This window comes from Clostridium nigeriense, assembly GCF_050585265.1.
GTDB classification, from domain to species: Bacteria; Bacillota; Clostridia; order Clostridiales; family Clostridiaceae; genus Clostridium; species Clostridium nigeriense_B.
In genome coordinates, this window is sequence record NZ_JBNOOE010000005.1 from 115,343 (window position 1) to 220,016 (window position 104,674).

General features: G+C 27.9%; 79 protein-coding genes, 1 riboswitch and 1 other annotated feature (1 of these 81 only partly in view). Of the genes, 10 read left to right on the plus strand and 69 right to left on the minus strand.

Annotated elements, in window-relative coordinates; genetic code table 11:
- From ACQPVP_RS06520 to ACQPVP_RS06650, 27 genes are all read right to left on the minus strand, one after another.
- Window positions 1–237, minus strand: the start of a protein-coding gene (locus ACQPVP_RS06520) for a chloride channel protein (RefSeq protein WP_430848315.1). The gene continues 1,026 nt to the left of window position 1, outside the view; only the first 237 of its 1,263 coding nucleotides appear in the window; it begins with the start codon at window positions 235–237; the stop codon falls past the left edge of the window.
- A gap of 150 nt (window positions 238–387) precedes the next feature.
- A complete protein-coding gene (locus tag ACQPVP_RS06525) occupies window positions 388–1,902 on the minus strand; it encodes a bifunctional metallophosphatase/5'-nucleotidase (RefSeq protein WP_430848317.1) in 1,515 nt (504 codons plus the stop codon).
- 89 nt (window positions 1,903–1,991) lie between these two features.
- Window positions 1,992–3,251, minus strand: a complete 1,260-nt coding sequence (locus tag ACQPVP_RS06530; protein WP_430848319.1) for an extracellular solute-binding protein — start codon at window positions 3,249–3,251, stop codon at window positions 1,992–1,994.
- A gap of 14 nt (window positions 3,252–3,265) precedes the next feature.
- A complete protein-coding gene (locus tag ACQPVP_RS06535) occupies window positions 3,266–4,561 on the minus strand; it encodes an MBL fold metallo-hydrolase (RefSeq protein ID WP_430848321.1) in 1,296 nt (431 codons plus the stop codon).
- Window positions 4,545–5,363 carry a carbohydrate ABC transporter permease gene (locus ACQPVP_RS06540; RefSeq protein WP_430848323.1) on the minus strand — a complete coding sequence of 273 codons (819 nt, stop codon included), beginning with the start codon at window positions 5,361–5,363 and terminating at the stop codon, window positions 4,545–4,547. The genes ACQPVP_RS06535 and ACQPVP_RS06540 overlap by 17 nt, the downstream gene beginning before the upstream one ends.
- An 8-nt stretch (window positions 5,364–5,371) precedes the next feature.
- Window positions 5,372–6,253 carry a carbohydrate ABC transporter permease gene (locus tag ACQPVP_RS06545; protein WP_430848325.1) on the minus strand — a complete coding sequence of 294 codons (882 nt, stop codon included), beginning with the start codon at window positions 6,251–6,253 and terminating at the stop codon, window positions 5,372–5,374.
- Window positions 6,253–7,323, minus strand: coding sequence for an ABC transporter ATP-binding protein (locus ACQPVP_RS06550; protein WP_430848327.1), 1,071 nt, complete (start codon window positions 7,321–7,323; stop codon window positions 6,253–6,255). The genes ACQPVP_RS06545 and ACQPVP_RS06550 overlap by 1 nt, the downstream gene beginning before the upstream one ends.
- A 395-nt stretch (window positions 7,324–7,718) precedes the next feature.
- A complete protein-coding gene (locus ACQPVP_RS06555) occupies window positions 7,719–8,381 on the minus strand; it encodes an HAD family hydrolase (RefSeq protein ID WP_430848329.1) in 663 nt (220 codons plus the stop codon).
- 65 nt (window positions 8,382–8,446) lie between these two features.
- Window positions 8,447–8,992, minus strand: a complete 546-nt coding sequence (locus ACQPVP_RS06560) for a hypothetical protein (RefSeq protein ID WP_430848331.1) — start codon at window positions 8,990–8,992, stop codon at window positions 8,447–8,449.
- A gap of 140 nt (window positions 8,993–9,132) precedes the next feature.
- The gene (locus ACQPVP_RS06565) at window positions 9,133–10,683 is read right to left on the minus strand and encodes an acyl CoA:acetate/3-ketoacid CoA transferase (protein WP_430848332.1); all 1,551 of its coding nucleotides are present in this window, start codon (window positions 10,681–10,683) and stop codon (window positions 9,133–9,135) included.
- Window positions 10,684–10,708: 25 nt separating this feature from the next.
- Complete coding sequence (locus ACQPVP_RS06570) at window positions 10,709–11,647, minus strand: 3-hydroxyacyl-CoA dehydrogenase family protein (RefSeq protein WP_430848334.1); 939 nt, start codon at window positions 11,645–11,647, stop codon at window positions 10,709–10,711.
- 26 nt (window positions 11,648–11,673) lie between these two features.
- Window positions 11,674–13,029 carry a short-chain fatty acid transporter gene (locus tag ACQPVP_RS06575; protein ID WP_430848336.1) on the minus strand — a complete coding sequence of 452 codons (1,356 nt, stop codon included), beginning with the start codon at window positions 13,027–13,029 and terminating at the stop codon, window positions 11,674–11,676.
- A 264-nt stretch (window positions 13,030–13,293) separates the two neighbouring features.
- Window positions 13,294–14,997: a sigma 54-interacting transcriptional regulator gene (locus ACQPVP_RS06580; RefSeq protein ID WP_430848338.1), complete on the minus strand. Its 1,704-nt coding sequence runs from the start codon at window positions 14,995–14,997 to the stop codon at window positions 13,294–13,296.
- 129 nt (window positions 14,998–15,126) lie between these two features.
- The gene (locus ACQPVP_RS06585) at window positions 15,127–16,008 is read right to left on the minus strand and encodes a Cof-type HAD-IIB family hydrolase (protein WP_430848340.1); all 882 of its coding nucleotides are present in this window, start codon (window positions 16,006–16,008) and stop codon (window positions 15,127–15,129) included.
- Between the two features lie 141 nt (window positions 16,009–16,149).
- The gene (locus ACQPVP_RS06590) at window positions 16,150–17,121 is read right to left on the minus strand and encodes a Gfo/Idh/MocA family protein (protein ID WP_430848342.1); all 972 of its coding nucleotides are present in this window, start codon (window positions 17,119–17,121) and stop codon (window positions 16,150–16,152) included.
- Window positions 17,122–17,169: 48 nt separating this feature from the next.
- Window positions 17,170–18,963 (minus strand): ABC transporter ATP-binding protein, encoded by a 1,794-nt coding sequence (locus tag ACQPVP_RS06595; protein WP_430848344.1) that lies wholly within the window; start codon window positions 18,961–18,963, stop codon window positions 17,170–17,172.
- A 73-nt stretch (window positions 18,964–19,036) separates the two neighbouring features.
- Window positions 19,037–19,597: a MarR family winged helix-turn-helix transcriptional regulator gene (locus ACQPVP_RS06600; RefSeq protein WP_430848346.1), complete on the minus strand. Its 561-nt coding sequence runs from the start codon at window positions 19,595–19,597 to the stop codon at window positions 19,037–19,039.
- A 105-nt stretch (window positions 19,598–19,702) separates the two neighbouring features.
- A complete protein-coding gene (locus tag ACQPVP_RS06605; protein WP_430848348.1) occupies window positions 19,703–20,530 on the minus strand; it encodes an alpha/beta hydrolase in 828 nt (275 codons plus the stop codon).
- Window positions 20,531–20,618: 88 nt separating this feature from the next.
- Window positions 20,619–22,391: a S8 family peptidase gene (locus tag ACQPVP_RS06610; protein WP_430848350.1), complete on the minus strand. Its 1,773-nt coding sequence runs from the start codon at window positions 22,389–22,391 to the stop codon at window positions 20,619–20,621.
- Between the two features lie 15 nt (window positions 22,392–22,406).
- A complete protein-coding gene (locus tag ACQPVP_RS06615; protein WP_430848352.1) occupies window positions 22,407–24,179 on the minus strand; it encodes a S8 family peptidase in 1,773 nt (590 codons plus the stop codon).
- A gap of 146 nt (window positions 24,180–24,325) precedes the next feature.
- Window positions 24,326–26,302 (minus strand): transketolase, encoded by a 1,977-nt coding sequence (gene tkt / locus ACQPVP_RS06620; RefSeq protein WP_430848354.1) that lies wholly within the window; start codon window positions 26,300–26,302, stop codon window positions 24,326–24,328.
- 168 nt (window positions 26,303–26,470) lie between these two features.
- Entirely contained in the window at window positions 26,471–26,755 is a 285-nt protein-coding gene (locus ACQPVP_RS06625) for a hypothetical protein (RefSeq protein WP_430848356.1), read from the minus strand.
- 106 nt (window positions 26,756–26,861) lie between these two features.
- The gene (locus tag ACQPVP_RS06630) at window positions 26,862–27,812 is read right to left on the minus strand and encodes a phosphodiester glycosidase family protein (RefSeq protein ID WP_430848358.1); all 951 of its coding nucleotides are present in this window, start codon (window positions 27,810–27,812) and stop codon (window positions 26,862–26,864) included.
- Window positions 27,813–27,828: 16 nt separating this feature from the next.
- Window positions 27,829–28,896: a GtrA family protein gene (locus tag ACQPVP_RS06635; protein ID WP_430848360.1), complete on the minus strand. Its 1,068-nt coding sequence runs from the start codon at window positions 28,894–28,896 to the stop codon at window positions 27,829–27,831.
- A gap of 169 nt (window positions 28,897–29,065) precedes the next feature.
- A complete protein-coding gene (locus ACQPVP_RS06640; protein ID WP_430848361.1) occupies window positions 29,066–34,354 on the minus strand; it encodes a glycoside hydrolase family 2 TIM barrel-domain containing protein in 5,289 nt (1,762 codons plus the stop codon).
- A 195-nt stretch (window positions 34,355–34,549) separates the two neighbouring features.
- Window positions 34,550–35,845: a uracil permease gene (gene uraA, locus ACQPVP_RS06645; protein WP_430848363.1), complete on the minus strand. Its 1,296-nt coding sequence runs from the start codon at window positions 35,843–35,845 to the stop codon at window positions 34,550–34,552.
- 186 nt (window positions 35,846–36,031) lie between these two features.
- Window positions 36,032–37,954 (minus strand): OPT family oligopeptide transporter, encoded by a 1,923-nt coding sequence (locus ACQPVP_RS06650; RefSeq protein ID WP_430848365.1) that lies wholly within the window; start codon window positions 37,952–37,954, stop codon window positions 36,032–36,034.
- Between the two features lie 252 nt (window positions 37,955–38,206).
- Here ACQPVP_RS06650 and ACQPVP_RS06655 point away from each other — a divergent pair, with 252 nt between their 5' ends.
- A complete protein-coding gene (locus ACQPVP_RS06655) occupies window positions 38,207–39,316 on the plus strand; it encodes an iron-containing alcohol dehydrogenase family protein (RefSeq protein ID WP_430848367.1) in 1,110 nt (369 codons plus the stop codon).
- A 94-nt stretch (window positions 39,317–39,410) separates the two neighbouring features.
- Here the strand turns inward: ACQPVP_RS06655 and ACQPVP_RS06660 are convergent, their stop codons facing one another.
- From ACQPVP_RS06660 to ACQPVP_RS06700, 9 genes are all read right to left on the minus strand, one after another.
- Window positions 39,411–40,484 carry a 2,3-butanediol dehydrogenase gene (locus tag ACQPVP_RS06660; RefSeq protein WP_430848369.1) on the minus strand — a complete coding sequence of 358 codons (1,074 nt, stop codon included), beginning with the start codon at window positions 40,482–40,484 and terminating at the stop codon, window positions 39,411–39,413.
- 227 nt (window positions 40,485–40,711) lie between these two features.
- Window positions 40,712–42,652 carry a sigma-54-dependent Fis family transcriptional regulator gene (locus tag ACQPVP_RS06665; protein WP_430848371.1) on the minus strand — a complete coding sequence of 647 codons (1,941 nt, stop codon included), beginning with the start codon at window positions 42,650–42,652 and terminating at the stop codon, window positions 40,712–40,714.
- Between the two features lie 141 nt (window positions 42,653–42,793).
- Entirely contained in the window at window positions 42,794–44,068 is a 1,275-nt protein-coding gene (locus ACQPVP_RS06670) for a Gfo/Idh/MocA family protein (protein ID WP_430848373.1), read from the minus strand.
- A gap of 26 nt (window positions 44,069–44,094) precedes the next feature.
- Window positions 44,095–44,652 carry an HD domain-containing protein gene (locus ACQPVP_RS06675; RefSeq protein ID WP_430848375.1) on the minus strand — a complete coding sequence of 186 codons (558 nt, stop codon included), beginning with the start codon at window positions 44,650–44,652 and terminating at the stop codon, window positions 44,095–44,097.
- 150 nt (window positions 44,653–44,802) lie between these two features.
- Entirely contained in the window at window positions 44,803–45,384 is a 582-nt protein-coding gene (locus ACQPVP_RS06680; RefSeq protein ID WP_430848377.1) for a nitroreductase family protein, read from the minus strand.
- Window positions 45,385–45,615: 231 nt separating this feature from the next.
- Window positions 45,616–46,809, minus strand: a complete 1,194-nt coding sequence (locus tag ACQPVP_RS06685; protein ID WP_430848379.1) for a phosphoribosyltransferase domain-containing protein — start codon at window positions 46,807–46,809, stop codon at window positions 45,616–45,618.
- Window positions 46,799–47,902, minus strand: a complete 1,104-nt coding sequence (locus ACQPVP_RS06690; protein WP_430848381.1) for an HpcH/HpaI aldolase/citrate lyase family protein — start codon at window positions 47,900–47,902, stop codon at window positions 46,799–46,801. Before ACQPVP_RS06690 ends, ACQPVP_RS06685 begins: the two co-directional genes overlap by 11 nt.
- A gap of 226 nt (window positions 47,903–48,128) precedes the next feature.
- Window positions 48,129–49,094 carry a tRNA dihydrouridine synthase gene (locus tag ACQPVP_RS06695; RefSeq protein ID WP_430848383.1) on the minus strand — a complete coding sequence of 322 codons (966 nt, stop codon included), beginning with the start codon at window positions 49,092–49,094 and terminating at the stop codon, window positions 48,129–48,131.
- Between the two features lie 159 nt (window positions 49,095–49,253).
- The gene (locus ACQPVP_RS06700) at window positions 49,254–49,868 is read right to left on the minus strand and encodes an ECF transporter S component (RefSeq protein ID WP_430848385.1); all 615 of its coding nucleotides are present in this window, start codon (window positions 49,866–49,868) and stop codon (window positions 49,254–49,256) included.
- 163 nt (window positions 49,869–50,031) lie between these two features.
- Window positions 50,032–50,289: a binding site (T-box leader), on the plus strand.
- 48 nt (window positions 50,290–50,337) lie between these two features.
- On the opposite strand from ACQPVP_RS06700, the gene asnB reads away from it, so the two are divergent.
- Window positions 50,338–51,927, plus strand: a complete 1,590-nt coding sequence (gene asnB / locus ACQPVP_RS06705; protein ID WP_430848387.1) for an asparagine synthase B — start codon at window positions 50,338–50,340, stop codon at window positions 51,925–51,927.
- Between the two features lie 56 nt (window positions 51,928–51,983).
- On the opposite strand, the gene ACQPVP_RS06710 is transcribed toward asnB, so the two are convergent.
- The 8 genes from ACQPVP_RS06710 to ACQPVP_RS06745 all read right to left on the minus strand — a co-directional run bounded on the left by ACQPVP_RS06710 (window position 51,984) and on the right by ACQPVP_RS06745 (window position 63,508).
- Entirely contained in the window at window positions 51,984–53,003 is a 1,020-nt protein-coding gene (locus tag ACQPVP_RS06710; RefSeq protein ID WP_430848389.1) for a glycoside hydrolase family 130 protein, read from the minus strand.
- A gap of 44 nt (window positions 53,004–53,047) precedes the next feature.
- Window positions 53,048–54,130 carry an electron transporter RnfD gene (locus ACQPVP_RS06715; protein ID WP_430848391.1) on the minus strand — a complete coding sequence of 361 codons (1,083 nt, stop codon included), beginning with the start codon at window positions 54,128–54,130 and terminating at the stop codon, window positions 53,048–53,050.
- A gap of 13 nt (window positions 54,131–54,143) precedes the next feature.
- Window positions 54,144–55,250: an SGNH/GDSL hydrolase family protein gene (locus tag ACQPVP_RS06720; protein WP_430848393.1), complete on the minus strand. Its 1,107-nt coding sequence runs from the start codon at window positions 55,248–55,250 to the stop codon at window positions 54,144–54,146.
- A gap of 26 nt (window positions 55,251–55,276) precedes the next feature.
- Window positions 55,277–56,674: a glycoside hydrolase family 1 protein gene (locus ACQPVP_RS06725; RefSeq protein WP_430848395.1), complete on the minus strand. Its 1,398-nt coding sequence runs from the start codon at window positions 56,672–56,674 to the stop codon at window positions 55,277–55,279.
- A gap of 198 nt (window positions 56,675–56,872) precedes the next feature.
- A complete protein-coding gene (locus ACQPVP_RS06730; RefSeq protein WP_430848397.1) occupies window positions 56,873–59,587 on the minus strand; it encodes a glycoside hydrolase family 2 in 2,715 nt (904 codons plus the stop codon).
- A gap of 320 nt (window positions 59,588–59,907) precedes the next feature.
- Window positions 59,908–60,813 carry an ROK family protein gene (locus ACQPVP_RS06735; protein ID WP_430848399.1) on the minus strand — a complete coding sequence of 302 codons (906 nt, stop codon included), beginning with the start codon at window positions 60,811–60,813 and terminating at the stop codon, window positions 59,908–59,910.
- A 113-nt stretch (window positions 60,814–60,926) separates the two neighbouring features.
- Window positions 60,927–62,234, minus strand: coding sequence for an ABC transporter substrate-binding protein (locus ACQPVP_RS06740; RefSeq protein ID WP_430848401.1), 1,308 nt, complete (start codon window positions 62,232–62,234; stop codon window positions 60,927–60,929).
- A gap of 38 nt (window positions 62,235–62,272) precedes the next feature.
- A complete protein-coding gene (locus ACQPVP_RS06745) occupies window positions 62,273–63,508 on the minus strand; it encodes a response regulator transcription factor (protein WP_430848402.1) in 1,236 nt (411 codons plus the stop codon).
- A 128-nt stretch (window positions 63,509–63,636) separates the two neighbouring features.
- Here ACQPVP_RS06745 and ACQPVP_RS06750 point away from each other — a divergent pair, with 128 nt between their 5' ends.
- Window positions 63,637–65,412 carry a sensor histidine kinase gene (locus ACQPVP_RS06750; protein WP_430848404.1) on the plus strand — a complete coding sequence of 592 codons (1,776 nt, stop codon included), beginning with the start codon at window positions 63,637–63,639 and terminating at the stop codon, window positions 65,410–65,412.
- A gap of 197 nt (window positions 65,413–65,609) precedes the next feature.
- Here ACQPVP_RS06750 and ACQPVP_RS06755 read toward each other — a convergent pair whose 3' ends face one another.
- The 12 genes from ACQPVP_RS06755 to ACQPVP_RS06810 form a co-directional block, all read right to left on the minus strand.
- Window positions 65,610–65,801, minus strand: a complete 192-nt coding sequence (locus ACQPVP_RS06755) for a hypothetical protein (protein ID WP_430848406.1) — start codon at window positions 65,799–65,801, stop codon at window positions 65,610–65,612.
- A 38-nt stretch (window positions 65,802–65,839) separates the two neighbouring features.
- The gene (locus ACQPVP_RS06760; RefSeq protein ID WP_430848408.1) at window positions 65,840–66,094 is read right to left on the minus strand and encodes a hypothetical protein; all 255 of its coding nucleotides are present in this window, start codon (window positions 66,092–66,094) and stop codon (window positions 65,840–65,842) included.
- Window positions 66,040–67,050, minus strand: a complete 1,011-nt coding sequence (locus ACQPVP_RS06765; protein WP_430848410.1) for an ABC transporter ATP-binding protein — start codon at window positions 67,048–67,050, stop codon at window positions 66,040–66,042. Before ACQPVP_RS06765 ends, ACQPVP_RS06760 begins: the two co-directional genes overlap by 55 nt.
- Window position 67,051: 1 nt before the next feature.
- Window positions 67,052–68,071 carry an ABC transporter ATP-binding protein gene (locus tag ACQPVP_RS06770; protein WP_430848412.1) on the minus strand — a complete coding sequence of 340 codons (1,020 nt, stop codon included), beginning with the start codon at window positions 68,069–68,071 and terminating at the stop codon, window positions 67,052–67,054.
- 11 nt (window positions 68,072–68,082) lie between these two features.
- Window positions 68,083–68,994, minus strand: coding sequence for an ABC transporter permease (locus ACQPVP_RS06775; RefSeq protein WP_430848414.1), 912 nt, complete (start codon window positions 68,992–68,994; stop codon window positions 68,083–68,085).
- A 3-nt stretch (window positions 68,995–68,997) separates the two neighbouring features.
- Window positions 68,998–69,972 (minus strand): ABC transporter permease, encoded by a 975-nt coding sequence (locus tag ACQPVP_RS06780; protein ID WP_430848416.1) that lies wholly within the window; start codon window positions 69,970–69,972, stop codon window positions 68,998–69,000.
- A 70-nt stretch (window positions 69,973–70,042) separates the two neighbouring features.
- Window positions 70,043–71,935 carry an ABC transporter substrate-binding protein gene (locus tag ACQPVP_RS06785; RefSeq protein ID WP_430848418.1) on the minus strand — a complete coding sequence of 631 codons (1,893 nt, stop codon included), beginning with the start codon at window positions 71,933–71,935 and terminating at the stop codon, window positions 70,043–70,045.
- 343 nt (window positions 71,936–72,278) lie between these two features.
- Entirely contained in the window at window positions 72,279–74,465 is a 2,187-nt protein-coding gene (locus ACQPVP_RS06790; protein ID WP_430848420.1) for an alpha-galactosidase, read from the minus strand.
- A 316-nt stretch (window positions 74,466–74,781) separates the two neighbouring features.
- Entirely contained in the window at window positions 74,782–75,579 is a 798-nt protein-coding gene (gene hdhA / locus ACQPVP_RS06795) for a 7alpha-hydroxysteroid dehydrogenase (protein WP_430848422.1), read from the minus strand.
- Between the two features lie 371 nt (window positions 75,580–75,950).
- Window positions 75,951–77,294, minus strand: coding sequence for a dicarboxylate/amino acid:cation symporter (locus ACQPVP_RS06800; RefSeq protein WP_430848424.1), 1,344 nt, complete (start codon window positions 77,292–77,294; stop codon window positions 75,951–75,953).
- 407 nt (window positions 77,295–77,701) lie between these two features.
- Window positions 77,702–79,870: a pectate lyase family protein gene (locus ACQPVP_RS06805; RefSeq protein WP_430848426.1), complete on the minus strand. Its 2,169-nt coding sequence runs from the start codon at window positions 79,868–79,870 to the stop codon at window positions 77,702–77,704.
- A gap of 306 nt (window positions 79,871–80,176) precedes the next feature.
- Window positions 80,177–80,263: riboswitch (cyclic di-GMP riboswitch) on the minus strand.
- 103 nt (window positions 80,264–80,366) lie between these two features.
- Window positions 80,367–81,740, minus strand: a complete 1,374-nt coding sequence (locus ACQPVP_RS06810; protein ID WP_430848428.1) for a bifunctional metallophosphatase/5'-nucleotidase — start codon at window positions 81,738–81,740, stop codon at window positions 80,367–80,369.
- A gap of 214 nt (window positions 81,741–81,954) precedes the next feature.
- On the opposite strand from ACQPVP_RS06810, the gene ACQPVP_RS06815 reads away from it, so the two are divergent.
- The gene (locus ACQPVP_RS06815) at window positions 81,955–82,854 is read left to right on the plus strand and encodes a LysR family transcriptional regulator (RefSeq protein WP_430848430.1); all 900 of its coding nucleotides are present in this window, start codon (window positions 81,955–81,957) and stop codon (window positions 82,852–82,854) included.
- A gap of 23 nt (window positions 82,855–82,877) precedes the next feature.
- On the opposite strand, the gene ACQPVP_RS06820 is transcribed toward ACQPVP_RS06815, so the two are convergent.
- From ACQPVP_RS06820 to ACQPVP_RS06840, 5 genes are all read right to left on the minus strand, one after another.
- Entirely contained in the window at window positions 82,878–83,624 is a 747-nt protein-coding gene (locus tag ACQPVP_RS06820; protein ID WP_430848432.1) for a hypothetical protein, read from the minus strand.
- Entirely contained in the window at window positions 83,614–85,740 is a 2,127-nt protein-coding gene (locus tag ACQPVP_RS06825) for a hydantoinase/oxoprolinase family protein (protein ID WP_430848434.1), read from the minus strand. Before ACQPVP_RS06825 ends, ACQPVP_RS06820 begins: the two co-directional genes overlap by 11 nt.
- 349 nt (window positions 85,741–86,089) lie before the next feature.
- Window positions 86,090–87,451, minus strand: coding sequence for a citrate transporter (locus tag ACQPVP_RS06830; protein ID WP_430848436.1), 1,362 nt, complete (start codon window positions 87,449–87,451; stop codon window positions 86,090–86,092).
- A gap of 147 nt (window positions 87,452–87,598) precedes the next feature.
- Entirely contained in the window at window positions 87,599–88,594 is a 996-nt protein-coding gene (locus ACQPVP_RS06835) for a Gfo/Idh/MocA family protein (protein WP_430848438.1), read from the minus strand.
- A gap of 44 nt (window positions 88,595–88,638) precedes the next feature.
- Window positions 88,639–89,109, minus strand: coding sequence for a YhcH/YjgK/YiaL family protein (locus ACQPVP_RS06840; protein ID WP_430848440.1), 471 nt, complete (start codon window positions 89,107–89,109; stop codon window positions 88,639–88,641).
- Window positions 89,110–89,694: 585 nt separating this feature from the next.
- Between ACQPVP_RS06840 and speD the strand changes: the two genes are divergently transcribed.
- Complete coding sequence (speD, locus tag ACQPVP_RS06845; protein ID WP_430848472.1) at window positions 89,695–90,108, plus strand: adenosylmethionine decarboxylase; 414 nt, start codon at window positions 89,695–89,697, stop codon at window positions 90,106–90,108.
- A 10-nt stretch (window positions 90,109–90,118) separates the two neighbouring features.
- Window positions 90,119–90,970, plus strand: coding sequence for a polyamine aminopropyltransferase (gene speE / locus ACQPVP_RS06850; RefSeq protein WP_430848474.1), 852 nt, complete (start codon window positions 90,119–90,121; stop codon window positions 90,968–90,970).
- Window positions 90,971–91,108: 138 nt separating this feature from the next.
- On the opposite strand, the gene ACQPVP_RS06855 is transcribed toward speE, so the two are convergent.
- The 4 genes from ACQPVP_RS06855 to ACQPVP_RS06870 all read right to left on the minus strand — a co-directional run bounded on the left by ACQPVP_RS06855 (window position 91,109) and on the right by ACQPVP_RS06870 (window position 94,448).
- On the minus strand, window positions 91,109–92,302 hold the full coding sequence (locus tag ACQPVP_RS06855; protein WP_430848442.1) for a pyridoxal phosphate-dependent aminotransferase: 1,194 nt from the start codon (window positions 92,300–92,302) through the stop codon (window positions 91,109–91,111).
- Window positions 92,303–92,523: 221 nt separating this feature from the next.
- On the minus strand, window positions 92,524–93,072 hold the full coding sequence (locus tag ACQPVP_RS06860) for an NADPH-dependent FMN reductase (protein ID WP_430848444.1): 549 nt from the start codon (window positions 93,070–93,072) through the stop codon (window positions 92,524–92,526).
- 119 nt (window positions 93,073–93,191) lie between these two features.
- The gene (locus tag ACQPVP_RS06865; protein WP_430848446.1) at window positions 93,192–93,611 is read right to left on the minus strand and encodes an Rrf2 family transcriptional regulator; all 420 of its coding nucleotides are present in this window, start codon (window positions 93,609–93,611) and stop codon (window positions 93,192–93,194) included.
- Window positions 93,612–93,785: 174 nt separating this feature from the next.
- Window positions 93,786–94,448 carry a DUF6198 family protein gene (locus ACQPVP_RS06870; protein WP_430848448.1) on the minus strand — a complete coding sequence of 221 codons (663 nt, stop codon included), beginning with the start codon at window positions 94,446–94,448 and terminating at the stop codon, window positions 93,786–93,788.
- A 177-nt stretch (window positions 94,449–94,625) separates the two neighbouring features.
- On the opposite strand from ACQPVP_RS06870, the gene ACQPVP_RS06875 reads away from it, so the two are divergent.
- Window positions 94,626–95,504, plus strand: a complete 879-nt coding sequence (locus ACQPVP_RS06875; protein ID WP_430848450.1) for a LysR family transcriptional regulator — start codon at window positions 94,626–94,628, stop codon at window positions 95,502–95,504.
- A 4-nt stretch (window positions 95,505–95,508) separates the two neighbouring features.
- Here ACQPVP_RS06875 and ACQPVP_RS06880 read toward each other — a convergent pair whose 3' ends face one another.
- On the minus strand, window positions 95,509–96,762 hold the full coding sequence (locus tag ACQPVP_RS06880; RefSeq protein ID WP_430848452.1) for an Nramp family divalent metal transporter: 1,254 nt from the start codon (window positions 96,760–96,762) through the stop codon (window positions 95,509–95,511).
- Between the two features lie 116 nt (window positions 96,763–96,878).
- A complete protein-coding gene (locus ACQPVP_RS06885) occupies window positions 96,879–98,597 on the minus strand; it encodes an ATP-binding protein (RefSeq protein WP_430848454.1) in 1,719 nt (572 codons plus the stop codon).
- Between the two features lie 333 nt (window positions 98,598–98,930).
- Here ACQPVP_RS06885 and ACQPVP_RS06890 point away from each other — a divergent pair, with 333 nt between their 5' ends.
- Together ACQPVP_RS06890 and ACQPVP_RS06895 are read left to right on the plus strand one after the other, a co-directional pair.
- Complete coding sequence (locus tag ACQPVP_RS06890; RefSeq protein ID WP_430848456.1) at window positions 98,931–99,347, plus strand: flavodoxin; 417 nt, start codon at window positions 98,931–98,933, stop codon at window positions 99,345–99,347.
- Between the two features lie 23 nt (window positions 99,348–99,370).
- Window positions 99,371–100,006 (plus strand): DUF3793 family protein, encoded by a 636-nt coding sequence (locus ACQPVP_RS06895; protein ID WP_430848458.1) that lies wholly within the window; start codon window positions 99,371–99,373, stop codon window positions 100,004–100,006.
- Between the two features lie 83 nt (window positions 100,007–100,089).
- Here the strand turns inward: ACQPVP_RS06895 and ACQPVP_RS06900 are convergent, their stop codons facing one another.
- Complete coding sequence (locus tag ACQPVP_RS06900; RefSeq protein WP_430848460.1) at window positions 100,090–101,868, minus strand: ABC transporter ATP-binding protein; 1,779 nt, start codon at window positions 101,866–101,868, stop codon at window positions 100,090–100,092.
- Entirely contained in the window at window positions 101,868–103,595 is a 1,728-nt protein-coding gene (locus tag ACQPVP_RS06905; RefSeq protein WP_430848462.1) for an ABC transporter ATP-binding protein, read from the minus strand. The genes ACQPVP_RS06900 and ACQPVP_RS06905 overlap by 1 nt, the downstream gene beginning before the upstream one ends.
- A 97-nt stretch (window positions 103,596–103,692) precedes the next feature.
- On the opposite strand from ACQPVP_RS06905, the gene ACQPVP_RS06910 reads away from it, so the two are divergent.
- The gene (locus ACQPVP_RS06910; RefSeq protein WP_430848464.1) at window positions 103,693–104,523 is read left to right on the plus strand and encodes a MerR family transcriptional regulator; all 831 of its coding nucleotides are present in this window, start codon (window positions 103,693–103,695) and stop codon (window positions 104,521–104,523) included.
- Window positions 104,524–104,674 lie beyond the last annotated feature (151 nt).

Consider the following 104,674-nt stretch of genomic DNA (forward strand, 5'->3'; position numbering starts at 1 on the left):
AGCATTTCTCTTAGTTCTTAAATACATAAAGGTAATTAACATTCCTGCTATTGGAAGAAAATATATTAAATATTCATGTTCCTTTCTATAGTTGTTAGCTGCTGACAGAACTCTGTTAAATAAACCTACTATAACTCCAATTGGAATTCCCATAATAATGCTTAATTTAATCCATTTAAATGTTTTTCTTATTAAATTATAATAATCTTTATTTTCTTCTTTAGTATTTTTATCCATAATTATCTCCTTATCCTTTATTCTATTATTTGTTCTTTTTCTAGAAATAATTCTTATTGACTTCTCTTAATAATTACAATTACTGTTTTTAGATACAAAAAAAAGAGCTGTCTAAAACAGCTCCGACTTTACTTTTTATAATCTTACATACTAATATTTAATTATATAACAACTTTCAGAAGGGATATCAACCTCATTATTTCTTTGGAAATAATCTATTATAAGTTCACTCATATCCATGTTTATTTCTTTTACTACTTCAGCATTTTCATAAGCTGGGTATATTGATGTATTACTAGCTCTATAATTATTCAAAACAATAGTATAATCTTTATCTAAATCTATATCTTTCCCATCTTTCTTCATGCTAACTACACGATTTCCAAAATCTTTAGTTAAGTCTATTTCATAAGTTAAACCTGCAAAGGTATCATAATTATAGTTTTGAACCTTTGGTACTAAGAATTCTTCATTTATTTTAACTTCATTGTTTTCTAAAACAAAATATGTAGCACTTTTTTCAATAGCTTCTTTTATTTTACTACCTTTAATTTTTAGTACTTTTAATGTGTTTGGATATGGATAATTAATTAAAACATCTCTAATTGAAACATTCTTTTTAAATCCAATAGCAGTATCAAATAGTGATAATGCTGAAAAGTCAGCATTAGAAACATCTAACTGAACTTCATGTAAAAAGTTTATAAAAGGATGCCCCTTAAGTCTTGCAATGAATATATCATCTAATATTATATCATTTTTAAAATGACCTATTTCTTTATCTAAATATTCTTGTAATTTTTTATTAATTTCAGTAAATCTATTTTCTAAATTCTTATTTATTTCATCATCCATTTTAGACACATCTACTAATTCATAAGTAGATTCTTTTGTTTCTGTATCAATAACTATTTTTGTGAAATTTTGTCCATTATGCATAGGTTGTGTGCATATTACTCCATTCATCTTTGTTATAAAAGATCTATGTTGATGACCACTTAAAACTATATCTATTGAATCATAAGTTTCTAATAATTCACTAGCTTGATTTTCCTTAGTTAAGCTTTCTGTTGGTATATTATTACCATCTAAACTCTTTTCAAATCCTCCATGATAACAAACTATTATCATATCACAGTTTTCTTTTAATTCTTTCTCATATTCACCATAAACTTTAACAGGATCTAAAAATTCTAAGTTTTTAATATTCTTTTCTTGTTCCCAATTTGGTATAAAAGATGTTGTAAATCCAATACATCCAATTTTAAAGCCATTAATATCAAAAATCTTATAAGGCTTACTATTAAATTCTAATCCTTTAATATTAGCATTTATTATTTTATCTGAAACATTTTTATATGCACAATTTAAATAATCTAATCCATAATTAAATTCATGATTTCCTAATACATAAGTATTATATCCAATATCTTCTAATAGCTCTACAATAGGATTAACTTTTAATTTTTGCTTAGATAAATAGTGTGTTAATGCTGAACCTTGAATAAGATCACCACAATCTATTTTTAAAGATGCATCATATTTTTTTTCATCTTCTAATATGTAAGTACCAATTTTTAATATTCCAAGAGATTTGTCACTTACATAATTAGTTGGATAAACAAATCCATGTAAATCACTAGTTTGATAAATAACTAATTTCATAATTCCTCCTTATTAAAAGAGGATGTTAAAAAACTACATATAGCTTCTTAACATCCCCCATATTTATATTTTCTAGAAATAATTCTATATTATTCCCAGATTGAATTTAAAGTAGATTTAAATTCTTCTAATTTTTTAGTTACATCAGCATTGCTTGGATCAGCTAATACTGATTCTAATACTGTACCAGCTTCACGATATGCAGCATCTGCACCAGTTATAACTGGGTTAGTATATAAATTCTTAGTTGCATCTGAAAGAATTGGAGCAATTAAGCTTCCTGAATTCTTATACTCATCTGAGTCTATTGCACTTTGTCTAACTGGCATATATCCTGTTTCTGATGCCCATTGTATTTGCTTTTCTGTACTTGTTAAGAACTTTAAGAATTCATAAGCTGCTGTTTTTTGTTCTGCAGTAGCACTTGAGAATACATATAAATCAGTTCCTTGTTGTAATGAAGCACTTGTTGGGTATGGAGCAACACCAACTTCAAACTTATCGCCAACACCTTGTTTAACATAATTTTCACCAGCATTTGAACCAACGTACATTCCTACATTTTCATTACTAAATGGTCCTGATAAGTAGTTATCTGTTCCTGCAATTCTGAAATATCCTTCTTTAACGCCTTCTAAATAGTAATTAACAGCCTTAGCAGATTCTTCGCTAGTTACATCAAAACTACTATCAAATGTTTTACCTTCAGTCTTTAAGAAAGTTGTATAATAAGTATTTAATGAGTCAAATCCAGCTCCTGCAATACCTTTTGCTTCATATATCTTCTTAGAAACTTCAACTAATTCATCATAATTTGATGGAGCAGTTAGTCCTAATTCATTAAATAAAGTTTTGTTGTACCATAAAACTTCTGTTGATTTATTAAATGGCATACCATATATTTTACCATCTATTTTAGCTGCTTCTCTAAAGCTTGCTAATATATCTTCATAATTATCAAATTTTAAAGTTTCATTTTCAATGTATGGAGTTAAATCAGTAACTAAGCCATCATTTATAGGATTAAACATCCAATCTGGATATGCTTGAGTTAAAGTAGGTAAATCTTTAGGGCTTGCTACTGTTGCTGTTATTTTTTGTTGTAAATCCTTATAACTTGATTGGTTTTGTAAAGTTACAGTAATGTTAGGATTTTGTTCCATAAATTCATCTGTTAACTTTTGAAGAGATTTTTCTAAATCCCCATTCATTGCATGCCAGAAAGTAATTTCAACAGGTGAAGTAATTTCTGTAACGATGTCTTCATTAGTTTTTTCTGCACCCTTAGTTGAGCATCCAGTTAATAAACCTACTGATAGTGCTAGAGCAATTAGTTTCTTAATTTTCATTTTGTCTCCTCCAATTATATAGTTTGTTTTTTTTCTGGTAAAAGAACATCACCATTTTCATTATAAAGTTTCTCTGGACGATAAGAATGTATTGGAACTAATAATTTAGGTTTAATTAAATTAATAATTTTAATTAAATCCATAGGATGTGCATGTCCACTGCATGACACTCTTTCGAATTTAATATTTCTTCTTCCAAAACTTTCTATGAATGGTAAATAAGCTGGATCAAAATCCCCTAATGGTGTTGCATTTGAGTGGATATAAATGCCACCTTCTTTTAATTGATCCATATATTTAATGGCAAGTGTATCTAATTGCCAGAAAAAGTCCCCTTCATCATTTAATAAATCTTCAAAATTTATTCTTAAATCTTCATTTAATCCATATTCCTTATTATCTAATGAATAATAATAAGATTCATAACCAGTTGCTTCTTTAAGAACATATGAATAATATGCATCTAAAACAACCTTTCTAGGATTACTCTTAATTATATTTAAGATTCTTTCTATATTTGAAATATAATAATTAAATGTTATTTGTTTATTTGGATTTTCTTTAACTATTTCATTAATTTTTTCTATTAGCTCAGGTTCATTTGTAATTTCCTTTTCACTAATATCATCATCAAACTCTTGGAAAGAAACACTCACACCTTCTATTAATAGAACATCACAGTTTTCACTTTCTTTACAAAATCTTAATGTATCTTCTTTTCTATACCCATGAAGTCTTATATCACCAGTATAAGAAATTACTAAGTCTGGAGTTTCAATTAATAATCCACAAGCACCGTATGCATCATGGTCAACTGGCATTACTTTAACCTTAATCTTGCCAATTTCTATAACTTCATTTTCTTTAACTCCAATTATATCTCTTGTATTTTTTCCCTTATTTTCATATAGAGGGAATAAAAAATCATTATTAATATTTAATGTATTTAATAAAGATTTAGTTCCTTCTAATGTATATAAAGGTACTTCTGGATTTAAGTAATTTACAATCTTAGAATGATCTAAATGCATATGTGATAAAAATACTGCTGTATTTTTAAATTTATTTTCCTTAGATTCATACCCTTTTAATGGTATGCTTGGATCAAACATATTATCTAAATATGGAACTAAGTTTTCATCTAATAAATCCTGTAAATTTTCTGGCTGTACTGGAGCCTTTGGGTTATATTCACTTCCAAAATCAAAGAATATATGGCTATCTTCATATACCACTTCAATTATTGTTCCACCTATAGTTAAAATACCATTGTGAAAAGTGATTTTTGTCTTCTTATCCTTTAACGCCACTCTTAACAACTCCTCTAATAATTTGTTTTCTAAATATTAAGTATAAAATTAATATCGGTACTATAGCTATTGTTGATGCTGCCATTTGAAGCTGTACATTTGTACCACTTTCTGTTGCAAAGGAGCTTAATCCATTACTTAATAACCTCATTTCTTTACTATTTGTTACTAGTATTGGCCACAAGAATGAGTTCCATCCACTTATAAAACTTAATATTCCCATAGTAAATAATGCTGGTTTAGCTAAAGGCACTAATATTCTATGGATAAATTCTAAGTCAGAACACCCATCTACCTTTGCTGCTTTATAATATGATATAGGAATACTTGTTAAATATTCTTTTAAATAGAATATATAAAAGATACTTGCAAGTGATGGTATTATTAAAGCTGCATATGTGTCTAATAAACCAAACTGTGCAATTGTTTGATAGTTTGTAAATACTGTAACTTCATAAGGTACCATTAATAAAGCTGCCATACCTAATATTAAAATATTTTTGCCTTTAAAATCTAATTTAACTAGAGCAAATCCAGCTAATATAGAAGTGATTAATGTTCCAATTGTTGATATTCCAGCAACTATTATTGTATTAAAGAAGTATCTTACAAATGGAGCTTGCTCCATTGCTAAGGAAAAGTTATTCCACTGAAACTCTTTAGGAAATAAAGTTGGTGGTATACTAGTTGCCTCTTGATAAGTCATTAAACTTGATAAAATCATATATACAAAAGGGAACAATGTTATTATTGCCATTAAAACTATAAAAGTTTTTGATAAAACTGAACTAACTTTTTTCATCTTTTCACCTACTTAGATATTCTTTTTAATATACGATTTTGAATTAATGTGAAAATTAAAATTAAAGCAAATAGAATTACTGCAGCTGCCATACCTTGGCCATAACGATTTTCTACGTAGAATTTATTGAATACATAGAATACCGCAGTTGTTGCACTATCAGCAATACCTGCTTTCCCATTAAATATAGAGAATACTTGGGCATAAACCTTAAATGCACTAATAAAATTAACCATTAATAAAAACGTAATAATTGGTATCATTTGAGGTAAAGTTATTTTAATAAATTGCTCCATCTTTGTTGCTCCAAACATATCAGCAACTTTATAATAGCTTTTATCAACATTTCTTAAACCAGAAAGTAATATTATTATATTAAATGCAAGTCCTGACCATATACCAAATATAATTAATGTTATCATGCTCATGCTCGGATCATCTAAAAAGTTAAATGGTCCTATATTGAAAAATCCTAGTACATAGTTTACAAATCCATACTCTCCATTTAATAAGAATCTAAATACTATACCAACAGCAATTACACTTGTTAAATATGGAATAAAGAATATAGTTTCAAATATATCCTTATATTTAATTTTTTCGTATATTGTTATAGCTATAAACATAGATATTATTAATCCAACTGGCACTACAACAAAGGAAAATAATGCCGTATTTCCAATTGCAGTATGGAACTTTGGATCTTTTAATACTACTCCAAAATTTTTAAATCCATTAAAAGTTAAGTTATTTAAGGTTCCCTTTTGAAAAGACATAATGAAAGTCTTTATTAAAGGTAACACATTAAATATTCCGACTATTACTAAAGCAGGCATCAAAAACAGCCATGCTTGTGGTGAATTCTCCGCTCTATATTTAAACTTCTTCATTAGTACACTCTAACTCCATTCTCTTGGAATACGTAAATTCCGTTATAGTCAATATCAAAGCCTATTTTATCTCCTTCTGATACTTTCTTACTTATATCAGTTATAGACTTTGAATTTGTATCATTAACTTTAAAGTTTATTATACAATCTTTTCCTATTAACTCAGTAGATTCAACTTCAACTTCAAACAATGGATTTTCACTAATTTCAAAGTATTCTGGTCTAATACCAACTATGTAATTTTCTTCTGTCAATTCGCCTTTAAATCTATTTTTATCTAAAAGATTTAAATCAATTGAAAAATCTTTAGATTTTAATATATTTCCATCTTTCTTCATATCTACTAAGTTTATTATTGGATTTCCCATAAACTTAGCTACAAAAAGATTTGCTGGCTCTAAATAAAGGTTTTGAGGTATATCAAATTGTTGTACTATTCCTTCATTCATTAATACAATTCTATCACTTATAGATAATGCTTCTTCTTGGTCATGAGTTACAAAAATAGTCGTTATACCAATTTCTTTAACTAATCTTCTAATTTCTTCTCTAATTCTTAATCTTAATCTAGCATCTAAGTTACTTAATGGTTCATCAAGTAATAGTATTCTTGGATTTTGAACTAAAGCTCTTGTAATTGCAACTCTTTGTTGTTGTCCTCCAGACATTTCTCCGGGTTTTTTATCAGCTAATTCTTCAATACTTGTAACCTGCATATATTTTTTAGCTTCTTCCATAGCCTTATTTTTAGGTTGTTTATTTTTACCAACAGTAAGAGGAAACATAACATTTTCTAGCACTGTCATATGTGGATATAACGCATAGTTTTGGAATACTAATCCTATTCCTCTATCCTTAGGGTGCTTTCCAATAACAGATTCACCATCAAATTTAATATCACCACCACTAGGATCTAAAAGTCCAGCTAATAAGTTAAGAATAGTAGTTTTTCCACAACCACTAGGACCTAAAAGACAAACTAACTCACCCTCATTAATTTTAAGATCAATGCTTTTTAAAGCTTCATAACCATTGCTATAAACTTTTTTCAGTTTTTCAATTTGTATCATGTGCCACCTCTAATATTTATTTTTTATATCAACTTTTATCCGTCCCTATATACTATACTAAATATACATTTCAATGACAATATATTATGTTTTTTTCATATAAAAAAATTTAAATTTAACATCATCTTAACTTTTTATAATTAAATTAAAACAAATTTCTTACAATTATATTACCCACCTATTAATCGAATTTTTAGTTTGTTATTTGTCGAATCTATAATTTACAAATAGTTTGTGTTTTATGTATATTTATATTCTTAAAAATTAGTTATAATGCTTCTTCAATTTATAAATATACCACAATTTCTAAAATAAAAAAAGAATTTTTTCCTTTTTATTCATTATATATCCATTCTTTGTAAAGCAATTATAGTAAAATCAACATGTTTTTAAATTTATCTAAATATCTCTTCCTTTATTTCAATTAAATTATTGAAACTTCTATAACAATATTTATTTATTTCATCATCTGCAGTTTTTAAATCTACTACGTGTATAGGAATCATATTTCCTCTGTAGGCAGCTCTAACCCCAGCTAGAGAATCTTCTATAACAATACATTCTTTAGGATCTACTCCAAGCTTGTCAGCTGCTTTTAAAAATATTTCTGGATTAGGTTTAGTTTCCATAACCTCATCCCTACAAACTACTTCATCAAATATACATCTAAAGCCTGCATCTTCTAATTGCTTATCCATTCTTTCTTTCGAAGCAGAAGTTGCTAAAGCTAAATTATATTTTCTATTTTTTAAATATTTTAGTAACTCATAAGCTCCATCTTTTACTGGAACACCCTTTTCTAACTCTATAGCTAAATTAATATCTTTCTCTTTATACATTTCTTCAATAGGTATATTATTACCAAATTCTTTTTTAAAAACTCTTTTAACATTTTCTCGTCCAGTAGCAATTACTTTACAGTAAATTTCTTTAGTCATCTTATATCCATATTTTTCACAAATACTTGTCCAAACATCTAAATAAACTTTTTCTGTATCAAACAAAACTCCATCCATATCAAAAATTACTGTTCTTATATTTTCCAAATTATGCTGCATATAATCCTCCATATATAACTAAATCCATTAATATTTATATTATATATAGAGGACAATTTCAATAATTAAGATCTTTCTTTTAGATATTCTATAAGTTCTTCATAATTTTTTTCTGCAAGCTCTATCCTAGGTTTTAAATTGTTCTTTAAATAAGCTTCACTAATATTCTTATCATAATTAGATAATGTCTCCATTATTTCCTTTTTAAATAAAGGAATAATATCTATTATTCTTTTTATACCATACACATATTCGTCATCACTTATTTTAAAGCATTTAAACAAACCAGATGTAAGTCTTCCATCTGAGAATATATAAATATATCTATCCCTCATCTCATCTGATAAGTCTACTTCTATTTTATGTTTATATAACCTAAAAACTACATTATCATCTTTCACAAATATAGGAAATATAGTTGAGAAAAGCATAACTATATCCTCTTCTTCATTAGCTATTCCAGTAAAATCATGCTCATTTAATTTTTCTAAAATTTCTTCTGTAAAAATATTATCTTTTATTTTACTTCCTAACTTAGCCTTTAATTTTTGTTCCCTCTCTTCACTTAATAAATTATCTATTGAACTAAAAAACTTATTAAATTTGCTCATAATATTCCCTCCTTTATTAGATGTTTTATAATTTCATTTTAATATAATTGCTTAATTTATACAATTTTAAAAAACTCTCCTTATAATTTTAATATAACTATTAGGAGAGTTTTTGGTTTCTATTCTGTTTAAATTATAATCTACTTATCTAAGGCCATTTTTTCTTCTCTAAAAATCCTCTTATCCATAAATTTTAACTCACTTGAAATTACAGGCTTAAATGTCATAAGAGCTAGTATGTCTTTTTCTACATCAACTCCAGGGGCTATTTCTTCTAAGATCAATCCTTCCTTGTCTAATCTAAATACTGCCCTTTCTGTAATATATAATACTTCTTGACCAATACTTGTTGAATAACTTCCACTAAAAGTAATTTGTTCTACTTCATCTATAAATTTAATTACTTTTCCTTCATTTAATATATTTAACTTACCATCACTAACTTGAACTTTTAATCCTGATGTTGTAAAGGTTCCACAATAAACAACCTTTTTAGCATTTTGTGTAATATTAATAAATCCACCGCATCCTGCTATTTTAGTTCCAAATTTACTTACATTTATATTTCCTTTTTTATCACATTGTGCAAGACCTAGGAAAGCTATATCAAGTCCACCACCATCATAAAAATCAAATTGATTTGCTTGATCCAAAATAGAAACTGGATTTAATGATGCGCCAAAATTTAATCCATTTGCAGGAACTCCTCCAATAGGACCTGATTCTACAGTTAATGTTGATCTATCTGCTATACCTTCTTCATTAGCTACACTTGATATTCCTTCAGGCATACCTATTCCTAAATTAATTATCGAACCGTCCTTCAATTCTAATGCAGCTCTTCTTGCTATAACTTTTCTTTCTCCTAATGGCAAAGGATTAACTGATGCAACAGGGAATTTAACTTCTCCTGAATATGCTGGATTATACATTTCTGCATAAGTTTGCATGTGTTCTTCAGGTTGAGCAACTACAATAGCATCAACATATATTCCTGGAATCTTAACTTTTCTTGGATCTAGTGTCCCTTTTGAAACTATCTTTTCTACCTGTAAAATTACAATTCCTCCACTATTTTTAGCAGCTTGTGCCATTGAAGTAGCATCTAATGTTGCAACTTCCTTATCAAAAGTAGCATTTCCTTCTTCATCTGCATAAGTTGCTCTTAATATTGTTATATCTATTGGAATAGATTTATATAATAAATATTCTTTATCCTCAATATTAATAACTTTAACTATATCATCTGTAGTTCTTTCATTTAATTTTCCCCCACCAAGTCTAGGATCTACAAATGTTTGTAATCCAACTTTCGATATTGTACCTGGCTTTCCAGCTGCAATATCTCTATACATATGAGATATAATTCCTTGTGGAATATTATATGCTTCTATCTCATTATTTACAGCTAATTTTTGTAACTTAGGACATAATGCCCAATGTCCACCAATAACTCTTTTAACTAACCCTTTATGTCCAAAATGGTTTAACCCCTTATCCTTACTATCTCCTTGACCTGCTGCATATATCAATGTTAAGTCGTTTGGGGTACCATTTTTTAAAAAGCTTTTTTCTATTTCTGCAGTAATAGCCTCAGCATGTCCACTACCAATAAAACCACCTACAGCAACTACATCTCCACTTTTTATTATCTTAACAGATTCTTCTAAACTTATTATCTTAGACTTCATTTTATATACCCCCTAAATAATTAAATTATTCTCTATCATCTCTATTTAAAAAGTATAATAAGACTTCGGTTCTTTCTTTTTGTTTATTTTCAATTTTTTCTTTATCCCATTTATAGAATCCTTCACCGGATTTAATTCCTAATTTATTTTCATTAACCTTTCCTTCCAATAACTTAGATGCCTCTGTATAATTACATAGGTCTTGAAATAAATATGAAGAAATATTGTTAAATATATCTAATCCACCTAAATCTGCACTACATAACGGACCTGTAACACATAACCTTCTACCATGTCCATACTCCATAGCTTTGTCTACTTCCTCTGGTTTAGCCCATCCTTTTTCTACTATATACATTGCTTCTCTTAATAAAGCTAATTGTAATCTATTTCCTATAAAGCCCAAACACTCTTTTTCCATCTTAACTGCTTTCTTACCTATAAAATTAACCCAATCCACAGTTATATCAATAGTTTCTTTACTAGTTTTTTCTCCTGGAACTACCTCTACTAGTGGAATTAATTGTGGTGGATTCCAAAAATGAGCTATTACAACTCTTTCAGGTCTAGTAGTAGATTTTGCTATGTCAGTTGGACTAAGTCCCGATGTATTACTTGCTAATATAACATTATCTTTACATAATGAATCTAATTTACTAAAAATATCTTTCTTAAGTTCTAAATTTTCAGCTACTGATTCAATTATAAAATCTGTATTTTCAGCTGCCTCTTCTAAAGTTTTTACACCTTTAATTCTTCCAAGTATTTCTTGACTCTCTTCTTCAGTAATATTTCCTTCTGCTACTAATCTATTTAAACTAGCAATAATACTGCTAGTACCTCTATCTAAACTTTCATTAGTTCTTCCATACATTTTTACATTTAATCCAGCTTTAGCTGATAGTAAAGCAATACCATGTCCCATTGTTCCTGTTCCTAAAACTGCTATATTCTTAATATTCATATATATCTCACCCTTCTTATATATTTTTAAACTAGAAATAATAATGATCCAAATATAATTACTCCTGTAACTAACAAATCAATAATACAGAATCCCATAATATCTCTTGCATTTAATCCTGCAATTGCTAATGCTGGCAAAGCCCAAAATGGCTGAATTAAGCAAGCCCAAGCATCTCCCCATGCTATTGACATCGCTGCTACACTAGCACTAACACCTAATTGTTGGGCAGCAGGCATAATAATTGGAGCTTGAAGAGCCCATTCACCACCACCTGATGGTATAAAAATAGTACAAAATGCAGTACTTAATGTTGCTAAGATTGGTAATGTAGTTTCATTTGCTATACTAATTATTCCATTTGCTATAGTTCCTCCTAATGAAACTCCACTAGCACTGGCCCCAACCATCATCCCCATTATTCCTGCATAGAAAGGAAATTGAACTATAATACCAGTTGTAGCCTTTACTCCAGCAGCTGCTGCATTCAAAAATTTACGTGGAGTACCATGGAGTAATATACTTAGAAATAAAAATGTAAAATTAACTACATTCAGGTCAAGTTTGAATCCATTATTAATAAAGTAGTAAACCATATATACAACTCCCATAATACCTATTAATGTAGATATTACAGGACTATTTTCTAGTTTTTGTGCTGGTGTCATATCCTCGACCTTAATATTTGGTGCTTTATCGCTTTCTTCTAATAATTTAGGGTCAATCTCAAATACTTCTTTTCCCTTTGGATGCATATAACAATTAACGATTGGTAATATTATCAAAATTGCTAATACCATAATAATATTATATGGACTAAAAATTGTTTCTGCAGTTGATATTGCAGAAGTAATTACTCCAGCAGAAACTGCTTCCACTTCTTTTCCACCAGCTGCAATTGTTAGTGGTATTGATCCTGATAATCCTCCATGCCAAACAACAAAACCAGAATAAGCTGATGCAATTAAAAGCCTATAGTCAACATTTTTAACTTTTTTTGCTATTTCCTTTGCAAGTATGGCTCCTAATATAAGTCCAAATCCCCAGTTTATCCAACAAGCTATTCCTCCAACTAAGGTTGTTAATGCAATTGCTTGCCATGGTTTTTTAGGAATAGATGCTAACTTTTTAATTCCTTTATTAGCTATTGGTGTACTTGCTAAAGTATGTCCTGTAACAACTATTAATGCCATCTGCATTCCAAATGATAATAAACTCCAAAAACCATCATTCCAATGTCCCAACATTTCAAACGGACCTTGTTTAGTCACAATCATTCCTGCAATATAAACTATTATGGTTAATATTGATGCAAAAATAAATGGATCTGGTAAAAACCTCTGCACTAATGTAACGCAACCATTAGTAAATTTTTTAAACATTTAGATTCCCCCCCAAATTTAATATTTAATATTATTTATTCACACAATTATTTTAAGCAATAAGTATGCCAATTCTTACCCTTGATATATCCTTGATATTTACTTGATTTTTTGTTGATAACTATATCTTATTAATATAAATGTGTATATTTTATAAACACTCATATTTAGTAAACACCCAAATGTAAAGCTATTCATTAGCTTTGTAAGAAAAGTGTATATTAATTATACATGTCCAATTAATATACACTTTTTATTTAAATTTTATCTTTGTTCTATATTATATTTTTCTATCTTTTTATATAGGCTAGCTCTACTTATACCTAGTAACTTTGCTGTTTTATTTTTATTCCATTTAGTTTCTGATAAGCAACGTTCAATTGATCTTTTTTCTACACTTTCAATAATTTCACTTAACTTTCTTTCTTCACGAAATGTATTTTTATATTTATTTTTTACTATAGATTTTGGCAAATGCTTAGGTTCTATCGTTAAACTTTCAGAGTCTAATAAATTAATTGCTCTTTCTATAACATTTTCTAGTTCTCTTATATTACCAGGCCAATTATAATTCTTTAATATATCAATAGCTTTTTTAGATACTCCTTCAACATATAATCCTAGCTTATTAGCTACCTTTACCCTTAGACTATCTGCTAACAATTCAATATCCTCTTTTCTTTCTCTTAGTGGAGGTATCTCTACCTTCATTACATTCAACCTATAATATAAATCTCTTCTAAATCTCCCTTGCTCAACAGCTTCTTCTAAATCAATATTAGTAGCCGCAATTATCCTAATATCAATTTTCTTTAAAGTATTTCCGCCTACTCTTTCCACTTCTTTTTCTTGAATTACCCTAAGTAATCTAACCTGCATATCTATAGGCATTTCTCCAATTTCGTCTAAGAAAATAGTTCCTCCATCAGCTAATTCAAACTTTCCTTTTTTACCACCTTTTTTTGCACCAGTAAATGCTCCTTCATCATAACCAAATAATTCTGATTCAATCAAACTACCAGGAATAGCTCCACAATTTATTTTTATAAATGGACCTAAGGATCTTTTACTTGCATTATGTATTGCAGATGCATGCAGTTCTTTTCCTGTACCACTCTCACCTACTATTAATACTGTTGAATCAGTCTTTGCTAAAAGCTTACATATTCGTTTCACTTCTAAAGCTTTTTTTGAAATTCCAATAATATTATCAAATGAATATTTAGAAATTCTTTCTTTACCTAATTCATTTTTATAAAATTCAACTTCATTTTTAAGTACACTTACCTTATTATTTAATAATGCTAGTTGCCCTATATCCCTAAACATTATCTTACCAATAGCTCCAATAATATACTCCTTATTCTTTATAGGTACACGCATTGCAACTACTTCTTTTCCTTTTATAATTTGCACATCACCATATTCTATATTACCTGATTCTAGTATGCTAGGAAGTCTTGTATTATCTATTATGTCTTCTACATGCTTTCCTTCAGGATTTTGACATTCAAGAAATTCTTTATAGCATTTACTCATCATAGTTATAATACCGTCTTTATTTACTACTACAACACATTCCTTTGTTGTATCCATAATAGTGTTTAAAATATTAGAGCTTGAATTAGTATCTAAAAAATTTCCTTGTAATTTACTATCTTGAAAAATGCCAATAGCTCCTTTAATTATTCCCTGAATATGTATTGGTATTTTATTTATAATTAAAGTATTCTCTCCTAATTTTAAGGTGCTATTAAATTCTGGATACCCATTACATATTTGTTCTTTAAAATTAAGTTTTTTTATATTCTCCTTGAGCTTTATTCCTTCATTACCCTCACCACAATCTTCTAACAATAATTTTGCTCTTTCATTAATTAAAACTATGTTTTCATCCTTATCAAGTAAAATAAATCCCTCATATAAACTATTACATATATCCGTAAAAACATCTTTTAAAGTAACCATTCTATTCTTAGTAAATAATACTACTTACTAAATTCCCCCCTCATTTAAAACTAAATATCTATGTTAATAAAAAAACTCAATGATTCTACATTAAAGTATTTTCATTGAGCAATATTAAAGTTATACTAATTATTTAAGCATTTTATGCATTTCATTATTTAAAACATTGTAAATAGCTTTAGCTACTCCTAAATTATCATTGGTATCTGTTATGTACTTAGCTATTGCCTTAACTTCTGGTATTGCATTTTTCATAGCAACAGTTTCTTCAAATATTTCAAACATAGAATAATCATTGAAACTATCACCTAAGATCATAACCTCTCCTATATTTATAGACATCTTAGCTGCTACTTGTTCTAAAATAATTCCCTTTTGTGCATTAATATCAGTTATTTCAATATTATCTCTAAAAGATGATGAAATAGCTAATCCTTCAATTTGGCTAATTACCTTTTTCATATTATCTATAAGATCTATATTCCTATGAAAAGCAACAAATTTTCTTACTTCTATTCCATCTTCAAAGAATTTATTAATATCAGTAATATACTGTAATACTTTAAAAAAAGGCAACGTTTTTGAAATCTCTTTTGCTTCACATTCAGTTAAGTTTGGATTAAAACTCATAGTTCTATAAGTAATTTCTTGCAATGCTTCTTCCATTGTAGAATTTGTAAATATACCTTTGTTAGTAAATATTCTAGCTGAAAGATTGTTTTTTTCTAGTATTTCGATAATTTTTTTAGCACTTTCCTCATTTATATTTACTATATCTAATATATTTCCCTCTTCATCTCTATATTCTGCTCCATTCGATAATATACATTGAGCTTTAATATTATGTTTATCTAATACTGCTTTAACACTTTCATATTCTCTTCCTGTAGATATTGTAAATATTATCCCTGCTTCTTCTGCCTTTCTAATTGCCTCAACTGTTTCTTTATCTATATCATGGTTATTATTTAGTAAAGTACCATCCATATCTGATGCTATAAGTTTTATCATTTTATACCCCTCCTTGAAACATTTTCTTCTATTATATATTATAACATAATTATTAATAAAATAATCTTTTTATGATTTTCTAAATACAAAAAGAGCTGTCGTACAAACAGCCCAAATTAAAAATGAAGAATTATTTATGTTTTATTCGAAAGGATATATTAATCCTATTTGATTTCTTATTTCATCCATAATTTTAGCTAATTCTAAAGTAATATTATGAGATGCTATAGTGCTTTCTAAAGCTTTATTTTTTATACATCTATTTGCTTCTTCTATTTCATACTTATAGCCTGCTTCTTTATAGCTATCGATAAACTCTTCTTTTCTATCTTCAAAGTATAAATAACTTTCCTTTGCACTCCAAAACTTTGGTATAACTATCTTACCTTTTTCTCCATAAATAATAGCAGTATTATCAGTATCTGCAGAAATAGAACAAGTTAATGATGCTAATACTCCATTTTCGTATTTCAAATTAATAATATCACTTTCATCTACTTTAGTATTTGTAAACTCTGCATCTGCTTTAATTTTTTTAGGAAAACTACCTATCATAAAATCAGAAAATAATATTGGATAAATTCCTACATCTAGCAAAGCTCCTCCAGCCAAACATGGATTATATAATCTTGAATTTATATCTTCATTACTGTTAAATCCAAAATTTGCAGTAACTAGTTTTACTTTTCCTATTTTATCTTCTTCAATCCATTTCTTAGCTTGATTTACTGCTGGCAAAAATAAAGTCCAAAGTGCCTCCATTATAAATATATTACTTTTTCTTGCAAGATTTAATACTTCTTCACTTGTCTTATAATTATAAGAAAATGGTTTTTCACATAATATATGTTTTTTTGCTTCTATACACTTTTTAGCATATTGCATATGATAATTATGTGGAGTCGCTATATATACAGCGTCTATATTTTCATCTTTAAAAAATTCATCTATATCACTATAGTAATTTTCTATATTATGTTTTTTTGCAAATTCTTTTGTTTTATCATTATTTCTTCCATAAACTGCTGTAAGAATTCCATCTTTAGTATTTTTAACTTCCTTTGCAAAAGCATTAGCTATAGTTCCAGGTGCTATAATTCCCCATTTTATCATAACCTCACTTCTCCAATCATATTATTAATATTATTATACTTAATTATTTTATTTTCTAAATTGAGTATCATATAACTTCTTATACAATCCACCTTCATCTAATAATTCTTTATTATTTCCAGATTGTACTATTCTTCCATTTTCAAATACTAAAATATTATCTGCCGATAATATAGTTGATAGTCTATGAGCAATTACAATGCTAGTTCTACCTTTTAATAAGGGTACTAATGCCTTTTGTATATACATTTCTGATACTGAATCTAAAGCTGATGTAGCTTCATCTAAAATAATAATTTTAGGATTCTTTAATATAACCCTAGCAATAGATATTCGTTGTTTTTCTCCACCAGATAACTTTATTCCTCTATTTCCTACTATAGTTTTGTAATTATCTGGTAGCGACATGATAAAATCATGTATATATGCTGCTTTGCATGCTTCAACTATTTCTTCATAATCCGCCTCTTCTCTTCCATACCTTAAATTTGCCTCAATAGTGTCATTAAAAAGATATGGTTCTTGCATAACTATCCCTATTTGCTTACGAAGAGATTTTAGTGTTATGTCTTTCGTGTCATATCCATCTATTTTAATACATCCTTTTGAAACTTCATAAAGTCTTGGTATAAGATTTGTAACTGTAGTTTTTCCAGCACCACTTGCTCCAACTAAGGCAGTCATAGTTCCAGATTTTATTGAAAAATTAATATTTTTCAATACTTCTTGCCCCTCCTTATATGAAAAGCAAACATCTTCAAATTCTATACTGCCATTAATATCCTTTAATCTAATTGCACCTTCTCTATCTCTACCTTCTTCTTCCATATCAAAATAGTCAAAAATTCTTTGAAATAATGCCAATGATCTAGTAACATCAATATGAATATTTGATAGCTGAGTTATAGGTTTATATAATCTATCTAATAAAGCTACAAATGCAACAATTTCACCAATAGATATCATATCTTGCATAAATAAATAACCACCATAAAGATATATTATCATAGGACCAAGAGTAGTAAAAACACTCATTGTCATAAAGAACCATCTACCTGCTAATGTTTCTTTAATTTGTAAGTTTATAACCTGCTTATTAGTTCTTTCAAATTCATCATAAGATTCTTTTTCTTTAGTAAAAATCTTCATAAGAGTAGCGCCACTAACACTTAAAGTTTCTTGAATTAATTGATTTAATTCTGATAGCTTTTCTTGACTTTCTAAAGCAATTTTCCATCTATATTTACCAACTTTTCTTGTTGGCAAAATAAAAACTGGTAATATTAACATGCTTAGAATTGCCATCTTCCAATTCATCGCAAATAGTGCAACCATTGTTGTCCCTAATGTTAATATACCGCTTAATGCATTTACAATAGTTGTTTTAAAAATGTCTTGAATTCCTTCAATATCACTAGTCATCCTAGTAGTTACTTCCCCTGGCTTTGAAAGAGAAAAATAATTCATAGACATATGTTGTAAGTGATTATACATTTCATTTTTCATATTGTAAATAATATGCTTAGATATCCATGTATTAATATAATTTTGTGCAACAGATAGCAACTCCTTTAATATCGTTGCAACAATACAGGCAACTATAAACATAGCAAGTAAATACATACTCTTTTCTGGTAATGCTTTATCAATAATATTTTTTGTCATTATTGGTATAACTAAGCCTAAAACTGAAACTATAAATAATAAAACTATTGCTAATATCATCTGTTTCCAGAAAGGCTTAAAATATTTAAATATCCTAAATAAAATTTCTTTAGTAATTTTTATATTCTTATCTTCCTCTTTGGCAAACCTCATCCTGCCACCAAATCCTCCGGCCATAAAATCTGTCCTCCATAAAAGTTAGTCTTTATTTTAAGCTCCACACAAATACTAAAATAAAGATTTAAACTTATTAATGCATTCTTTTCTTATGCTCTCCATGATGACATTTTTCATGTCTTCCACATTTTCCATGATGTCCCTCATGTCCATTATGACTACATTCACATTTTCCTCTAATATTTTCTTCACTTACATTATCTAAGGATTCAAGGCTTGAATTAATCTTTCCAACTATCTCTAACATTTTTTCTTTTTCTTCTAAAGTTAAACAATTAAAAACAGAATCATGTAGATCTTCTTTAGCTTGCTTAAAGTTTTTAATACTACTCTTTCCTTCTTCAGTTAAATGAACATGCATAACTCTACGATCATCCTCATCTTGCTTACGAGTAATTAAAGAATTCTTTTCTAAATTAGATAGTATTTCTGTTAAGGATGATGGACGCATATCTAAAATTTCTGCTAATTCACGTTGTATAATTCCATCATTTTTTAAGATTATAGATAATAATTTCATTTGTCCAGGATGAATTCCTTCCTTTGTTTTAATTCCTCTATGCTTATTTCTATGCATATATCTATTCATCTTTTGAACCGCATCATATAGTTCACTTGAAATTTTTTCTGTCATAACAATATCCTCCTTGTTTAATCAGTTAAATTAATTAGGTTCCTAACTAATTTTATTATATTCTTAACTAATCATATATGTCAACAAAAATAATTAGGTGCCTAATTATATATTTTTAATCCATTCAATAGCTAATTTAAACCAAGTACTTACATGTGAATTTATGTGATTTTCTTCACCTTTTCTAGCAGAAGTTTCATCACAAAGACTTAATCCATGTACACCAGTTGGATATATATGAAGCTCAAAAGTCACATTATTTTTTCTTAAGGAATTAGCAAATATTAATGTATTTTCTACTGGAACAGCTCCATCATCAAAAGTATGCCATAAGAATGTTTTAGGAGTATCTTTAGATACTAATTTTTCTAAAGATAGCTCTTCTCTTTCCTTCTCACTTGCATATTCTCCTAATAAATTATCAAAAGAACCTTTATGAGCAAATTCTCCACTTGTTATAACCGGATAAGAAAGTATCATTGCATTTGGCTTAACCTCAGTTTTATTTGTTTTTAAAGCTTCTGATATAAAATCTCTATTCCATAAAACTCCTAAGCTTCCTGCTAAATGTCCTCCTGCTGAAAATCCACAAACTATAATTTTATCATTATTTACATTCCATTTTTTACTCATCTTACGAGTATAGTTTATAGTTTCTGCAAGCTCTAACAATGAATTTGGGTACTTGCTTGGAGAAACACTATATCTCAAGACAATTACATTAAACCCTTCAGAAAGAAATCTTAAAGCTACTGGTTCAGCTTCCCTATCAGAAGTCATCACATAACCTCCTCCTGGGCATATAACTATAGTAGTTTTCTTTTTATTTATATCAACTTCCTCACTATTATTTGGAATATAAACATTTATATAAGCTTTACTTTCTTTTAAACTATTACTAATATCACAAATATTTATCTTTTCATATATCATTCTATAATCCTCCAATTTTAAAATAATTTAATAATACCATTAAACATGTATCATTAATCTTTTTATCTATCTTTGTTTTTCTTAATTTTTATACCATATTTTCAAATATTTTATAAAAATTAATTATACCATAACCCCATTCTGGGTTAGGATAAGTTTCTTTTTGTCTTTTGATTACTCCTCTTCTTAAAAAGGTCTTTATACTTTGAGAATACATATATGGATAGTTTTTTTGTACGATTCCCCATTGAAAAAGCAAAGCACAAGCTCCTGCACCAATTGCTGCTGCTAAACTAGTACCATTTATTACTTGAATAGAATTATTTAACCCTACAGTCATTGTATTAACACCACCAGCAGTAAAATCTATTTTTTCTGTATACTCAGATCTAAAAGATACTCCTGAATAAGCTAATAAATTATTATTATTTTGATTATATGCAGCTACTGTAACAACAAAATCTGAATCACCAGGAATAGTTATAGTTCCATAATGATCACTTGGTGAAAATCTTGTTCCTGGAAATGCTATACCTTTTTGTAAAAGCCATGCATTAAAAACTGCCATTTCTCCACGGATTATTCTAAGCTTCAATTGCCATATTCCAGGTGCTAAATCATCAAAATATACTGATATCATCTCTTCACCTGTATACTCTTCAGGCAAAAAGTATATTATTTCAGCTTTAGTTTTTTCAAATATAAATTTATTAACATCAATTATATTGGGTTCTGCTGGTATAAATCCTGTTTCTTCCCCTGCAGGTGATACTAAGTTTATCTCTAAAATACTAGGTAAATCGACCCAAAGCTCTAAAAGCATAAATTTCTGTTTTTCGTCAATTATTATTTCAACAACCTCTATACTATCTTTATTTTTAATTGTCCCAGATACATGTCCATCTTGAGTACCTTGATTTCCTGAACCAGTAACAATAACTATTCCTACATTACTAGATACACTTTCTATAAAACTATCAAAAATATTATCTCCTTTATGGTTTCCATTATTGCTTCCCAAAGGCAATAATCCTACTAATGGCTTTTTTTCATTTATCAAAACTCTTTTTAAATACTCTATTGCACTAAAAACAAATGGTAAATCATAAATTGGAATATCTACTTCTAATCTAGCTTTTAAATAATTTGTTTCTGCTAATTTTACTATAACAAATTCACATTTTGGTGCTATTCCTTCAATGTTATCATTTCTACCAGTTGCTCCAACAATTCCTGCCATTCCTGTTCCATGTCCATTTTCATCCTTACTTGCCACAATCTCATATGGATTTTGACCTAAATTATAGGCTTCTATTGCTCTATCAATTTCATTTCTATTATAAACTCTCCCGAATGAAACAATTTCATTACTATTTCCATTATTATCTATAGTCTGATCCCATATAGATATTATCCTAGTTTTACCATTAACATCTCTAAATTCTTCACTTAAGTAATCTATTCCAGTATCAATAATTCCAATAATAACACCTTCACCAGTTAAATCCAGATTAGGATTTGCTTTTAAACTATTTATTCCAGATGCCTCAATTGCTGACATTTCTTGCAAAGTATATATTTGTGGTGGTAATACATGTATTACTCTAAATCCTTCAATATCTTTGAACCTTTTGTTAATTGTTTCTCTTATTAAATTAATATTCTGATAATTAGCTAAACTATCTTCGTTAGAAATAATATTATCTTTAATCGAAAGAATAGCATACTCATTATTTATTATACTTATGAATATTTCTTTATTTTTATCTTTTTCTTCTGGAATTTTTCCTGAATATTCTATGACCATATGTACATAATCAGGACTATTAAAAATATGCTCTCTAACATTATTATTTTCCAATAACATTACACTCCTTTATTTAATTGGTAATCTTATAAATAGATTATTTACAAAATATTCTAGATAACTTCTCTCAGCCCTACTTCCTCCTAATACATTAAACACTTGAAATATATCTAATTTACCATATCCAATTTCTTCATTTGGATATATATATCCTTGCTCTCTTTTAGCGCTATATATTAGTAGACTTCTTAATTTAGTTGAGTATAATCCAGAATACTTTTCATTAGCTAATTGCCACTGAATAAAAAGACAGCTTGCTCCAGCCACTATTGCTGTTGCTACTGAACTTCCACTAACTTTAACAATATCATTAATTCCAGAAGTAGTAAGTACATTTATTCCATCTGCAGCTATATCTGGATTTATCAAAGAATTTGTATTAAATCCTTTTCCTGATTCTGCAACTATAGAATTATTTATACTATTATAATATGATACAGTAGTAACTTTTCTTGCTGTAGATGGTATTGTAAGAGTATTATATGGATTAGGATTTAAAAATTTAGTACCCTCTGGTAATAAAGTAATATCTGGTAACCAAATATCGAATCTTCCATTACTTATATATTCACCTCTTAATTGTAATTTCCAAATTCCACTCTTTATATCAGTAAAATCCAATGCAAAAACCTGATGTCCAGTAAAATTTTCTGGATTATAGGCTTGAACTTTTAAATTTGTATCTATCATCAAAAAATCTTTATCTCTTTCACGATAGATTTTAGAAGTCATAAATCCCATTTCTTCTCCAGAAGGATCTATTACATTCAAAGACATCTCATCAGGTTTCTGAATCCATACATAAAATCCTAATCTTTTCATGTCCTTTGTTACTAATAATTCTACTGTTTTTATTTCACCTACATTTTTTATAAATTCTAACACATGTCCATCAGAACTACCTGCATTTCCAGTTCCAGTTATAAATACTACTCCCTCTCTACTTCCAAGTATAGTAATAAATCTAGCTGTAATGTTATATCCATCATGACTTCCATCATGGCTCCCTACCCCAAAGAATATTACCAATGGCTTACCAATCTCTCTAGCTGTTCTCCATAAATACTCTATAGCTGATAAAACTTCAGCATTACTATAAACTGGTACTTTAGAAAGATTATTTTCTCTTAGTATTTTTAAATAATTTGGTGATTCTAATAACTTTACAATTAAAAATTCACAATTATGTGCTATTCCTTGAAATTTATTACTATATCCTCTTGCTCCAATTATTCCTGCCATTTTAGTTCCATGGTTAATTTCATCTTTACTAGGCACTATTTCATAAGGATCTTTTCCACTTTTATATGCTGCTATAGCACTATTTATTTGATCGTTATTATATATAGTTCCAAGTTTATTATTAGTAGTTTGAATCGTCTGATCCCATATTTTAATAATCCTAGATGTACCATCTTCATTTATAAACTCTTGATTAAGATAATTTATTCCTGTATCTATCATTCCAACTACTACATCTCTACCTGTTAGATTTAAATACGGATTAGTCTTTACTTTATTTATATTATCTGAATTAGATGGGTTAATTTCCTGTAATACATATATACTTCTAGGTTCAATAAATATAATTGCAGGCACATCATTTCTTAACCTCTTTAGATCAACTTCTTTAACTGCAACAACTCCCAAATTTTCAGTTACAACACTTCCACATGCATAATCTACGTTATTTATTTGTGCTTCAAAGTCCCCTCTATATTCTATTACTAAATGTATATAGTCTTCATCTAAATATTGATTACAATATCTGCTTTCTTTCACTAAAATTCCCCCAAAATTATTATGCTATGAAATTTATATGATAAAAATGCAGATAATAGACTAAACTATTTTAATATAAAAAAGCCAGTTTATAAATTAAACTAAAGTTAATTAACTGGCTTTTCTATGCTGTTACTTATATAAGTTTACTTATATAATTGATTAATAACATCAATTACATTATTAACTGTAAATCCAAACTTTTCAAATAATAAATTAGCTGGTGCTGATGCTCCAAAGCTATCCATAGTTATATACTTACCATCAAAGCCAACAAATTCTCCCCAGCTTAATCCTGAGCCTGCTTCTATAGCTATTCTCTTTGTTACTTTTCTTGGTAAAACTTTTTCTTTGTAATCTTCGTCTTGTTGTTTAAATATATCCATACACGGAATACTTACTACTCTAATCTTTTTATTTTCTAATTTTTTCTTAGCTTCAACAGCTAGAGATACTTCTGATCCTGAAGCCATTAATATAATTTCTGGTTCTCCATCAGAATCATCAATAACATATCCACCCTTCATAGCTTCTCTATTTGAGCCTTCTATATCAGGAAGATTTTGTCTTGATAAAACTAGTGCTGTAGGTACTTCTTTTGAAGTCATTGCCATATACCAAGCAATATTAGTTTCAGTTGCATCACATGGTCTAAACACATTAAAATTAGGCATTGCCCTTAGCATTGTTAATTGTTCAATTGGTTCATGGGTTGGCCCATCTTCTCCTACTCCAATGCTGTCATGAGTTAAAACATAAGTTAATGGTAATTTCATAAGTGCTGACAATCTTGCCATTGGTTTAACATAATCACTAAATACAAAGAATGTTGAGACAAATGTCTTTAATCCACCATGTAGCATAATTCCGTTTCCTACTGCTGCCATTGCTAGTTCACGAACTCCATAATGTATATTTCGTCCTTTATAATTATCACTACTAAAATCTCCAGTATCATTTAAATAAGTTTTTGTTGATGGAGCTAAATCAGCTGCTCCACCTATGAAATTAGGGAATAAATCTTTAATCTTATTCATTGCAATCCCAGAAAGATTTCTTGTTGCATTGTCTTTCTTATCATATTCCCAATATTCAAGACTTTCATTTAATATTTTTTCATAATCCGGAGTAAAATATTGATTCCATAATTCCTTCATGTCTGGGAACTCATCTAAATACTTATCAAACATTTCATTCCATTCTTCATATACTGAATCTGATCTTTTTTGTTGAGATGATATATAATTATAAACCTCTTCATCAACATAAAAATTCTTATCTTCTGGTAAACCTAAATTCTTCTTTAATTCTATTACATTATCAACTCCAAGAGGTTCTCCATGAGCACTTGCTTTACCTTCTTTTGCTGGGCATCCCTTACCTATCTTAGTTTTTACTTCAATAAATGCAGGTTTTCCAACAGATTTTTTTGCTTCATTAATGACATTTAAAATTTCTTCAAGATTATCTCCATCTTCAACCTTAAATACATTAAATCCAAAAGCCTTCATTCTCATTTTTACATCTTCAGTAAATGCAATGTTGGTATTTCCTTCAATAGAAATATTATTTGAATCATATAAAACAATTAATTTATCTAATTTTAGTGTTCCTGCTAATGAAAAGGCTTCTGATGAAATCCCCTCCATCATACATCCATCACCACCTAATACATATGTATAGTGATCGATTACTGGATAACCTTCTTTATTAAATACAGCTGAAAGATGTTTTTCGGCAATAGCCATTCCAACTGCCATTCCCATACCTGCTCCTAAAGGTCCTGTTGTTGCTTCTACACCTACTGTATGTCCATATTCTGGATGACCAGGAGTCTTAGAATCTAATTGTCTAAACTCCTTTAAATCATTCATAGTTACTCCAACATTAAATAAATGAAGTAAAGTATATAATAAGCTTGATCCATGTCCACCTGATAAAATAAATCTATCACGATTTACCCAATTTATATCTTTAGGTGTATAATTCATAACCTTTGACCATAAAGTATATGCCATTGGAGCTGCCCCTAAAGGCAAACCTGGATGCCCTGAATTAGCCTTTTGAACTGTATCAGCACATAATCCTCTAATTGTATTTACCACTTTTCTGTCTAAATTCATTTCTTTTATTCTCCTTTCAAAATGGTTTTTATCAGTAAAATAACTATTAATAATATGTCTTTTAAAATAGCCTTATACCTACAGGTTAATTTTAACACTAATTTCATTTAATATAAATATATGTAAAGTTATTTAATGCTAATTTTACTAAATCATCACATCATTAGCTTAATGTAGCTGCTTTTTTCTAAATATATTAATAAAAAAACTGCTTATTCCAATACCTACAGCTATCCACCCCAAAATTGAATAATAAATTATATACTCAGAAGAGGTTCCTGCAATTTCAAGAATTCCATGTAATAAGCTTCCTACAGTTAATAATGCAATACCTGAGTTATAAATATTAAAGAATATTCTATACTTCATATAATCAATACTACCAATAATCAACAGAAGAAGTGCATAAATGAAAGATCCTCCTATTAATGGATAAAGAAACATTAAGTCCATATATTTTGAATATACTCCATGACTAAAAACTGAATATACTTTAGCAAATATTAAAGTAAATACTGATATACAAAAATACACTATTATTGATTTAATTAAATTTTTACTAATATCCAATATAGACAATATCACTCACTTCTCTTTCTTTTATGCTTTTCCCATTTGTAGTTGGCTTATTAATAACTTTCCCATTAAAGACCATAGTTGATGATCCACCTCCATCTAAGTTATAGGCAGTTATGCACCCCCTACTAATTAAGATATTTGAAAGTTCTTTTAAAGTAAATCCCTCACTTTCACTGGTCCTTCCATCTGAAACTATCATAATATAATGTAATGGTCCAACTTGACCTATTGCCGTTCTTGGATTACTAACCATAGCTTTTCCTACTTCATCATTTTCTCCTACTACACTTTCTCCATTTTCCACTAATGCTGGGCCAAAAGAAAGTACCTGTAAAACTCCCTGACTTTCTAGCTCTGACATTGAAGTTTCTACCTCATTAATTATTTTAAAATTTCCTTCACTATCAATAACTAAAGCCTCTCCATATTCATCAGTACTTACACTATCCCTATAAGCAACGCCATTTCTTAATACATATCCACTATTTCTAAAGCCATAAAAATCACCATTAATCGCAAGAATGGCATTATTTTCACTAGCTATTTCAGAGGTTACTTCCTTTATATTCCTTCCATAACTATTATCTGCAAATGCAGTTTTTAATAAGCTAGGATCTTTTATAATGATATCGGCTACATAAAATGTAGTTCCATTTTCCCGATCACTTTCTATTGATATTTCAATATTTTCATCAGAATAACTATTTTCAGTAATCACCACTTCACCCTTATCATCACTAATACTACTATTATTATCAGTAATCTCATTATTATCACTTGTCCCACTACTATTATTTATTACTTTATCTTCAGTATTCATTTGTGATTTTGGTATAACAAAAGTATCTAATAAAACAAATATAGATAAAGAAACAAGCAAAATAGAAAAAATAACTGCATATCTATATGGTTTTTTAAAAAAATTAATCATCTTTCCTTATTACTCCCTACTCTTTATTACTTTGTGAAAACACTATATGCTTCTGTATAAAGTAGCTTATAAAGAACAATATACAGTCTACTAATAACTTTGTTAATGTAGCATTTGAAATTATATATGTTAATAATGACACTAACACGCCACTAATTAACATTTGTGTTATAAATAAAAAGGCATACTTAATTAATTCTTTGTTTTCTTTGCTTCCATTAAAGACCCATCTTTGATTCAATAAAAAATTCACTGTCCCAGAGCATAATCTAGCTAATATTGTTGAATATAATAATCCTAATTCATACCCTTTAAATATTGTTATATATAAAATAGTAAATATAGATATATCAATAACTGCACTTATTATAGAAGCTCCTGTATACTTTAGTAGTCCACTAAAAATACGAAGCGAATCTTTAATAGGCTTAAAATGTGACCCCTCATTGTTATCAATATAAATAGTTTTAATTATTACTTCTTTAAGCTTAACTTTCTTTTTAGCCATGCTAATTAAAAAATTCATTTCAAACTCATACCTACTTCCTAATTCTGAAAGAAATATATTTTCATATTCCCTTTGTATTCCTCTTAATCCTGTTTGAGTATCTTTACATCCTACTCCTGTAATTAAATAAAACATAAAGGATGAAATATAATTACCTATCCTGCTTTTTATAGGAACATCCTTTGAAGAAAAATCCCTTACTCCTAATATTAAGGATTTTTTATTCTCCATAAGAGAATTTGAAACAGAAATTATATCTTCCACACTATGTTGTCCATCAGCATCGCAAGTAATATAACCACAATTATTTGGATACTTGTTCAAAGCATATTTTAATCCTTCTTTTAATGCTAATCCCTTACCTTTATTAATCTTATACTGATATACAAAACAATTCGGGACCTCTTTTGCTAATGTAAATATCTTTTGATACTTAATCCCACTCCCATCATCTACAATAAAAATAGGAAATTTCACTTTTTTTCTTATTTTAATTATTAAATTAAGCAACCTTTCATCAGGGCAATAAGCTGGAATTATTATTACAGGATTATTTATAATATTACATTCATTCAATTCCATGTTCTCCTTTTAAAATAATATAAATAAATTCATTTCTTAATTTTATATTACCCTTCATATATCTCATTTAAGTGGCAAAACTGTATCTAAGTTGTAGCTTATATTATAAAAATAACCTCACCTAAACTATTAGGTGAGGTTATTTTATTCTTTTAGTCTAATATTATCTATTCTTCTTAAATAATACTGATCCTATTAAAACTAATATTCCATTTATCATTAACAATGCAAAAGAGTTTATTCCTCCTGTACTAGGTAGCTTATTTGGAGATTTATTATCGTTATTAGTTTCTTCATTAGTGTCCTTATTATCTACTACTATTTCTTTTTCTTTTAATTCACTTACTGCTTTTATTAATTCTTCTGCTACTAAATCCACTTCTTCTTGCTTTACTTCTTCATTTTCTAATACTAATTTTGCTTTTCCTAATGCTTCTTTAAATACATTCCAGCTTTCATCTGTATAATTTCCTTGTTCTTTATCTTTATTTAAATTATATACTTTTTCTAATTTTGTTTTATCTACTACTATTTCTTCTTTCTCTTTTAATTCACTTACTGCTTTTATTAATTCTTCTGCTACTAAATCCACTTCTTCTTGCTTTGCTTCTTCATTTTCTAATACTAATTTTGCTTTTCCTAATGCTTCTTTAAATACATTCCAGCTTTCATCTGTATAATTTCCTTGTTCTTTATCTTTATTTAAATTATATGCTTCTTCTAATTTTGTTTTATCTACTACTATTTCTTCTTCTTTCTCTTTTAATTCACTTACTGCTTTTATTAATTCTTCTGTTATTAAATCCACTTCTTCTTGCTTTACTTCTTCATTTTCTAATACTAATTTTGCTTTTCCTAACGCTTCTTTAAATACATTCCAACTTTCATCTGTATAATTCCCTTGTTCTTTATCTTTATTTAAATTATATGCTTCTTCTAATTTTGTTTTATTTACTACTACTGTCTTCTTTGTAAGTATACCAATACTTGCAGTTAAATTATTGATGTTAATTATTGAACCATCATCAGGTAATATTAATTTACCAATAGCACTATATTTTCCAACTTCATTCTTATTATAATTATCACTTGTCCATTTTACTGGCACTTTTTCTTGACTATTATCAGATAAAGTAACATTTACTTCAGTTGGAAGATTTAATTTATTGAAATCTATACCAACTTCTGTTTCTATTTCTTCAATTACTGCCACCTCTTTAATTTCTACTGGCTTTACTCTAATTGTTAAAGAATCTTTATTTGTTCCACTTTCCCTCAATATTACTTTTACATCTGATATTATTGGTTCATTATCATTTACTATATCTGCTCCATATCCATCTGTAAAATGTAAAGAACAATTCTCATATTCAACAAATATTTTCTTTATATCAGCTACTGTCATACCTCTTGGAACATTAATTAAATATTTTTCTCCATTTTCTTCAACTATTTCCATTTCAGTGTCTTTTATTGTTTCTTCTGTTAGTTTTAATTCTACTTTTTCTTCTTGTACTGCATCCTTTAATATAAATTTCGCATCTGCCCAATCACATTGATCATGTCCATTTGTAGCTCCAGCATTTGCTATTAACGAAACCTTCTTTACTCCTTCTGGAATTTCTAAATCAATATATCTATATGGATCTTTATATGTTAATTCTCCACTATTATAAACTTCTTCATCATCAAATTTAACAATAAAAGTTATAGAACTTGATTTTTTTCCAGATACTTTGTTATAAGAAATAGTTGCATAAGTTTGAAGTCTTTCAATATCATATTTGCTTATATCATATACTATAGATGATGTCGCATGTGTACCTATTCCTTTTTCAAATGTTTCTAATCCATTATCTGTTTGTATCTTTATTGGAATATTTTCAACAGTTTTATCCTTAACTATACTTGAATATCCAATAGTAGCAGATTCCCATGGAATATCTGATAAATAAAGGTTTTTAGTATACACAAAATCAATAATATATTCACTAGAATAACCTAAACTATTACTTGCTTTAATAACAGCTTTTCCTGGAACACTTGCTGCCTGTTCTACTTTGATTTCAACATCTTCACTAGCAGCCGTTGCAGTAACTTCTGGTGCTCCATTAGCAGAATTTTTATATGATTTATAGTACTTTATATCATTATTAAAATTATCTATTTCTTCTCCATCTATTTCAATGGAATCTAAAAGCTTAGTTTCATCATTAAATATAACTTTACTTTCATTCATAAGCTCTTTTTCAGTTTGATTGTTTACTGCTTTAATTCTAAATATATGTGTATAATTTTTATTAGCTTGTAATGAGTACTTGCTTAATACTACTGGTCCACAACTTCCAGTTCCCAAACCCATTTGTGCATAGTCTAATGTTACAACCGTATTATCTGTTCCCTTTAATTGATATGGATGACCTGCTTGTTCTAAATCTTCTTGAGTATTATGAAGAGCACTAAATTCCATAGTATTTAAAGAATCAAATAATAATCCATCACCTTCACTATCTGTTACCGCTAACCATCTTGTATCAGTCTTATTTCCTGTTTCCTGAGGCTTAACGAAATTTATAAACTGATCACTAACTGTACTATTATACACTCCAACATCATAACCAACTTTTCTGTCACTATAACTATCTGAAGGACCTCTTCCATACCATGTAAGATTTTCAAATCCACTTGGCATCTGTAGCCTCATACCAAAACGTGGTAAATCACTTAAGCCTGTTCCCGGAGATAATGTATTTTTAACAACAACATCTCCACTTGAATACACCGCATAAGTTATTGTGTTTTGTGAACTATCAGCAGTAGTCATATTTAACCTTGTTGTAATATATACAACCTTATCACTTTTTATTATGCTTACATCCACTACTTCAGAATTATTTACTGCATCCTTCCATTTAAAATCTTGAGTTTTATCATTATCAGTTAAAGCTCTCCAAGTATTAGTTTCTAATGAATTAGCTATCATTTCCTTTTCATTAGATATAAATGAAGTCATTTCACCTTTTTTCTTATCAAAAGTAATATTAAATTCTTCTCCTTCTATATTTAATGCTTCCTCAGTTTCATTAACATTTTTAAACTCTGACATACTAGATGTATCTAATGTTTCTAATGTTCCTTCAATATTTCCATAGTTTAATTCAAATTGTTCAGCTGCTACTTCATGACCAGTTTCTGACCAAGAATTCTTTTCTATTGTTATAAACTTTACATTTAAGAAGTATTCTTCTCCAACATTTGATTGCGGTTTAGTAAATGGAATTGTAATATCCTTATTATTTTGAGGCTCAATATCTATAACCATATCTCCATTTTCAACAACTTCTCCATCTTTGACTAACTCCCATATCATTTTGTATTCATTTAAGTTTATATCAATATTTTCATTAGTTATAGAAATAATATTATTTTCTGAATCCTTAAGCTTCATTTGAATTGATTGATATACTTTTTTAACTTCATATAATTCAGGTTGGGGTGTTCTATCTGGTGATACTATACCATTAACACAAAAATTTTTATTACCTGATGAAGTTTCTACTCCCCAGTCACCATCATATGCCCAATATGTTTCACTTGGATTTCCTGGTATTGGAGTATTTACAGTTTGGTCTACCCAATCCCAAATAAATCCACCTTGAAGATTATCATAACTTCTCATAATATCCCAATAATCATTTAAGCTACCTAAGCTATTCCCCATTGCATGAGCATATTCCATTGCAATAAAAGGCCTTGCATTATTTTGACCTCTTCTTAAAACAGTATTTAAGTCTGGATACATTAATCCTTCCATATCTGTGTATTGGTTATCATTCCATCCTTGATAGTGAATTAATCTTGTCGGGTCATTTTCATCAAAGTATTTCAGCATTCCATTTATAGATGCACCAGCCCCTGTTTCATTTCCTGGAGACCATATAAGAATTGAAGGATAATTTTTATCTCTTTCTAACATATTTTTTGCTCTATCTAAACATGCTTCTATATACCCTGGAATATCTCCTGGAACTCCATACTGCCCTCTTCCATTATGTGATTCAACATTTGCTTCATCCATTAAATAGATACCATATTCATCACATAAATCATAAAATACTGGATCATTAGGATAATGTGCTGTTCTTACTGAATTTATATTATTCTGTTTCATTAATTCTATTTCTTCTCTCATATCTTCTTCTGTTAAATATCTTCCTGTATCTGGATCAGTTTCATGTCTATTAACTCCTTTAAATGAAATTATTTTTCCATTTAAAATCATTTCTTTTCCTGTACTTGATAATTCAAACTCTCTAAATCCCACTCTAACTGATGTAGTTTCTATAGAATCTTCCCCTCTTTTAAGCTCTAAAACTAAAGTATATAAATTAGGATGTTCAGCTGACCACTTTTCTGGATTTATTATTTTTTGATTTAGATTAATAACCTTTTTATCGCTATCCTCATCAAATACAACTTTTGAAGATAATGGCGTTGTGGTAACTATATTGTTTTCTGAATCATACAGTGTACCTACTATTGATAAATTTTTCTTATCTTCTACTTCTGATCCTAAATCTCTAAACTCAACTTCTAAATTTAAGTCAGCATCTTCATAATTTTCATCTAAATCTGTTACTACTGTAAAATCTCTTATTTCAATTTTATCCTTTGCTGTTAAATATACATCTCTAAATATACCTGAAAGTCTTATAAAATCTTGGTTTTCAATATAGCTACCATCACTCCATCTATATACTTCTACAGTAATTGTATTTTCTCCCTCATAATTTAAAGCTTCGCTTATGTTAAATTCATCTCTTGTATAACTATCCTCTGAATATCCTATATACTTACCGTTTACCCATAAATACATAGCAGATTCTACCCCTTCAAAATTAATAAAAACCTCTTTTCCTTTCCATGATGGATCTAAAGTAAACGTTTTTCTATAAGTTCCAACTGGATTAAATTCTGTTGGAGCCGTTCCAACTACATCTTTCTTTCCCTCAATGTTTATCCATGGATAATTTTGATTTGAATAAATTACAGGATCATACTTAAAACTACCATCTTCATTGAAATTAACCTGCCAATTTTTAGGCACTGTTATATCCTCCCAATTACTGTCATCATATTGTGTTTTATTAAAATTAGGATCTTTTTTACTTATTCTATCCTCTGGGTTTTCAGCCCAACTAAACTTCCATGTCCCATTCAATAATTCATACTTAGATGATTCTTCTCTATTTCTTTCAAGTGCTTGTTCAACATTATCATAGTTATAAAATGTAGCCCTAGCTTCTTCCCTATTTACTTGAAATACTCCAGGCTGTCCATTCCATTCTGTAGGACCTTCACCTACACTTGAAGCAAATGTTACACTTTCACTTATACTAGTAAATAAAATTGTTGCACTTAATAAAAATGCTGTAACTTTCTTATTAATCATTCAACCTACCCCCTTATTTGATATATTTATATTTTCTGTAAATGTTTTCCTATTAATTTTATACTTATCATAATATATTAACAATATAAAATTCTACTTAAAAGTATTGAATATATTAACTAATAAATTCTTTATAAAAATCAAGAAGAATAAAATAAAGGAGTAGATTCTATTATAAAATCTACTCCCTTTATTTTATTCTTCCTCATTCATTATTCCTAATTTGTCAAAAATCATAAATGCTATTCCTAATACCATTGCTACTATAGTTGCTAGTCCCATTCCTGTAAATTCTACAGTTCCTATTGTAATAGTTATACCACTTAGTCCCACTATAAAAGTTACTGATGCAAGAATTAAATTTCTTGATTTTGAAAAGTCAACTTTTTCTTCAATAAATGTTCTTAATCCTGAAACTGCTATAGTACCAAATAATAAGAAGCTTACTCCTCCAATTACTGGCGTTGGTATTGTGCTTATCAATGCTGATAATTTTCCTGAGAATCCTAATATTATTGACATTATACCAGCTCCACAAATTATATATACACTATATACTTTTGTTAAAGCCATAACTCCAATATTTTCACCATATGTAGTTGTTGGTACTGAACCAAACATACCTGAAACCATAGTTGATAATCCATCCCCTAATAAGGATCTATGAAGACCCGGATCCTCAATTAAATCTTTTCCAACTATACTGCTAGTTACTTTTAAATGTCCTACATGCTCCACTATAACTACAAATGTAGCTGGTAATATAGTAAGGATAGCTGTAGTATCAAAGTGTGCTAATTTTATATTTGGAACTGTAAAAAAAGCTGCATTACTTATTTCTGTAAAATTTACAATTCCCATAAAATAAGCTGTTATATATCCTACAATAATTCCTATAAGTATTGGTATTACCTTTAAAAATCCTCTTAATAATACATTACTTAGTATTACTGCAATTAATGTTACCATTGAAACTGTTACCCAAGTTGTATTTAATGTAGGAGAATTACTTCCTCCAACAGGGAACCCTGCCATATCTGCTGCTGTACCTGCAAGTTCTAATCCTATTATTGTAATTATTGATCCCATTGCTGCTGGCGGAAATAATTTATTTATCCATCCAATACCAGTATATCCAACAATAATAGCAACTGCTGCAAATAGTGCTCCTGATGCTACGAAGCCACCTTGAATAGTTTGAAAATCATACCCTTGACCCATAAGTAAAAATACTGGTGCAAGGAAAGCAAAGCTTGATCCTAAATATGCAGGTATTTTCTTTTTAGTAATAAATGCATATAATAGTGTTCCTATTCCATTAAAAAATAAAACTGTTGCAGGATCCATTTTAAAAAGAATTGGAACCAATACTGATGATCCAAACATTGCAAATAGATGCTGAATACTTAATGGTAATGCCTTTCCAAATGGTACTTTTTCATTTACATCTACCATTAATACTTCATTATCTATGTTTTCTTTCTTTGACATGTTAAACTCCTCCTTCTTAGTCTCTCGGACTAAATTAAAGTATTCCAATAAAATATATCACCATTTTAGATATGTTTCAACCTAAGATATATACTTTTACTAATAAATATATATCTTTTTTTATAAGCTTATATAAAAATAAAAAAACTATCAATTAAAAATCGATAGTTTTTTATTATTTTTTATTTAACTATTACTTTTATGCTTTGAAAAAATTATAGGAAGTGTAGTTAAAATAACTAAGATTATTAATAAAATTATAGCCATAGTATTACTTGAAGCAAATCCAACTGGTGTTCTTGGAGTTATTATTCCTGATACTTGTAATATTATTCCTAATAAACCTATAATAGATCCTCCTGCTACAAGTCCAGATGATAAGCTTATTCCATTAGAAACTTTTACTTCTCTATCCTGCTCATCTTTACTCATTTTTTCAACTAATACACGTATTAATGCTCCAACTAATATTATTGAAGTTGTTGATATTGGTAAGTAAAAACCTATAGCAATAGTCATTATCGGTAAATTTAATAAGAATAAGAACAATGCAATAACAATTCCTACTAAAATCATTGGCCATGGTAAATCACCTGACATTATTCCTGAAGTTAATGTAGCCATTAAATTTGCTTGTGGTAATGCAAATTGAGCTTCTGATCCAGTTACTGCCAATTGGCTAGATAACACCATTATTGTTCCTGTAACAACAACAACTCCTACTATACTAGATAGAGCAAAAGCACTTAGCATCTCTTTTCTACTACCACCTATAATATATGTAACTTTTTGTGACTGACTATATCCTCCTGCTACAGATATTGCAACAACCATAAATGCAGCAAATAGTAATAATGATTTATTATCTGCATTAGTAGTCCATCCCATTACAACAAATACTAATGTCAATATAACTAATGAAGCTATAGTCATACCCGATACTGGAAGATTAGATGTTCCTATTGTTCCTGTTAATCTACCAGATACTATTACAAACAATAATGATAATATAAGAGACACTATAGTTGCAATTATAGTCATTTTAATACTTTGAGAGATTATAAATGCTGCTACAAATGCAACAACAACCCCTATTAACAGTATTATTATTTCGCCAGAACTTTTTTCAGAATTAGAATCATTACTTGATTTAGCTTTTACTGTTTCTTTTATAGATACAATAATTGTTGGTATAAGCTTCAATGCTCCTATAATTCCTCCACAAAGCATCATTCCTGCTCCTATATATTTTACGTAACTTCCTGATATTGAATTTACATCAATTTGATGAAGTAATATTGAAGCATCATTCCAAGAGTGAATATTCTTATCTGCAAAATCAGTAAAATAACCTATTAATGGTGCAATACCAAAGTTAGCTAATATAGATCCAGCAAACATAGTTAAAGAAACTTCTAATCCAACAATAAATCCAATTCCTAACAAAAGGGGATTTACTTCAGTAGAGAATTTCCACTTATAAAATTTACTTCCTACATAACTAATAGTATTGTTAATTATATTTAAAAATGATCCAGTTAAAAGATTTATAATACCACTTATTCCAAATCCAATTCCCATGAATTTTATAGCATCTCCGCCACCTTCCGAAGCAACAAGTGTTTCAGATATAGCCATCGATTCTGGATACATAAGCTTTCCATGTTCCTCAACAATTAAATAATCATAAACTAGTGATAGGCATCCTATACCAAATAGAACTCCTCCTACACCTACAACTAAACCTTCTACAAAAGTAATATGATTTCCTATTAAAATAATTGCAGGTAATACGTAAATCATACCACTTGCTATAGATTCACCACCGCTTGACATTCCTTGAGTTATATTTTTACCAAGTATTCCCTTGCTACGTGCAAATACTCCTATAAGCATTGAACCTATTATGGCCCCAGGTATTCCAGCTGCAACAGTTAATCCAGATTTCATACCAGAATATGCAGTAGATGCAGCAAATATAGCAGATAATACAATACCTATAATAATTACTGATAAATTTGCTCCTTTATTGGATTTGTCAGTTATATATGGAACATATTTTTTTCCATGGACGCCTCCATAAGCTTCTTTAGGTAATTTCTTTTTCATATGTACTCTCCTTTTTATTTATTCATTTGTTTATAATTAGTATATCCATTTTATAAATTAACATAATTCTACATTATATTATTTATAAAATACTTTTTTATTATGCCAACAATAGATAAAAAAGAAAATACTTTTAACGATAAAATTTTATCTAACTAAAATAATAGTATTATTTATTATATTCAGAAAATATTGAAATTAAATGTAATAAAGATTAGAATTAAAATATTAAACATTAAGGGGGTTAAACAAATGTCAAATTATAGTATATATTTACCGAGTTATAGCGTAGGAGTAAATTGTTATAGTGAAATTCCTTATGTTTTAAGGAAGTATGGAAAAAAAGTAGCTGTTATAGGGGGCAAAACTGCTATAGAAAAATCTAAAGGGGAATTATTAAAGGCAATTAACAATTCTGATATTGAAATATTAGATTTCATATGGTATGGTGGTGATTCAACTTATGAAAATATTGAAATCTTGAAAAATAATCCAATTGTACAGAAATCAGATATACTTTTTGCTGTAGGTGGTGGACGTGCTTGTGATACAGTAAAGACCTTAGCTGATATGGAAGATAAACCATTTTTCACATTTCCAACACTAGGTTCTAACTGTGCTGGTACTACAGCAATTTCAGTTATATATAATAGCGATGGAACATTCAAAGAATATTATTATATGAAGCAACCATCTTATCATACTTTTATTAACACAAAGATTATAGCTGATTCTCCTGAAAAATTACTTTGGGCAGGTATAGGTGATGCATTATCAAAAGAATGTGAAGTACTTTTTGCTAGTAGAGATAAATTTATGTATCATACACCTTTAATTGGTGTATGTATGTCAAAAATATGTACAAATCCTTTAATTGAATATGGTAAAAAAGCAATAGAAGATTGTAAAAATAATATTTCATCCTTTGAATTAGAACAAGTTGCTTTAGATATCATAGTATCTACAGGAATAGTATCAAACTTTGTAACTCATGAAGGGCAAAAAGACCCTAAAGATAATTATTACTATAATAGTTCCTTAGCTCACTGTGTATATTATGGCTCATCACTAATTAAAGCTTGTGAGAATCATCTACATGGTGAAATAGTTTCTTTTGGAGTTCTATGCCTATTAACATATGATAATCAAATAGAAGAGCGTAATAGAATTATGAAATTCAATAAAAGCGTAGGCCTTCCTATTACCTTAAATGACATAAGTCTTACTGAAGATGATTTAGATATTATTGCAAGGAAAGCTTCAACTTCAATTGAATGGACTTATGTGCCAGGAAATCCAACCAAAGAAAAATTTATTCAAGCAATTAAAGATACAGATAAAGCTGGAAGACATTTTAAATAAATAAGCAGTAGGAAGATTTTATAATAATCTTTCTACTGCTTTTATTTCTATGTCTTAATAAATTTTTAAAATATATAATTTAACTTTTATATGTTTACAAAAGGCTCTCATCAGGTGTAACTAATATCTTAACATGCTTTTTCTTTTCTGGACCTGTTAATGCACCAAACCCTTCTTCTACCACATCATCTAAAAGTACTCTTTTTGTTACATAACCTTCTGCCTTTATTCTTCCATCATTAAGTTCTGCAATAGTAGCTGGAAATTCATGTCTGTAAGCTAAAGTACCAATTATTTTCTTTTCAGAAAATACTAAAGTATTTGGATTAAAACTTACATTATCTTCCCATATACTTGTAACAACCATAGTTCCTTCAAATTTTAAGCTCTCTAATCCTATATCAAATCCCACTTGAGCTCCTGTAGTTTCAAAAGCTACATCAACACCTACTCCATTAGTAAGCTTTTTAACTTCTTCTGGGATATTAACTTCATTAGGATCTAAAACTAAATCTGCACCTGCTCTTTTAGCATATTCTTGTCTTATTGATTTTCTTTGTAAAACTATTACTAATTTTGCACCTGCTGATTTTAAACATTCAATAGTTGCTAATCCTATTGGTCCACAACCTAATACTATAGCTGTATCACCTATTTTAAAGTTTGCAATTCTAATAGAATGTAAAGCAACAGCCATAGGTTCAACTAATGCTGCTTTTTCATATGACATTTCATCTGGTATCTTATGAACAAATTCCTCTGGAAAAACTGTATATTCTGCAAGTCCTCCACCGCTACCGCAAAGTCCATGGAATCCTAAGGAAGAACATAAATTATATTTTCCTTCTAAACATGCTGGACACTTTCCACAAGCAACTATTGGTTCTACTATTACTCTATCCCCTATTTTAAACTTACTAACACCTTCTCCTACCTCTACAACTTCTCCTGAAAACTCATGTCCTAATACAACTGGTGCAGTTGTTCCACTTAATGGATGAGGTTGTCCTACCGGAATAAATATTGGCCCATTTAAATATTCATGTAAATCTGATCCACAAATTCCACACCACTTAACCTTAATTTTAACATTATTTTTTGTTACCTTTGGTTCTTCAATTTCCTCTACTCTAATATCTTTCTTTGAATACCATAATGCTGCTTTCATACATAATCCCCCCATATTTTATTGTTAAATTATTCACATATATTAACAGCAATAATAGTGCCAAGAAAAGACATATAGTTACTTTTTAATATTTTTTTAGCTAACTATTAGTTATTCACTATAATTTTATAATCATAATAAATTCTCCATATTAGAAATTATAAAAACAAGTGTATCAAAATAATACATTTATTCATTCTCATTTTAATACACTTTATTTTTAATTCTCATTTTGATACATCAATTTCATATTTTTTTATTTTTCTATATAAAGTTGCTCTCCCTAACTTTAATAATTTTGCTGTCAATTGAATATTCCCATTACATTTCTCTATAGCAGCCCTTATTGTTTTTTCTTCTACTTTATCAAAAGGCACTATTTCATTCTCTTCAATACTAATATCATTTTCAATTTTAATAATATTCAACTTACTCTCAGAATATTTATTGCTAATATTTTCAAGTTCACATTCACTTAGATAATAATCCCTTTCAACAACATTTTTTAATTCTCTTATATTACCAGGCCAATCATATTTTTTTAATTCATCAACATATGATTGTTTTATATCTATGAATTTATTATTATTTTTTTTATTTAAATTATTAACAAAATATTTTACAAGTAAATCTATATCATCTCTCCTTCTTCTAAGAGGTATAGTCTGAATCTCCATTACACTTAATCTATAAAATAAATCTTCTCTAAAATTTCTCTTAGCTATTTCATTTCTAAGTTCTCTATTAGTCGCTCCAATTATCCTAACATCAAATTGTTTTTCATTTATTCCTCCTACTCTTACTACTTTTCCATTATCTAAAACTCTAAGGAGTTTGCTTTGCATATCTAGTGGTAGTTCTCCTAATTCATCAAGAAAAATTGTTCCGCCATCTGCTAGTTCAAACTTACCTGGACGCCCATCCTTTAAAGCACCTGTAAATGCGCCTTTATCATATCCAAATAATTCACTTTCAACTAACTCACTAGGAATGGATGCACAATTTACAGCAACAAAAGGCCCTCTTGAACGATTACTAAAATTATGTACTGATTGTGCAATTAATTCTTTGCCTGTTCCACTTTCCCCTTGAATTAATATATTACAATCACTTTTAGCAGCCTTTTTAGCAAATCTGATAATATTCCCCATTTCTAAATCATTTGTGATAATATCTTTAAACTCATACTTAGCTCTATATCCTACAAACTTATTTACTAACTTATGAACATCCTTAACCTCAGTAAAAGTTATTACTGCACCATTGCTTTTACCATTATTATACAATGAAAAAATATTAATAATACACTTAATATTTCTATCATTAATAGACATGTCACACTCATAATTATTTAAAGAATTCTTCTCCTCAATAAATCTATGAAAGTTAATTCCAGTCAAAATTTTATTAATGTCCATATCCTCTATAGCATTTAAAGAAATATTTAAAATTTTTAACGCACTTCCATTTATTCTTTTTATTTTCATATATTTATTTACTACTATCATTCCCTCTGATATTGAATCAAAAGTTATATTAAGTAAGTTATACGAGGAAAGTAACGCCATTTGTTTTTGCATAGATTGAGCTGCTGAAGTTACAATTCCTAAAGTATGAGAATGTGCATTATAATAACTTCCTGACATATTAATACATCCAATTAAATTATCGTATTCATCATAAATAGGTGCAGCAGAACATGTCCAAGAATGTTGATTAATCCCATAATGCTCTGCACCTATAGTTTGAAATGGTTTATTAAGATATAAGGCAGTACCTATTGCATTAGTTCCCACAACTTCTTCAGACCATAGTTCCCCTTTAATAAAATTTAGTTCCTCTCCCCTCTTCAATACATCTTTATCTCCTATTACATCTATAATATATCCATCTTTATCTGCTAAAAATAAGGCAAATCCCGATTTAGAAACCATACTGTAAATACTCTCCATTATCGGTCTAGCTATATGTATTAGATCGCTACTTTGTTTAATTAGCTCATCTATATTGGGATGCCTAACTCTTCCCTTCCCGTTATAAGGATCAACATCATTTTTCTTACATCTTATCCATGAATCTATAATTTCAGTTCTAATTTTTGAATTTAACTCCCCTGTAGAAACAAACTCTTCCCATGCTTTTTTTATAAATTCTGAGTAATTCCCCATATTTATTCTCCATTACTTATAATTATTTTTAAAATTACTTAAATAGTAATTTTTTCTATTTTAATTATAACACTTTACTTATAAATACAAAAATAACCAGAATTGCATCATTACATTTCTGGCTATTATTTCTTTTTATATTTAGCTTTTTATTTCTTTTTTAAAATCTTCTATTTCTATTCTTCTTTTTTCCAATCTAGACTTTTCACAAGCATATGACATAAGATGTGATTGAATTGATTGCTCTACACTTGTTCTAGGTTCTTTTCCTGAACCATTAACTACATTTATGAAATCTTCCATTAATCCTACATCTCCACCTCCATGGCCTCCTACTATTCTTTTAGGTTTTATTATTGTTATGTTAGATTCTGAATATTCATCTATTCCATGCTTTCTAACTATTATTTCATTATCTCTTGTATTTGCATAAATAGATCCCTTTGTTCCAAAAAGCATTGTTTCTCTAAACTGATTATGTGTAAATGCTGTTACAGTGAAAGTTCCCCTAACTCCATTTTTAAATTCCATCACAGCTACTTGATTATCACAAACATCATTATCTTCAACCTTCCACACACAAGTTCCATAATTTGTTTTATCTAATACTTCTTTAACTGTTTCATAAGTAGGATTTGCACATAATGTATTCACCGGCCATACATTTCTACAATTATCTAAATAAATTCTTTTGGCTGAAAATATACATTCCTCATTTAACTTACATTCTAAACACTTTTTTGCACTTTCTTTTGGAGCATTTTCTTTTTTAAAGTAATTTAAATCCCCACTTGAATAAACTGCTGTGCATTCATCATTTACAAGCCATGTAATAATGTCCATATCATGACAAGTTTTTGCTAGTATAAGTGGTGATGTTTCCTCAGAATTTCTCCAATTTCCTCTTACAAAGCTATGTGCCATATGATAATGTCCAATATTTTCTTTATGATCGAATCCAATTAAATCTCCAATTACTTTCTCATCAACTAATTCTTTAATTTTTTCAAAGAACTCTGTATATCTTAATACATGACATACCATAAGATTTACGCCATTTCTTTTAGCACATTCCTCTAAATCCAAGCATTCAAATGCATCTGGTGTCATAGGCTTTTCAAGTAAAACATCATACCCCAAATTTAATGCCTTAACTGTAGTCTTATAATGTTGCTTATCTTGATGTGCTACTATAATAGCATCACATACTTTCCCAAACTTAAAGAATTCATCTTCGTCTTCAAAACACATTTCTGAATTTATATTATGTTCTGCAGCTAATGCCTCTCTTTTATTAACATCTGGCTCTATAACAGCCACATACCTTATTTTATCTTGATTATTTAATACATAATTTCCATAAGCATGCCTTCCCCTAGAACCAGCACCTATAACAGCTACTTTTATACATCTCATAATACCACTCCCCTTATAATTTATATTTATTTTTCTATACTCCTTAAAGCTAGAATTGTTTCATTTATTAAATAATCTAAGTCCCATCCAAGCATATTTGCGCCTCTTTCAATTACATCTCTTGAACATCCAGCAGCAAACCCCTTGCTTTTATATTTCTTCTTAACAGACTTTAATTCTAAATCTTGAACACTTTTTGAAGGTCGCATTAGTGCTACTGCTCCTATTAGTCCTGTTAATTCATCAACAGCATAAAGTACTTTTTCCATTTTATGTTCTGGTTTAATATCCACTGTGATTTCATAACCATGGCTTGCTGTAGCATGTATAATTTCTTCACATATTCCTCTTTCTCTCATTATTTCCTGTTCTTTTATACAATGTTCTTGAGGAAATTTTTCAAAATCTAAATCATGAAGAAGTCCTGCTATTCCCCAAAATTCTTTTTCATCTCCATAACCTAATTTTTCTGCAAAATACTTCATAACACCTTCTACTGTTTCTGCATGTTGTATATGAAATTCTTCTTCATTATACTCTTTTAATAACTCCCATGCCTCTTCTCTTGAAATGTTACTGGTCATAAATAACCCTCCTACCCTAATTAAATTTATCTAAGTATTAATTTTTAATAATACTAATTATAACACTTTACAGTAAATACAAAAATAGCCAGAACTGTTTTATTACAATTCTGGCCATTATCTAGTTTTATATTTCACTTTTATGTTAATTTATTTTTCATTCTTCCCATCAATTACTGTAATTTTTTCAGATATTGAAGTTCTTGTACGTGCCTTAGGAGTCATATCTGGATATCCAACATGTAAAATTGCTGCAATCTTCTCTCCTGGCTTAGCCCCTACTCTCCCCCTAAAATCTGGTAAAGTAAGGTATGAATCAGTTTTCCAAAATACACCTATCCCTCTTTCCCATGCTGCAAGTTGGAAATTTTCAATTAATGCACTAGTAGCTGCATAATCTTCTTCTCTAATAAAAGGATTTTGATCTTCAGGCATTACTACAAGAATATGTGCTGGAATTGAAAGAAAATAATTTTTCATTTCCTCTGGGCTTTTTTTCATTTTTCCTCCCTTTGATATCACATCTACCATTACATCAGCTAATTCTTTAGTACCTTGTCCATTATAAATAACAAATCTCCATGGCTCTCTTAATTTATGATTTGGAGCCCAGCTTGCTACTTCTAATAAATCACTTAATAGTTCTGTTGATATAGCCTCTTCTTTAAACTTTCTTATTGTTCTTCTTTCACTTATTAATTTTGACATAGGGTATTCTACTGTCATATTCATCTTTCCTTCCTTTTTACATATATTCATTACTTATATAAATCCGTATTTTCTTAATTTGTTAGATATCTAACAATAAGACTATAATATAACTCTAAAATAACTATTTATAATATTTATTAAAAATAAATATTAATTGATATTTATTATCATTTATATAATTATAATACTATTTATTTTAAATTACAATAATTATTAATATTATTTAATAATTATTGTAATTTAAATTTATATTTATGGTTTTACTATAATTAAATTGTTAGTTAGCTTTATATTTAAATCATCTTCTGTAATTAAAATTACTTTCTCATAATCTTTTTCTATTCTAGACTTATTATAAAAATAATATTTAAACCCATTATGATAAAAACTACTTCTTTCATTAATTAAATAACTTATTTCATCACTACAATAAATAGGACTTCTTGTTGTGCTTTTAAAGTAAACCTCTCCTTTTAAATATGATGCTATTCTTGATGGAATATAGATATTTTCTCCATGCCCTAACACTAATATCTTTTTATTATCCCCTATTATTTCTTGAATTTTATTTGCTGCTTTAATACACTCTTCCTCAGTTTTTTTTATATCCTCAAAATCTACTCCAAATCTACCTGTAAATTTTAAATACTTTCCTTTTCTACTTAATATATTTAGATAATTTACCTTCATTGTTTCAGATAATATATTTTCTTTCTTATAACAATAAACATTATTATCTTCTACCTTAATCTCTCCTGATATTAAAGCTTTAACTTCTATTTCTACTTTATTCTTTCTTATAAAATCTTTATAGGAATTCCTCTGATCTATATTTCTCCAATCTAAAATAGTTAAAATTTCATATTTTCTAACACCTGTATTTCTTTTTAATTCTTTTATTATATTTAGCATCGATTTCCCTGTAGTAATTTCATCATCAACTAAAATTATTCTATCTGCCTCTCTTAATTTATAAATATCCTCTGGAAAACATTTATGGGTAGTTGCATGTGAATGTTCTTCTTCAAAGTTAAGAAATGACTTTATTCCTTCAATATTTTCTCTTGTGGTTGTAACATAATAAGAATTTTCTATTGCTGATGCTACTGCCATTCCTATGCCTGTAGCTGTTTCTGCAAATCCTATAACTACTAACTTTTCATTAGTTCTATAAGCTAACTTCATCACTTCATTAACTTTAATATTATTATCTTCATGATTTTCTATATAATTAATTAAGATACTTGTCCCTTTAGTTGTCCCTAAAATAGTTGAAACTAATAAAAAACCAGTAATTCTGCATATATTAGGTCTTACTTCTATATGCTTACCTAAAATCTTACTAATAAATAAAAAATTTCTTTTACTATTATTATCTCTATATCCTATAGAGACTAAATCATCTAAATTTAAGTTATAAATATTCTCTCTTATATTAATTTTCACTATTACGTCCTACCTCACTCAATAAATTATAATAACATACACCTTTGTTTAATACTCCAAAAGCCTTTGATCTATCAGAAATTTTTCTTGCCCAATTATAATGTGGTGAAATTTCAATCATTTTATTACTACTAGCCCCTTTAAATACTCCCCCAAGTTCTGATGAATTTAGTATATTCATAGCATCAATATAATCCTCATATTCTACCGAATGCAATAAATTTACATATATACATTGAGTAGGATGAATACTTGTCTTTCCACAAAATCCATTTTCTTTATCTAAGTCTATTTCTTTAATTAATCCCTTAACTTCTTTAGAATTAACATTTGATGAAAAATATTCAAATACAGAAGCTGAAATTACATACTCTTCATTACATCTTCCAAAAATATTCACTATATCACAAAGACAATCATTTATAACGGCAATATCATATATACTTCTTCTCACATCTCTTCTTAATCCAAACTTTGAAGAAAAATCAGTTCCTCCTACTCTAATATTTAAAATAGAATGTTTATACCTATCTATTAATTTCTTTAAATATAGAATTTCTTGAATTCTATTTTCTTTATATACTATTTCTTCACTTTCAAGAATAGGCATACCATAAATTTTTTCAGAAAATTCATTTTCTATAGTTTCTAAATGTCTTAAATAATATTCTCCATTTTCCTTATTAAACTTAGGAAATATGAACCCAGTAATTAGCTTCAATTGACCCTTAGATAACCTAGATGAAAAACTAATAAAATGAGAAACACTTCTCACCCTAATAAAAATCAATGGAATTATATTTTCATTAATATCTCCATTGATTAAATCATAACTTAATTTTTTTAAAGAACTTAAAACATTTTTTTCTCCAACTTCAACATCACTTTCTTTTATTGAATCCTCAAAACAAATTGTGATAGTACAAGTATCTTTAATTTTTCCTAATTTTATTTTGCTATATATATCCATTAATGCATTCATATATAAATTAGAGCCTACTGCATATTTTAATAAATCCTTATTAGTATATTTATTAAAATCCAGAGGCTCTTTAAAAAATTTATCATTACTAATACTTTTTAAATGTCTCATATTAACACCTTCACCCTTATAATAATTTGAAATTTTTAATTTATTCAAACTCAGGTAGCTATATGGTATTATATTTTTATTCATTACTTTTTATTCTGAAATAAATAAAAAACTAAAAAAAGAAATTATAAGGATATTACTGATAGAGTAACATCCTTATAATTTCTTAAATAGTAAAAAAGCTATATAGAATTTATAATACATTTTTCTATATAACCTTTAATATCTAATTATGACTACTAAATAAGCCAGCACCTTTCACTATGTCTTGTTCATCAAATAAATTTAATACTGCTTTATTATAATCATTTAACTTTTGTGACTTCTTTATCTTTTTAACATACTTCTTATTATTAGAAAATATATAAATCATATATCCCCAAAGTTCTTTCATTCTATATAAAGCAATATTATCATCTTTAAATACTTCTATGTAATTAAATAAAATATCATCATGAAACTCTTTTAATAATTCTTTATTCAATACTATATTATTATTTATTTCATTAATTAGCCCTGGATTTGCAAGTATTCCTCTTCCTAACATTAATTCATTTACTTCTGGAAAAGACTTTATAAAGTTTTTATAATCATCTGATGTAAAAATATCACCATTGTAACATATAGGATTAATACTTAAATTTATCGCATCTTTAAACACTTCTAAATTAGGCTTATTTCCATAAAAATCTTGCCTAGTTCTAGGATGGATTATAAGTTCTTCTATAGGATATTTATTGAAAATTTTAATTAATTCATAAAACTCTTCTGGACTATCCTTTCCTATTCTAGTTTTTATAGATATTTTTATATCATCTTTCTTATATATCTCTTCTAAGAAAATATCAAGTTCTTCTCTTTTAGCTAGGAATCCAGATCCTCTTCCTTTTGAGACAACTGTTCCAGATGGGCATCCTAAATTTAGATTTACTTCATTATAGCCTAACTGCTGTAATTTTATTGCAGTATTAATAAAGCCTTGTGAATCATTAGTAAGTATTTGAGGGACTATATTCATTCCTTGATTATTTTCAGGTAAAACATCTCTTAATTCTTTAGTCTTAAAACTTTTACTACTAGTTGGAACAATAAAAGGTGTAAAATATTTATCAATATTATGAAAAAACTTTTCATAAGAATTTCTATATACGTGTCCTGTAATTCCTTCCATTGGTGCTAAATAATACTTCATTTATTATCTCCTTTATAGTTAATCTAGAAATATTATATCAGCCTTCTTTTTTATCATCTACCTATTCTTAATTTTTTATAAAAACTAAAATAGAAATACTCCTATTATAATAGATAGTTTTTTACTTTATCTATCATAATAGAAGTATTTCTTTATTAGTTAAACCGGACTCTCTGTATTACTTTTCCCTACTGGTAATAATAATCCCGCTTTCTTTAATATTGGTCTTATTGAATTATAAATAATTACTACTAATATTGTAGAAACTACTGCATTTATAAATGTAGTAAAGGCACTTAATTTAGCCAAAATAACAGCTGCATCCTGAGGCTGTCCTAACAAATATTGCTTATAAAAGAACCCTACAACAGGATCTGCCACAACATTAAAAGCTAATCCTCCAATAGATGCAATAATGCTCCATCTAAAAATATATTTTTTATCATTGCTTTCACTTATCTTAGCAATTTTATGCGCAATTAATCCTGTAATCAATCCAATACATAATTTTAAAATAAATGTCTTAGGCGCTACAGTTATATATACTGGATCAAGTAAATCTGCAATTGTCATACCTATTGCGCCTGCTAATCCCCCATACCATCCTCCAAGTAATAGTGCAGCTAAAACACAAAATGCATTTCCAATATGAATTGAACTTGCATCTCCACTTGGTAGTGGAATTTTTATTTGTAAATAAGTAAATGATACAAAACATAATGCTGCTAATAATGCTGTTTGAATTAGTTTTTTAAACCTTATTTGATTATTCAAAGTAATTCCCCCTTGTATTTATAAAACTTATAATAAATTTTACAACTTAGTAGAAATCAAGTCAATTGTACCCATACAATTTATAACGTGCTATTTTTATAGTATTTTATATAAAAATATATTGACAAAGCATTTCCCATAATTTAGAATTAAAACAATTAATTGAAAAGCAATGATGGAGAGAAGTAGGAATAATAACCACCAACAGTGAGCTGGAGATAGTGTAAACCTAGCGGCAGGATTTTTTTGAATAACACTCCGTAGCTTCAAACTGAAATACAAAACAACTGTTATTTTTACAGGCTAATGTAAAGTAGGGGCGACGTATTCCATGCGTTATTTGGATACCAGTAATTGCTGGGAAGTGACCAATTATGGTAAATTAGGTGGCACCGCGGATAAGCATCAATTCGTCCTATTATTAAGATGAATTGATGCTATTTTTATATCTAAAAGGGGGCTTACTTTTATGTGTACAATTATGTGTTATACTGGAACAGATATTACTTGTGAAAAATTTGAAGGGTCGCTAAAGAGAACTAAATCCAGAGGCCCAGATATGACTAAAATTCTTAATTTACCATCTGGTATTTTTGGCTTTCAAAGACTTTCTATTATGGATTTAAGTAATAGTGGAATGCAGCCATTTACAAATAATAAAGATGCTGCAATATGTAATGGTGAAATTTATGGTTTCCGTGAAATAAAAAAAGGCCTAATAAAAAAAGGTTATAATTTTATTTCTGATAGTGATTGTGAAGTTTTACTTCCTATGTATTACGAATATGGATTAGATATGTTTTCAAAATTAGATGCAGAATTTGCAACTATTATTTATGATGGGGAAAAGGATAGTTATATTGCTGCTAGGGATCCAATTGGAATTCGTCCTCTATTTTATGGTTACTCTAAATCAGATAATATTATATTTGCAAGTGAAGCAAAAAATCTAGTTGGTTTAACTGATAAAATTATGCCATTTCCACCAGGGCATTATTATGATAATGGTGAATTTACATGTTATTGTGACATCAGTGAAGTAAAAGGTGAATACTTAAAAGATGACTTAGAAGTTATTTTCAAACAAATTCATGATAAATTAGTAACTGCTATAGAAAAACGTATGGATTCAGATGCACCTATAGGCTTCTTATTAAGCGGTGGTTTAGATAGTTCCTTAGTATGTGCTATAGCTAGAAAGTTATATCCTAATAAGCAAATTAAAACATTCTGCATAGGTATGACTGAAGATGCTATTGATTTAAGATATGCAAATGAAGTTGCTGATTATATAAATAGTGATCATACTGCTTTATACATGACTAAAGACGAAGTTATTGAATCCTTAGATAAAGTTATTAAAATTCTTGGAACCTATGATATTACAACAATAAGGGCAAGCATTGGAATGTATTTACTTTGCAAAAAGATACACGAAGTTTCAGATGTAAAAGTACTTTTAACTGGCGAAATTTCTGATGAGCTTTTCGGATATAAATATACAGATTTTGCTCCAAATTCAGAAGAGTTCCAAAGAGAATCTCAGAAAAGAATTAGAGAATTATTCATGTATGACGTACTTCGTGCAGATCGTTGTATAAGTTCAAATTCCTTAGAAGCGAGAGTTCCTTTTGGAGACTTAGATTTTGTAAAATATGTTATGTCAATCGATCCAGAGAAGAAGTTAAATAAATATAATATGGGAAAATACTTATTAAGACGTGCATTTGAAGGTGATTATCTTCCTCTTAATATCTTATATCGTGAAAAAGCAGCCTTTAGTGATGCTGTAGGCCATTCAATGGTAGATTATATAAAAGAATATTCTTCATCAAAGTACTCTGATGAAGAATTTGAAAATCTATGTGAAAAATATAGTTATCACTCAAAGCCATTTACAAAGGAGTCACTATTATATAGAGAAATATTTGAAAAATATTATTCAAATCAAGCTGAAATGATTGTAGACTTCTGGATGCCAAATAAATCTTGGGAAGGCTGTAATGTAAATGACCCTAGCGCAAGAGTTCTATCAAACTATGGTGATAGTGGCAAGTAAGTAATATAAATTTTTTCTACCTAAAAACCTATTCAGATTTTTAGGTAGAATTCCTACTATTTAAGTTCTATTTCATCTCCGTATACTAATTCTGAGTTTTCTTTTATATACTTAACTAATTCATCTATCTGTGTATATGCTACTGCTACATAAGTATCAGCTGCACCATAATAAATCGCTATTCTCCCAGTTTCTGAATCATGTAATGTTGCACAAGGGAATGCAACATTTGGAACAAATCCTGTTGTTTCATAATCTTTTTCTGGTGTTAATAAATAATCTCTTGTTCTGTATAATACTTTTGATGGATTTTCTTTATCTAATATTGCAGCTCCCATACTATATACAAATCCATTACAAGTTCCGGATACACCATGATAGAAGATTAACCATCCTTCTGATGTTTCTATAGGAGTTGCACCTCCACCGATTTTAGTTCCTTGCCACCATCCTGAACCACCTTTGCTCATGACTTTTCTATGTCTTCCCCAATGTACTAGATCTGGACTTTCACTTATAAAAATATCTCCAAAAGGAGTATGTCCACTATCACTTGGTCTACTTAAAAGTATATATTTTCCATTAATTTTTCTTGGAAATAACACTCCGTTTCTGTTAAATGGAATAAATGGGTTTTCAAGTCTAACAAACTCTTTGAAGTCCTTTGTTGTACCAATACCAAGAGCAGCTCCTCCAAAATCAGTACACCAAACAATATAATAAGTACCTTCTATTTTAACTAGTCTTGGATCATAAGAATAATATGGTTGATAATCATTTCCCTCTTCATCTTTCCAATGTATTTCTTTATCCTCAATATCCCAATCTAGTCCATCTTTACTTCTACCTACATGTAATTGTGGTTTGCCATTTTTATGATCTGCTCTAAAAATGCCAATAAATCCATCTTCATATGGTAATACTGCACTATTAAATATTCTTGCTGTTTTCTTTGTAGGGTTCCAATTTATAATAGGATTTCCTTCATGCCTCCATATTACTCCATCAAATCCCTCCGGTTTATCTTGCCAAGGCATATTGCTCAATTTATCTGCGAAAATTTTTACTTTGTCCATAATTAACCTCCAACCTTATCATTTAGTCTATTTTAAATCAAATTTTATTTCCAAATATCCTCACCAAAACTCTCTATAAAACTAGTAAGTTCACTAGCCATTTCTTCAGCTTCAGGTATTCTTATATGACCTGGAGTTCCAGATCCGTTTCTTTTAAACTTAAATCTAACTATTCTTTCATCATTTAAAGTTTCTACCATTTCATCAAGAGCATCATCCCAACCTTTACTATGACATAAAATAGTTGTTATAACTAAAAATAATGCATTAGGATATTTATTTCTTAAATCTTTTATTATATCAATATATTTAGATTTCCACATTTCTCTTTTATTTTTGTCTTCATCTATATAATTATCAGGATGAGCATCATTTTGTCCTAATGCCATAATTACTACATGTGGGATATATTTAGAAAAATCCCACTTATTGCAGTATCCTAACTCTGGGTTATATCTTAATTTATCATAGGTAAACTCTACTCCTAAATAACCTCTATCTGGATTAAAATATCCTGATCCATTCATTACTGCAATCCCACCTTGAGCATTATTATTAATTTCTGCTCCTAACTTTCTTGCTGTAATCATTGAGTATGAATACCATGAATTAGAATAAATACCTTCATGTCCTTCAGGGTCAACCTTTCCAACGTATTCTAAAGCTTCAGAAACTTCCCCTGCTGAAACTGAATCACCGAAGCACTCAATTCTTCTATTGCTATTTTCTATAGGTGATTTAACATAACATTCTTTATCTAATATAATTCCATAGAAATCAAAATAATGAGCTGAATCTGATCTCTTATATAAGACTAAATCATGTACCTTATTTTCTAATCCTTCAATAATATCTATAACTATAGCTTTATTATGTTCCTTAATTACTACTTTCCCTTCTATCCTATCATCGATAATATATCCAATAGCATTTTCATAATGATTATGATAGTTTTTAATTACTATTTTTAAGCTTCTTCCTGTAAATCTAACCCTTATATTACTTCCAGCATAAATAATAGTTGGTGCTTTTGGGTTATTAAAATCAATTCTCCCCATATACTGATAATTTTTATTATCTGCCTCTATTAATATATATTTATCTATATCAAATTCTTTTAACTCCATAAACCATCTACTCCTAAGATACTAAAAAACCCAATATTGATATTTGGGATATTTTATTTTCATTAATTACACTTATTTGAATTCTATGACTATCTAATTTTTCTTCCTCTAATAATAATTCTGTTGCCGAATAATCTCCCCATCCATTTTCAAAAAATGTATCTATTATAATTGGCTTATTTTCATCTACTATAACCTGTATTTTACCAGCTGTTTCTTTAATTGATTTTTTATATAATAAAAATATATTTTTTCCTCTAATTTCTACTTCTAAAGATGTTTTATCTTCTTTTTCCGAATCAAATTTCCATCCATCATGAAATACTTGAAAACCTTCTAAATCTTCATTAAAGCCTATATTTTCTATAACTTTTAAGTTTTTATTATTCTTTATAATTCCATTTATATATTTATCTCCAAAAACTACATCTCCAAGCTTAGTTTTTTCATCTTCTATATCTTCTAAGTTATTATAGATATTCTTCATAAAATCAATTAATAACTCAGATATTATGAAGTGACCATAATCATTAGGATGAACCTCATCCGTTGCTACATCCCCCCACTTTAAACTTCCTTTTGATATTTCATAATGAATAGCGTCTCTAAAGCTAATCATAGGAATATTATATTTTCTTCCTATTTGGATTTGTTGTTCTTGCACATTACTCCCATCAAAGTTGCTCATAAATATTTCTATTATTGCTGGAGGATTGTCTAGTGATAATACTCTTCTTACCAAACTTTCATATGCTACTTTGTCATAAATAGTCTTTTTATCGTTTACAGCAAAATCAATAAATAAAATATCTGGATTATATGATAAAACTTCTTTTTCAACTCTATGAACTCCTATTATTGAACCAGTTGCCCCAACCCCTGCATTAATACAACTTACATTAATATTACTAAATGTATTTTTGAACCATAAATAGGTTTTGCTTACATAACAATTTTCTTGTTTTGTTGAATTAAATCCTTGAGTTATAGATCCTCCTAAAAAAGCTATTGTTATGTCTTCTCCTCTTTTAGTTTTTTCAAAAACTTTAGCAAGTGCTGTCACACAGCCTCTACTAACTAAGGAATTCCTTATCATTTCTTCAGTTATAAAAAAATCCATATCTTTTCCTCCACATAAAATCAACATTAAAATCCGTTATTTTTTGATACTTCTTTAATCCACCTTCCTGATTTTTTTATTGTTTTCTTTTGAGTGTCTAAGTCTAATGCAATATATCCATACCTATTTTTATATGCATTACTCCAAGACCAACAGTCTATTGGAGTCCAAGAGTGATATCCAAAACAATTTGATCCCTCTTCTATTCCTTTATGCAGATATTGTAAATGTTCTTCTAAGAACTCAATTCTATAATCATCCTGAATTGATCCATCTTCATTTTTATATTTTTCTTCACCTTCAACACCCATTCCATTTTCAGAAATATACCATGGAATATTGTTATAGTTATCTCTTATATTTATAGCTATATCATACATACTTTGAGGATAAATCTCCCATCCCCTATATGGATTCATTCTCTTATTAGGCATATCATAGTAATCAAAGTACTTTTCTGGCATCCAACCTTTTGATTCATCAAACTCATACTCTTTAACTTTAACTCTTCTTGGTTGATAATAATTAACACCTAAAAAGTCAATTCTATTTTCTTTTATTATCTTAAGCTCTTCTTCTGTAGACTTCCATAATACTCCATCTTTATTTAAAAGATCCACTAAAAGACTTGGAAATTCTCCCTTTACTGCTGGGTCTAAGAATGAATAGTTAAACATAGTATCTGCTATTTTAGATGCCCTTAAGTCCTCTTCACTATTACTTCTTGGATATGCTGGAGTTAAATTAAGAACTATACCAATTTTTCCTCCATCCTTCTCACATTCAAGCTCTCTAAACTTTTTAATTGCTTTTGCTGATGCTAAATTTATATTATATAACACTTGAACTGCTTTCCTTCCATCTACTACTTTTGGATAATGGAATTGATATAAATATTGTCCTTCAACAACTACCATAGGTTCATTAAAAGTTGTCCAATATTTTACTCTATCTGAAAATAACTTAAATGCAGTTTCAGCAAATTTAACAAATAACTCTACTACATGTTTTGATTCCCATCCACCATATTTATTATATAATTCAACTGGTAAATCAAAGTGATGTAAGTTCATTACAGGAATCATTCCATTTTTTATTGTTTCATCTATAACATCATTATAAAATCTTACTCCATCTTCGTCTGGCTCACCAGTTTCTAAATCTTTTATAAGTCTTGTCCATTGAATAGATGTTCTAAAACTATTTAGTCCAATTTCTTTTAACATAGCTAAATCTTCTTTATAACTATTATAAAAATTTGATGTTACTTCTGGTCCAACTTTATCAAAAAAGGCTTCTGGCTCTACTTCATACCAATAATCAAATACACTTTTATGTGGCTTATTAAATGTTCCTTCACACTGTGGCCCTGATGTTGCCGATCCCCACCAAAATCCTTCTGGAAATGTATACTTATTACTCATTATTCTCTCTCCTTTGATTATAATAATTATTAAACTATATTTAATAAAATATATATTTCTATTATACAATGATAATGTTTACTTGCTATATTTTAATATTACTTGCTTATTATTTGTATATAATTCATATTAACTGTTTATTAAATTTTAATACTATAAATAAGTTATCAATTAAATATAATTTAGTTAATAAAATTTCTATTTTATAAAATTACATATCTCATCTATATCTAGAACTTCATTAGGGTTAAAGTTATCGCTATTCATATAATCTAATATACTAATTAAATATTGCTTTACCTCTGGATAATCTAAATTATTCATTATATCACTTGAACAAACCATTACCTTAGAATTAGCAACTTTACATTCAAATAATATTCCTAAGCTATTATTTCTATCAAAATTATCAATAACTCTTACTAATGGTTCATTAATTATTATTGAACTATCTAAGATCATTGGGCGAGAGTAGTATACAATCGGCCACCATTGCCAATTAGAATGATACTCTGTAGGAAAGTTATTAAAACATGGATGATTATCATCACATAATATTCCTAGTGTTCCAGGGGCCTTTTCTTTATTAAGAGATTCACATATACCTGCAAACATTGGATAACACCAAAAATCTGATGCAAAAAATCCATCTACACTTTTTTCTTTATTAATATTTGGCGCTATGATAAGAGATTTTTTTCCACTATTTATTTGTAATTTTATATCATTTATATTAGTTTTATCTACCTCAATTATATTCACTTCTCCATTATCATATTCTTTATCACTACCATATACCCATAGCGGATAGATATTGCTATACTCATTTAAACTAAGCCTTAAGTTTACTTTTGAAGATGTTTTTATCTTATCTAAATTAAACTCAACACTCCCAAGTTCATATAAATTCCCTCTTTTTGCAGATGTAATATTTACTGTTTTAGAATCAATAATTTTACCATCTGAAATTAAGCTTACTAATATTTCATCATTAACAAAATCTTTTTCTCCGTAATTATACAAAAGAACATCACATTTAAATATTTCATCTTTCGTCCATGAGTATTTATCAAATTTAGCTAGCAATACTGTATCATTACAGAAACTTCTCCATTCCTCTTCTGATATAATTCCCTTAGACTCCATAAATGCATTCAATATTCCAACTAATGCAGTTCCCTGTCCCGGAAAGTCTTGTATATCAAGTAATTGATATCCACTCAAATTCTTAGTTCTTTCTGCAGCCTCAATTTCCTCCTTATAACATAAAGTTGCTAATGCACCAGATGCTTTAAAAAACTTATCTGCTAAATGGCCTAATTTTTTTTCTTCTAATCTCTTCTTAAATACCTTTAAATTCTCTGGACTAACAACTCCAGTGTACTTATCTATTTCACTGTAATCTGGATACATTTGATATTGTCCTATCTCATGACTTATTACTGGAATATTTATATCTAGTAATTCATTTTCATAAGTTATTTCAGTGCTAGTAGCCTTCTCTGTTTGAATATGCCCAAGAGGTTTATCAGCGTGAGACATAGATCCTCTTATACTAACCCCTGGTTTTGTTGTAGTAGTTACAAAAAAGTCGTCTTCAACAGTTACCTCTGGATCATAAAATCTGTTGTTAGAACCTTGTGTATATAATATATCTCTCCTAACTTTTTTAAAGTGTCTAATTATATCTTCAAATGCTTTATTTTTTCCATGAAGCTCATTTCCAATTGCAAACATTATAAAAGATGGATGGTTTCCATACTCTCTTAATATATTTTCACCTTCATTTTTTATATAATTTAGAACTTTTGAATCGCATTCATCATCCTCCATGTCATAAAGTCTAGTTGCAAAAAATCCAAGTTCTGGCTGTATATATACTCCAACAATATCAGCAGCTGTAAAGGCAGCTTCTGGAGGACACCATGTGTGAAACCTATAGTGATTTATTCCATATCTTTTAGCTTTTTTAAATACTGAACACCATTCTTCTACATTCATAGGTGCATATCCTGTTATAGGAAAAACACAAGCATCATGTTTCCCTCTCAAATTACCTTTAATTCCATTTATAATAAAACTTCCATTAATACTCTTAAAATCACAAAACCCTATAGCTTTCTTAACCTTATCTATTATCTTCCCATGGCACTTCACTTTTACTTCAATATCATATATATTATGGTTAAATTCATCCCATTGCCTAATATCATCATTTATATCATAAATTAATTTAAAAACATTTTTTCCAGATTCAACTTCAATTTTATATTTCTTCTCTCCCATAACATTATTATCATCATTTAAATTTACTAAAATATCGATATTTTGATATTCCTTATAATCATTATTAATTTTCATTTCAACTTCTACTGTTTTCTCGTTATGATTATTTATTAAAACTACTTCCTCAATATATACTTTATTTAAAGTCCTTATATATATTTCTCCTAAAATACCATTCCAATTAGTTTGAGTATTATCAGTAAATTGATGTGAATCTATCACTTCTTTTGGTATATATTCATTATTAAATAGATCATTATTAACATGAACCTCTAATATATGTTCCCCAACAGATAATTGGCTTATTATATACTTTTGAGGAACAATAGTATTATTATTTTCCCCAATAAATATCCCATCAATATATACCTTTGATGGTTTAGTTCTCTCCATAAATAGCTCTAAATCTTTTTCTGAGAATTCTTCAGTTATATTTATAAATTTTCTATATATAGCAGTTCCATTATATAAATATCTTCTAGTTAAATATCCTAATTCTTTATTCTCATTTTTTTTACCAATTTTATTTTCTTCTGTTGTAGATGGTAAAACTATATCATAAATTTTTTCATCTGCATTTTCTTTTAACTCCACTTGCCACTTTCCATGTAATGATATATTGCCCATAACTTCTCCTCCATTAAATAATAAAATTCTCATTCGAAATTTCACAAAACCTATTAAAATGTTTACATTGAAATTTCTTATTTTATACTTTACAATTATAAAACTCAAAACTCAATCTTATATTAATATAAACTTTATTTTTGTATATATTTTCTTGATTTAAGTATATATTCGTATAAATCTTTTAGACTCCCTTAAATTAATATAATTTAAAAGGTGTATAAGTAAATCAAATTATCTACTTATACACCTTCTATCTAAGCTATATATTAAAAATATTTCTTAATTATTTTACTGTTTATTTCCATTAGGCTTTGTACTTATATTAAATTTTGTTTTTGTAAAAAGTTATATAAAGCTCCTAATTTATTTGCATCATTTCCATACTTACAAATCCTAACTACTGGTCTTATTGTAGCATCTGAATTAGAATTCTTAATTTCATCTATTTTCTTATTTACTTCCTCTAAGAATCCATCTCTTTCACAAATAGCACCACCTAAAATTATAACCTCTGGATCATAGGTATATTGAATATTATATATACCTATAGCCATATACCTGAAAAATCTATTTACTTCTTCTATTGCTATTTCATCACCATTATCATATAACTCAAAGGCTTTTATTCCATTAAAGTTATCCATACTTATTCCCTTTCTATCTGCAATAAACTTTGTTACCGCAAAAGTTGAACCAGCACTACTCCATGATAAATATTTTTGATTATAAACATCTATATCCACTAAGCAATATCCAAATTCACCTCCATGTTTATGAACACCTGAATGTATTTTTTTATCTTTTACTAATGCCCCACCTATTCCTGTTCCGCAAACAACAAAAGCACAATCATTTTCATTCTTAGCTGCTCCAATCCAACATTCACCTAATGCCGCACAATTTGCGTCATTTTCTATTTCAACTGGTAGGCTTGTCATTTTATTTAATACTTCTTTAAAATTTGGACCATGTATATAAGGTAACGCACTCATTCCTCCAATAATTCCTGCTTCATTATCTACTGCACCTGGTGCACTTAATGCAATACCTTCTAGATTGTATTTATACTTTAGCTCATTCACCTTATTAGATAATTCATAAAAAAATTCTTCTATTGTTTCAGATATACCTATTTTCCCACTAATTAATATACCACCTATATTATTAATCACAGACCATTTTACCGATGATCCTCCTATATCAAACACTATATAATTATTCATTTAAGCTCCCCCTTTTAAACGTTTTCTAGGATTTGATTTCAGTATATCTACATAAAAATATCTTGTCTATAATTCATATTAATATTTGTAAAATTTATCTTAAAATCTTAAAATTAGTCTACTAATTTGTTTTTATACTCATTCCACTTTCTATTCATTTCATCAATTATTTGTTCTTTATTATCTGATATAACATACTTTTGTATAAAAGAATAATCTAAGTTAACTGTTCTTCTTAAAGTATCATATTTGAAATGTACATTTTCCTTATCCTTATATTGGGATTCTACTTCACCATCAAAGGTTATAATAGGAATATTGAAACCTTCTATTTCTGTGAAAAATTCTTTATTTCCCTCACTATCTTTTAATGGAGATACTATATTCACTGCATTTGCATACCTACTTTCTTCAAATAGAAACTTTAAAAACTCTTTTGCTACATCTGGATATTTAGTATTTTTTGATATTGCCATTTTATAATCTCCAAAAATCTTTATAGTACTACTCCCTGGAAATGGAAACATTCCTATATCATTCATATCCATTCCTATATCATTTAACTGATATTTAAAATCAGAGCTTAAAAATAACATAGCAATTTTTCCATCTTTCATATCATTTTTAGTTTCATTCCATTGATAGTTTAATAAATCCTCTTCACAATATCCATTTTGTACAATACTTCTTACAAACTCTAATGACATAAACATTCCACTTTTCTCACCTAATATATCAACGTCATCTTTAATAACCTTATCTTCTAAGTCTTCATCAAATATATATGGTACTATTTCTACCCAAGGCTTAATTCTCCATGAATCTCTATAGTTTATTATAATTGGTGTTATTCCTTTTTCTTTTATTATTTCACATAACTTCAAAAATTCTTCTTTTGTTTTAGGATAGGCATCAATATTTAATTCATTAAAAACTTTTTTATTGTAAATTATTCCATTCCAATTTATAGATGTCATTAATCCATAAACTTCTCCCTTATCATCTAAACCAAGACCATAATTATAAATATTATTACTATTAAATCCTAAATCATCTAATTTTAAAAAGTATTTATCATATTCACTTGTTTTTATCGATGATGGAACTAATGTTACATCTGGTAAATCTTCAACGGTTGCTTTTCTTTGAAGTATTTCTTCCGGATCTCCAATTAATTCTAAATTTATATTTACCTTAGGATGTAGCTCTTCAAATTCTTCTATTAGTAAATTTAATTCTTCGCTTTTATCTGTTCTATTACTTACAAAGCTTATTGTTCCTTCTAATTCCTTATTTATAATACCATCTTCATCAATTATTATATTATCATCCTTAGCAATCTGATTCAATAATACTGCTGTAGTGCAAATTCCAAAAATACCCAAAGCAACAAAAGCCTTTATTTTAGTATTCTTTCTCATAAATATACCTCTTTCATATAATAAAATATTTGCTTAACTTATTTATTGCAATTTCTAAAGCTATTTGGTGTTTCACCTGTTATCTTCTTAAATGCTCTTCCAAATGTTATTGAATCACTATATCCAACATTTTCAGCCACTTCATATACCTTTAAATTAGTTTTTGTTAATAAATCTTTAGCAATATTTACTCTATATCTTGATAAAAAATCATAAAAACCTTCTCCTGTTTCTTTCTTAAATAATTCTGACAAATAATTTTGACTCAAAAATACTTTATCAGCTACTTCTTTAAGAGTTATATTCTTATTAAAATTATCAATTATGTACTGCTTGGCCAATTTTATTGCTATTAAATTTGTTTTTTTACTTTCACTTTTATCACTTATTGATAAATCATCTTCTAAATTCAGCAAATATTTTCTAACTTTACTATTAGATGATATCGTATTTTTTATTTTTCTAAATTTCTTAGATTGTTCCTTAAGTTTCCATACTTTATCTATCTCTTGAATTATATACACATTGTTATTATTTTTAATAAATATATCTACATTTTCTTCTATGTATTCATTTAACCTATCTATATAATTATTTTTACTAGAATCTAAATAAAATATAATATATATGCTATCCTCAAAATTAAATGATAAATATTCAATACTTTTAAACCTTTCAAGTATAACTTTTATAAAATTACTTACTAATGACCTATCATTATTTTTATCTCTATCTACAATTATCATCTTATAAATATAATTCTCATTTAATTGTATATTTTCAAATAATAATTTATTAGCCCTATTACTTGTATCTACATTCGCAAATAATAGATTTTTAAAGAAATCCTTTTTTAAAATATCTATTGATTTATTTAATATTTTTTCTTTTTTACTATTTTCTCTTATTTTAAGTTCTGCCTCTTCTATTACTATTTTAAGTTCATCTTGGTTAATAGGTTTTAATAAATAATTAAATGCACCTGATTTCATAGTATCCCTAACATATGTAAATTCATCATATCCACTTAATACTATAAATATAGGAGGTTTTTCTAATTCCCTAATAGCATTTTCTATTAACTGTGTTCCTGTCATTATTGGCATTTTTATATCTGTAATAACCAAATCTATCTTATTTTCTTTTAAATATTCTAATGCTATTAATCCATTTTGGAAATCTGAGACCACCTCATGCTGATCAAATAACCTTTTTAATATTTTAGTTAATCCCATTCTAATTATTTTGTCGTCATCAACTATCAATATCCTCATATGTTCTCCCTAATATTGAAAATTTCTAATATTTAATATATATTAATATTATATATTAAATGTTTACATAATTAAATAAGTTTATATTTAAAATTTTTTGAATATAACTATTTATTATTGGAGGATGTATGAAAATTTTTAATAAATACTTATCTATAAAAAAATTAACCATCTATATATTTACAATAATTTATTTAATTTTTTTCTTATTGACTACATTAAATTTATATTATTATTCAAAGTCTGAATTTAATAAAACAGAAAAGCTTATTAAAAACTCCAATACTAGTTTAAGTCAGCAAATAACTGAAAAAATTAATAATATTTTAGATATATCTAAATATCCACTTCTTATACCCGAAATAGATAGATTACATGATATATTAAAAACAAATGAAAACTATAATATAGATAATTATAATTTTTTAAAATATCTTTGTGAAATGATACTAATTCAAAACGATTCAATTAACGGGTCATACATTTATGACTTAAAGGGACGTGGGGTTTTTACTACCAGAAATAGCCCTAATGATAAATTAATAAATCCTACATTATCTGAATGGTTTATAAAAAGTATAGAATCTGATAATTCTACTTCTATTTTTAGTAATATTAATCCTAATAGTATATTTGAAAATCCTTCATCTAACGACGAAAATTTATTGGTAGTAACTAGAAAAATTATAGATATTAGTACAAATCAAATGTCAGGTTTATTAATGGTTACAATACCTTTAGATAATTTTTTAAGTTTGTTAAATAATAGTATAGCCTTTAACAATCAAGTTCTTTCAATCTATGATTCAACTGGTGAGCTAATAACTGAAACTAAAAAAAATCCATTGCTAAATAGTATTTACCAACATGATTATCTTATTACTACTAATCCTATTCCTAGTATTGAATATATGCATAGTGATACTAATTATATAGTAACTTATAACTATATACCAGCTTGTAATTGGATACTTATAAATACTATACCTAAATATGAAGCATTTATGTTAAACACTTTATATATTATGATCTTTATTATAAATTTAATATTTTTCTTAGTTGTATCTATTATTCTTTACTACTTCTTAACGAAAAGAATATTTACCCCTATTGAACTATTATCTAGAAATATGAAATCTAATAACTTAGAAGAAAATCTAAATAAAGAAATATTTTACGATAAAAATGATGAAATAGGTGTATTAGTAAAATCTTATAATAAAATGAAAAGTCATATAAATTATTTAATTAACATTAACTATAAGACTCAAATTGAGCAAAAAGAATTAGAACTTCGACAATTACAAAATCAAATAAATCCTCACTTCATATATAATACTTTAGAGTCTATCCATATGATGGCTGAGATAAATGATGATATGGAGACATCAATTATGGCAGAATATTTTGGTGCAATAATTAGATATAGCATGAATCGTAGGATTAATACTGTAACCTTAAAAGAAGAAATTAAAATTATAGATAATTATATATATCTACAAAAAATAAGATTTGATCAATTATTCAATATTGAAAATATGATTCCTGAAGAATTATTAGACTGTGAAATAATAAAAATGATTATTCAACCTTTAATTGAAAATGCAATTTATCATGGTCTAAGTGAATGTAGTGGAGACGGTAAAATAATAATTCAAGGTGTAAAAGTTGATAATAATCTTTTATTAACTATATCTGACAATGGAATTGGAATTTCTGAAGAAATACTAAAGGATTTAAATAACTATATAAATGATAAAAATAATAATTTTAATGGTGTTGCTTTGAGAAATATCAATAGAAGATTAAAGCTTAACTATGGTGAAAATTATGGCCTAGAGATATTTAGTATTGAAGGAAAAGGAACTTCAATGGTGTTAACATTACCATTCATAGTTAAATAGTACTGTACTTATATATAATTTTGCTTATATTTAGTTATTCCACTCCAAACCATAACCAAATTAATATAATCATTTCAAATTTAACAGAAGTAAATTATAATAAATTATCCACATAATAGTATATATAATTTCATAAAAATAAAAAAGATGATGTAACTTAAATTATAGTATATAAGTTACATCATCTTTTTTCTATATTATATAGTTAAATCTCTCAATCTATGAATCATGTCAATTTGATTACTATACATATCTTCTCTTTCATTTATATAAATTCTCTTTAACTCCTCATCTTTTTCATTTAAAATCTTATCATCCATGTCTTTTATAAGTTCTCCTATTCTAAAAAGATGTAAAGCAAGTTCAAGAGCATTTTTTTCATTCTCCATTAAATACCTCCATTTTCTAAACATAATAAATTAATTGATTATTTGTTCCTATTGTTTAAATACCTTATTGGTATCATTCCTCCAAATATTATAAACAAATTAACAACTATCACCATTACATAGAGAACCTGTGCTGCTGGATCTTTTCCTACTAATATGAACCCTAGCACTGAAATTCCAAGCATACCAAATGATATTGATTGAATAAATTTTATAAAAGTAAGTATTGAATTTAAATCTATATTACTTTTCTTTTTAATACTTCTTGACCTATTCTCTCTACATGATGACATGCTACATATCCCCCTTTATACTCAACCAAATTCGGCTCTTCTTTTTCACATTTTTCAGTATAATAAGGACATCTAGTATGGAACTTACATCCTGATGGTGGATTTATTATACTTGGCATATCCAAAGTTCTTAATGGTAACTCTTTTGATCCTCCATCTGCTCTTTTTCCTACACTTTGAGGTACAGCTGCTAATAGTGCATGGAAATATGGGTGCTTAGGATTATCTATAGCATCATATATATTATTTAATTCAATAATTCTACCAAGATACATTACTACTAATCTACCATTTTTAGCTATATACCTAGCAGTAGCTAAATCATGAGTTATATAAACAAAGGATATATTATATTTCTTATTCATCTTTGTCATTAAATCTATAAGAGAAATTCTTAAAGATACATCAACCATTGATACTGGTTCATCAGCCACTATTAGTTTTGGTTTAACAGATAATGCTCTTGCTAAAAGAATTCTTTGTCTTTGTCCACCACTTAATTGATGGGGGTACTTATATAAGAACTGCTCTTGTGGAACCAATCCTACTTCTGCAAAATACTCCTTTAATATTTCTTCTGCCTCTTGTTTATTCTTAGCAATTTTATGTTGCAATAAGGGCATTGATAAGGATTGAAATATTGTTCTATTAGGATTTAATGCTGCAAATGAATCTTGATGAACCATTTGAACCCCTAATCTATATTCTTTAAACTCAGCTTTTTTTAATTTACTAATCTCCTTTCCCTTATATAAAATTTTCCCTTTTGTTTGCTTATGGATTCCAACTATAAGCTTTCCTAGAGTAGTCTTACCACAACCACTTTCTCCAACTACAGCAACTATTTCTCCCTCTTCAACTTCTAAGTTTATATCAGATAAAACCTTAACTTTTTGTTTTTTATTTACTCTATTATCAAATTCGATATCTAAGTTTTCTATTTTTAATAAACTCATTTTATGCACCTTCCTTTCCTACTATTTCAAGGCGTTCTGCTAGTGTATAACATCTAGTACATTTCTCATCATTTATTTTATACATTACTTTAGTTTTCTCCCTATCAGCTTCACAATTTCCTTCTAAGAAAATACTGCATCTTGGAGAGAACTTACACACCTTAAAATCTTGAGTAAGATTTGGCGGATTTCCTGGTATAGCCTTACGCTGTGTAACATCATCATTTAATGTTGGAATAGCATTCAATAATCCCTTAGTATATGGATGTGATGGCTCTCTAAACACTTCAGTAACTTCTCCATATTCAACTAATTCTCCAGCATACATAACAGCAATTCTATCTATAACTCCTGATATAACAGAAATATCATGAGTTAAGAATATTAATGTCACACCTAATCTTTCATGGATATCTTTTAAAAGGTCTAATATATACCATTGTGTTATAACATCTAAGGCTGTTGTGGGCTCATCTAATAAAATCACTTTTGGATCTAGTATTAGACTCAATGCAATTAGTACTCTTTGCTTCATACCACCACTTAATTGGTGTGGATAATACTCTAATACATTAGTATCTAACCTTACATATTTTAATACTTCCTCTGCCTTCTTTATTATTTTTTCCATTGGAGTGTCTGGATCATGAGCTAATACTGTTTCTATAAAATGTTCTTTTATTCTTAATACTGGGTTTAATGCATTTTGTGCAGCTTGGAATACCGTAGCTATTTCTTTCCATCTATATTCATTAAACTCATTAACATTTAAATCTAATAAATTAATTTTATTTTCTTCATCATCATAGTAATAAACTTCCCCTGATGTAATCTTTCCAGGCGATTGCACAAGATTTAATATCCCGGAAGCAAGAGTAGATTTACCACTACCACTTTCCCCTATTATTCCTATTACTTCATTTTTATATATTGTAAATGAAACATTATCACATGCCTTTAGATTTCCATTCTTTAAAAAGAATTCTATTGTAAGATTTTTAACTTCAATTAATGGTTTCATAATATATCCTCCTATTTGCGTAGTCTTGGATTCATAGCTTCATCTAAACCATTTGCAAAGAAGTAGCATCCTAATTGGAATAATACGATTCCCATTATCGGTGTCATAAAATACACTATTGGTCCAAAACCTCCATATAAAACTGCTGATTGTGACATTGCCATTTGTATCATCATTCCCCAGTGACTACCTTGAAATGGAACTAATCCCAAAACCATTAAAGAAACTGATGTCATTATGGCCCCTTTCATTATAGAGATGAAGTTAATAGCTATAAAAGAAGTTAAATTTGGTACTACATCTTTTAATATAATATTCATTGTACTAATTCCCATTACCCTACTAGCTTCAATGAAATCTTTATTTCTAATCACAAGAACTTGAGATCTTATAGCTTTTGCAAGACCTGCCCAAGACCATAAACTTAATACTAAACCAAATAAAACATCATTACTTACATTAATAACCATAGATAAAACCATTGTTACTGGTAAAGTAGGCATTGTTAAAACTATATTTGTTACTAACATCAATATTTCATCAATCTTACCCCCAAGTAACCCAGCTGTAATACCTATTCCACATGCAAATAATATAGAAAATAAAGCCGCATAAAACGCCACCAATAAAACTGATCTTGATCCATTAATAAACAAGGCTAATATATCTCTTCCTGCATAATCTGTACCTAATAAATGAGCTGATGAAGGCGCCTTTAACCTATCCAAATAATTAGAAGCTGGATCTTTAACTATCATAGGCCCAAATGTAGCTAATAGTAAAAAGAAAACTAATATTAAAAATCCTACTCTAGCCATTTTATTTCTCCAAATTACTTGAAAAAACTCTTTTAATGAGGTTAAAAATGATCCTTCCTTTTCAAAAACTTTTGTTTTATTATTTAAACTTAGTGAACTACTCATAATCTATTTCTCCCTTAACCTTGGATTTAACCTAGTATTTAAGAACTCTGCAAAAAGTCCTGATAGTAATACCATAACTATTATCATTAAGAACATACCTTGCATAAGTGTATAATCTCTTCTCGAAATAGCTGTAGTTAAATAGTATCCAACCCCTGGATAAACAAATAAATTTTCTATTAGCGGAGATCCTCCAAACATCATACCAAATGAAATTGCAACACTTGTTACCATTGGTAGCATTGCATTTCTACCTAAATAGCTAAATATTATACGCTTGTTAGATATTCCTCTTGCCTTAGCATAATTTATATAATCTTCTCCTAAAACTGATAAACAGTTTGCCTTCATTCCCATTATCCATCCTGCTAATGTAGTTAAAAAATATGCAAGTATTGGTAGAGAAGCATGACTTAATACATTCATTATAAACTTCAAATTAAAGCCAGGAGTTATAGATGAACTATATGCTCCTTTTGATGGAAATAAACCAAGAGTAAGTGAAAAAATTAAAACTAAAAGATAAGCAACTATATAATCTGGTATAGATCCCAATACTGCTTGATATCCAGTTACTATTCCATCAAAAATCTTACTTCTCTTCCATGCAACATATATACCTAAAATTACACCTACACTAAATGATAAGAGCAATGATATAGAACAAACTAATAAAGTCCATGGTAATGCTCCTAAAACTATCTTTGATACTGAATCCTTAAATGACATTGATTGCCCTAAATTTCCAGTAGCAATTCCCTTAACATATGAAATAAATCTTTCTAATATTGGTTCATCTGGATCATAATTTAATGCTAATTTTGCTTTATTATAAGCTTGGTCATATGTTAATTGACCTGTTCTTATATAATCCTGTGCTAATGTCTCTACTGGATCACCTGGCATAGCTTGTATGACAAAGAAAATTAATAGTAATGCAGCTAACATGGTTACAATGCAAGTAGCTAACTTTTTCATTTTAATCACCTCTTATTATTAATAAGGGCCGTTAAATAACAGCCCTATAATATATTGTTTAATTTTCTAATTACTTAATATAATATAATTCTTCTCCTCTTATCATCTTTCCTAAAATAGCGCTAGTTGTTCCAGACCAATAGAAATCACTTAATTGTTCTCCTGTTGGTGATTCTGCCATTGAAAGTTTTGGATTATGAATTCTAAATACATAATATTTTTCAGTTACAGGAATAAACCATACATTATCATTATAGAATTGAGCAAATTCTTTTGTAAGAGCTGTTATTTCCTCATCTGTTGAAGCATCAAATAATTCTGTTAATTTATCTGAATAGTTAAAGTCTTCCCCAGTTTCTTCATTTTTCCAAACTAATTTTCCTTTTTCAGGGAATTCTAAATTCATCCCTCTCTTACCATACCACCAAACTCCATTATAAGCTTCGAATGGATGTTGAGTGCTTGTTACTGTTGCAAATCCATCTATAACCATATGTCCTTCACCAGATGTTGCATAGTCGTTATATGCTGCTGCTTCTTTTGGTGTAAATACTGCATTTAATCCGAAATCTTTCATCATATTTGCTGCTGCTTCTCCCATTACAACATATGCTGGATATTCACCAACACCAGCAACTATAATTTCTGGACTTTGACCATTAGCATCAACCCATTGATTTCCTTTTTTAGTCCATCCTGCTGCCTCAAGATACTCTGTAGCTTTTTCTAGATTGATATCATAATTCTCTAATGTATTTAGAAAATCTTTATCTAAGTACTTATCTCTTATTGAAGGTGGTAATCCTAGACCATATTCATCACCTTTTACCATTCCTGGTTCTGATACTGGAGCTATTTGAGCTGTATCAATTATATATGCTATTGCTTTTCTAACATTTAAATCATTAGTTGGATACTTTTTAGTATTCATTGTGAAGCCTAATGAGCTAAATTCTGGAACTACCATTTGTCTTATTGTATCTGAATTATTTTCTGCTACTTTTTGAGCTAAATCTGGTGATAATCCCATTCCTTCTGCATCATAATCTCCATTTGATATTGCTAATGCTGTAGACTCTGTACTTGTTGGTCTAATACCTCTAATTTTTTCTATATAAAGTGGAATTCTATAATATGGGTTTTGTTCAAATATAGTTTCTGCTGAAGTAATAACTTTAGGTACGTATGCACCTGAACACTTTATACTTAATATATCTGGCAAATAATTGTTAATTTGAGTAGTTACTTCAGCTACATTCAAGTCTCCTTGCTCAGTAAATTTATAATTTCCGTTTTCATCAAACTCTCTACTGTTTTCAAACTCTTTTTGATATCCCTTTGCAAATTCTCCATATTCAGATTCTGGATATTTTAAAGCTGTTTTTAGTATATAATCAAGCAATAAAGCTGAATCCTTAATATATTTAACCTCTACTGTTAACTCATCTACCTTAGTTACAGATTCTGCATAATATGCAATATTATTTACTGTCATATCAATAAATATAGTAGTCATTAAATCATCTGCTGTTATAGGACTACCATCACTCCATTTAAGATCTTCTTTTAGTTTCAAAGTTAAAATTTTATTTTCAAAATTATAACTTTCTAATAATGATGGTTTAAATGTTTTTTCAGGCTGTGAACTATAATCACATAAATAATCATATATTAAAGGCTCTGTTGACCAGTCTGGCCCACCATTAACTAATGGATTTCCGTGCCCTGCTGGAGCTGGAGTAAATGATACCATTGTACTTAATACAGTTCCTTCAACATCAGCCTTTTCACCTTCAAGCTTAGCATTAGTTAATGCTGTTTCTACACTAACAACTGAATCTAAAATTGATTCTGAGCCTGACCCAGAATCTTTGTTTGTATTGCTACAACTAATTAATGATGTTAAGCTCAATACTAATACCATAGAAATTGATATAATTGTTTTCAACTTATTTCTTTTCATTACGTTCCCCCCGTATAGATTCTAAATTTATTTAGTTGATAATCTAAGTGTACATTCGTGAAATTTATCTGTAAACGTTTTGTAGCTGAGTGGATAATTATAGTATATATATATTAAATTTTGTTTATTTTTTACTTTTCTTTAGTTAAATTTATAAAAAAATCATATTTATTTACAAATATTCTTTACTTTATTACAATATTACCTAGGCATATCATATAATTTATAGTATAAAAATAAGGAGCTATCGCACAATAAAAAATTAAGCGACAGCTCCTTAAATCAAATATTTATTTGTTTGCCTTGAGTCATCCTAAATTATTATATACACTTATACTTATGATTAAGCTAATTTAAAATAAATTAACTTTCCTGAATAATCTCCATATAGGCTAACATTAATACCAGAATACATTAATGCTCCACCAGATAAAACTTCATTAGTTTCCTCATTAACATACATCTTACTTTCTAATAATCCTTTTAACTTAATTCTTCTACTATGATGATTAGGCCTTCCTAATACTTGAATACATGTAACTAAAACCTCACTTTTATCTTTTGACACTACAGCCCAACAATCAAAACTATTATTTTTTGAGAAATTTTCTATACGATAATAATCCCCTGTTCTTACTAAGTCATTAAATTTATGATACATAGCTATTTGATCTGGAATCATCTTTCTATCTTCCTCCGGTATTTTAGTCACATCTAATTCATAACCAAAAGTTCCCGCAAGCGCTACATATCCTCTTGTTTCAAAAGGCGTAGTTCTTCCTACTGTATGATTTGGGCAATCACTAACATGGGCTCCAATTGCAGAAAGTGGATAAACCATTGATGTACCTTCCTGAATTTTTAATCTTTCAATTGCATCAGTGTCATCAGAACACCAAATTTGAGGACTATAATATAGCATTCCTGGATCAAATCTAGCTCCCCCACCTGAGCAATTTTCTAATAAAATATATGGGAAATCAGTTGTTAATCTATTCATCATATCATAAACTGATAAAACATACCTATGAAATATTTCTCCATGTTGTTCTGAAGGAATAACAATACTTCCTAAATCAGTTAGTTGCCTATTCATATCCCACTTTACATAAGTTATATTAGCACTTGAAAGTACTTTTTTAATACTTTCATAAATATAATCAACTATCTCTTTTCTAGATAAATCTAATACATATTGCTCTCTACATAAAGCTGGTGTTCTGCCTTCTATATGAATGCACCAATCTGGATGTTCTCTATAAAGATCTGAATTTGGAGATATCATCTCTGGTTCAATCCATATACCAAATTCCATACCTAAATTATTTACTTCATCAACAAGATTTTTTAATCCGCCTTCTATTTTTTCAGTATTAACAACCCAATCACCTAATGATGAATTATCACTGTTACGCTTTCCAAACCAACCATCATCCATTACTAGCATTTCTATCCCAAGTTCTGAAGCCTCTTTTGCTATTGATAATAATTTTTCAGTATTAAAGTCAAAGTAGGTAGCCTCCCAATTATTTATTAAAATAGGTCGTTTCTTATCTTTAAATTGACCTCTTATTAAATGATTTCGATATAGATCATGGAAAGTTCTTGTCATTTTACCTATACCTTTATCAGAGTATACCATTACAACTTCAGGAGCTACAAATTCTTCATTTTCTTTTAATTTCCATGAAAAATCTTCTGGATTAATTCCCATAACAACCCTAGTTGTATCAAATTGGCATCCCTCAACTTGTGTGAAGAAATTTCCAGAATAAACAAAATTGAATCCGTATACATTTCCGCTTTCATCTGTAGCAGAATTATCTAATAATGCAATAAACGGATTATCTTGATGACTTGATTCTCCTCTAATCGTAGAAACGGAATGTTTTCCATAGCTTATTTTCTTTCTTGAAATATGTCTTTCCCTTGCCCATGACCCATGTAGAGAAATCATATCATAATTAATTCCATCAAAATCTATACATGTAGATAAAACTTTAGTTAAAAATACTTCATCTTTTGAACAATTTTTTATACGTACACTTCTAGTTATTACATCTAGCTCTTCAAAAACACTGTATAATAAAACAACTTCTAAATTTAAATCATTATCTAAACAAGTTATCTCCAGACTTGTACAACTATTATCATCTCCAAATGTAGATGGCAATCCCTTTAAACTTTTCTTTCCCTTATAAATTTTATGAGAAGAATATTGAAGCCTGCATGCTGTATGTCCATTTTTATCCTTTACCCTAAGGCATGATTCTCTAAAATCGCCAATCCCATGTGTTGAATATTCTGTTGGAAAACTATCATAAAATGATACCCTATCACGATTATTTTTTGAAGGTACATACGGAGGTTCTTCTAATCTTAATAAATGATTTATATTATTATCTATTATCTTTTTTCCAAAATAGACATGACCTAAAAACCTTTCCTCATCTACAATTGCTATAATGTAAGATGTATCCCTAGCATCAAGTTTAAATACTTTATGTTCTTCTATAAATTTTATACTCATATATATCTCTCCCCTACTAAAAAATTAAATATAACATAATTTTAAATATAACTTTTAACTTTAAATTAATATAGTATTTTAATATAATCAATATTATTTATAATTATATTAATATTTGTTGTTATTACTGATTTTTTGTATATAATAATTTCTAATTATCCTTAATTGCTCACAAAAGATATAAGTATAAGTTTTACAATAAAAATTTATACCTTATATTTATTTATATTAACAAAATAAAAGACTATCGCTAAAGCTTTTGTAACTCTAATACGATAGTCATTATTAATGTCTTATATATTTTTAATATTACTCATTATCTTTTATTTTTAAGATTTATCATATCTCCAAATATTGGTGTTGCTAATCCAAAGCCCCCTGATACATCTATAATTTGTCCTGTTGTATATGCTGATTCATCACTTGCAAAATAAACTACAGTTGCTGCAACTTCCTCTGGCTTTGCCATTCTCTTAATAGGTATATGCTTTAAGAAAAATTCTTTAAATTCATCAGTTAAAGCTCCTTCAACTGCATCAGTAGCTGTCATACCTGGTAATACTGCATTACAACGTATATTGTCCCTAGCACATTGAACAGCTATAAGTTTAGTTAAATAATTTATTGAAGCCTTACTTGTAGTATAAGCAATTTGTGAAATATCTGGAATTATGCCTCCAATTGAAGATATATTAATTATAGAACCTCCACCATTTTTGCTCATATATTCTATAGCTTTTTGAGATGATATAAATACACTAGCTAAATTTGTATCAATTGTATTTATATATTCTTCATAACTTGTATTTTTTATATCTAAATCTAATTTAGGATTAGAAGTACCAAAGTTATTAACAAGTACATCTATTCTTCCTTCATTTTTAACAGTTTCCTCAATCATAGAAACATAGGTATCTTTTTTATATGCATCATTATATACAGTTTTTACTCTATACCCATTATCATTTAGCTCTTTAGCTACTTCTCCTGCCTTTTCTAAATTACGAGCTGCCATATATACAATAGCACCTTCTTTTGCGCAAGCCTTAACTATAGCTAAACCTATTCCTCTTGTAGAGGCTGTAACTAATACCACCTTATCTTTTAATCTCATATAAATACATCCTTCTTTCAAAAAAATTAAATAAAAAATTGTCAAGATCAAATTGAACTGTTACTTTTAGTGTATCTGTCTTTACGCAATTATCAAGGAGAAACTGGCAGGTCCACTTTATTCTCTTTTATCTTTTATAAACCTATAATATTTATATTTATTAAATTTAAAGTTATAAACAATTCTATATTTTTATTACCATAATTATAGATCTTTTTATAAATATAGTAAACCCTAATTGATATATATAAGTATATCTATTTATACAAACTAATTAAAAAAAATCCATAACAAAAATGTTATGGATTTTTTATTTTAATCATAAATTATGTTATTTTTGTATTTTTATATGTATCTATTATATCTATACTTTAATCAGCATTATAAACTTCTTCATCTAACATTCCTTCAGACTTTGCAACTACAACACTTGTTGCTGCATCTCCTACTACATTTAAAGATGTTACAAGCATTTCTATAGGTCTATTTATAGCAAGAATTAATGAGTAAGCAAGTATTGCTCCATCATTGTTATATCCCATTCCTGATAATACTGTGAAAAGTATTATTGCTCCTGCTCCTGGTGCTGCTGGAGTTCCAGCTGATGCTATTAATGCTATTAATGCAATAACAACTATATTTCCTATTGTTACATCATAACCTGCCGATGATGCTATAAATATTGTTGCCATAACTTGCATTATTGCAGTACCATTCATGTTTATAGTCATTCCAAGAGGTAATATAAAAGATGCTATATCCTTATCAACACCTAGTTCTTCAACTGTTGTTTTTGTGTTTAATGGTAATGTTGCTGCTGATGATGAAGTTGAAAATCCGAATAAAGCAACTTTTCCCATTTTCTTCACAAACTTAATTGGATTAACCTTAGCTCCTATAGCTACAAATATTGCATATCCAAAGATTAGGAATACTAATAAAGTAATTACCGTAACTACTACATATACTAGAGCAGGTTTTAAATTATCTATACCATATATTGCAAATGTTCTTGTTATAAGTACAAATATTGCAATTGGTCCAAACTTAGTTATTACAAAACTTAAAAATACAGTAATAATAGAATTTACTTCTTCTAATAAATTTTTTAATATCTTAATCTTACCTTCTAAATTATTAATACATAATCCTACTACTACTGCTATAAATACAACTGCAAGCACTTCAGTATTTTTAGAAAATACCGATATAATATTATTAGGTATTACACTTACTATCACAAGTAATGGATTTGTAGAACTTGCCACTCCTGCTTGTGCTGAAAGATTATCTACATTAGCAGTAAATAAGCCTAAGTTTTTAATTATAAATCCTACTACTCCTGCTAATACTAATGCAAAAAATGATGTTATTAAAAATCCTGATATAGTCTTAAATGAAATACGTCCAAGCTTCTTAGTATCACTTATTTCACACATAGCTAACGCTATAGAAGTAAATACCATTGGTACAATTATAAGTTGAAGTGAGTTAACAAATAGTTGTCCTATAATATAAAAAATTCCTATAGCACTTGTTGCACCTTCTGCTGATATATCTTGGAATAAAATATTATTTATTTTTCCCCATAAGTCTGCATTTCCATTTGCTATTAAATTTTCTCTTAGTAATAAAAATCCTATACCTATTACTAATCCTAAAACTAAAGCGACAGCCATTTTTATAGCTACTCTATTATTGTTGTTTACTTTCATATTATTTTCTCCTAATTAGTTATTTCCCTATTTGTGAGACTTAAACAACTATATAAGGTTTAATATACTTAAGTTCTAATGATTTTAGTCATCTATATTTTACATAACTAAAATTTTCTAAAGAAAAAAGCCTTCCTAATAAGGAAGGCTACTATAACTGTACTAATAACTTTTTATCTTAATTTTGATTACAATAAAAAGTTAAACTTTATAAGTATACTATAACTTCCTTGCTGATTTCTCGAATCAATTTAAAGGGATTTTTTCTTATATTATCATTCAATATAAAGCTTGTCAATCTTTGTCTAACGTATTCTATATGATTATATATAAGTTTGAATTTTCTAAATACTCTCACAATCATTAAATATTCTATTTTTCTATTACAATTCCATTTCCTTTTAATTTTAAACTTCAACAGACATATAATAAAGTTTTGCTGCATCACCTTTTTTAATAGTATGCTTACCAGCATCTAATTTTACCGTAACTATACCTTTATCCGCTTTATATTTAACTCCATCAACAAGTATATATTTTGAGAAACTAGAATCTAATACTAAAGTTAAAGTTGCAGTACTATCTGTAGTAAATGAGATGCTTGTACTAGTTTCAACTTTTAGATACTTAGTTAAAAGTAATCCGTTATATACCCTTACAATTTTATTTGTTCCTAAATTACCTTTTATAGCAAAATATGAACTTTCGATACCAGACTCTGTGAAATTCTGAACATTAACGTCAGCTGTTTCTGGTTTTTCTGGAATCTCTGGTTCTGATGGTTCTGATGGAACTTCTGGTTTTTCTGGGACTTCTGGAACTTCAGAATTATCACCATCATCAGGACTAACAACTACAGAATTTCCTCCAATAGAAACTATATCTGACTTATAATTTAGAAGTTTTTCCATAAGAGCCTTATTTACTGATGATAATTCATCATCTGCATTTGTAAAAGTCCATGTAAAATCTCCTCCATTAACTCTTCCTGCATAAGCGGTAACAATACTTGCAACATCTTCTACATTATCTGCTTCGTATTTATACATTTTTGAGCTTGTGTCAAAATTATTATAAGTTGTTTTTCCACTTACTGTCTTATATGACGTTGGTACAACTTCATCTCTTGAACTTGCAAGATAAGCATCAAACTGTACATCATCATCCTGTGCATAAATTAAAGACTTTTCTCCAGTTATGCTATTATTATAAGCCTTAATCATTCCTCCAGCTTCACCAGAAAATGTTCCAGCAGATTTTCCAGCTATATCTGAGCCTTGTAGGGAACTAAGCATTGGATATTTACAATTTCTAAATGTATTTGCTTCTACAAAAGCTGATGCTCCTTTCGTAACACCAACACCATATTTTGAATTTCCATCAAAATAGTTATTATAAATATGGATTGTTCCTACTCTAATACGTGGATGTCTTGAATCTGAATGATCAAACCAGTTATGATGATATGTTACAAAAAACTCTTCTGAATCACTCATACCACAAAGTGAAGACTTTCCTGAATCCCAAAAATGATTATATGAAATAGTAACATTAGTGGATTTTCCCTTAACATCTGCTGAACCATCTCCCTTAGCTTGGTCAGCATCACTTCCTGCTGTTCCATAGAATATATCATTATTATGAATCCATATATTTTCATTATCTGTATCTAAAGAAATAGCATCATCAGGGAAAAGCATTATTCCAAGATTTCTAACTTCTACATTTCTTGAGTTTCTTATAAGAATCCCCCAACCATTTATTGTAGCATCTTCACCTACACCTTCAAGAGTAAGATTATAACATCCCTTTAATTGAATATATCCACTACTGTTAAGCCCTGATATATCTGATGCTTTAATTTCACCAATTATACGTATAATAAGATGAGATTTATCATAACCCTTTTGACGCTTTGATAAAATATCAACGAGACCAGTGCATGTAGTTTTAGAACCTTTGGAATTTGTTATAACATCAGCCTTTATTGTATTTATATTATCTGCTGTAACATAAAGTATAGTGGCATCTTCAGCTACAGTTCCGTTATCATTATATCCACCTGATGCAGTACCCATAACAGAATCCTTTGAAAAGGCAAACCCTTCCCTTGTATGAGCCTTAACATTAATTGATGAAGTAACTATAGACTTTAATGTATTTTCCTTTCCATCAAACAATGGAACTATCTTTATAACATAAGACCCTTCTTCAATTCCAACTACATCTGCTCTAAAATAAGATGAATATTGTCTTATTAATTCACTATCTAACTGTCTGTATTTAGAATCAGTTTCTCCTATTCCTTTATAATATACATTATAACCTGATGCACCTTTTAAACCACTCCACTCAACACTTGCATTTTCTAAATCACCATAAGTATTTAAAATAACTATATTTTCTTTATCATAATTACTTATAGCTGTTGAATTAATACTGCTATCTAATTTATAAGCACTAACAGAAGTAGCTTGTGTAATTGCAACTGATGATACTAATGAAATAGCCATGACCTGTAGACATAACCTTTTAGACATACACCTATTTTTCTTTGTTCCTGATTCTTTATACATTTTTCATTCCCCTTTTTAATATATTTATTAAAAAGTGCATTAAAAAAGTATTTCTATATAATTTTGCTTATTCCGTCGCAAGCTTCCAAGTCATAGCAAAATTAATAGAAGCACTTCAAAGCTGAAGGAAGGAAATTATAAAAAGTTATTCATGTGGTAACATCTTTATAATTTCCTAAAGATTAAAAAAGCTGCTCCTAAAGAGCAGCAGAAATAATCATCAAAACCCAAAAAATATATTTATTAGATATAATAAATATTAAATATATTTTTATTAATTTTAATAAAGCAAAAAGTAATGCACTCTTTGGCAACTGGCTGACATAGTTTATTAAAACCTTAGTCCCTATAGCTTTGCGTCCTTAGATTTCTCTAAGTTTGCCTATTAAATTTTACTGACTAATTATATATAATCATTTTACTATTGTAAAGATAATTTTATATGTTTTAATTAATAATTTTATTTTATAATAAATTTGCTATTTATAGATATACTTTATATTTTAATCCATCTATAAATATAAGAGCTATCTAAAAAATTACTTCTAGATAAATAATCCTTAAGTACTATTCTAAGATATTCTACATTATATTTTTCATTTATATTATTAGCTAAAGATTTATAACCAGTACCTCTTTGTAAATAATCTGAAGTAGCAACACTATAATATTTTTTTTCATCAAGTTCTTTACCATTTACAATTATTCTATTAATTCTATTTCCATCATGTTCAATCACAGCACCTGAAATATGAAGTTTTCCTAAAAACCTTCCCCTAAAACCTGGTCCTGCACCATCTTTATAACAAATCTCTGGATCTAAAGATTGCTCTAGCGCCTCTCGTATATATTTACCTTGTATCTCCATATAAGTTGGATTTAGTGGTGATGGACATATTTCAATTAATTTCTTAAAAGATACCTCACCTTTTCTTATACCACTATTCATAATTCCACTATTAATTAAACCAATATCACAATTAAATATATCTCTAATAGCATCTGCTAATAAATTAGTTATAGGATTTTCCTCCACTACATCATGCCACATATCTCTATCTATGCTATAAAGAGATACTCCAAGATTATCCTTTGCAACTTTTCTATTTTCCTCAATAATCTTTAGAATATTTTCATCCATCTCCACATTCTTTATATTAATATTTACTCCATTTATATTAGTTATATTTCCATCATACTCAAAGGCTAAAACTCCTAGATTCTCACCATAGCAACCTGACATATGAATAACTGTATTTTTAACTATTTCTGGTTCTGACATAAGCTCATGACTATGCCCATCAATTATAATATCTATTCCTTCCATAGTATTGGCTATATCAGTATCTTCAATAAGCCCTAAATGTGAAAGCAAAATACATACATCATATTTTCCTTCGTTCGCTCTTAACTCTTTTTCAATTTGCCTTTTATAATCAAGAGTATCCATATCTAAAAGATGAAAAAAAGTTTTAAAATTAGGTGATGTCCCAATTATTAAAAATCTAACTCCAGATTTATTAATTATTATACTTCTTTTAACTCCCTCGATACTGCTTCCATCTAAATGAACCAAGTTGCAAGATAAGAATGGTATCATCTCACTATTTACCATAGAATTTAGAATCTCTAAGCCTTCAAATGCTTCATTATTACCAATTGCAATAGCTTCATAACCTGCCTCTAAAAGCAACTCTGATCCAGCTTTTCCAAATGTACCTTGAAGCATTACATCTTTAAAATCATGATAATCTCCAGCATCTAAAATCAATGTATTTTCATCTTTCAACTCTCTTATTTTAGTAGTAATCCTAGCAAAATTTTCAAATCTGCTATGAATATCATTAGTATGTAATATCTTAAATTTCATAATTCTCCCCCTTCATTTTTAAAATTTATTAAATTTAACAAAAATGGAACATTATATACAAATAAATATTATAAAACTAATTATATACTATCTGTTTAGTATATAAAATTAAAATTTAATCTATTTAAAAATATAATATATTTTTAAAATGTACTTTATAATTTATATTTTTTTTGTGTTATAATATATTTTGTTGCATTTTGTAATATGTGAGGTGATTATTATTACTATTGAACAAATACAATATTTTCTAGCTATAAAAAAATATAATGGATTTTCTCCTGCTGCTAATGAACTTTGTATATCACAATCATCTTTATCAAAGCAAATTAAAGCATTAGAACATGAACTTGACACTACATTGTTTGATAGATCTTCTAGAATTACAAAACTTACTTCTGCAGGTGAAGAATTTTATATTTATGCAGAGAAGTTTTGGAAAGACTATAATAATATAATACAAAGTATGAAAAAGCACTCTCAATCTACAAAAACTATATTAAGACTAGGTACTATAGCTGTTTTAACTCAATACAGACTAACATCAGCTATTGCTTCTTTTAAGAATAAATATCCTAATATAGAAATTAATATTTTTGAAGATGAAAATGATGCAATACTAAGTATGTTATCTAAAGGAGAAATTGATATTGCAATTGCTAGAGATTTTAATATTTCTAGAGAGTTATTTAATGTAATAACCTTAGCTAAAGATGAGTTAGTAGTTGTAACTTCTAATAATCATCATTTTAATAAGAAAAAATACATTTCTTTTTCTGATTTAAAAAATGAAAAATTTATTGTTTGTTCTAAATCTGGAGTTTACGATATTTGCGTAAAAGAATGTTCAAAACTTGGTTTTACTCCTAACGTTATACATAATATAAGTAAGATTGAAACCATTTTAGGACTAGTTTCTGAAGGGCTAGGCATCACTTTAATGGTAAATAATGTATTGAAAACCTTTAGCAATTCTAATATATCCGTACATCCATTAAAAATTCCTATTAATTCAGATTTAGCATTAGTTACAAATATAAAATCTTCTACTAATAAAGATTTAGATATATTTAAAAAGTTTATTATTAAAAATACAGGTGCTATTACTCAATAAAAAATAATTTACTTTGGCTGTCTTTACGACAGCCTCACTATGTCCATTATTTCTCTATATAAATCATATGCAACTTTCGGATAATATAAGTAAACTAAAAATGAATCTAAAATATATGGTGAATACTTTAAATTTAATAATTCTTTAGCAAATGCCATTCCTGCTATTTCACTTAGACACACAATATTTGAATCATTTTTAAAATTACCTAATTTCCACAATCTAATTGTTTCCGTTTGTGTGAACATATTTTTTCCATTATTCTCTTCAATATAATGAAAAATTTCATGTGCTAATAATATTTCTTCTATATTAACATTGTTAAATAAATCTTCTAGATTTTCCTTTTCTATTAAATCAAAAGCTTTATTAACACTATCCTTAAACACAGTGACCTTATTAGGATTAACAAATTGGGCAAAAATAATATTTCCACCACCATTAGGTCTTTGAGGGTAATCAACTTCAACACCTAAATTTTTAGCAATTTCATATACAGTTATATCCCCATTTTCTTTCCTAATCTTTTTAGCATATTTTCGTCCACACTCATTAGCCTTTTCTATTAGTTCTAATTTTTTATCTTCGCTAAACTTTCCTTTTAATGGCTCTCTACGAAATGCATATAGACCCCACTTATCATCTGAAACATTAATTAAGTCTTTTAATATTTTTCTTATATGTGGAATTTTAACTTCCTCTTTTATCTCTTCTCTCTTTCCCATAAAAGAGTTCATAAATCTTTGTGCAAAATTATCCTTATATTTCATTTTTAACTCCTATAACAAATATCTCTTCCTCTTCTTTTACATCTTGTACGATTAAATCCATTAGCATTAAATTTTGTTTTAATTCTGTTCCTGAATCAAAGTCCATTATTCTAGAACCTACACATAAATAAAAATCTGGTCTTATTACGCTATCTGATTTATATACAGTAAGATCCTCATATAACTTTTTAACTGCTACTTCATAATCCTTTGCTTTTACCCTTAATATATCTCCATTATTTCTTTGTACTCTTATAAAACCCTTTTTATCTAAAATTCTAATTAATCTTTTACCTTTAATATTGGTGAAGAATACGTAAAAATACTTATTTTCCTCAGCTAATTTAACATCTATTAAATTTACACTCATATCTTTTGCTGCTAATTCCTTAGCTTCTTCTTTATTGCACTCTTTCAATAAATCTGTTGATTTTACTTCTGCTGATCCAGTTGCTATTGCAATAATTTTTGATGTAGTGTTATCAATTTCAATATGTACATCTACAGTAGAGGACTCTGCTCCATTATCTATTACCCTATTTATAACCTCATTTCTAATATTTTTTACATCCTGAGGTGTAGGATTTGGTATTACTCTTTCAACTGATTCTCTTATCATAGAAAGCGCAACTCCAATAGATGATATTACTTCTGAGTTATCAGGTATATTATAATTTAAATTCAATTTTTTCGCACAATACTCAATAAGGGATGAAGCTCCTCCTCCTACACCTATAAGAGATATTTGGCTTTTATCCAACTTATATTTTTGAACTAATTCTAATATAACTGGCTCTATCTTTCTAAAAGATTTCTCTAAAATTTGAGTTGCTAAATCTTCTATTGTAATCCCCATATAATCAGCAACTACTTTCATTGCACTTCTTGCAGAATTTACATTTCCATAGGCAAATTGATCCGGTTTTACCAAACCTAATACATTTGCTGCACAAGTATTAGTTATAGTAATTCTTTTTCCACTTTTTAATTTTATAGCAATATAATCTTCTGGATCTCCTTCTACCGGTGAAAATAATTCTATTTGTGGTTCAATTATTTCCTCTTCTGGTGTAAATACTGCGTAATCTAATCCGGCTATGTGAGAACTTCTAGGTCCAACATCAATTACACCATTTTTATTTCCACGAACCATACTTCCACCCGCAACTCCTAATACTCTAACATCAATAGAAGGTACATAAGTCTTATGTCCGTCTACCATAGAATAGTCAATTGCAGGTCTTCCATTTTTAATTATTCCTATATTAGTTGATGTACCTCCAACCTCAAAATAAATTCCATTTGATACACGAAGGTACATTAATGTTCCCATTACACTAGCAGCTGGACCTGATAACATTGTAAGAATAGGTCTTTTTCTCATTTCATCAATATCCATTGCTCCACCATCTCCACGCATTATCATAAGTGGAACATTAATCCCCATACTTCTTATGGATTCTTCAGTACTATTTGATACTTCTAGCATCTTTGGTAATATACTTGCATTTATAGCACCTGTTTTAGTCCTTCTAACTAGCCCATAAAGTTTGGTAATATCAGAAGCAATTGTTATTGGCATTCCCATTTCCTTAGAAACTTTAGCAACAGTTAACTCATCACTCATATCATCAACTCCAAAGGCTTTAGATGTAACAATTACTTGTGCACCAAGGTTTTTTAATTCATCTATTTTCTTTTTTACATTTTTAGGAGTTAAATCCTTCTCATTAATTATAGAATTAAAAATTTTTATAACTCTTCCCGTTCCCAAATCTATATCTTTTAATTTAAGTTGTTTTTTAGCTAAATATCCCTCTATACCTCTACCTACAACTCCTATAACTCCAACTTTAGCTACATCACCTTCTAATAAAGCATTAGTTGCTTGAGTTGTACTATGTGCTACAAAAACCACATCTTTAGAATCTATGTTATTTACTTTAAGACAATTTTTAAATGCATCTATTACTCCTCTAGCCACACCAAGTTCATCATCATGAGTAGTCTTAACAGAAAATTTTCCTATAATTTTATATGTACTATTATCAATAGCAACCGCTTTTGTATGTGTTCCTCCAACATCGATCCCTATTCTTACTCCATTATTTTTCACAATAAATCCCTCATTCTCTCATTAAATATATAACTAATATTGCTTTTTATTTTATACTTCTACAAAACTTTTAAATTAGTATATATAAACATTTATAATTAGCTTAATAATTATATCATAATCTTAGTGTAGATTGTTAAAAATTTAATTATTATAAATAGAAAAGTACTTCTATTTAATTTTGCTTATTCCGTCTCAAGCTCAAAGTTATGACAAAATTAATAGAAGCAATTCAGAGCTGACGGAAAGAAATTATAAAGATTATTCAAAGGATAACCTAATTATAATTTTCTAAATAAAAATAATTTCCGTCCTATTAAGTTTTAAGACGGAAATTTTAATAATTATTCTACATACCAAACATAAAGAATGTTACTATACTTAATATAGCACATATTATCCATCCTAATGGTATACTTCTCTTTAAGAAATCCTTTGTATCTACTTTTGTATATCCAAGTCCCCAAACTATCCATGATTGAGTTATACAACTTGATATATTCATTGTTATTGTAGGAGCATACATTAATGGGAATAATAAAAGATTTGAAAATCCTACACTCTTTAATATTCCTAATGTTGCAGCTCCACATCCAGCTAATGTAAATGGACCTCTAAACATTCCAAGTGGTGCAAGTACTGCAAATGCAATACATATCACTAATGGACTACTTGGTATTATTCCACCTAACACTGCATTAAAATATGGTACACATAATTCAGCTGCTTTATTAAACATAGGGATCATAAGCATAAATCCTACTAAAGGAGCTGTATCTATTGCCCCATCATAGAATGTTTTACTAAATACTTCTGTTGCAGCTTTATATGAAGTTAATTTTCCACATATAGCTAAGGCAAAAAAACTAGCTACTAAGAAACCTACGATAACTGGTATATTAAATCCTATTGCTAAAACAACTGGTATAAATGGAGTTATTAATGAAATCATTGGTGCTGTTTTTTCTGCTTCCTCAGTTTTAGGTGCCTGTGCTGCCCATGCATGAACTCTTTTTTTCTTTTTCATAGATATCATAGGAACTAGTATTGCTACTATTAATTGAACAGCAAGTGCAACAAATCCCCATTTTAAATAAGTTGAATCGTAAAAATAAGCTTGTTCTCCATTTGCTCCTAAATAGAATGCTTGATATTGATTAAATATAACTGGGTTTATGTATAATCCTGCTCCAATTGATAATAAAAATGATATAATTGCTGTAACTTTAGGAATTCCTAATGATAATAATATTGGAAGCACAATTACACCAATAGCAACAACTGCACCTGCTCCAAACATACTTGAGAATACAGCTGTTGTAACTATAGCTAAAAGTGTAGAAGTAATAACTGGCTTATCTCCACCAAACTCTACTGTTTTTCTGATCATAGTAGATGCTATACCTGTTTCTAACATTATTCTACCAAACCAAGCCCCAAATATGAAGTTTACTAAAACACCACCCCAACCTTCTGGTCCTCCTTGGAATACACGTTTAAGTGCATCAACTACTCCAATGTTTACTATATCACTATTCTGTGCTATAAAATCTGCATTGGTAACAAATTTATTACCTATAAGAGGTAAAACTGTCCATATTACTGCCATTATTAATATTCCTGTCATTAGGTTTCCGCCTTTAACAGCATATACAACTAGCCCTGCGAATGATATTAATAGTAAAATACCAATAATAAATTCAATACTCATATAAATTTCTCCTTGATTTCAATTTATAACCTATAATTTCGTTAATTTATTAATTAACAATATCTTTTAAATTTTTAGCTTTGAATTACTAATATTAAATATACTTGTCCATATCATAATATTAGTAATATCCAAAGCTAATTATAATTAATATCTTTTTCTATATTCTTCTAATATTTCATCCATTACTTTTATAACATGTGCTGCACTATTTAAATCTGCTGGAGATTTTTCTTTTCCTATTAATTCGTTAACTATAGATTGAATATAAGGTTGAGCTACATGTTCTGGCTCTTTATAATCGATTATCTCTTCTTTTCCATCAATTATAACTTTTATTGGTCCATAGAACAATCCTGTAGTGCTTATTCTTCCCTTATCACCTACTATTAACATTTCTTCTTCATTATGATCAGCTACATAGCACCATATTCCATTACCCATTACTCCACTTTCAGTTTTGAAAATTGCATTAACTGTATCTTCAACATCATAATATCCACCGTAATTTTCTGCCATACCATGAACATCTTCAATTTTTCCAAATAAATATTCAACTATGTCTAAAACGTGAGCAACCATATCTACAAACTTACCGCCACCTGCTGCTTCTGGTTTTAATCTCCATGGTAAATTATTTCTATCTAAATCTTCTTTTTCAACTTGCATAAATTGTCTTAAGTGAACGAAATTAATTTTTCCTAAAGCTCCACTATCAACTATTTCTTTTATCTTCTTATATTTATCCATACCTCTTCTGTAGAATGCCACATATATTGGAAGATTAACTTCTTCTGATTTTTTAATCATTTCTAGACATTCAGCATAAGTTAATGCCATTGGCTTTTCACTATAAGGAATTTTTCCTGCTTCTAAGCACTTCATTGAATAATCTTTGTGAAACTTTGGTGGTGTTGGAAGATATACTGCATTTATCTCTGGATCTTGTAACATTTCATCTACAGTTTTATAAACAACAGGTACTCCATGCCTCTTAGCATAATCACATGCTCTATCATAATCTAAATCAAATACTGCTTTTAATTCTGAGTTTTCTGATTTATATAAACCTGGACCACTTTTCTTTTCTGTTACGACACCGCAACCAACCATACCCCATACAACTTTTTCAAACTTTTCCATATTGATTTCTCCTTCTATTTAATCTTTATATAAATTTATAAAATCTATAATGTTGAAACTTTAACTTTTATAACAATTTTTCTAATTACCATGCTTTCATCTTTAATTATTGCTGGAATATGGACATCATGTGGATAAAATATCGCATAAGATCCTTCTTCCATTTCTAAGTAAGTTTCTCTAGTATTATTATTTTTATAGAATATAATATCTCTTGCTTCTAAAAGTTCTTCATCTATTTCATTATTTCCCTTATCTGGATAATATCCTATTTTTTCTTTTCCTTTTGCTAAAAATTGAACATCGATGTAAGTACGATGAACTTCTGGACGTAAATTAGATCTTTCAGTAGTCTCTACATCTAACACTTGTAGAATCATATTATCTCCATCTAACTCATATCTTCCTGGCTCCATAGCTACTAAATCATTTTCCTTAAGATAATTTATAGCTTTTTGAATAGCCTTTGGATAGCTTGATATGTTTTCATTACATTTTACATTTCCGAAAATCATTGTATACCTCCCTGAAATTAATATTTATTTTTCCACATCATTGTTATTTTTTCTACAACTATGTTAAAAAAATCACCTTATATTTGTTATGATACATACAATTTAATATGCATTCAATTCATTTTAGGAATGATATTATTCCTAAAATGAATTGAAGTAAAATATTATATACTATTAATTGTTTATTTTTTATCATTTTATCACTTTCTATCATTATATTAAGAATGTAAAAACCATCTATATTTAAAATCAATTCCAATATATAATTAGTAACTTCATTTTATTAAAATATATCAATATTTCAAATTCTTCTACCTAAATTCCAATGGAAAAATCTTAATTTTATTACTCTATCTTCACAGTTGTCATCTTAAACTTCCAATATAATACCAAGAATATATTGACAATTTACTCAAAAAAATCTAAAATAACTATTGTGGTTAGTAATAATTAACTTAGAGTTTACCATTACTAAACTTTTCTTAAATTTTGTATTGGAGGTTTTATGAATATTGCATTTTTATTAAGAAAATATTTATCAATTGGATGGAATTAAATTAAAATTATTGGAGGTTTATTATGAATATTGAACAATTAGGAAGACACATTTTAGTAGAGTATTATAACTGCGATAAGGAATTATTAAAGGATCATGCAGCTATTGAAAAACATATGAATCAAGCTGCCAGAGAAGCAAATGCAACAATAGTAACTAGCTGCTTTCATGAATTTAATCCATGGGGAGTAAGTGGAGCTGTTATTATACAAGAATCACATCTTACAATCCACACTTGGCCAGAATATGGTTATGCATCAGTAGATTTATTTACCTGTGGTGATAGTATAAATCCATGGAATGGATTTAAATATCTCGAAAAAATATTAGGTTCAGATAGAAGCGAATCTACAGAAGTTTCGAGAGGGCTAGTAGATAAAATTAGAACTTTTGGTGATGGTCAATATGATCAATTAGTAATGTCTCATAAATTGGAGGTATAAAAAGATGGATATGGAATTATGGTATACAGAAAATCAAACAAATAACGTTAATTTCTCAATGAAAGTAAAAAATCATCTTTATTCTGCTCAAAGTGAATTTCAAAAGATAGACATAATAGACACTTATGAATTTGGAAAAGTTTTAGTTATTGATAATTGGACAATGGTAACTGAAAAAGATGAATTTATTTATCATGAAATGATAACTCATGTAGCACTTGCTACAAATCCTAATATAAAAAATGTTCTTGTAATTGGTGCTGGAGATGGAGGTACCGTTAGAGAACTTACTAGATATAATAATATTGAAAAGATAGATATGGTTGAGATAGATGAGCTAGTTGTTAAAGCTTCTATAAAACATTTACCTTTTACATCAAATAAATTATCTGACCCTAGAGTTACCTTGTACTTTGAAGATGGAATAAAATTTGTTAAAGGAAAAGAAAATCTATATGACTTAATAATTGTTGATTCAACTGATCCTATAGGGCCTGGTGAAGGCTTATTCACAACAGAATTCTATACAAATTGCTATAATGCCCTAACAGAAAAAGGCATATTAATAAATCAATGTGAAAGTCCTTACTATTCACATAATGCATATGAAATGAAGAGGTCTTATAACAAGTTAAACAATCTATTTGATATATGTAAAGCCTATCAATACCATATGCCAACTTACCCATCTGGACATATGATATTCTGTTTTGCATCAAAAATATTAGATCCTATTAAAGATTTAGATTCTGAAAAATGGAATAATCTAGGTTTAGAAACAAAATACTATAATACTGAATTACATAAAGGAGCTTTCTATTTGCCTAATTATGTAATTAATATGTTAAATAAAGAAGATTAATGCTAATAAATTTCTAATACTAAACCACTAAGCAATTTTAAAATCTATTTGCTTAGTGGTTATTAAAAATTATATATCTATTATTTTTTTAATTATAATTATGCATAATCATCTTCTGAAATATTTTCTTTTTCATTTTTATAATAACCTGTTATATTCTTCAGCTAACTTTTTAAATAATGGAAGTGATTTTTCAATTGTTGAAGTTTTAATACAATATGAAGCTCTAAAATGTCCAGGACATCCAAAATCACTACCTGGTACTAATAATAAATCATACTTTTTAGCTTTTTCACAGAAAGCGACATCATCCTCTTCTAATGATTTTGGGAATAAATAAAAAGCTCCATCTGGTTTATTACACTTAAATCCTGATTCTATTAAACCATTATATAATAATTGCATATTTTTTTCATAAATACTTATATCTGATGGCATATCTGCACATCTTGCTACTGCTTTTTGAAATAATGATGGTGCATTTACATGTGTTAAAACTCTTGATGCCCCAGCTATAGCTCCATAAACCTTATCAAAATCAATAATTTCATTAGGCACTACTATATAACCAATTCTTTCTCCAGCTAATGAAAAAGACTTACTATATGAATAACATACTAATGTATTTTTGTAATATTTAGTTATATAAGGTACTTTAACATTATTATAAGCAATTTCACGATATGGCTCGTCTGATATTATAAATATTGGATGATTATATTCTTTTTCCTTTTCTCTTAAGATATCTGCTAATTTAATTATTGTTTCTTCTGAATATACCGCACCACTTGGATTATTAGGTGAATTAATAATAACAGCCTTTGTATTCTTATTAATTTTCCTTAAAAACTCTGGAAAGTTAATTTGAAAATCTTCTATTTGAGCTGGTACAACTGTTAATTTAGCACCAGTAGCTTCTACAAAACAATTATATTCTGGAAAGTATGGAGCAAACGTTAAAAACTCCTCATTATCTTCACTTAAAGCTTTGAAACATATACTTATAGCTGCAGCTGCTCCAGCAGTCATAAACAAATTGCTTCCTGAAAAATTAGTTTCAAATCTTTTATTTAAGCTTTTTGCAAGTAATTCTCTTGCTTCTGGATCTCCAGGAGCAACTGTATAACCATGAATACTGCATGGATCTTCATTTTTTAATATATTTATAAGTTCATCAGTAATAAACTGAGGTGTTGGAACATTTGGATTTCCTAAACTAAAATCATATATGTTTTCTTCTCCAACTATGCTAGCTCTCATTCTTCCATACTCAAAAATAGTTCTTATTGTAGATTTCTTAGTTCCTAATTTATACATTTCTTGTGATATCATCTTAAATACTCCTCTACACCATTTATTTTCCCAAATAATAAAGCGCTGAACTCTTTATTATAATCTATTATACCTTTTAATGGATTATTTAGACAATTCCCTTTTGAAAATATTAACTTAATTAATTTACTTCAAATATTAAAAGACAAATAGAAAATTACTTCTATTTGTCCTTATCATCCTTTTATTAAACTTTATTCTCTTTTTCAAAGAAAAGCTTATTAAAATTTTTCTACCCAAGCTACAAAAGCATCTACATATGACTTCAAAAAGTTTTTTGTATTTTCATTTACCAAAGCACCCTTTTCATCAAGTAATTCCATAACATTTCCTATATATGCTTCTGGTTGTTGTAATGTATAAACATCTAAGAAAGTAAGAGATTGTCTTAGGTGATGATTTGCTCCAAAAGCTGATATACCTCCCATAGATACGCTTACTATTCCTGCTGGCTTTTTAGCCCATACATTTTGTCCATATGGTCTTGAAGCTACATCCAAAACATTTTTTAATACTGCTGGTACTGAACGATTATATTCTGGAGTAAAGAAAAGATATGCATCAACAGATTTTACATCTTCTCTTAAACGTGTCCAAGAAGCTGGTGGATTATCTTCTAGATCTTGATTAAACATATCAACATCCTTAATATCAACAAATTTCACTTCATACTCTGTAGGTATTACTGACGCTACATAATTTGCAATTGATCTATTAAAAGATTCCTTTCTTAAACTTCCCACAATTATTCCAATTGTTTTTTTACTCATAATTTTTCCCTCCTAATATTTTAAATCTCTAAGTCTTTATTTTCATAGACTATAGATTTTTTATAAACCCTTTTATAAGCCATTAAATTTTTGTTTTTAATAAAGATAAATAATTAAAATTATATATTTACTAATTCATCTAATATATCCGATAAATGTAAGCATTCTAACATCTTCTCAAAATCCGACTGAACTTTTCCATTAATATTTTCTAATACATATCCTATTTTACAACCTACAGGACAATCTTTATTAGTATCTGAATGGATAGCGAATAGGTCATGCCTATTTTCAACAGCTTTAAAAATTTCTAAAAGAGATATTTCTTTTGGTTTTTTCAAAAGCATAGTTACGCCGATTTTAGTTTGTGTTTTAATAAGCCCTGCTTTTTTTAAATCACTCATAAGACGTCTAACAAGTGCTGGATTAGTATTAATACTATTAGCAATATAGTCAGATGTAATACTTTCTTCCTTTTTTAAAGCAATAAGACTTAAAATATGAATGCTTACAGCATATTTTGTTGAGTACATAATCATCAGCTCCTCCATTTGTTACCATTATAGTTTCAAATGAAATATTTGTCAATAAAATAATCTTCTTTATAATATTAATTTTCACAAAATTTTATATATTTAAAATTATATAAGTTAATAATATTATCCTTAATGATATTTTTTCACTAAAAGATGTAAAGAAAAATACAAAGTTTATTAAATTTTAATACTATCTGATAAAATATACCTATAAAACTCTACATGTTTATCTAAAAAAGATTGTATAAGTGAAACTATTTTTCCAGTAGTAAGTGCACAAATAACTGTGCCAACACCAACTCCAATAGCTTTATGAAGGATAAATAGTGATATTAAAAGTGTTGTAGTTAAACAACATATATCAAATGTAGTTTTTATATATTTATATTGTTTTTTTAAAATAGCAGATAAGTCTCTTGGAAATGTATCTGTTGGAATAATTGGAAGCATACTATTGTTTGATAGGCATATTCCAAATGCTATTATAAAAAAGCTTGCTATAAAATAAATAACATGCCACATTAAAGAATCTGGCAAAAAATAAATCCATAATTCATGAATATCAATCATTTTTCCAAAGGCAAGTCCCATTAGAAAAGAAAAAATATATCCAATATTAATTTTTTTATTTAATATCATTAGGGATATAATTAAGATTGTTTGAAATATGTAATTCCATGTTCCAAAACTAAAAATAGAAAATGCATTACTAAAAACATACGGAACTGAAGAGATAGATGATATACCAAAATTACTTTTTGTCATTAATGCAATACCAAGGCTATTAATAATTACTGCAACAAATAATGCTACTTCGCCTGGCATTTTAACTTTTTTCATAGATAAGCCTTCTTTCATTTAAATAAAAATTATTCAATTAGTTATGTAATTTTTTCACTTATCTATTATAGAATATGCTTTTCATAAATTCTAATGATTTATTTTATATCAATCAATTCATTTTCTGCATATATTATGAGATAATTAAAGAAATAGCTTCAGAAAGGATGAAAAATATTGAATTTATATCATTTGAGATATTTTATTACATTAGCTAAGTTAGAGCATTATGGAAAAGCTGCTGAAAAATTAAAGATAACTCAACCAGGATTAAGCCATGCCATGGCATCATTAGAAGATGAACTTGGTGTTTCTCTATTTGAAAAAGAAGGTCGTAATATAGTATTAAATAAATATGGAAAAATATTTTTTGACGATGTGAGCAAAGCTATAAATATTTTAGATTTAAGTATAAATTCCTTTAAAATTATAAGTAAAGGAGGTGGGCAAATTAATATATCTAGTATAAAACCTCTTGCAATACAGGATATTCCGAGAGCAACTCATAATTTTTTAGATATTAATAAAGATAATGATATTGATTTTAAATTTTATACAGGAGTAACAAATGATATTATACAGGGACTAAAAAATGACATTTATAATATTGGTTTTTGTTCTAAAATAGAAAATGAAACTGACATTGAGTTTGTTCCAGTACAGAAACAAGAAATGTGTGTAATTGTCCCATTTGGACATCCACTTGCTATGTATAAAGAATTAGATTTAATAGAAACAATACCATATAATCATATAGTATTTTCAAAAAGTAGCGGTCTACGCTCTGTAATCGATGGATTATTTCATAAAATAGGCCAATATCCCAACATTTCCTACGAAGTTGAAGATGATAACTTTATTGCAGGTCTTGTAGCTCAAAATTTTGGAATAGCAATACTACCTAAAATGTCCTCTCTTCAATATATGAATGTAAAAACTATTACAATAATTAAGCCAGAATGGGAAAGCTATTTTTATGCAGCCAGAATGAAAAACAGATATCATTCTCCAGCAGCTGACTCATTCTATAAATATGTCTGTGATAAAGGCTTATAATTATTTAAATATAGCTTATTAACAACATAACATTTAAAGCAGTAACAATTGCTCCAATTATCCATAAAGTAATATTTTCTACTTTTGTATTCTTATACTCTCCCATAACTTTTTTAGATGATGTTAAATATATCTGAGTGAAAATAGTTATTGGAAGTTGTACACTTAATAGCATCTGAGAGTATAATAATCCTTTAAATGGATCTCTAACAAAGAATATTATTACTAATGCAGATATAACTGTGATTAATACCCCTATTTTAGTATGTTTATCATTTATATCATAAGGTTTTTTAAATAATCCTGTAAATATAGATCCTCCTGCCATTCCAGCTGTAACACAAGATGCTATTCCTGCAAAAAGTAATGCAATTGCAAATACTATTGCTGCTGAATTTCCTAGTAAAGGCTTTAATAATTCTTGTGCTTGTTCAAGCTCTGTTACTGAAATATTGCTTCTAAAAAATGTTATAGCAACAAGAACCATTGCACTATTTATAATAAATCCTATTATCATAGAAAACATTGTATCCATAAACTCATATTTCAATTGTCTCTCTATTATAGACTTATCTTTAAGATTCCATTTTCTACTTTGAATTACCTCTGAATGTAAAAACAAATTATGTGGCATAACTACTGCTCCTAAAACACTCATTATTATTGGTAGGGATCCACTTGGAATAGATGGTATTATCCAATTTTTAGCAGCCTCTCCCCAATTAATATTAACTAAAGCAGCTTCAAATATAAAAGCAAGTCCAACTATTGATACGAATCCAATAATAATTTTTTCTATCTTTTTATATGAATTTGAAAATAGCATAAATATTATAAAAATTGATGCCACTAAAGCTCCTAATTTTATAGGAATATTAAAAAGCATTTTTAAAGCTATAGCAGCTCCTAAAATTTCTGCCATTGCAGTTCCTATTGCTGCTAATATAGCTGTTGAAGTTATTGCTTTTCCTATTGTTGGCTTTATATATTCACTTATTGCTTCTGAAATGCATAATCCTGTAACTATCCCTAAATGTGCTGCATTATGTTGTAATATAATTAACATTATTGTTGATAATGTTATTATCCATAATAGTTTATACCCATAATCTGATCCTGCTGCAATATTAGATACCCAATTTCCTGGATCTATAAATCCAACTGTAACTAATATTCCTGGTCCTACATATTTTAAGAATTCCCTTCCACTAAAATTTTGATTTTTTTTTATAAAAGTTTTCTTTATTATTTCTTTCATTTATAAATTCCTTCCTTATTACTATATATCAACTTACATTATTTATCTTATGTTATATATAATTATAGTATTTTAATATAAAAATACAACTTTGTATTTTTATTACTTTTAAGTTGTTATATATCGGAAAATTCAATATTGCACTTATTTAAAATATCATTTTCATCGATTATTGTATTATGCACCTCTTTTCCCCCTATAATATATATAGGTAGATAAAAAGTAAACTGAGTTGCATTTTCTATATTCTCTACATATATTTTACCATTATGCATTTCCACAAATTTTTTAACTAGAAATAGCCCTATTCCACTACCTTCATTTTTTCTAATAAATAAATTTTCTGTTTGAGTGAACTTCCCAAAAATCCTTTCTCTATCATATTCTTCAATAATTTCTCCATAATCTTTAACAGATATAAATACCCTTTTGGAAGCTAAGTCTGTATTAATTTTTATTTCTATATCAGTATCACATTCTGAAAATTTTATTGCATTCGATATTAAATTAAGAATAATTTTTTCAATTTTATCTGGGTCACAAGCTAAAATTAGTTCTTCTTGATTCGTATCAAAAACTATATTTCGTTTTTTTTCATTTGCATATCTTACAGTTGACATAGTTATATTTTCTACTATGCTAATAATATTGTAATTTCCTAATTTTAAATCGTAAAAATTATTGTTCACCTTTGCTGTGTCTATAGTATTATTAACTAACCTTAATAATCTATATGAATTTTGTCTCAAAATGTTTAAATATTCCTTATATTTTTCATTGTCAAGATTCATGTTATTATTTTTAATATATGAATTTAATAACTGTACAATAGAAAGTATTATATTAACTGGTGTCCTAAACTCATGAGATACATTTGCAAAAAATTCTGTTTTTATAGCTTCTAATTCAATATTAGCTTCTAATTCATCCTTTTTCTTTTTTATAGATGTTATCTCGCCCTTATTTTCTATTTGCTTTATTATTATACATATTTTAATTAAAATTTCATTTAAATAAGAATCATCTTCAAAAACTTTATCTCTATCTTTGCTATAAGATATACATATTAATCCAAATAATTTGTTAGCTAACTCTATATGTTTAATTTTTAAATTATCTTCAATACTGTTATTTTGTAATTTAACTATTTTATCGTATAATTCAGAATATCTATTTTCATAAATATTTTTACAACATAACTTCTTTTCTATCTCTTCATTTATGTATATTTCTGAACAATTTTTAAATTTACTTACTTCTATATTTTCGCTTAAATATAAGTTGAATTTTTTCTTGTTTTCATCATATAAAAGAATATCTATATTTTTAAAATTTATAACTTCCTTTAAACTTATTAATATTGAATTTAATATTTTTTTACGATCATCCTCAATATTACTTTTATTTAAATAACTTACCAAGTTATTTTCCAATTTTAATTGTACACTTTTCTCTAAACTTATCTCTTCAGCTATGCCACCTATAATTTCTTTATCAATGTTATCTCTATTTAGTATAAATTTATGTACTTTATACCATATATCTTGTCCATCTTTTCTACTATGCTCTTCATTATATACATCACGTTTCTTATCTCTTAAAATCATATCTGTTTTAACACAATTTTTAGCCATACTATAATCTCGAATATCATAATCAGTCTTACCTATTATATCCTCCTTAGGTAACCCTATACTTTCTGCACCTAATTTATTTATATATATATGTTTTCCATCTTTATCTTTTAACCATACCTGATAAGGTAATTTATCTAATATTCCTTCTAAATCTTCTATCGTATAATTTCTAATTGATTTTTTAATTTCCTTATCCACTTTATCCTCCCTTAAACTCTCCATAATAATTTATAGTAATATAAAATAATTTAATTATCAATTATACCTCTCAATAACCTTAATAAATAAATTTGTAATTTTTTAGTTATTTAATAATTATTTATATATATTTTTATTTGTTTAATAAAAAAAATATTGTTGTTAACGTATTTTCCAATAATATATTAATATTGAAAAATTTTTACTTATTTTCCAATGTTCTAGTGTCTTCAATGAGAATAAAATAATTCTTGACAAAGAAATATTAATAATATACACTTTAGTTGATAATGATTTTCATTATTAATAATTAAAGTGTTGGGAGTTGTTTTTATGAAAATAGTATACTGGTCTGGAACAGGTAATACTGAAAAAATGGCAGAATTAATTAAAGATGGAATTGTACAATCTGGTAAAAGTGTACAAGTTATAAACGTTTCTAATGTCAATATATCAGAATTATTAGAAGATGAAATTCTTATATTAGGATGTCCTGCTATGGGTGATGAAATTCTTGAAGAATCTGAGTTTGAACCTTTCATAGAAGAAATCTCCTCTAAAGTATCTGGTAAAAAAGTAGCCCTATTTGGTTCATATGGATGGGGAGATGGACAATGGATGAGAGATTTTGAAGAAAGAATGCTAGGCTATGGATGCACTATTATTGATTCCCCATTAATAATGCAATATGAACCTGATGCAAACGAACAAGAATGCATAGACTTTGGTAAAAAAATAGCTTCTGAATAAAATTTAGTTGGCGGTGATATAGTATGAAATATTTAGATTTTTACAGTAAATTAACCTCATTAGATGATAAAGAATACGTAGAAACTTTTTTAGTATATAATTTATCATTAGTTATAGCAGGTGCTAAACCAGCTGTTACTATTACAATTAAGAAAAATAATCATAGATTGTATGATAATTGGGATGTTTTCGGTTCTCCTTTTATAAAAGAATTAAACTTAAATTATATTCAATTAAGAGAATGTTTCGATGCAGTTGTAATTATGGTTTATGATGAATCTATATTAGAAAAGCATTTAAGCTCTAAACAGACTATAGATTTTTTAACTAATATAGGATATTCTTCTAATTTATCTACTAGGGATTATGTAAATAAGTTAAAATATAGATATGAGCAATATCACTGCCCCCATGAAATTGGAATTTTTTTAGGAATACCTATTAAAGATGTTAAAGACTTTATAAACTGTACTACAAAGAAATGTTTATTATGTAAATATTGGAAAGTTTATAATGATAGTAATAAAGCTCAAACAATTTTTGATACATATGATAAGATTAAAGAACATACAATAAAAAATATATTAACTGGAGATTCATCTATTAATTTAGTTTTAAGTATAAAAAATTCTTTTAATCAAAGTGCTAAATATATATGATTTTAATATTACATCTTCAATAAAATTTAAATTATTTTTTAAAAAGGAGCTGTTTTGTGTAACAGCTCCTTTAATTCATTACTTTAGTTTTCTTTATCTGCAAATTGGCTATTATACAAGTTCTCATAGAAGCCACCTTTTGCCATAAGCTCTTCATGAGTTCCTTGTTCAATTATATTTCCTTCATTAATTACTAATATTAAATCTGCGTTTCTAATAGTAGATAATCTATGTGCTATTACAAAACTTGTTCTATCCTTCATTATATTTCTCATAGCCTTTTGAAGTAATAACTCTAACCTTGTATCAACAGAACTTGTTGCTTCATCTAGAATTAGTATAGCCGGATCTTTAAGTACTGCTCTTGCTATAGTTAGAAGTTGCTTTTCTCCTTGAGAAATATTTGAAGCTTCTTCATTTAAAAACATATCATATCCACCTGGTAATGTTTTTATAAAATGATGTACATTTGCTATTTTAGCAGCTTCTATTATTTCTTCTTTAGTTGCTCCAAATCTACCATACTCTAGATTTTCATAAATTGTTCCATTAAATAACCATGTATCTTGAAGAACCATTCCAAAGATAGATCTTAAATCTTCACGTTTCATATCTCTTATATCTACACCATCAATTTTTATTGATCCGCCATTAATTTCATAGAATCTCATTAATAAATTAATCAATGTAGTTTTTCCTGCTCCTGTTGGTCCAACAATAGCAACCATTTGTCCACTTTTAACTTCTACACTTAAGTCTTTTATTAGCATCTTATCTTCACTATATCCAAACTTTACATGTTCAAAGCTTACATTACCCTTAGGATTTTCTACTTTAATAGAATTTTCTATATCCCTAACTTCCTCTTCTTCCTCTAAAAATTCAAATACTCTATGAGCTGCTGCAAAAGCTGATTGAATAGCTGAAGAAAGTTGAGTTACTTGAGATAATGGTTGATTTATTTGCCATATATAACGTATAAATGCTTGTAAATTACCAACTGTTATACCTCCAGCTATTGATATAATAGCTCCTGTAACTCCCACTGTTGCAATTCCTAAATAAGTAACAAGGCTTACTAATGGAGACATTATTCCTGATATAAATTGAGCCTTAAATCCATTCTCTCTTAGCTCTTCATTAGCTTCCATAAGGTCTTTTATAGCATCCTCTTGCTTTCCATATAACTTAATTACATTAAACCCTGTATATATTTCTTGAACTCTTCCATTTAACTTACCTAAAGCTTCTTGTTGCTTAATAAATAAATTTTGAGATTTTCCTACTATAAATTTTGTTATTAATAAACTTATTGGAATTATTAAAGTTGCTAAAAGTGCTAATTTAATGTTAATAGAATACATCATTATTAACGCTAATGCTATTGCTAAAAATGCATTTACAACCTGCAAGAAACTTTGTTGCAATGCATTTGATATAGTATCTACATCATTTGTTATACGACTTAATACATCACCATAGCTATTACCATCAAAATATTTTACTGGTAACTTACTTATTTTTCTTTGTACTTTACCTCTTATATCCTTCATAGTATTTTGAATTGCATTTGTTAATAAAAAGTTAGCTATAATTGTAGAACCGGCACTACCTATATAAACAAAGAATAATAAAACTAAAACTTTATATATATAATTAAAATTTACACTAGCTCCTTCTACACCCTTTATAATTTTTTCAAAATCCTTTGTTAATTGAGTGATTATTAAACCTTCTGTTCTAGGTGCTATAGCTGTAAATACAGCTGCTGAAATTATAAATGTAATAGCTCCTATAAAGGACCACTTATAATTTTTTATAAAAGGAGTAATTTTATTTATAGTTCTTTTTAAATTTTTCATTAATTTAACTCCTCCTTTGTAAGCTGTGATTCTGCTATTTCATAATAAATATCACAGTTTTTTAGAAGTTCTTTATGAGTTCCTATGCCAACTACTTCTCCTTCATTTAAAACTATGATTTTATCTGCATCCATTATAGAACCCACTCTTTGAGCAACTATTAAAACAACAGACTCTTTTGTTTCACTTTTAAGTCTTTTTCTTAATGTTGCATCTGTCTTAAAATCTAAGGCTGAGAAGCTATCATCAAATATATAAATTTCAGGCTTTCTAACTATTGCTCTAGCTATTGATAATCTTTGCTTTTGTCCTCCTGATAAGTTAGCTCCACCTTCACTTATAACTTCATTAAATTTCTTTGGTTTATTAGCAATAAAATCATAAGCTTGTGCTACTTTTGTGGAATATTCTACTTCACCAGTACTTGCATTTTTCTTACCAAATCTAATATTATTTGTAATACTTCCTGTAAATAATAAAGATTTTTGTGGAATAAATCCTATTTTCTTTCTTAAAGCTTTTAAATCATAATCTCTAACATTTATTCCATCTACGTTAATATATCCTTCTGTTACATCATAAAATCTTGGAATAAGATTTATTAATGTACTTTTACCACTGCCTGTACTTCCTATAAAGGCTATAGTTTCACCTTTTTTAGCTTTAAAGGATATGTTTCTTAATACATATTCTTCACTATTTGGATATTTAAATGAAACATTATTAAATTCTATTTCTCCCTTAATATCTGTTTCTTTAATTCCATTTATAGGACTCTTTATTATAGGCTCTTCTACTAAAATTTCATTTATTCTATTAGCTGATACTTGTGCTTTCGGATACATAACAAAAACCATAGAGAATAACATAATAGAAAACATTGCATGGAATAAGTATTCTATAAATGCTACTAATTGACCAACTTGTAGTTTGTTAGCATTTATCATATTACTAGAAACTATAAATATAGCTATAATTGCTAAATTAAGTAGGAAAAAGAATGTTGGTTGAGATATAGACATAAGTTTGTTCACTTTTTTTGCTACCTTAGCATATGATTCATTTGTCTTATCAAATCTCTCAGCTTCATGATTATCATTTCCAAATGCTCTTATTACTCTTATTCCCGTTAAATTTTCTCTTGATATTCTATTTAATTTATCTAACTTTTTTTGTTGCTTTTCAGATAAAGGCTCTGATTTTTTAGCAATTACTATAACACCAACAATTATAAAAGGTACAGTTATTGCTAAAACTAAAGATAACGATACATTAGTTTTTAAAATCATAATTAAACTTATAATAAACATTACTGGAGTTAAAAGTGCCATTCTTAACAGTGTATTAGTAAATTGAAGTAATACAAAGGCATCATTTCCCGTTCTTGTAATCATTGATGATACTCCAAATTTATCATACTCTGTATGCGAAAACTCCTGTGACTTTTTAAAAATATCATTTCTGATGTCTCTTGTTATATTACTAGATATTTTAGCTGAACAATATCCTAAAGTTATAGTTCCTATAACTCCTATTATTGATATAATTCCTATTACTACTCCCATTCTTTTTATATAGCTTATATCTTGATATACTATTCCATGATCTATAACCTTAGCCATTATAGTCGGAATTCCAAGCTCTACTAAAGCAAACCCAAACACAGATATAACATTAAGAGCTAGAAGTAATTTATATCTTTTTATGTAGTTTAATAATAATTTCATGATATTTTCACTTCCTTTCATTTGTAAAAATTTTATTATTTTATGCTATAATAATCTTAAAGTATCCAGTAACTAGACAGTCAAGGAGGAATTTTAAATGAATAATGATAATAAGCTTTATTTTACTACTGGTGAATTTGCTAAACTATTTCATATAAATAAAAAAACTTTATTTTACTATAATGAAATTGATTTATTTAAACCTGAAAAAATATTACCTAATGGATATATGTATTATTCTCATACTCAAATAGAATTATTAGGTATTATTTTTAGTTTAAAAGATATGGGGATGTCGCTTAAAGAAATTAAAGATTTTATAAATAAAAGAAGTATTGATAACGTTATTAATATTTTAAATTCGGAAATTATAAATATAGAAAATGAAATTAATAAATTAAAGGCAAATAAAGAAAGACTAATTAATAAAATTAAATCAATTGAGGAAAGTAAAAATTATAAAAGAGAAATAAAACTAGCTTATGAAGATGAAGAATATCTGGTATTAAGCAATTCTATAGATAATAGTAAAGAGTATTATGATATTGATACTTATGTTAATCATGTAAACTATTGTTTTGACAATGACCTCAATATTGGATATTCAACTGGGACTATAATATCTATGGATAATTTAATTATAGGTAATTACAAAGATTGTAGTTTTTATTTTACTAAAACAAATAAAGAAAATATATCAAATCATACTAATATAATAAAAAAACCTAAAGGTTTATATGTTGTAGGATATTTTAAAGGATACTATGATAAACTTCCTTATTTTTATGAAAAATTAATTTCTTATATTAATAATAATAATCTAAAAATCATTGGAAATTCATACGAAAAAGTATTAGCTGATGAGCTAGTTTGTAAAAACATTGATGATTACATAATAAAAGTATCAATACAAGTTTCAGAGAACTAAAAAATAAGATTACTTCAGAGCTTACGTAATGAAATTATAAAAGATTATTCAAAAGGTACCTCTTTAAAATTTTCGAGAGTGTAAAATAGTCTGTGTAAACTTCAGAAAATGATATAATAAATTATCAATTATGGAGGGAACACAGACTATG

What these genes read in the sequence shown, in the direction of transcription:
- ACQPVP_RS06640 (WP_430848361.1), bottom strand. Translation starts at nt 34,354, where the DNA reads ATGATTAATAAGAAAGTTACAGCATTTTTATTAAGTGCAACAATTTTA.
- ACQPVP_RS06910 (WP_430848464.1), top strand. Translation starts at nt 103,693, where the DNA reads ATGAATAATGATAATAAGCTTTATTTTACTACTGGTGAATTTGCTAAA.
- ACQPVP_RS06905 (WP_430848462.1), bottom strand. Translation starts at nt 103,595, where the DNA reads ATGAAATTATTATTAAACTACATAAAAAGATATAAATTACTTCTAGCT.
- speE (WP_430848474.1), top strand. Translation starts at nt 90,119, where the DNA reads ATGGAATTATGGTATACAGAAAATCAAACAAATAACGTTAATTTCTCA.
- ACQPVP_RS06540 (WP_430848323.1), bottom strand. Translation starts at nt 5,363, where the DNA reads ATGAAAAAAGTTAGTTCAGTTTTATCAAAAACTTTTATAGTTTTAATG.
- ACQPVP_RS06755 (WP_430848406.1), bottom strand. Translation starts at nt 65,801, where the DNA reads ATGGAGAATGAAAAAAATGCTCTTGAACTTGCTTTACATCTTTTTAGA.
- ACQPVP_RS06860 (WP_430848444.1), bottom strand. Translation starts at nt 93,072, where the DNA reads ATGAGTAAAAAAACAATTGGAATAATTGTGGGAAGTTTAAGAAAGGAA.
- ACQPVP_RS06525 (WP_430848317.1), bottom strand. Translation starts at nt 1,902, where the DNA reads ATGAAATTAGTTATTTATCAAACTAGTGATTTACATGGATTTGTTTAT.
- ACQPVP_RS06690 (WP_430848381.1), bottom strand. Translation starts at nt 47,902, where the DNA reads ATGAGACATTTAAAAAGTATTAGTAATGATAAATTTTTTAAAGAGCCT.
- ACQPVP_RS06840 (WP_430848440.1), bottom strand. Translation starts at nt 89,109, where the DNA reads ATGATTTTCGGAAATGTAAAATGTAATGAAAACATATCAAGCTATCCA.
- ACQPVP_RS06725 (WP_430848395.1), bottom strand. Translation starts at nt 56,674, where the DNA reads ATGAGTAATAAGTATACATTTCCAGAAGGATTTTGGTGGGGATCGGCA.
- asnB (WP_430848387.1), top strand. Translation starts at nt 50,338, where the DNA reads ATGTGTACAATTATGTGTTATACTGGAACAGATATTACTTGTGAAAAA.
- ACQPVP_RS06890 (WP_430848456.1), top strand. Translation starts at nt 98,931, where the DNA reads ATGAAAATAGTATACTGGTCTGGAACAGGTAATACTGAAAAAATGGCA.
- ACQPVP_RS06710 (WP_430848389.1), bottom strand. Translation starts at nt 53,003, where the DNA reads ATGGACAAAGTAAAAATTTTCGCAGATAAATTGAGCAATATGCCTTGG.
- ACQPVP_RS06800 (WP_430848424.1), bottom strand. Translation starts at nt 77,294, where the DNA reads ATGAAAGTAAACAACAATAATAGAGTAGCTATAAAAATGGCTGTCGCT.
- ACQPVP_RS06565 (WP_430848332.1), bottom strand. Translation starts at nt 10,683, where the DNA reads ATGAAGTCTAAGATAATAAGTTTAGAAGAATCTGTTAAGATAATAAAA.
- ACQPVP_RS06880 (WP_430848452.1), bottom strand. Translation starts at nt 96,762, where the DNA reads ATGAAAGAAATAATAAAGAAAACTTTTATAAAAAAAAATCAAAATTTT.
- ACQPVP_RS06595 (WP_430848344.1), bottom strand. Translation starts at nt 18,963, where the DNA reads ATGGCCGGAGGATTTGGTGGCAGGATGAGGTTTGCCAAAGAGGAAGAT.
- ACQPVP_RS06900 (WP_430848460.1), bottom strand. Translation starts at nt 101,868, where the DNA reads ATGAAAAATTTAAAAAGAACTATAAATAAAATTACTCCTTTTATAAAA.
- ACQPVP_RS06750 (WP_430848404.1), top strand. Translation starts at nt 63,637, where the DNA reads ATGAAAATTTTTAATAAATACTTATCTATAAAAAAATTAACCATCTAT.
- ACQPVP_RS06600 (WP_430848346.1), bottom strand. Translation starts at nt 19,597, where the DNA reads ATGACAGAAAAAATTTCAAGTGAACTATATGATGCGGTTCAAAAGATG.
- ACQPVP_RS06740 (WP_430848401.1), bottom strand. Translation starts at nt 62,234, where the DNA reads ATGAGAAAGAATACTAAAATAAAGGCTTTTGTTGCTTTGGGTATTTTT.
- ACQPVP_RS06820 (WP_430848432.1), bottom strand. Translation starts at nt 83,624, where the DNA reads ATGAAATATAAGGATAATTTTGCACAAAGATTTATGAACTCTTTTATG.
- ACQPVP_RS06695 (WP_430848383.1), bottom strand. Translation starts at nt 49,094, where the DNA reads ATGAAGTATTATTTAGCACCAATGGAAGGAATTACAGGACACGTATAT.
- ACQPVP_RS06760 (WP_430848408.1), bottom strand. Translation starts at nt 66,094, where the DNA reads ATGTCATCATGTAGAGAGAATAGGTCAAGAAGTATTAAAAAGAAAAGT.
- ACQPVP_RS06805 (WP_430848426.1), bottom strand. Translation starts at nt 79,870, where the DNA reads ATGTATAAAGAATCAGGAACAAAGAAAAATAGGTGTATGTCTAAAAGG.
- tkt (WP_430848354.1), bottom strand. Translation starts at nt 26,302, where the DNA reads ATGAATTTAGACAGAAAAGTGGTAAATACAATTAGAGGATTATGTGCT.
- ACQPVP_RS06680 (WP_430848377.1), bottom strand. Translation starts at nt 45,384, where the DNA reads ATGAATATGACAGTAGAATACCCTATGTCAAAATTAATAAGTGAAAGA.
- ACQPVP_RS06625 (WP_430848356.1), bottom strand. Translation starts at nt 26,755, where the DNA reads ATGGACTTAATGTTTCTTTATCCATTAATAGGAGGATCTTTCATTTAT.
- ACQPVP_RS06575 (WP_430848336.1), bottom strand. Translation starts at nt 13,029, where the DNA reads ATGTTTAAAAAATTTACTAATGGTTGCGTTACATTAGTGCAGAGGTTT.
- ACQPVP_RS06655 (WP_430848367.1), top strand. Translation starts at nt 38,207, where the DNA reads ATGTCAAATTATAGTATATATTTACCGAGTTATAGCGTAGGAGTAAAT.
- ACQPVP_RS06865 (WP_430848446.1), bottom strand. Translation starts at nt 93,611, where the DNA reads ATGATTATGTACTCAACAAAATATGCTGTAAGCATTCATATTTTAAGT.
- ACQPVP_RS06715 (WP_430848391.1), bottom strand. Translation starts at nt 54,130, where the DNA reads ATGGAGTTAAAAGAATTTGATATAGATAAATATATATTAATAGAGGCA.
- hdhA (WP_430848422.1), bottom strand. Translation starts at nt 75,579, where the DNA reads ATGAGATTAAAAGATAAGGTGGTATTAGTTACAGCCTCTACAAGAGGA.
- ACQPVP_RS06545 (WP_430848325.1), bottom strand. Translation starts at nt 6,253, where the DNA reads ATGAAGAAGTTTAAATATAGAGCGGAGAATTCACCACAAGCATGGCTG.
- ACQPVP_RS06670 (WP_430848373.1), bottom strand. Translation starts at nt 44,068, where the DNA reads ATGAGATGTATAAAAGTAGCTGTTATAGGTGCTGGTTCTAGGGGAAGG.
- ACQPVP_RS06745 (WP_430848402.1), bottom strand. Translation starts at nt 63,508, where the DNA reads ATGAGGATATTGATAGTTGATGACGACAAAATAATTAGAATGGGATTA.
- ACQPVP_RS06630 (WP_430848358.1), bottom strand. Translation starts at nt 27,812, where the DNA reads ATGATTAATTTTTTTAAAAAACCATATAGATATGCAGTTATTTTTTCT.
- ACQPVP_RS06870 (WP_430848448.1), bottom strand. Translation starts at nt 94,448, where the DNA reads ATGAAAAAAGTTAAAATGCCAGGCGAAGTAGCATTATTTGTTGCAGTA.
- ACQPVP_RS06580 (WP_430848338.1), bottom strand. Translation starts at nt 14,997, where the DNA reads ATGGTTACTTTAAAAGATGTTTTTACGGATATATGTAATAGTTTATAT.
- ACQPVP_RS06605 (WP_430848348.1), bottom strand. Translation starts at nt 20,530, where the DNA reads ATGATATATGAAAAGATAAATATTTGTGATATTAGTAATAGTTTAAAA.
- ACQPVP_RS06560 (WP_430848331.1), bottom strand. Translation starts at nt 8,992, where the DNA reads ATGAGCAAATTTAATAAGTTTTTTAGTTCAATAGATAATTTATTAAGT.
- ACQPVP_RS06790 (WP_430848420.1), bottom strand. Translation starts at nt 74,465, where the DNA reads ATGAGTATAAAATTTATAGAAGAACATAAAGTATTTAAACTTGATGCT.
- ACQPVP_RS06590 (WP_430848342.1), bottom strand. Translation starts at nt 17,121, where the DNA reads ATGATAAAATGGGGAATTATAGCACCTGGAACTATAGCTAATGCTTTT.
- ACQPVP_RS06780 (WP_430848416.1), bottom strand. Translation starts at nt 69,972, where the DNA reads ATGAAAAAGTTAGCTACTTGCATTGTAACCATGTTAGCTGCATTACTA.
- ACQPVP_RS06730 (WP_430848397.1), bottom strand. Translation starts at nt 59,587, where the DNA reads ATGGGCAATATATCATTACATGGAAAGTGGCAAGTGGAGTTAAAAGAA.
- ACQPVP_RS06555 (WP_430848329.1), bottom strand. Translation starts at nt 8,381, where the DNA reads ATGCAGCATAATTTGGAAAATATAAGAACAGTAATTTTTGATATGGAT.
- ACQPVP_RS06570 (WP_430848334.1), bottom strand. Translation starts at nt 11,647, where the DNA reads ATGAATATTAAGAATATAGCAGTTTTAGGAACAGGAACAATGGGACAT.
- ACQPVP_RS06660 (WP_430848369.1), bottom strand. Translation starts at nt 40,484, where the DNA reads ATGAAAGCAGCATTATGGTATTCAAAGAAAGATATTAGAGTAGAGGAA.
- ACQPVP_RS06785 (WP_430848418.1), bottom strand. Translation starts at nt 71,935, where the DNA reads ATGAAAAGAAATAAGTTGAAAACAATTATATCAATTTCTATGGTATTA.
- ACQPVP_RS06810 (WP_430848428.1), bottom strand. Translation starts at nt 81,740, where the DNA reads ATGAAATTTAAGATATTACATACTAATGATATTCATAGCAGATTTGAA.
- ACQPVP_RS06665 (WP_430848371.1), bottom strand. Translation starts at nt 42,652, where the DNA reads ATGGGGAATTACTCAGAATTTATAAAAAAAGCATGGGAAGAGTTTGTT.
- ACQPVP_RS06765 (WP_430848410.1), bottom strand. Translation starts at nt 67,050, where the DNA reads ATGAGTTTATTAAAAATAGAAAACTTAGATATCGAATTTGATAATAGA.
- ACQPVP_RS06530 (WP_430848319.1), bottom strand. Translation starts at nt 3,251, where the DNA reads ATGAAAATTAAGAAACTAATTGCTCTAGCACTATCAGTAGGTTTATTA.
- ACQPVP_RS06855 (WP_430848442.1), bottom strand. Translation starts at nt 92,302, where the DNA reads ATGATATCACAAGAAATGTATAAATTAGGAACTAAGAAATCTACAATA.
- uraA (WP_430848363.1), bottom strand. Translation starts at nt 35,845, where the DNA reads ATGTCAAAGAAAGAAAACATAGATAATGAAGTATTAATGGTAGATGTA.
- ACQPVP_RS06650 (WP_430848365.1), bottom strand. Translation starts at nt 37,954, where the DNA reads ATGAAAAAGAAATTACCTAAAGAAGCTTATGGAGGCGTCCATGGAAAA.
- ACQPVP_RS06895 (WP_430848458.1), top strand. Translation starts at nt 99,371, where the DNA reads ATGAAATATTTAGATTTTTACAGTAAATTAACCTCATTAGATGATAAA.
- ACQPVP_RS06775 (WP_430848414.1), bottom strand. Translation starts at nt 68,994, where the DNA reads ATGAGTAGTTCACTAAGTTTAAATAATAAAACAAAAGTTTTTGAAAAG.
- ACQPVP_RS06720 (WP_430848393.1), bottom strand. Translation starts at nt 55,250, where the DNA reads ATGGATTTTTTTATAACTGAAGAAATGATAAGGAATTCCTTAGTTAGT.
- ACQPVP_RS06835 (WP_430848438.1), bottom strand. Translation starts at nt 88,594, where the DNA reads ATGGAAAAGTTTGAAAAAGTTGTATGGGGTATGGTTGGTTGCGGTGTC.
- ACQPVP_RS06550 (WP_430848327.1), bottom strand. Translation starts at nt 7,323, where the DNA reads ATGATACAAATTGAAAAACTGAAAAAAGTTTATAGCAATGGTTATGAA.
- ACQPVP_RS06830 (WP_430848436.1), bottom strand. Translation starts at nt 87,451, where the DNA reads ATGAGTATTGAATTTATTATTGGTATTTTACTATTAATATCATTCGCA.
- ACQPVP_RS06770 (WP_430848412.1), bottom strand. Translation starts at nt 68,071, where the DNA reads ATGAAACCATTAATTGAAGTTAAAAATCTTACAATAGAATTCTTTTTA.
- ACQPVP_RS06675 (WP_430848375.1), bottom strand. Translation starts at nt 44,652, where the DNA reads ATGACCAGTAACATTTCAAGAGAAGAGGCATGGGAGTTATTAAAAGAG.
- ACQPVP_RS06735 (WP_430848399.1), bottom strand. Translation starts at nt 60,813, where the DNA reads ATGAATAATTATATAGTGTTTGATATAGGAGGATCATCGGTAAAATGG.
- ACQPVP_RS06585 (WP_430848340.1), bottom strand. Translation starts at nt 16,008, where the DNA reads ATGATAAAACTTATAGCATCAGATATGGATGGTACTTTACTAAATAAT.